General features: G+C 45.8%; 75 protein-coding genes and 4 tRNA genes (2 of these 79 cut by a window edge). 56 read left to right on the forward strand and 23 right to left on the reverse strand.

From position 1 onward, the window contains the following. The 6 genes from ICN25_RS04410 to ICN25_RS04435 all read left to right on the forward strand — a co-directional run. Positions 1 to 271 carry the final stretch of a type II secretion system F family protein gene (locus tag ICN25_RS04410; protein WP_216179326.1) on the forward strand. It extends 977 nt beyond the left edge of the window, so 271 of the gene's 1,248 nt are visible here — the last part of the coding sequence; its start codon lies off the left edge, out of view; the stop codon is at positions 269 to 271. A 50-nt stretch (positions 272 to 321) separates the two neighbouring features. After that, positions 322 to 867, forward strand: a complete 546-nt coding sequence (locus ICN25_RS04415) for a lytic transglycosylase domain-containing protein (RefSeq protein ID WP_216179328.1) — start codon at positions 322 to 324, stop codon at positions 865 to 867. Next, positions 851 to 1,708 carry a phosphate/phosphite/phosphonate ABC transporter substrate-binding protein gene (locus ICN25_RS04420; RefSeq protein ID WP_216179330.1) on the forward strand — a complete coding sequence of 286 codons (858 nt, stop codon included), beginning with the start codon at positions 851 to 853 and terminating at the stop codon, positions 1,706 to 1,708. Before ICN25_RS04415 ends, ICN25_RS04420 begins: the two co-directional genes overlap by 17 nt. A gap of 70 nt (positions 1,709 to 1,778) precedes the next feature. Next, positions 1,779 to 2,891, forward strand: coding sequence for a GGDEF domain-containing protein (locus ICN25_RS04425; RefSeq protein ID WP_216179332.1), 1,113 nt, complete (start codon positions 1,779 to 1,781; stop codon positions 2,889 to 2,891). Positions 2,892 to 2,963: 72 nt separating this feature from the next. After that, on the forward strand, positions 2,964 to 4,046 hold the full coding sequence (dusA, locus tag ICN25_RS04430) for a tRNA dihydrouridine(20/20a) synthase DusA (RefSeq protein WP_370624692.1): 1,083 nt from the start codon (positions 2,964 to 2,966) through the stop codon (positions 4,044 to 4,046). A gap of 64 nt (positions 4,047 to 4,110) precedes the next feature. Continuing rightward, positions 4,111 to 4,186: transfer RNA gene (locus tag ICN25_RS04435), tRNA-His, on the forward strand. 215 nt (positions 4,187 to 4,401) lie between these two features. On the opposite strand, the gene ICN25_RS04440 is transcribed toward ICN25_RS04435, so the two are convergent. Further along, positions 4,402 to 4,905, reverse strand: coding sequence for a hypothetical protein (locus ICN25_RS04440; RefSeq protein WP_216179335.1), 504 nt, complete (start codon positions 4,903 to 4,905; stop codon positions 4,402 to 4,404). 119 nt (positions 4,906 to 5,024) lie between these two features. On the opposite strand from ICN25_RS04440, the gene ICN25_RS04445 reads away from it, so the two are divergent. The 7 genes from ICN25_RS04445 (at position 5,025) to ICN25_RS04475 (ending at position 15,054) form a co-directional block, all read left to right on the forward strand. Further along, positions 5,025 to 6,248, forward strand: a complete 1,224-nt coding sequence (locus ICN25_RS04445) for an HD domain-containing phosphohydrolase (RefSeq protein WP_255536674.1) — start codon at positions 5,025 to 5,027, stop codon at positions 6,246 to 6,248. A gap of 3 nt (positions 6,249 to 6,251) precedes the next feature. Next, a complete protein-coding gene (locus tag ICN25_RS04450) occupies positions 6,252 to 7,076 on the forward strand; it encodes a GGDEF domain-containing protein (protein ID WP_216179337.1) in 825 nt (274 codons plus the stop codon). A 38-nt stretch (positions 7,077 to 7,114) separates the two neighbouring features. Then, on the forward strand, positions 7,115 to 7,459 hold the full coding sequence (locus ICN25_RS04455) for a diacylglycerol kinase (protein WP_216179339.1): 345 nt from the start codon (positions 7,115 to 7,117) through the stop codon (positions 7,457 to 7,459). Next, on the forward strand, positions 7,459 to 8,151 hold the full coding sequence (locus ICN25_RS04460; protein WP_216179341.1) for a hypothetical protein: 693 nt from the start codon (positions 7,459 to 7,461) through the stop codon (positions 8,149 to 8,151). The genes ICN25_RS04455 and ICN25_RS04460 overlap by 1 nt, the downstream gene beginning before the upstream one ends. Then, the gene (locus ICN25_RS04465; RefSeq protein ID WP_216179343.1) at positions 8,151 to 10,892 is read left to right on the forward strand and encodes a glycosyltransferase family 2 protein; all 2,742 of its coding nucleotides are present in this window, start codon (positions 8,151 to 8,153) and stop codon (positions 10,890 to 10,892) included. The genes ICN25_RS04460 and ICN25_RS04465 overlap by 1 nt, the downstream gene beginning before the upstream one ends. Positions 10,893 to 11,023: 131 nt before the next feature. Then, positions 11,024 to 14,665: a cellulose synthase subunit BcsC-related outer membrane protein gene (locus ICN25_RS04470; protein ID WP_216179345.1), complete on the forward strand. Its 3,642-nt coding sequence runs from the start codon at positions 11,024 to 11,026 to the stop codon at positions 14,663 to 14,665. 14 nt (positions 14,666 to 14,679) lie between these two features. Then, positions 14,680 to 15,054, forward strand: a complete 375-nt coding sequence (locus tag ICN25_RS04475; RefSeq protein ID WP_216179347.1) for a hypothetical protein — start codon at positions 14,680 to 14,682, stop codon at positions 15,052 to 15,054. Here the strand turns inward: ICN25_RS04475 and bcsG are convergent. Together bcsG and ICN25_RS04485 are read right to left on the reverse strand one after the other, a co-directional pair. Then, the gene (gene bcsG / locus ICN25_RS04480) at positions 15,051 to 16,595 is read right to left on the reverse strand and encodes a cellulose biosynthesis protein BcsG (RefSeq protein WP_216179348.1); all 1,545 of its coding nucleotides are present in this window, start codon (positions 16,593 to 16,595) and stop codon (positions 15,051 to 15,053) included. The two genes, ICN25_RS04475 and bcsG, sit on opposite strands and share 4 nt — an antisense overlap. 1 nt (position 16,596) lies before the next feature. Beyond that, positions 16,597 to 17,610 (reverse strand): glycosyl hydrolase family 8, encoded by a 1,014-nt coding sequence (locus ICN25_RS04485; protein ID WP_216179349.1) that lies wholly within the window; start codon positions 17,608 to 17,610, stop codon positions 16,597 to 16,599. A gap of 82 nt (positions 17,611 to 17,692) precedes the next feature. Here ICN25_RS04485 and ICN25_RS04490 point away from each other — a divergent pair, with 82 nt between their 5' ends. Genes ICN25_RS04490 through ICN25_RS10005 form a run of 4 tightly spaced genes read left to right on the forward strand, consistent with a single transcriptional unit; the run spans position 17,693 to position 22,696 of the window. Further along, on the forward strand, positions 17,693 to 19,003 hold the full coding sequence (locus ICN25_RS04490) for an HD-GYP domain-containing protein (RefSeq protein ID WP_216179350.1): 1,311 nt from the start codon (positions 17,693 to 17,695) through the stop codon (positions 19,001 to 19,003). After that, the gene (locus ICN25_RS04495; protein WP_216179351.1) at positions 19,000 to 20,553 is read left to right on the forward strand and encodes a sensor domain-containing diguanylate cyclase; all 1,554 of its coding nucleotides are present in this window, start codon (positions 19,000 to 19,002) and stop codon (positions 20,551 to 20,553) included. Before ICN25_RS04490 ends, ICN25_RS04495 begins: the two co-directional genes overlap by 4 nt. Positions 20,554 to 20,580: 27 nt before the next feature. Beyond that, the gene (locus tag ICN25_RS04500; RefSeq protein WP_216179352.1) at positions 20,581 to 21,351 is read left to right on the forward strand and encodes an SUMF1/EgtB/PvdO family nonheme iron enzyme; all 771 of its coding nucleotides are present in this window, start codon (positions 20,581 to 20,583) and stop codon (positions 21,349 to 21,351) included. A gap of 19 nt (positions 21,352 to 21,370) precedes the next feature. Continuing rightward, positions 21,371 to 22,696, forward strand: a complete 1,326-nt coding sequence (locus ICN25_RS10005; RefSeq protein ID WP_216179353.1) for an ATP-dependent RecD-like DNA helicase — start codon at positions 21,371 to 21,373, stop codon at positions 22,694 to 22,696. Positions 22,697 to 22,702: 6 nt separating this feature from the next. Here the strand turns inward: ICN25_RS10005 and ICN25_RS04510 are convergent, their stop codons facing one another. The 3 genes from ICN25_RS04510 to ICN25_RS04520 are packed head-to-tail and all read right to left on the reverse strand — an operon-like array spanning position 22,703 to position 25,382. Then, the gene (locus ICN25_RS04510) at positions 22,703 to 24,292 is read right to left on the reverse strand and encodes a gamma-glutamyltransferase family protein (protein ID WP_216179355.1); all 1,590 of its coding nucleotides are present in this window, start codon (positions 24,290 to 24,292) and stop codon (positions 22,703 to 22,705) included. A gap of 14 nt (positions 24,293 to 24,306) precedes the next feature. After that, positions 24,307 to 25,032: an LrgB family protein gene (locus tag ICN25_RS04515; RefSeq protein WP_216179357.1), complete on the reverse strand. Its 726-nt coding sequence runs from the start codon at positions 25,030 to 25,032 to the stop codon at positions 24,307 to 24,309. Next, positions 25,029 to 25,382 (reverse strand): CidA/LrgA family protein, encoded by a 354-nt coding sequence (locus tag ICN25_RS04520; RefSeq protein ID WP_216179359.1) that lies wholly within the window; start codon positions 25,380 to 25,382, stop codon positions 25,029 to 25,031. Before ICN25_RS04520 ends, ICN25_RS04515 begins: the two co-directional genes overlap by 4 nt. 132 nt (positions 25,383 to 25,514) lie before the next feature. On the opposite strand from ICN25_RS04520, the gene ICN25_RS04525 reads away from it, so the two are divergent. From ICN25_RS04525 to soxA, 6 genes are all read left to right on the forward strand, one after another. Next, positions 25,515 to 25,964, forward strand: coding sequence for a (2Fe-2S)-binding protein (locus ICN25_RS04525; RefSeq protein WP_216179361.1), 450 nt, complete (start codon positions 25,515 to 25,517; stop codon positions 25,962 to 25,964). 9 nt (positions 25,965 to 25,973) lie between these two features. Continuing rightward, positions 25,974 to 28,205: a xanthine dehydrogenase family protein molybdopterin-binding subunit gene (locus tag ICN25_RS04530; RefSeq protein ID WP_216179363.1), complete on the forward strand. Its 2,232-nt coding sequence runs from the start codon at positions 25,974 to 25,976 to the stop codon at positions 28,203 to 28,205. Positions 28,206 to 28,313: 108 nt separating this feature from the next. Further along, positions 28,314 to 28,670 (forward strand): sulfur oxidation c-type cytochrome SoxX, encoded by a 357-nt coding sequence (soxX, locus tag ICN25_RS04535; protein WP_370624693.1) that lies wholly within the window; start codon positions 28,314 to 28,316, stop codon positions 28,668 to 28,670. Positions 28,671 to 28,688: 18 nt separating this feature from the next. Then, entirely contained in the window at positions 28,689 to 29,159 is a 471-nt protein-coding gene (locus ICN25_RS04540) for a SoxY-related AACIE arm protein (RefSeq protein ID WP_216179367.1), read from the forward strand. After that, the gene (locus ICN25_RS04545; protein WP_216179369.1) at positions 29,156 to 29,485 is read left to right on the forward strand and encodes a thiosulfate oxidation carrier complex protein SoxZ; all 330 of its coding nucleotides are present in this window, start codon (positions 29,156 to 29,158) and stop codon (positions 29,483 to 29,485) included. Before ICN25_RS04540 ends, ICN25_RS04545 begins: the two co-directional genes overlap by 4 nt. Next, on the forward strand, positions 29,482 to 30,267 hold the full coding sequence (soxA, locus tag ICN25_RS04550) for a sulfur oxidation c-type cytochrome SoxA (RefSeq protein WP_370624694.1): 786 nt from the start codon (positions 29,482 to 29,484) through the stop codon (positions 30,265 to 30,267). The genes ICN25_RS04545 and soxA overlap by 4 nt, the downstream gene beginning before the upstream one ends. A gap of 8 nt (positions 30,268 to 30,275) precedes the next feature. Here the strand turns inward: soxA and purU are convergent, their stop codons facing one another. Genes purU through ICN25_RS04570 form a run of 4 tightly spaced genes read right to left on the reverse strand, consistent with a single transcriptional unit; the run spans position 30,276 to position 34,532 of the window. After that, the gene (purU, locus tag ICN25_RS04555) at positions 30,276 to 31,130 is read right to left on the reverse strand and encodes a formyltetrahydrofolate deformylase (protein ID WP_216179371.1); all 855 of its coding nucleotides are present in this window, start codon (positions 31,128 to 31,130) and stop codon (positions 30,276 to 30,278) included. A gap of 48 nt (positions 31,131 to 31,178) precedes the next feature. After that, positions 31,179 to 31,640, reverse strand: coding sequence for a hypothetical protein (locus tag ICN25_RS04560; RefSeq protein WP_216179373.1), 462 nt, complete (start codon positions 31,638 to 31,640; stop codon positions 31,179 to 31,181). Continuing rightward, a complete protein-coding gene (locus tag ICN25_RS04565; protein ID WP_255536675.1) occupies positions 31,591 to 32,013 on the reverse strand; it encodes a surface-adhesin E family protein in 423 nt (140 codons plus the stop codon). The genes ICN25_RS04560 and ICN25_RS04565 overlap by 50 nt, the downstream gene beginning before the upstream one ends. A 53-nt stretch (positions 32,014 to 32,066) precedes the next feature. Beyond that, positions 32,067 to 34,532 carry a penicillin acylase family protein gene (locus ICN25_RS04570; RefSeq protein WP_216179375.1) on the reverse strand — a complete coding sequence of 822 codons (2,466 nt, stop codon included), beginning with the start codon at positions 34,530 to 34,532 and terminating at the stop codon, positions 32,067 to 32,069. A gap of 133 nt (positions 34,533 to 34,665) precedes the next feature. Between ICN25_RS04570 and ICN25_RS04575 the strand changes: the two genes are divergently transcribed. The 7 genes from ICN25_RS04575 to ICN25_RS04605 all read left to right on the forward strand — a co-directional run bounded on the left by ICN25_RS04575 (position 34,666) and on the right by ICN25_RS04605 (position 42,576). Further along, positions 34,666 to 34,754 (forward strand) — tRNA-Leu (locus ICN25_RS04575). Positions 34,755 to 34,986: 232 nt separating this feature from the next. Beyond that, entirely contained in the window at positions 34,987 to 38,493 is a 3,507-nt protein-coding gene (locus ICN25_RS04580; protein WP_216179377.1) for a filamentous hemagglutinin N-terminal domain-containing protein, read from the forward strand. A gap of 79 nt (positions 38,494 to 38,572) precedes the next feature. Further along, the gene (locus ICN25_RS04585) at positions 38,573 to 39,289 is read left to right on the forward strand and encodes a DUF4239 domain-containing protein (protein ID WP_216179379.1); all 717 of its coding nucleotides are present in this window, start codon (positions 38,573 to 38,575) and stop codon (positions 39,287 to 39,289) included. A 2-nt stretch (positions 39,290 to 39,291) separates the two neighbouring features. Then, positions 39,292 to 40,080 (forward strand): phosphate ABC transporter substrate-binding protein, encoded by a 789-nt coding sequence (locus tag ICN25_RS04590; RefSeq protein ID WP_216179381.1) that lies wholly within the window; start codon positions 39,292 to 39,294, stop codon positions 40,078 to 40,080. Beyond that, positions 40,080 to 40,916, forward strand: coding sequence for a phosphate ABC transporter substrate-binding protein (locus tag ICN25_RS04595; RefSeq protein ID WP_216179382.1), 837 nt, complete (start codon positions 40,080 to 40,082; stop codon positions 40,914 to 40,916). The genes ICN25_RS04590 and ICN25_RS04595 overlap by 1 nt, the downstream gene beginning before the upstream one ends. Before the next feature lie 11 nt (positions 40,917 to 40,927). Beyond that, entirely contained in the window at positions 40,928 to 42,109 is a 1,182-nt protein-coding gene (locus tag ICN25_RS04600; RefSeq protein ID WP_216179384.1) for a TAXI family TRAP transporter solute-binding subunit, read from the forward strand. Between the two features lie 65 nt (positions 42,110 to 42,174). Then, positions 42,175 to 42,576 carry a hypothetical protein gene (locus ICN25_RS04605; protein WP_370624695.1) on the forward strand — a complete coding sequence of 134 codons (402 nt, stop codon included), beginning with the start codon at positions 42,175 to 42,177 and terminating at the stop codon, positions 42,574 to 42,576. Here the strand turns inward: ICN25_RS04605 and ICN25_RS04610 are convergent. From ICN25_RS04610 to ICN25_RS04630, 5 genes are read right to left on the reverse strand one after another with little or no spacing between them, the layout of a single operon-like run. Next, a complete protein-coding gene (locus tag ICN25_RS04610; RefSeq protein ID WP_215326769.1) occupies positions 42,573 to 42,986 on the reverse strand; it encodes a biopolymer transporter ExbD in 414 nt (137 codons plus the stop codon). The genes ICN25_RS04605 and ICN25_RS04610 overlap by 4 nt on opposite strands. Positions 42,987 to 42,988: 2 nt before the next feature. After that, positions 42,989 to 43,681 carry a MotA/TolQ/ExbB proton channel family protein gene (locus ICN25_RS04615; protein WP_216179387.1) on the reverse strand — a complete coding sequence of 231 codons (693 nt, stop codon included), beginning with the start codon at positions 43,679 to 43,681 and terminating at the stop codon, positions 42,989 to 42,991. Between the two features lie 5 nt (positions 43,682 to 43,686). Continuing rightward, on the reverse strand, positions 43,687 to 44,382 hold the full coding sequence (locus ICN25_RS04620) for an energy transducer TonB (RefSeq protein ID WP_216179389.1): 696 nt from the start codon (positions 44,380 to 44,382) through the stop codon (positions 43,687 to 43,689). After that, entirely contained in the window at positions 44,379 to 45,185 is an 807-nt protein-coding gene (murI, locus tag ICN25_RS04625) for a glutamate racemase (protein ID WP_216179391.1), read from the reverse strand. The genes ICN25_RS04620 and murI overlap by 4 nt, the downstream gene beginning before the upstream one ends. A 40-nt stretch (positions 45,186 to 45,225) precedes the next feature. Continuing rightward, positions 45,226 to 46,749, reverse strand: coding sequence for a fumarate hydratase (locus tag ICN25_RS04630; protein ID WP_216179393.1), 1,524 nt, complete (start codon positions 46,747 to 46,749; stop codon positions 45,226 to 45,228). Between the two features lie 167 nt (positions 46,750 to 46,916). Between ICN25_RS04630 and acs the strand changes: the two genes are divergently transcribed. The 9 genes from acs (at position 46,917) to nadB (ending at position 57,444) form a co-directional block, all read left to right on the forward strand. Further along, a complete protein-coding gene (gene acs, locus ICN25_RS04635) occupies positions 46,917 to 48,890 on the forward strand; it encodes an acetate--CoA ligase (protein ID WP_216179395.1) in 1,974 nt (657 codons plus the stop codon). A gap of 59 nt (positions 48,891 to 48,949) precedes the next feature. Next, positions 48,950 to 49,040 (forward strand) — tRNA-Ser (locus ICN25_RS04640). A 232-nt stretch (positions 49,041 to 49,272) separates the two neighbouring features. Beyond that, positions 49,273 to 49,845 carry a phasin family protein gene (locus ICN25_RS04645; protein ID WP_216135747.1) on the forward strand — a complete coding sequence of 191 codons (573 nt, stop codon included), beginning with the start codon at positions 49,273 to 49,275 and terminating at the stop codon, positions 49,843 to 49,845. 97 nt (positions 49,846 to 49,942) lie between these two features. Next, positions 49,943 to 50,248, forward strand: a complete 306-nt coding sequence (locus tag ICN25_RS04650; protein ID WP_216179397.1) for a YciI family protein — start codon at positions 49,943 to 49,945, stop codon at positions 50,246 to 50,248. Positions 50,249 to 50,265: 17 nt separating this feature from the next. Then, complete coding sequence (locus ICN25_RS04655; RefSeq protein WP_216179399.1) at positions 50,266 to 50,490, forward strand: hypothetical protein; 225 nt, start codon at positions 50,266 to 50,268, stop codon at positions 50,488 to 50,490. A gap of 201 nt (positions 50,491 to 50,691) precedes the next feature. Further along, complete coding sequence (locus tag ICN25_RS04660; protein WP_216179401.1) at positions 50,692 to 52,494, forward strand: NAD(P)H-dependent oxidoreductase subunit E; 1,803 nt, start codon at positions 50,692 to 50,694, stop codon at positions 52,492 to 52,494. Between the two features lie 37 nt (positions 52,495 to 52,531). After that, positions 52,532 to 55,423 (forward strand): formate dehydrogenase subunit alpha, encoded by a 2,892-nt coding sequence (gene fdhF / locus ICN25_RS04665; protein ID WP_216179403.1) that lies wholly within the window; start codon positions 52,532 to 52,534, stop codon positions 55,421 to 55,423. A gap of 95 nt (positions 55,424 to 55,518) precedes the next feature. Then, complete coding sequence (locus tag ICN25_RS04670) at positions 55,519 to 55,743, forward strand: ParD-like family protein (protein WP_216179405.1); 225 nt, start codon at positions 55,519 to 55,521, stop codon at positions 55,741 to 55,743. A gap of 39 nt (positions 55,744 to 55,782) precedes the next feature. Then, a complete protein-coding gene (nadB, locus tag ICN25_RS04675) occupies positions 55,783 to 57,444 on the forward strand; it encodes an L-aspartate oxidase (RefSeq protein WP_216179406.1) in 1,662 nt (553 codons plus the stop codon). A 10-nt stretch (positions 57,445 to 57,454) separates the two neighbouring features. Here the strand turns inward: nadB and nadC are convergent, their stop codons facing one another. Beyond that, on the reverse strand, positions 57,455 to 58,312 hold the full coding sequence (gene nadC, locus ICN25_RS04680; protein WP_216179408.1) for a carboxylating nicotinate-nucleotide diphosphorylase: 858 nt from the start codon (positions 58,310 to 58,312) through the stop codon (positions 57,455 to 57,457). A gap of 48 nt (positions 58,313 to 58,360) precedes the next feature. Next, entirely contained in the window at positions 58,361 to 59,488 is a 1,128-nt protein-coding gene (gene nadA / locus ICN25_RS04685) for a quinolinate synthase NadA (protein WP_216179410.1), read from the reverse strand. Between the two features lie 167 nt (positions 59,489 to 59,655). Here nadA and ICN25_RS04690 point away from each other — a divergent pair, with 167 nt between their 5' ends. The 4 genes from ICN25_RS04690 (at position 59,656) to ICN25_RS04705 (ending at position 87,355) form a co-directional block, all read left to right on the forward strand. Beyond that, positions 59,656 to 61,392 carry a ShlB/FhaC/HecB family hemolysin secretion/activation protein gene (locus ICN25_RS04690; RefSeq protein ID WP_216179412.1) on the forward strand — a complete coding sequence of 579 codons (1,737 nt, stop codon included), beginning with the start codon at positions 59,656 to 59,658 and terminating at the stop codon, positions 61,390 to 61,392. A 54-nt stretch (positions 61,393 to 61,446) separates the two neighbouring features. Continuing rightward, a complete protein-coding gene (locus ICN25_RS04695) occupies positions 61,447 to 61,614 on the forward strand; it encodes a hypothetical protein (RefSeq protein ID WP_216179414.1) in 168 nt (55 codons plus the stop codon). Between the two features lie 11 nt (positions 61,615 to 61,625). Then, complete coding sequence (locus tag ICN25_RS04700) at positions 61,626 to 62,216, forward strand: hypothetical protein (protein ID WP_216179416.1); 591 nt, start codon at positions 61,626 to 61,628, stop codon at positions 62,214 to 62,216. Positions 62,217 to 62,575: 359 nt separating this feature from the next. After that, a complete protein-coding gene (locus ICN25_RS04705) occupies positions 62,576 to 87,355 on the forward strand; it encodes a YDG domain-containing protein (protein ID WP_216179418.1) in 24,780 nt (8,259 codons plus the stop codon). A gap of 18 nt (positions 87,356 to 87,373) precedes the next feature. On the opposite strand, the gene ICN25_RS04710 is transcribed toward ICN25_RS04705, so the two are convergent. Both ICN25_RS04710 and pgi read right to left on the reverse strand, forming a co-directional pair. After that, positions 87,374 to 88,759 (reverse strand): phosphomannomutase/phosphoglucomutase, encoded by a 1,386-nt coding sequence (locus tag ICN25_RS04710; protein ID WP_216179420.1) that lies wholly within the window; start codon positions 88,757 to 88,759, stop codon positions 87,374 to 87,376. A 46-nt stretch (positions 88,760 to 88,805) separates the two neighbouring features. Beyond that, entirely contained in the window at positions 88,806 to 90,302 is a 1,497-nt protein-coding gene (gene pgi, locus ICN25_RS04715) for a glucose-6-phosphate isomerase (RefSeq protein WP_216179422.1), read from the reverse strand. 140 nt (positions 90,303 to 90,442) lie between these two features. Between pgi and ICN25_RS04720 the strand changes: the two genes are divergently transcribed. Both ICN25_RS04720 and ICN25_RS04725 read left to right on the forward strand, forming a co-directional pair. Continuing rightward, positions 90,443 to 91,579 (forward strand): NAD(P)/FAD-dependent oxidoreductase, encoded by a 1,137-nt coding sequence (locus ICN25_RS04720; protein WP_216179423.1) that lies wholly within the window; start codon positions 90,443 to 90,445, stop codon positions 91,577 to 91,579. Between the two features lie 19 nt (positions 91,580 to 91,598). Continuing rightward, positions 91,599 to 91,688: transfer RNA gene (locus ICN25_RS04725), tRNA-Ser, on the forward strand. 97 nt (positions 91,689 to 91,785) lie between these two features. Here ICN25_RS04725 and ICN25_RS04730 read toward each other — a convergent pair. After that, entirely contained in the window at positions 91,786 to 92,103 is a 318-nt protein-coding gene (locus ICN25_RS04730; protein ID WP_216179425.1) for a hypothetical protein, read from the reverse strand. Positions 92,104 to 92,163: 60 nt separating this feature from the next. Then, complete coding sequence (locus ICN25_RS10035) at positions 92,164 to 92,379, reverse strand: helix-turn-helix transcriptional regulator (RefSeq protein ID WP_370624696.1); 216 nt, start codon at positions 92,377 to 92,379, stop codon at positions 92,164 to 92,166. A 494-nt stretch (positions 92,380 to 92,873) separates the two neighbouring features. Between ICN25_RS10035 and ICN25_RS04740 the strand changes: the two genes are divergently transcribed. The 6 genes from ICN25_RS04740 (at position 92,874) to ICN25_RS04765 (ending at position 97,239) form a co-directional block, all read left to right on the forward strand. Continuing rightward, positions 92,874 to 93,857: a YdaU family protein gene (locus ICN25_RS04740; protein ID WP_216179429.1), complete on the forward strand. Its 984-nt coding sequence runs from the start codon at positions 92,874 to 92,876 to the stop codon at positions 93,855 to 93,857. Continuing rightward, the gene (locus tag ICN25_RS04745) at positions 93,847 to 94,089 is read left to right on the forward strand and encodes a hypothetical protein (protein WP_216179431.1); all 243 of its coding nucleotides are present in this window, start codon (positions 93,847 to 93,849) and stop codon (positions 94,087 to 94,089) included. Before ICN25_RS04740 ends, ICN25_RS04745 begins: the two co-directional genes overlap by 11 nt. Beyond that, the gene (locus tag ICN25_RS04750) at positions 94,086 to 94,490 is read left to right on the forward strand and encodes a hypothetical protein (RefSeq protein WP_072583561.1); all 405 of its coding nucleotides are present in this window, start codon (positions 94,086 to 94,088) and stop codon (positions 94,488 to 94,490) included. The genes ICN25_RS04745 and ICN25_RS04750 overlap by 4 nt, the downstream gene beginning before the upstream one ends. A gap of 3 nt (positions 94,491 to 94,493) precedes the next feature. Next, positions 94,494 to 95,828, forward strand: a complete 1,335-nt coding sequence (locus tag ICN25_RS04755) for a terminase family protein (protein ID WP_216179433.1) — start codon at positions 94,494 to 94,496, stop codon at positions 95,826 to 95,828. 148 nt (positions 95,829 to 95,976) lie between these two features. Then, the gene (locus tag ICN25_RS04760) at positions 95,977 to 96,813 is read left to right on the forward strand and encodes a DUF6731 family protein (RefSeq protein WP_216179435.1); all 837 of its coding nucleotides are present in this window, start codon (positions 95,977 to 95,979) and stop codon (positions 96,811 to 96,813) included. Between the two features lie 3 nt (positions 96,814 to 96,816). Then, the gene (locus ICN25_RS04765; RefSeq protein WP_216179437.1) at positions 96,817 to 97,239 is read left to right on the forward strand and encodes a hypothetical protein; all 423 of its coding nucleotides are present in this window, start codon (positions 96,817 to 96,819) and stop codon (positions 97,237 to 97,239) included. 64 nt (positions 97,240 to 97,303) lie between these two features. Here the strand turns inward: ICN25_RS04765 and ICN25_RS04770 are convergent, their stop codons facing one another. Beyond that, complete coding sequence (locus tag ICN25_RS04770) at positions 97,304 to 98,563, reverse strand: hypothetical protein (protein WP_216179439.1); 1,260 nt, start codon at positions 98,561 to 98,563, stop codon at positions 97,304 to 97,306. An 81-nt stretch (positions 98,564 to 98,644) separates the two neighbouring features. Between ICN25_RS04770 and ICN25_RS04775 the strand changes: the two genes are divergently transcribed. Next, a complete protein-coding gene (locus tag ICN25_RS04775; protein WP_216179441.1) occupies positions 98,645 to 99,541 on the forward strand; it encodes a GIY-YIG nuclease family protein in 897 nt (298 codons plus the stop codon). A 1-nt stretch (position 99,542) separates the two neighbouring features. Here ICN25_RS04775 and ICN25_RS04780 read toward each other — a convergent pair whose 3' ends face one another. Beyond that, positions 99,543 to 100,460 carry a transporter gene (locus ICN25_RS04780; RefSeq protein ID WP_216179443.1) on the reverse strand — a complete coding sequence of 306 codons (918 nt, stop codon included), beginning with the start codon at positions 100,458 to 100,460 and terminating at the stop codon, positions 99,543 to 99,545. Between the two features lie 97 nt (positions 100,461 to 100,557). On the opposite strand from ICN25_RS04780, the gene ICN25_RS04785 reads away from it, so the two are divergent. The 4 genes from ICN25_RS04785 to ICN25_RS04800 form a co-directional block, all read left to right on the forward strand. After that, positions 100,558 to 101,991: a HAMP domain-containing sensor histidine kinase gene (locus tag ICN25_RS04785; RefSeq protein WP_216179445.1), complete on the forward strand. Its 1,434-nt coding sequence runs from the start codon at positions 100,558 to 100,560 to the stop codon at positions 101,989 to 101,991. Positions 101,992 to 102,104: 113 nt separating this feature from the next. Then, entirely contained in the window at positions 102,105 to 102,731 is a 627-nt protein-coding gene (locus ICN25_RS04790) for a response regulator transcription factor (protein ID WP_216179447.1), read from the forward strand. A 104-nt stretch (positions 102,732 to 102,835) separates the two neighbouring features. Beyond that, positions 102,836 to 104,611 (forward strand): ShlB/FhaC/HecB family hemolysin secretion/activation protein, encoded by a 1,776-nt coding sequence (locus ICN25_RS04795; protein WP_216179449.1) that lies wholly within the window; start codon positions 102,836 to 102,838, stop codon positions 104,609 to 104,611. A 115-nt stretch (positions 104,612 to 104,726) separates the two neighbouring features. After that, positions 104,727 to 115,343: the 5' portion of a YDG domain-containing protein gene (locus ICN25_RS04800; RefSeq protein WP_216179451.1), read on the forward strand. Its footprint extends 5,409 nt past the window's final position; only the first 10,617 of its 16,026 coding nucleotides appear in the window; it begins with the start codon at positions 104,727 to 104,729; its stop codon lies off the right edge, out of view.

Genomic DNA, 115,343 nt, shown 5'->3' on the forward strand with positions numbered 1-115,343 from the left:
GGAGCCACTATCAAAGCTGTTGGCTGAGATCACTATTTTCCCTAAAACATTTTCACAATTAATTTCCGTTGGGGAGCAGACCGGAAATATGACGGAGATGCTTGAAACCATTAGTAGTTACTTCGAGGAAGAATTTGATTCGACGGTAGATAAGCTATCCCAGATGATGGAGCCCATCATGATCTGTTTCTTGGGCGGAGTTATTGGATTCATCTTAGTTGCGATGTATCTCCCTATCTTCAAGATGGGTCAAGTGGTTACGGGGTCATAAGCCTTATGAAGCGCTTTTTACTCCTATCTTTTTCCTGTCTATATTGGACCATGGGCAATGCTGCCACTCAGCAATATCAAGACATCTCTTTAAGTAATCGTCAGGAATTGCGTCAAAAGTTCTATAGCGGCAGCCCGGTTAATTCATTTAAGGATGTGACCCATGCCATCCAGTGGATAAGTCAGCAGTCCTACCAACTGCGAAAGAAAATCCCCGATGATCATAAGCGACGTGAACTATTGAGGATGATTCACTATGAAGCTACTCGCTATCAATTGGATCCAGATTTGGTGCTTGCATTAATCGAGGTGGAAAGTGGTTTCAATCGATTTGCACTTTCTCACGTTGGCGCCTCTGGACTGATGCAGGTCATGCCTTTTTGGAAGGGGCTGATTGGAGTGGAAAAAGATTCCCTATTCGACGCCCAAACTAACTTGCGATATGGCTGCATCATCTTGCGCCACTACCTGGACATTGAAAAAAATGATGTTGCTAGAGGGTTGGCTAGATATAACGGCAGCCTTGGTACGGATACCTACTCATCCTTAGTTCTTAATACATGGCAGGCAAAATATCGTTATGCGCTCAATAACTAAAACAATCATTTTTAGCTGTTCAATACTCTTGCCCGCTATTGCCTTTGGAAAATGCATTGGCGACCAGAATTCTCCGTATCCAGTGCGCAGCGTTTATGTGGTTCCACAAATGGCTGCATCACAGCTGTATGTTCGTTGGAGCCCGGTCTTGGAGAAGGTGGGCCTAGCTGCAGGCATCTGTTTTGATTTAACAATTGTCCAGACTATTCCAGATTTTGAACGTGAGCTCTTGAGTGGCAAACCCAATTTTGCCTTTATGAACCCTTATCACGAGGTTATGGCCTATCGCGCTAAGGGGTACTTGCCCTTATTGGCTGATGGTAAAAATCAGCTGGATGGAATTATTGTTGTTAGAAACAAAAGTAAGATCGAAAATATTAATGATTTGCGTGGCGCTAAGTTGGCGTTCCCAGCACCAAATGCATTTGCAGCCTCCCTCTTGGTGCGGGCCACCCTAGCAAAACAGGGAATTAATATCGAACCAATTTATGTTAAATCCCACAACAATGTTTATAGATCGGTTATTGCTGGCGATGTCAGTGCTGGAGGCGCTGTAAACAATACATTGCAAAGAGAGCCTGCTGAAGTTCAGGAGCAGCTCCGGGTGCTCTTTAAAACAAGTGGTTATATGCCGCACCCGTTTTCCGTAAATCCAAAAATCCCATTAAAGGAGCGTAATCTGGTAGTGCAAGCTTTTCTGGATTTGGCAAAAACCGATGAGGGTCGTCGACTATTAGATGGCATTCAGATGCCGGAGCCTATTCCAGTGAATTACGCCCGAGATTACCAGTCCTTGGAGGGTTTGGGTTTAGAGAAATTTGTGGTGAATAGTGCTAACTGATCGTCGACACCCTTCAGCTAAAAAAGTTTTTTATCGTCTCATTTCGTGGTTAGGTGGAATTGCCGCAGTAATGATGTTGGTAACTAGCATTTGGACTTACGTGAGCGTTGATAACCTCATTACGTCCTCGCGTGATCGCTCTTTATCTCTGCTATCGGCGGGTATGGCCACTTCAGTGAGTGATTTGATTGTGACTAGGGATTACGGAGCTTTGGAGGCAACCCTACGGCATTCATTTTCTAATGAGGCTATTGAAGCGATTGCAGTCACAGACTTAAGTGGACATGTCTTAGTAAGCTTATTAAGAAAATCAGATGATTCTGTTGTTCTCAATTTTGAGAGCTCAGAATTGCATATTCCTCAATCCGGAACGGTTGAAAAAATTGAAGATGCTGATAGGGGATATATTTCAGCTTGGCAGAAAATCGACCCAGGGGTTGCTTTAGGGTGGCTTCATATTAAAGTGTCAACTAAATTTTCAGATGACATTCTTGCTCATATGAAGCGCAATATGATTATTTTTGCATCGCTATTGTTCTCGGTGGCCTTGAGTATTGCTGTTTACGCTATTTACTTCGAAGTTAAAAAAATTAATGCGCGTGAGCGGGCTTTAATCCAAAGTAATGATGAGCTATCTGATGCTGCTCACCATGACTCTTTAACAAAGTTGCCAAATCGATTATCTTTGGAGCATTTAATGCAAAATGCCATGGCTGCAGTTCGCCTAAAGGGTGGGGTATTGGCCATTTGTTTTCTGGATTTGGATGGGTTTAAGCAGGTTAATGATCAATTTGGCCATAAGGCGGGTGACCTAGTATTGCAATCTGTAGCTAATCGCTTAAGGAGAATGATTCGGGCTGAAGATTCAGTGCTGCGCTTGGGTGGGGATGAATTTGTACTCCTATTGGGCGATCTTCTTACGCGTAATCAAGTGGAGGGTTTGCTGAATCGAATTATTCTCGCTCTTCAAGAGCCAATTCGTATTGGTGCTGAACAGGCTTTCGTCGGTGCAAGCATTGGCGTTACCTTATTCCCTTTTGATAATGGTCCAGTAAGCTCCTTACTTTCTCATGCTGATCAAGCAATGTACCAAGCAAAACTCGATGGAAAAAATTGCTGGAGATTCTTTGAGCCTTCAGAGCAACCCGACATTCCTTTGTCTAGGGCGTCTGCATCCGCCTAGGCTGGTTCTTATTACTGCTAGCGGTGAAAGCAATTAAAATAGTTGCTAATAAATTATCGATTAAAACAGTCCGTGAAAAATAAAGACAAGAAAAGATTGGCAGTAGCCCCCATGATGGAGTGGACCGATCGCCATTGCCGTTCTTTTCATCGCACTCTTACTAAGGAAGCGGTTCTCTATACCGAGATGGTCACTACGGGCGCACTCATTCATGGGGATGTACCACGCCATTTAGATTATTCGCAAGATCAACATCCTGTCGTTCTTCAATTGGGTGGTTCTGAGCCATCTGATTTAGCTAAGGCCGCAGAGTTGGCGCAGCAATGGGGCTACGACGAGATTGACCTCAACTGTGGTTGCCCATCGGAGCGGGTTCAGCGCGGAGCATTTGGCGCTTGCCTTATGGCAGAGCCACAACTTGTTGCTGATTGTGTCAAGGCAATGAAGGCGGCCGTCGATACTCCGATCTCCGTCAAACATCGTCTTGGTTTGGATTCGATGGATGCTGCCAATTCTGAAGTGGATTATCAATTTACCCTGAACTTCATTCTTGCTGTGGCAGATGCTGGTGCAAGTCAGGTGACTATTCATGCACGCAATGCCGTACTCAAAGGTTTGTCTCCTAAAGAAAATCGTAGCAAACCACCATTACGTTATGAAGTAGCAGCCAAGCTTCGGCTCGATGCTCAAAAACAATTTCCGAATCTAAAGGTACTGCTGAATGGTGGGTTAGAAACCAATGATCAAATTGCTGGTCACTGGAATGATTTCGATGGCTTTATGGTGGGTAGGGCGGCATACCATTTCCCGGCATTGCTTTTAGGTTGGGATGACATGATCAATACGGATGGAGATGCTGCTGGATATCTCTTTAGTGAGACTGAATGGCATCGCATTCAAATTGCACTGGTGAAACAAGTTCAAGCCTGGTTTGATGAGTGCCAAGCTAAAGGCAAGCCTTTTTATATCGGCGCTTTCACAAGACATATTTTAGGATTGGCCCACGGTAGGGCTGGATCGCGTTATTGGCGCCAACGCCTCTCAGACCATCATGCTTTAGCCAAAGTTCAAAGCAAAGCCGCTATTTTGGATTTCTTTATCGATGCGAGCTTGTGCCTTGGGGATTGGGCTGCGTTTGAGTTTGAGGTCGCCTAAACCCCGCATCTAAGCCATTTTTGACAGGATTTTGCCTCAAAAGCTATAATCTATGTCTTCAGTGGCGGACGTAGCTCAGTTGGTAGAGTCCCAGATTGTGATTCTGGTTGTCGCGGGTTCGAGCCCCGTCGTTCGCCCCACTAAATTCTGAATTTTCAAGAGCCTCCAATTAGCATTCCAGGAGGCTTTTTTATTGCCCATGAAGTTCTCGTGATCCCTTTTGGGTATTTATGAGAGGGGTTCAATCAGCGCTGCAGTTGTTGATCGATAAGCAGTCAAACAAGATCTAAGCACTACCACCCAGTTGTATGAGTTGGCTACTGCCAGTCCATTTGCTTCGATGTCCAGAGCTATATTATTTTGGAGTCTGAATATTTTTACGAGCATTACGAGCCGACTCTGAGGCAAGGTTAGACATTCGTACTGCTTCGGCTGCAGCGTCTGCAGCGCGCTTGGTAGCTTCTGCAGCTTCGGCCGAAGCTCTGATTGAAGATTCTTCTGCTTGATGAGCAACTGCCGCTGCCGCTGCGGATGCCGCTGCGGATGCTGCCGCTGCCGCCTCGATTGCTGCTTCTGCAGATGCTGCTGCCGCATCTGCAGCTGCTTCTGCAGCATCGATAACTGATTCTGATGCCGCTAATTTGGCTGCTGTTGCAGAGCTCTTAGCTGCTAACAAGGCTTTTTCGGCGGCAATTGCAGCGCGTTTAGCAGCCTCAAGCGCGCTAGCAGTCAGCATCTTTAGACTTCCAATTGCTTCCGTATAGCGTTTATTGACTACCAAGTAGCCGCTACGCAAATTACTCACCTCTGTTTCAAGGGTAATTAATTTGGAATAAATTTTTTCAATGTTGTCGTTCATAGCTCTCTTAAGTTTGCCTATAAGTCATATTCCATCACTTTTCACCTAAAGACAAGGAAATGAGTCACCGAGGCTGAAGTGAATTGAAAATAAGTCATTTTTAGATACATAATGGAAACATGAGTACTAAGAATAAAAAGCCTATCGAACTGCCAACACCTGAGATGCAAGGGGAGTTGGAAAAGCGGGGTTGGGCTTTATCGGCTTTATCAGAAGCTGCGGCTGCGCTAGCTAGAGCGGACTCTACGGATTTGCTGGTTGCAGAAGTTTGTAGCGCCATTGCTGCCCAAGGCCCCTACGTATTGGCATGGGTTGGCAGAGCAGACGATGATGTCAATAAGACGGTTACGGTAATGGGTGGTGCGGGTTCCGCTATTGCTTATATTGAAAATATTGTAGTTAGTTGGTCAGATCAAAATATTTCTGGAATGGGCCCGGGTGGCTTAGCAATTCGTACTGGAAAGTCTAGCGTTGTGGTGGACTCGGAGTCGGATGAAGGTTTTATCTCTTGGCGTGAGTTGGCTCGAAAATTCGGTATCCGTTCTGCTATAGGTTGCCCAATACCTGATGGAGAACTCCATCCTTTCGGCGTTCTGCTTGTCTATTCAAAAGTGCCAAATGCTTTTGGTGAATCTGAGATTCAGCTCTTTGAAAGTCTGGCAAAAGAAATTGGGTTTGGCCTGAGGTCTATTGAGCGCCAGCATAAGCTGGATGACGAGATTCACGAAAAAGAGCAAACGCAGGAGCGCTTGGCTGATGCCCTCAAAGCTACCATTGAGGCCATGGCTAGAACAATGGAGTGGCGCGATCCGTATACGGCGGGCCATCAAAAGAGAGTGGCTTCGATCGCCACTGCGATTGCTAGGAAAATGGGTTGGGACGACACTTCTATTCAAGCGCTTTATATGGCGGCGATGGTTCATGACATAGGCAAGGTTGCGGTGCCATCAGAAATTCTGACCAAGCCCACTCGATTGACCGATCTAGAAATGCTAATGGTTCAGGGCCATGTAGAGTCGGGTTATCAAATCCTTAAAGACATTCCATTCCCATGGCCGATTGCAGATATGGTGAGGCAACATCATGAGCGCCTTGATGGCAGCGGCTACCCGCATGGCCTGAAGGGAGAGCAAATCTGCCCTGAAGCAAGAATTTTGGCAGTCGCTGACACTATAGAAGCGATGGCCACTCACCGCCCTTATCGTGCGGCACGAGGTTTGTCGGCCGCCATGGATGAAGTGCGTGCAGAGGCTGGAATAAAGTTAGATGTAAAAGTGGTGGATGCAGCTTTTGAGTTACTTAACTCAGGCAATGAATTGCAGGCTTTAATTGAGACGCAATAAAGCATGGCTCTAGCAGCACTCTTCTACTCCATTTCATTATTGTTTCAATTAGTTGCTGCCGGGTATGCTGCCGACTTATTTTTTCGCGCAAAAGTATATCGCTTAGCTTGCGGTTTCTTGGCTCTAGGACTTGGCTTAATGGTGGGGAGGAGGATATCTCCTTTATTACATGTTCTAAATAATGGGCATATCAACCTTTCTGATGCCATACTTTCCTTGCCGATCTCTTTTTGTCTTTTGCTGGGAATGTACCAACTAAAAAAGATGTTGGCTGATCTTCAAGAGAAGAACTGCATTCTTGATCAATTATCAAAAGTAGACACCCTAACAGGAGCACTCTCTCGTCGAGAAACCTTTTCTAGGGCTGAGATGGAGATCAAAAGGAGCTTGCGGAGTGGACATGAGATTTCTTTTTTGATGCTGGATATCGATCACTTTAAGAATGTAAATGATCAATACGGACACTTAATTGGGGATGCCGTGTTGGTGAATTTAGTGAAATGTTGTCAGGATCAGCTCAGAGCAATCGATATCTTTGGCAGGGTTGGCGGAGAAGAGTTTTTTGTCGTGTTGCCGGAAAGCACTGGGCATGATGCTTTTCAGTTGGCTGAGAGATTGCGCAAGCACGTTTCAACCACTGAAACAGCCACTGGATATGCTCAAACTATAGCTATCACTATTAGCCTGGGTATAGCGACGTTTAATCCAAACTTAGTAGGCGAAACCAATACAGCAGTGATTCTGAAGCGCTTTTTCAAAATGTCAGATGATGCTATGTATCAAGCTAAATCTAAGGGTCGAAATCGAACTGAGATCTGGGCTGAATAGGCTTAAAATGGCTTGTGGCCCAAATAAAAACTATAGTCATGCAAAAAAAGAGAAATATTATTCATGCGACCATCAACGCGATTGATGGTCTCAAAGAGCTCATTGCACAAAAAGCTGCGCGTAGAGAGTTAGTTTTAGCTGTGATCGCAATTGGATTTTTTTGCTATCGTCCTAACGTCTATACCGTTTTAATTGCAGTCTTATCTCTAGTCTTGCTAGCGGTTGAAGCTCTCAATACAGCTATCGAAAAAATCTGTGACCTAATCACCCTGGAGGAACATCCGGAGATTAAGAAAATTAAGGATCTTGGTGCGGCAGCGGTCATGATCATTGTTGTCGCAATTGGATTAATTTTTATACGTTACCTGTCACCCTATTTTTAATGGGAAATTTTTTAAGTGCCTTCTGTACGCATATTATTCCTAGGGATGATGTGGAGTCGTCGGATGAGGCATCTAAACACGTCGTTCATGACAAACTGATTAGTCTGATTACCAGGATTTGTAAAGATTTTCGTGGGGTAGCATTTGAAGAGCATCCCGAAAAAATGATCTTTGCTTTTGAACAAGTTAGCTTCGCAATACAAGCTGCTATGGCTATTCAAATAGAGGTTGATGCATTAAATACAAAAAATCATTTAGCTCCTATAGGTCTAGTCTCTATTGGGATTGTCGCCCTGATAAATCCATTTACCGGCCTTAAGGAAGAGGAGCGTTCAATTCAGCTAGCTCACTTCTTGGCTGACGCTGCTGGTGCTGGGGAGCTCTATCTCTCCGAAGGGGCGTATGGCTTACTAAAAAATCCACAATCATTGCTTTGTCGATTTACAAGGCAGCTTCTACGTACTGGTGAAGATAGAGCCTTAAATGCCTACGAGATCTTTTGGAATCCAACCGAAGTAGACCTGGGTAAGTTAGATAAAGACCCCAGCGCAATTGATTTGGAAATTCAGCCTATTCGCTCTTTTGGCTTGAAGCTAGTAGCGAGTATTGCGCTTCTTTTCTTTGGCGTGCTTCTCCTCACAGTGGGTTATGAAGCACTTTGGGCATGGCTCATCTATTTGGTAAATCGATAATGTTGTTGCGCGACCGTCACTTCAGAATCACGGCAAGCCTAATATTTTTTGCCTTTGGTATCGGCCTGATGATTTTCTTCGCCGAAGAATTGCTCAATTTCGGCGGCCAGTTGTATTTAGGGTGGGGCTCTTTCTTCATTATTTATTTAATGTCGAAGGTGAAGTATTTCCGAAATCAGCCTTGGCGCTCTTTATTTATTGTGCTGGCGCTCTTTGTCAGTTGCCGTTATATGGCGTGGCGTATTTTCGATACCCTGATGTACACCGGATTTTTTGATTTTATTGGCATGGCCTTATTGTTTTTGGCTGAGTGCTATGGATTCTCCTTATTCCTGCTGGATATGTTTGTGAATTTTTCACCCATGTCCAGTGAAATCATCCCATTGCCCGAAGATAAAACTTCTTATCCATCCGTAGATATTTTCATTCCCACCTATGATGAGTCTGAAAATATCGTGCGCATGACAGTAACGGCAGCTACCCAGATTCAATACCCCAAAGAGAAGTTAAATATTTACATCCTGGATGACGGCGGTACTCACGCAAAGCGTCGCAGCAAAGAGATGGGTCATAAGGCCTGGAGGCGCCATTACAGCCTGCGGAGACTGGCAAAGGAGCTCGGTGTTCATTACATCACACGTGACACCAATCAAAAAGCCAAGGCAGGCAATATTAATCATGCTCTGCAGCATAGCAGTGGGGATCTGATCCTGATTTTGGATTGCGATCAAATTCCTACTAAAGATATCTTGAGTAGTACGGTAGGGCAGTTCATTGCTGATCCTAAAATGTTTCTGGTTCAAACGCCGCACTTCTTCATCAACGAGACCCCAGTAAATAATGTGATCACTGGAATATCTAACCGTCCAGATGAAAGTGAGATGTTTTATCGGAAAATTCAGCCGGCTATGAATTTTTGGAATGCTGCCTTCTTCTGCGGCTCTGCGGCTGTTTTACGTCGTGAGTATTTAATGGAGATTGGTGGCATTGCTATTAAGACTATTACAGAGGATTGCGAGACTTCCCTCATTCTGCATGCGCATGGCTATAACAGTAGCTACATCAATAAACCCATGGTTTGTGGACTCTCTCCAGAGACTCCTTCGGATTACTTAACTCAGCATTCTCGTTGGGCTAAGGGGATGCTACAAATCTTGATGCATTACAACCCCTTATTTATGCGAGGACTTAGTTTGCCTCAGCGTCTAGCCTATTTTTCATCATCTTATTCTTGGTTATTTGGATTTGCGCGTTACATTTTCTTCTTAGCGCCTTCAGCATTTTTAATCTTGGGCTTGAATGTGTATTCAGCTAACTGGCATGAGATGGTGGATTTCACAGTCCCCTATGCCTTAAGCATTCTCGTGGTAATTTCTTATTTCTTTGCAGGCTCAAGGCAACTCTTCTTTTCGGAAATTTATGAGACCGTCAAAGGGTTCAGAATGATTCGAGAGCTTATGCCAGTTCTTCTGAACCCTTGGAAGCAGAAGTTCTTAGTAACACCAAAGGGTCTCTTATTAGAAAAAGAGCAGCTCAGTTGGGATGCGTTCCCACTATTTATTTTGGTCAGTATTAACGTAATTTCAATAGGTATTGCCGCAGTACGCTGGCATTACGAACCTATTTGGCATGACAACATCATTATTACGGCGATATGGTGCTGTATCAATATTTGGTTAGGCTTGATGTCGCTGGGTGCTTTTTGGGAAAAGCGTCAGATTCGAGCTCATTACCGCATCGGCGGCGGTGGTACTGTCACCATCCGTCGTAATGCTCATTTGGATCTCGCACCTATTGAGGCGGACATGGCTGATGTTTCAGTTAGCGGGATTGGCTTTACTTTGCCACTTGATAGCCAGTTGACGGTCGGTGAATTTGTGAGATTGTCTACTGCTGATAGTTATGGCAACCAGTATTCATTTGACGCCAAGGTAATGCGAATGCAGAAAGAAAGCGAGCATTATTTCTGCGGAACCCAATTTACTGCCGAACAAACTGCTAGCCCAGAAGCGATAGCCTTTGTGTACGGTGATAGTGGTCGCTGGCAGCGTATTTGGGAAGCTAGCGCGCAATTAAAGCAATCAAAGCTTCAGTTGTATTTATTAACGAAGTTAGGGCTTCGGGCAGTTCGTGAAAATTCTGCGGCTTACTTTAAGTACATCTCAAAAAGTATCGGTACTTTTATCGTCATGTTATTTAATCCCTATTTCTGGATGTATGCATTGACTGGATTGGCTAACTGGATCATTTACTTATTCTATTTATTTGTGGTTTATACAATTAGTCTTGTGGATCAGCAGCAAGCTAGATCCTTTCCACGCCTGCAGGCCGGTGAAAAGATGACCGTGTATTTCCCTAAGCTAGATGCCACCTTAGAGGGCTGGGTTTTTGATATCTCCTTGACTGGCGTCGGCATTAAAGTCAATTTGCCATTTTTGATTGATGACAACGAGCTAATTGAAGTCTTTGTTTCTGGCATCACTCGAGATCAGCATCGGATGGATTGCATTATTCGACGTGTCATTAAGGATGGTGATGAAGTTATCTTGGGTGCTGAATTTATCGTAGACAGCAGTAATTTCTTCAAGATCGTGAGCTTTGTTTATGGTCAAGGATCAAAGATGGTGTTTTCACTTGCCATTCAGAACTTAAGACGAATTCTGTCTTATCTCTTTTTGACTGGTGAGTTGGCTGATGAGCGCAAGAGCCTTTCAGAGTCGCCTCGAACTGTAAGTAAGTAATCCTTTTGAAATCAAAAGCCCTTCACCTCTGCTTTAGCTTATTACTGATTTCTTCGGTAGGAGTTGAAAGTCTTGCCTTCGCTTCGGACAAAGGTTTGAGCAGGCAGGAGAGTATGGAGGCTAGAAGGTTTTTGACTCAGGCAACTATTCTTCTGAAAAGTGGCAAGCCTGCCGAGGCAAATGCTTTACTCAAAGAGAAGTTTCCTAACGGGCCACCCGCAGGCGATCTAGCAGTTGGATATTACAAAATCATTGCTGCTTTACCGGGTGGCTGGGATGAGGCACGAACTGGGTTGGAGGCTTTAGTCAAGTCTGACCGCAAAAACTTGCAGTATTCCTTAGCTTTGGATGCCTTATTAGGATCAAAGATGGAGACTCGTGAACTTGCTTTTACGAATCTAGCCAACCTATATCAAGAGCGTAAAGTGGATAAGCAGCGAGTACTTCAGGTTTGGAGAGAGGTGCTCAATTCGCAAGAGGCCAGTCCGGAATTGCTCCCGTTCTATGAAAAATATCTTGCAGTAGATCCACACAATCAAGAAATTACAGGTCGCTGGATGGCCGAGAAGAATGCACTGGCTGAGCGCAAGCGTATTGATAGCGATCCTCTCTTAAAACGCCGTCAGATCGGCTTAGATTTGTTGGATAAGGGTGATATGGCGGGAGCCGAAGTTCAGCTGACTGAGACTCTTAAGGCCTTGCCAAAGGACTATCTGGCTCTGGGCGGCATGGGTTTAATTCGGATGAGACAAGGGCGGTATGAAGAAGCTGTTGCTTATTATCAGAAAGCTTTGGCGCTCAATCCCGAGAACGCTGGCAAGTGGAAGAGCCTAATTGCTACTAGTCAGTACTGGATGCAAATTCATCAGGCTGAAGACGCAAGGGATAAGAAAAATTATCCATTAGCAATGGAACGGATCAGAGCGGCAATTGCCCTAGAACCTCAAGGCGCAGAAGCAATTGCAGTATTGGGAACAATTGAGGCTGATCGGGGTAATGCACGTGAAGCGGAAAAGCAGTTTCGAGCAGCCTTGGCTATTGAAGCGGATAACGGTATTGCCATTCGGGGTTTGATTCAGCTCTTAATAAACGCTGGTAAAAGCGATGAAGCCTTGGCGTTGATTAATTCACAAGCCCCTGAAAATACCCCTGCAGGTAAGCGTTACGACTATTTACGAGTCAAGATTTTGAGCTCACAGGCAGATGATTTAGTGAGTAAAGGTCAAAGTGAAGCAGCAACTCCTTATCTATTGCGTGCCATAAAGTTAGAGCCACTTAATCCTTGGTTGCGTTTTCAATTGGCTGGAATTTATGAGGGCTTAGGCTCAGTCGACAAAGGTTTACTTGTAATGAAGGAGGGCTTGCGACTTGCCCCAAATGATCCCGAGATGATCAATGCGAATGTACTGTTCTTGTTGAGTGCTGACAAGACAGAAGATGCATTAAATCTCATGCGCAGCGCTCTAGCAAAGCCATCATCAGATACCACATCACTCCGCCTAAGCTATGCCAATGTTCTCAATCGTTTGCAGCGAGATGAAGAGCTAAGCCCCGTGTTGCTGCAGCTTGCCAAAACCCGCTTATCGGCAAGCGATAAACTCAAGCTCACTCAGATACAGCTCGATTTTGATATTCGGCAGGCGCTAAAAGTGGGTGATACCCCAAAGGCGATAGCGCTATTGAATCAGGCTATTGCACTCGATCAGGATGAAGTCTGGTTACGTCTAGATTTAGCCCGTCTTTATGCAAAAATACATCGACCAAAAGAGGGGGTCGCCGTATTTGAGTCGTATTTGAAAGCGCACCCTAAAAGTACCGAGGGCTTATACGCGTATGCCTTGTATTTATCTGGCCTAGAGCAGAATCAAGCAGCTCTCAAAGTATTGGAGCGCATTCCAGCGTCTGAACGCACTCCGAAGATCACTCGCTTCCAAAGAGGTGTTTGGGTAGACCTCCAGCTTGTTCAAGTAAAGAAGCTGCATGCGCAGGGTGATCAGGCTCAAGCGATGACTCAGCTCGGCATTCTTGAGAAAGAAGTCTCTAGCGACCCCGATCTTTCTTCTTTGGTTGCTGCTATGTGGGGCTCTATCGGTGATGTGAAGCGAGCCAATGCACTTTTTAAGAGCATTGAGCAAGCCAATCCAAATCTCTCGGTTGAATGGCATTTGCGCTACGCCAATTTCTTACTTAACAACGAGCAGCCAGAGGCTTTCCAGCAAGAGATGACTTTACTGTCTAGGGAAAAGTTAAACGCAGCTCAAAAGCAAGGCTATTTAGATCTACAGCAGGCTTATGAGCTCAGAGCGATAGGACAACTGATCCAGTCCGGTGAAATTCAATCAGCGAAGCAAAAGTTGCAGCCTCTCATTGCTGCTGCACCCAAGACAAATAACTATAAGTTGATGTATTTGGATAGCCAGATCCAAAGAAGGGAAGGTTACTTAGATAAGGCAATCGACACTGAGCAGCAGGCGCTTGCTCAAGCCCCAGTGCCACTCTCCAGTTATCACAGCCTCTCTACACTCAAGCCAAGCACAAGCCCATCTGGAGTTTCTATATTCCAGATCGAGCCACCCATTTTTGAGCCTTCTGCCGCCGCTTCAGGAAGTGCATACCAATATAAGCAGATGGCCGACATGATTGATATGCGGACCAATTGGATTGATTCCGCTGTTGACTACCTATCACTTAATGGCACGCCTGGACAGTCCTATTACCGCGCTACCGAGATTCCGCTGGAATGGAAGATGCCAATGCGCTCTGATGAGCGAGTAACTTTCCGCGCCGACCAAGTCAATATCAATGCAGGTACTCTGAATGCAGGTAATTCATATCAGGTCAGCACTTTTGGATCTATGGCTGCATGTACAAGTAATTGCCCAACGAGCTTCTCAAATCAGTCCGCTTCAGGAACTGCTCTCAATATTGGATATGAAAAGCAAAACTTCAAAGCCGATATAGGTACAACGCCACTTGGCTTTCTCACGCAAAATTGGATAGGTGGGGTGAAGCAGAAGTTAGATGTAGGCCCTGTTGGGGTCACATTGGAACTAGCTCGCCGTCCTATGACGAGTACATTGCTCTCTTATGCTGGAACCCGTGATCCTGTTACTGGTTCTGTCTGGGGTGGCATGGTTGCTACCGGCGGAACGATTGGTTTGAGCCTGGATCAGGGCGGTACTTTGGGCGGCTGGACTTATTACCGAGCTCGCAGCCTCACTGGAACAAATGTGCAAAGTAATAGCGATAACCAATTTATGGCTGGCTTAAATTGGCGCATTATTAATGAAACAGACCGTCAACTCTCGAGCGGTCTTAATGGAATGTTATGGGGCTTTAGGCAAAACGCAGGTGAGTTTACTTATGGGCAGGGCGGATACTACAGTCCGCAAAACTATCGCTCCGTAACGCTACCCTTAAACTACGCGCAGCGTTTTGCACGCTTCTCCTACATGATTGGTGGATCAGTTTCAAGTAACTGGTCTCGTACAGACGCAGCACCTTACTTCCCTACAAATTCTGCTTATCAGGCTGCCGCAGGAAATCCTTACTATTCTGCGAGTTCCGGTCCGGGTAGCGCTTACTCTGCTTTGGCGGCATGGGAGTATCAAGTTACTCCATCAGTATTTGTGGGTAATCGATTGAAGTTAGAGCGTTCTCCGTACTATGCCCCAAATAGTTTTGTGCTGTATGTGCGTATTGCACTTGATGGTGCTGCGCCGCAGCCTGTAGCCTTGCAGACACAACCAGTCATTCCAACATCCCGCTTTTAAGTGAACTGCAGATCATGAATAATCGCACCTCACTCCCTTGCTTATTTCTGTTAATGGGTTTGCTGGCTAGCAGTCTATTAAGAGCACAGCCGTCGACTGTTGCTCCTCAATTTGACCCCTACCTTCCTGGGGAGTTAAATGAGCGCGCGTTGTATTCATTGAAAGATGGCGATGTTGCTACTGCAGTCATTTTGCTGGAGAGGGCATATCTCTTAAATCCGAATAGCCCTGATATCAAAGCCAATTTAGAGATAGTCCGAAAGATTGATCAAGACAAGGTACCTGTTCAGATCAATGGTGAACCTATTTATCTAGATGCGCTTGGTAATACGGTGACTGCCGAAGAAAGAGTAGATGTTCCTGCTCTTTGGTCTGAAGCTAAACCCTAATTATTGGTTTCAAATAGATTCCAGTTGATATCGTTAGAGCGGAAGTAGTAGGAAGACCCATACTTCATGATGACGGAGTCTTCATTCTCTGCCACAAAGCGCGTACTCGGAATATTTTTTAAGTAGGATTCAGGTGAAGGAGCGGCTGCCCCAAATGGCGTTTTACCTACAAATTTAGAGATTAAATCGGATGTAGCAAGGTAGCTCGTCGGTAGCTCAATGATGTTGGTTTTGACTGGAGCATCCGCTTTGCCTGTAAACATGATGCCGACTGGAACATTGGTTACATTGGGGCTTGGAATTTCTCGCATACCCACAATCTCATTCTTATTCCTGCGAATCGCTGCACCATGCTCCGGAATAAAAACAATCATCACTTGCTTCCCAGAGCTATTTACCTTGGTGTAGAAGCGATCCAGATCGGTTAATAATTTATGTGTCCTGCGAGAATACGTCTCCACGCTATTTTCTAGCCTACTACCATCCAGGGCGCGATTACCATCATGCAGTGTGATCGTGTTGTAAAACAGAGCTACTCTTTCATTTGGGGATTTCATGCGTGCATCCCACCAATTGGATAGTACCGAGTAATCATCGTAAACTTGAGAGCCATCAAAGCCTTTTAAATACGGCGTAGCTTGAGTGTTATCAAATAGTGGGGCAGACATGCCACCCTCATTTCTGATTTCCTTCAGAAGATCCCCGTATTTACCATCATGATTTAAGGCTAGCTGTACTTGATATCCAGTTTTGTTGAGGTTGCCAAATAGCAGGGACCCTTCGACAGGTGGTTTGTATAGATCTCGTTGATCTTGCTGTCCTTTACTACTGCGTAATAAGCGAATGATCGACGGTCCACTGTAGGAAGAGGCCGAATTAAAGTTGGTAAATAAGTAATGGAAACGTTGGAAGAGAGGGTTGTTCTCTTCTTTGATGTATTTCAGGTCATCCCAGGCTAAGGAGCAAACATTGATCACCAGGATGTCAAATGGTACCCCGCTAGCTTTCTGAGATCGATTAAAGGCGGTACGGGAGGATTCTTCGATAAAGAACTCATCAAGTGATTCTGTTAACTGCGCATCACTAGGTAGGCCAATAACTTGACCATCGGCATCATAAGCTAAAGGCGACATATTCGCCCTTAGCGGAAGGAGGGTGCTCATAATTGCAATCACGGCAATAGTTGACATGCGCAATTTTTTGGAAAGAAAGTAGTACGCAATAAATAAAACCAATAAGAACGCAATAACTTCCCAGCTCACAATGCGTGCTAGTAGCTCTAAGTAGTACTGAAAGCTGAAATCAAGTAGCTGGGGTATCTTGGGGATGATGTTTCGTAAAGAGGGGAGTTGGCTATCAAAATAAAATAAAACAATACCAATGGGAATAGATACCCATTTCCGGATTTTCATTAATAGCGGATTGGCATTTGAAAATATTAGCCAAAGCGCAAATGTTGCGTTAACAAAAAAATGAAAATTAATATAACCTGCATAGAACAGGATTATTTTGATAATGAAATAAAGACTCCAATTTCTCATATTACTTTTTGAGATCCTCAAGAGCCAATTTTGTGAATAAGGACAACATCGAGGAGTAGTAGCCTTCAGATGGATTAAAGCCGGGTAATTGAGTCGAATCTACATTTGGGTAGGCTAGTGTTAGGGCTGCAATACTCATAAAGCCTGAGGATGCATTGTACGTTGCTAACTCACCTGTATTGACGTTGACCCAGGAAGGCAAAAGCGGTTTTCCAGTAAATGAGCCCCAGAAGCTTTGAAAAGGATTTATAGAAGAGGGTGTGGCTTGCCGCCCCCAAATCAAATACAAAGGAATGCGGACAGCATCATAGCCAAAACGATCGCCATCAACTGCGCTAATGACGTTATTTTGGAGGCTCACCCAATCAGACGGTAAACGCCACTTCCCAAATTGAGCCTCTTGAATCAGTTGTGGGCCAGTCACCTTTAATTCCTCCCATTCTGGCGATGGATCAAGAGCAGACAGTTCCTGAATCGCAGGAAAGACCCAGTATGAGAGATTGAGTTTTATGACATCTTCTTTTTCAAAGCCGATGGCACCGGGAAGTAGCACAGTCCCCTTACTCGTTTTACGTAAGAGCTTATTTCGAATGGATTGGCTTACTTGGATCGCAGCAAATAAATAGCGAGGTTCTTTCCATTGACTATAGGCACGTGATAAAGCCCAAGCGATAAATAAATCACCATCACTAGCATTGTTCATATCATTGACGCCTACCTTGGGAGACCAGCTCCAGGCAAATAGCATGTCATCACGAACTTGTAGATTGGCTTGCGTCCAATTCCAGATTTCAGCAAAGGAGGCTGGGTCATCATTTTGAATAGCTAGAAGCAAAGCCATCCCTTGACCCTCTGTATGGCTAATACCATTCTGGCCAACATCAACGACACGCCCATTTGAAATGTAGGCTGTTTTAAATTGCACCCAATCCTCGCTAGCAAGAGCTATCGCTGGTTGTGCCAACACTAGAGTGAAACACAAAAGCAAGGTTCTAAGGGTGGTAGGCCAAGTCATGGGAGTTTGATCAGAAATACCAGGGGAATGGGTTACATTATGGAGTAGCAACCTTTAATTATCTATTTATATTTACTATTTCATGCAGTTAGCAAATCAAACCTTTTACCTTGCCATATTCATCGTCCTGGTTGCGTTGATGGCTCGCTTTTTGGCAAGCAAGGATCATGATCGCGCCCAATTCTCAGTAATTTATTGGCCTGCGGGTTTGAGTTTTTTGGCTGCCTCCATGCTTGGATACGCTACTGCACCCTGGGGCGGCAAGATTGTCTTAGCCTTGGCAAATATTTTCCTTGTTGCAGGCGTAGCCAATATTTCTTTGTTGTTTTGCTTCTGGAATAAATCTCTCACGCAGGCAAGCAAGCTGACTACGATAGTGTTATTCAGCATCGCTTTAGTAGCAGATGTTTCTTTGCTCATCTTTGGAACACCGCAAGACCGTATTCATCTAATGAATACTGTCTTAGGTATGTTTGGTCTTTGGCAGATTTCAGTATTAAGTCAGATACATAAAAAAGATAATGCGTATCAAATTAAGCTATTGCTTATAGTTGAGGTAATTGAATTCGGCACCCGCGTTGGTCGCTCGCTATTAACGCTTGGCGACCTTGAGTACTTGGGAGGGTTTTATCAAGAAGATGGATGGGCATTCTTGATGCGCATAGTCTCAATACTTGCCCTCGCTACTATTTGCATCCTTATCACTAACTACTACCTTGAAAAGGTATTGCATGAATATAGGCGCAGTTCTTGGGCTATTGAAGATGGAATGCTCAAAAGCTTGAATGCACTCTCAATGGTTCGTGATAATGAAACCGGGAATCACATTCTGCGCACTAAAAATTATGTGCGTGCGCTTGCGGAGAGATTGAAGGCTAGTGGTGTGTACGAGGATCAGCTCTCCAAAAAGGCAATTGATTACATTGTTAAGGCTGCACCTTTGCATGATATTGGTAAAGTTGGAATACCAGATAGCATTCTCAAGAAGCCGGGCTCACTGACAGATGAAGAGTGGCAGACTATGAAAACCCATGCTGGCCTTGGGCGAGACGTCTTAACTGCGGCAAAGTTAAAGGACGCAAAACATACCCACGTATTGGATGCCGCTATCCAAATTGCGGGATGTCACCATGAGGCCTGGGATGGCTCTGGATATCCGCAGGGGCTAAAGGGAGAGGAAATTCCTTTGGCTGCACGCTTGATGTCCTTGGCCGACACCTACGATGCTTTGGTTAATGAGCGGGTCTATAAAAAGGGATGGACTCATGATGAGGCCTGCGCTGAAATAGCCAGTCTTAAGGGTAAGCGTTTCGATCCCTTAGTGGTTGAAGCATTTATGCAAGAAAAGGAAAACTTTTTGCGTATCTCTGAAATGTATAGCGACGCACCATGACTATAAGCTTTGAATCCAACTCAACGATTAAGCGCAATACACGATTAATCGTATTTGCGGCATTGGTGCTTGTCGTAATACTGCTTGCAAACGCTCTGGTCTCCACTTATTTACTACGTAAAAATAGTATTCAGGATAGGTCTGATCAACTTGCCAACTTAACCATTATTTTGGCTGAGCATACTTCGCAGACGATGTTCTCGGCAAACACCGCTTTACTGGGTATTCAGGAGGTTTTGGAGCGCGCCAAGATTGGCGATGAAAAATCCTATCAAGAATTTGCCTCAAAAAAGGCTCAATTTGATTTACTTGAAGAGCGCACAAGCTCTAATTCCATTCTCGATGTAAGTACCTTTGTAGCGGCTGATGGCAAGGTATTGAATTTTTCTCGCTCCTATCCACCACCGCCAATTAACTTGGCTGATCGGGATTATTTCAAATATCTCAGCATCAACAATGACCCTGACACCTATTACAGTGTCCCAGTGCGCAACAAGGGTAATGGGAAGTGGGTTTTTTATCTTGCTCGTAGGATTAATGGCAAGAATGATCAGTTCTTAGGGGTGGTTTTAGTGGGTGTTTCAGTGGAAGTGTTTTCTTCCCTCTACGAGCGGATTGGTGGAAATTTGGGTGAGGGTGCTGCTTTAACTTTGTACCGAAAAGATAAAACGCTTTTGACGCGTTGGCCCTTGGTTGAGAATTTAATTGGAAAAACTAATCCAAATCCCTTCATTGATGATTCATTGAACAACGTCGATGTGAATGGCGGTGTCATTTTTACTTCAGGCCCTGGTTTTACTCGTAAAAATGAGAGTCCTGTAGAGCGGATGGTTTCCTATAGAGCAGTTAAGGGTTATCCACTCATTGTAGGTACTGTTATTCCTGAGTCACTGTATTTAGCAAACTTAAATAAGAATGCGATTGGTATTTTTGTGGCGACTGGCCTGAGCTTGATTGCATTAATTATGGGCGCCTTTTTATTACTCAGATCCTATCGCCGTAATGCAGAGGCGCAGTATCGCGCACATCATGATGTATTAACCGAGTTACCAAATAGAACACTGTTTTCAGATCGCTTGCAGCAGGCCCTAGCGGTTAGCAAGCGCCAGCAGTCTAAGCTAGCTATTTTATTTGTTGATTTAGATAATTTGAAAATAGTCAATGATGCTTATAGTCACAATACTGGCGATGCCTTATTAAAAGAGGTTGCTCGTAGGATGAGGGAGTGTGTTCGGGAGTCAGATACCGTTGGTCGTTTGGGTGGAGATGAGTTTGTGCTGCTATTACCCGGGGTAGACTCGGAAAACCAAGCATTCCAGATTGCTGAAAAAATTCGCTTGGCTTTAACTGCGCCAATTGATGTGGAAGGCGTAATCCTTAGTACTAGCGCAAGTATTGGTATTGCTTTGTATCCTGAGCATGGTCAAAACGAAACTGATCTCATTAACAATGCCGACATAGCCATGTACGAGGCAAAATCATCTGGCCGCAATCAAATTAAAGTATTTGGTGAAGATGTTCTAAGATCAGCGCTAATTGATTTGGCATAACTAGGCTTAAGATTTGGAATTCCTATTATGAAAAAATTCGACTTTCTTTCTATTCTCTTTGGCTTATTGCTCTCTGTGATTGCGCTGTATTTTATGCTGCGACCATCTACTGCGACTAGCGCCCCCGCATCAACTATTCCCGTTGTAAAAGTAGGCCCTGTATCTTGGGATCAAACTGAGATGACGATTGCTGATGTCAAAACTTTCGCTGAAGCTACCGGCTTTGTAAGTCAGGCTGAGAAAAACGGCGGCGGACTTTCTTATGAAGCAGGCTTTGTAAAGAAGCCGGGCTGGACTTGGAAAACGCCTTATGGTGTTCCTGCAAAAGTAAGTGAGCCTGCGGTGCATCTAAATCAAGCTGAAGCGGCATCGGTTTGTCGCTTCTATGGCAAACGTTTGCCTACTGAAGCTGAGTGGACATCTGCGGCTTTTCTGGAGCAAAGAGAAGCTCCTCCAACCGGCTTTAGCAAAGGTCAGCGTTATCCCTTTCCTGGCGGAGCCACTCCAGAGGTCTCTCATTGCCTAAGCGGATGCGGTGACTATAAGGGTGTAGCGCCAGCAGGCGCATTAAACCGCGGCACTGGTCATGTTCCTACTGGTACCACTAAGCCAGGAGTCAATGGCTTATTGGATATGGGTGGCAATGTTTGGGAATGGACGGCAACCGAACGTAACGGTGGCTACATTACTCGTGGCGCCTCTTGGTGGTATGGTCCTGAGCGTCAAAAAGAGTCTGATGTGGAATCCAAGCCTGCCGATATTGGTGTGGTTTATATAGGCTTTCGCTGCGTTAGCTAATCCCATGAAACAATAGGGGATGACCAATCCTGTAGTTGATCCATCCGCTATTGAAATCACTCCTGAATACCAGGACGTAATTGACGCTATTGAGCGTCACGACCCCTATATCTTTGTGAGCGGTAAGGCGGGTACTGGCAAGACAACTTTAATTGGTTACCTGCGTGAGAACATTCCTGGCAATGTAGTGGTAGTGGCACCTACTGGTGTAGCTGCGCTACAAGTGAAGGGCGTCACGATTCATTCCTTCTTTCGCTTGCCGCCACGCTTGATTTTCCCGGAAGAGGATATCAAGCCCTTAAAAGATAAGCGTCTCTATAAAGATATTCGTCTGCTCATCATTGATGAGATCTCCATGGTGAGGGCAGATGTAGTCGATGCGATGGATTTGTTCTTGCGTGCTAACGGCCCGCACAAGAGTCAACCCTTTGGTGGCATTCAAGTGATGTTTGTGGGGGACTTATTCCAGTTACCTCCCGTGGTTTCCAATGCGGATATGCAAGTTCTTGCTGAGCGCGGATACGAAGGGCCATACTTCTTCTGTGCCATGGCCTTGCATCGTAAAGATGTGACCATGGTGGAGTTATCCAAGATCTTCCGCCAAAAAGATGCGCACTTTGCAGGCCTACTCAATCAAATCCGCATCAATCAAGATATTGATGAGGCGCTTGATACTCTCAACACCGTTTGCTATGAAACTAAAAAAGAGGTTGATGAGCAAACTATCACCTTAACTACGACTAACGCGCGCGCAGATCAAATTAATGGCGCAGGTCTTCGGGCATTAACCACTGAAGCCAAGGTCTACACTGGCAACAGCACCGGCAAGTTCAATGTGGATGATCGCAACTTGCCATCACCAAATCATCTGACTCTAAAAGTTGGTGCAAAGGTCATGTTTACGGCAACGGATAGCAATTTCCCTAAGCGTTGGGTGAACGGCACTATCGGGGTAGTGCGTGAACTACTTCCAAATACTGTGAAGGTGATGGTTCAGAACGGACCATACTCCAATACGGTTGAAGTCAAAGGTCACCAGTGGGAATCCTATCGCTATGACCACGACATGATGTCCGGAAAGATCTCACCAAATATTATTGGCACCTTTGTGCAGATCCCATTAATGCTAGCTTGGGCTGTCACTATTCATAAGAGTCAGGGCAAGACCCTCGATAAGATCAAAGTCGATTTATCTTCAGGAGCATTTGCCTCGGGGCAGGTCTACGTGGCCCTGAGTCGCTGCACTTCAATTGAGGGCATCACCCTTGAGCGACCTATACAGCCCAAAGATGTGAGCTGTGACCAAGAGGTGAAGCGTTTCTATCTGAATTGCTTGCCAGGCTAAGGCGCTTTAGAAACCTGCTGCAAGTCCATCACGGCGATGATCGCTGCCAGCAATGTAAGCATCTTTAGTTTCTTCACCCAATAACGCAATAGCTTGAGCGCTACCAAAGTCCAAGCTATTTGCTGGCATCACCGTGACTTCATGTCCCATGGCTTTTAATCCGTCGACTACAGCGGTTGGCATGGAGGCCTCAACAGTCAGTTTGCCCACATCATCAATTCTCCAGCGGGGTGCATCTGAGCAGGCTTGTGGGTTGAGATATTCATCAACAAAGCGCATCACAAACTGAATGTGTCCCTGTGGCTGCATATTGCCACCCATCACACCAAATGCCATTGCTGGCTGACTACCTTTAGTGAGAAATGCTGGAATGATGGTGTGGAAAGGGCGCTTACCTGGTGCAACTTGATTCGGGTGACCATCCGCCAAGCTAAAGCTCATGCCGCGGTTATGGAATGCAATGCCACCCGGAGCAACAACACCCGAACCAAAGCCCTTGAAGTTGGATTGAATGTAAGAAATCATCATGCCGGATTCATCTGCAGCGCAAAGGTAAACGGTACCACCAGCATGGGGATCCCCGGCACCATATGTTCCCGCTTGATTGTGATTAATCAGTGCAGCACGACTAGCTAAGTAATCTCTATCTAGCAATTTGCTTGTTGGCACCTTCATAGTGCTGGCATCTGATACGTGTGCATAAGCATCGGCAAAGGCAATGCGCATCGCTTCTACTTGCAGATGAATACGTTGTGCTGAGTTGGCTGGGTATTGCTTTACGTTAGCTGCCTGCAAAATACCGAGCGCCATTTGCGCAACGATGCCAGAACCATTCGGTGGAATCTCATGGAGCGTGTATTCACCATAATCAAAAGCTAAAGGCTCAACCCATTCAGTTTGATTATTGGCAAAGTCAGCCATTGTGAAACAGCCGCCAGTACTTTGAGCAAAGTCGACCATGCTTTGAGCTAACTTGCCCGTGTAAAAAGATTCACCTTCGGTGTCGGCGATTTCGCGAAGTGTCTTGGCTTGCGCTGGGTAGCGCCAGAGTTGTCCAGCAGTAGGCGCTTTGCCATCGATTAAAAACGAATCAGTAAATCCTGGTTGATTTTTGAGAATCGGAATCGCTTCACGCCACTGGCGTGCGATTACGGGTGAGACTGGAAAGCCATTTTCCGCATAGTCAATTGCGCGCTTAAAGAGTTGCGCAAAAGGCAGCTTGCCAAACTTGCGTGATAGCTCAATCCATCCTGAAACCATGCCTGGCACGGTCACGGTATTCCAGCCAATGAGATCCATAGCCGCTTTGCCAGCAAAGTAGTCTGGCGTCCAAGCTGCTGGCGCGCGGCCAGAGGCATTCATACCATGGAGTTTTTTGCCATCCCAGATAAGTGCAAAGCCATCGCCACCGAGGCCATTCATGGTGGGCTCAACTACGGTCAGTGTGATCGCAGTAGCCAAGGCGGCATCAACTGCATTGCCACCATTTTGTAAAATCTCAATACCGGCTTGGGTGGCTAATGGCTGTGAACTGGCAACGGCATTCTTGGCCAAGACTGGGGCGCGACCGCCACCAAAGGGAGGGGATATCAACATAATCTGAAATTCTCTTAATTAAACACGTGATACAAAATTGGAATAGCCACAGCACTAATAACGCCGTTCATGCCCATAGCGAGACTGGCATAAGTTCCCGCTTCAGGATGAATACTAAATGCTCGCGAGGTTCCAATACCGTGGGCACCAATGCCAATCGCAAAGCCACGCTGCCACCAAGCCTTCATTCCTAATGCGTTCAGAATAAAGGGTGCCAAAATGGCCCCAAGTATTCCGGTGGTGACAGCAAAGATGGCGGTCAAGGTTGGGGATACGCTAATGCGCTCAGCAATACCCATGGCGATTGGCGCAGTCACGGATTTCGGATACATGGCACCAGTAATGCTAGAGTCAGCCCCGAATAATTTAGCGATATTGACTGCGCTAATGATGGATACCAAGCCGCCTGCAAGTAATGACGCTAGCAGGGGAAGGGATCGACCCTTCAAACTGCTTAAGCCTCTGTATATAGGTATTGCCAAGGAGACGGTTGCCGAGCCTAATAAGAAGTGAATAAATTGCGCACCTTCAAAGTAGGTGGAGTAGGGCATCTCAATAAATTGAATCATGCTAGCCACCAGGATGATGGCGATCGCTACTGGGTTAGCTAGAGGATTTTGTTTGGTGGCTTTATAAATAGAGAGACCAATTTGATAGGCTGCCAAAGTAATGAATAAGGCAAATAAAGGGCTGCCTGAGAGGTAAACCCAAATTTCGACGATGGAATGCTTTTCGTTCATTGGCCAGTCTCTTTGGGCTTTGCACTCAAAAAGCGGACAACGATTGCGCTAGTAGCAATCGTCAAAATGACGCTGGCTACCAAGGCACTCACAATGGCTAGAGCATTTGCCTTGAGTTGGGGTAGAAATAGCACCACTCCAACAGCTGCGGGCACGAATAAAAGCCCAAGATACTGGCTAAAGCCATCTGCCACCATGGCAAGCTCCTGATTAATTCCCTTGCGCAGTACCAGCCAAATAATCAGCAGTACTAAGCCAATAACAGGGCCCGGAAGGGTAGGTAGGGCGAACTTGGAGACAAGCTCGCCTAGGCTTTGGAATAAGAGAATTTGGACAAGGCCAGAGATCATGGACTGATCTTACTGCCCCGCAATATATGTTGCAAAGCAATAAGTTGTTTCTTAGTTAAGATAAACACAACAAAAGCAGGGTCTTTATCTGATGGATGAGACTTCATTACAAAAATACTTAGGAGAGCGCTCATGGCTGACTTAAACGTCAACGGTAAAAAGTACAAGGTGGATGTTGATCCAGAAACCCCTTTGTTGTGGGTGATACGAGATCACGTCGGTTTGACGGGTACTAAATATGGTTGTGGCGTAGGTCAGTGTGGCGCTTGCACAGTGTTATTTGATGGTCAGGCAATTCGTAGCTGCATGATTCCTGTAAGCGCAGTTGAAGGCAAGAAAATTGAAACCATCGAGAGCTTGGAAAAAAATGGCCAACTCTCAAAAGTACAAAAAGCGTGGGTCGATAACCAAGTGCCGCAATGCGGTTACTGCCAGTCTGGCATGGTGATGGCAACTACTGCTTTATTGCGTAACACTCCAAAACCAACTGATGCTCAGATTGACGCTGCAGTAACGAATATCTGCCGTTGCGGAACCTTCCAACAAGTGCGTGATGCTATTCATGCTGTAAGCAAGGCATAAGGGGCAATCATGACTAAAACTATTAATACAGAAACTACAAATAATTCTCGTCGCCACTTTATTGTTGGATCCAGCGCTATTGCAACTGGATTGGCAATTGGCTTTGATTTATCGTTCATCTCTGCGGCAAATGCTGCAATGGGAACTGGCACTACTTCGATGGCACCTCTAGCGACACCAGAGATCGGTGTTTGGGTGGTTGTGAAACCAAATGATGACATTGTTGTGCGCATCGTGCGCTCTGAGATGGGTCAAGGAACCATTACTGGCTTAGCCCAGATGGTCGCAGAAGAATTGCAATGTGATTGGAAAAAAGTCTCCTATGAATATCCATCACCAGCTGATAGTTTGAAGCGTAAGCAGGCCTGGGGTAGTTACTCTACTGGCGGCAGTCGCGGTATCCGTACTTCTGAGCAGTATGTTCGTAAGGGTGGCGCAGCTGCTCGCATCATGCTAGTTCAGGCTGCAGCAAATCAATGGAATGTTCCTGCATCGGAATGTGTTGCTAAAGATAGCGTAATTACACACACACCATCTGGTCGTAAAACCACTTTTGGAAAAGTATCCGTTGCCGCTTCCCAGTTGGATGTGCCAAAAGAAATCACCCTCAAAGATCCTAAAGAGTGGACTTTGATTGGTAAGTCAGTAAATCGTATTGACGGTACTGCTGACAAGGTAACTGGTAAGCAGATCTACGCCATTGACCTGAAGTTGCCTGGCATGTTGGTTGCCACTATTCAGGAGAGCCCAGTATTTGGTGGCAAGGTCAAGAGCTACGATGCTGCTAAAGCCTCCAGCATGAAGGGTGTCAAGAAAGTGGTTCAGGTGGGTGACTCTGCAGTAGCTGTAGTCGCAGAAACTTTCTGGCAGGCCAAGATGGGTATGGATGCGGTGAGCATCATTTGGGATGATGGCGCGAATGCAAATGTCTCAAGCGCATCAATCAAAAAGATGTTGGAAGAGGGTCTCACTGCGAATGATGCATTTGTGGGTAACTCTAATGGCGATGCAAAAGAGGCAATTAGCAAGGCCTCCAAAACGCTTGAAGCAACTTATTTCTATCCATTTTTGAATCATGCAACTTTAGAGCCACAAACAGCAACTGCAAAGTGGACTCCAGATTCTTGTGAGGCATGGGTTCCTACGCAAGATGGTGAAGCTACTCTTGCGGCTGTCATTGCAGCCTCTGGTTTGCCAGCAGAAAAATGTAATGCTTATAAGGTAAATCTTGGTGGTGGATTTGGTCGCCGTGGTGCTTTCCAAGACTACACAACGCAAGCGGTCAATATTGCTAAGCAAATGCCAGGCACTCCAATCAAATTGATTTGGACTCGTGCAGAGGATATGACGCAGGGCCGCTATCACCCAGTCATGATGTGCAAAATGACTGCATCCTTAGATGATAAGAAAAACATTACTGGCCTCAATGTGCGTTTGTCTGGCCAATCTATTTTGGCGGCTGTGCGACCAGCAGTGGTTGCTGCTAATAAAGGTAAAGATCCTTTGGTATTCCAGGGTTTAGATCCAGCAGGTGAGCATGGCATTACATATAGCTTCCCAAATCTGATGATTGATCATGCAATGCGCAATACGCATGTGCCTCCAGGTTTCTGGCGGGGCGTGAACGTCAACCAAAATGCCGTTTTCATGGAAACTTTCATGGATGAAATGGCTGAAGCAGCCGGCATGGATGCTGTAGAGTTCCGTCGCAAGCATATGGAGAAATATCCTCGTGCTGTCGCCGTTCTGAATGCAGTAGCTGATGGTATTGGTTGGACTAAACCTGCCAAACCTGGTGTATTCCGTGGTCTTGCGCAGATGCGTTCATTCGGTAGTTATGTTGCTGCTGCTTGTGAGCTCTCCGTGACCAATGGCAATGAGGTAAAAATTCATCGTATTGTCGCTGCTACAGATCCGGGTTATGTAGTGAACCCTGCGCAGGTTGCTCGTCAAGTTTCAGGTTCATTTGTTTACGGCTTGTCTGCTCTCTTTGAAGAAGAAATTACGATTGAGAAGGGCGCGGTCGTGCAGAAGAACTTTGACACCTTCAACTCCATTCGCCTATCTCAGATGCCTAAGGTAGAAACGATCATCATCCAAGGTGGTGGTAAAGACTGGGGTGGTGTTGGTGAGCCAACGATTGCGGTTGCAGCGCCAGCCGTTCTGAATGCTATCTACCGTGCGACAGGTAAGCGCTTGCGCACTGTCCCATTGAAAAATAGTGGCATCAAGTTGGTTTAAGCGAGGCAAGCAGGAATGAGGCGAACGCTAGCAGCAGTATTGCTAGGGACATCAACTCTTTTCCTGCCTTCCTCAGCGTTTTCCCAAACCTGGGTAGGGGATTCGATTGTGAATCCCCTTACTTCTTCTCCGGGCGATGTTTCTAGGGGGCGCGCCATCGTGGCTAGTCGTCAAGTTGGTTTATGTTTGCTGTGTCATAGCGGGCCATTTCCAGAGGAGCGCTTTCAGGGTAATCTGGCGCCAGAATTAACTGCCAGTGTGGGTCATTCCACCCCAGCCCAATTACGGGCGCGCTTAGTGGATCCAAGCCGCTTTAATCCAACAAGCATCATGCCGGCGTACTACCGCACTACCGGATTAAATCGGGTTGCTCCTAAGTTCGTCGATCAAACTATTCTTACCAGTCAAGAGATCGAAGATGTTGTCGCTTTCCTGGTGAGCCTTCAATCTAAACCTCTTCAATAACTAAGCGAAGATTACGAAATGAATATGACTGATTTAAAGCTAAGTCGACGCACGTACTTATCTGTACTTGGTCTTTTGGGTATATCCAGCTGGATAGTTCCAGGTTTGACTATGGCTAAAAAGCCAGAAGCAATGGAGGCAATCGCAAAAATTGTTGGCTCAAGCCCGATTCGAGATGGCCGAGTGAAATTGGTGATTCCACCTTTAGTGGAGAGTGGTAACTTGGTTGTGCTCAAGCTGGCTATAGAGAGTCCGATGACGGCAAATGATTATGTGAAAGCAGTCCATGTGATCGCGGAAGGTAATCCACTCCCAAATATTTTTACAGCGTATTTCACGCCCCGATCTGGTCGCGCTGAGTTAACCACTCGTGTGAGATTGGCTGACTCGCAAAGGGTATGGGCAGTTGCTCAAATGAGTGACGGCAGTTTTTGGCAAGGCTATGCAGATACCTTGGTAACCCTTTCTGCCTGTACGGAGCTGGTATGAGTAAGACTTCCCGTACTGGCATCACTATGCCAACTCAAGCAAAAAAAGATTCCATTATTGAGATTCGGGCAATTGCACAGCACGATATGGAGACGGGGTATCGCTACTCTGAAGATGGCAAGCGGATACCCCGCGACATCATTCGTTTTTTTACCTGCCAGTACAACGGTGAAGAAGTATTCAGGGCAGATTTTTATCCGGGTATTGGTGCCAACCCGCTCATCATCTTTACAACCGTGGCAGTAGCCTCGGGAACGCTCGAGTTCAAGTGGGTGGGGGATGATGGTTATGAAGCGGTAAATCAAGCGCAAATTACCGTCTCGTGAGTCTTCTGATTTTCTGCTGTCGTATATTGCCGGTATTGGCAATCCTGATTGGAGTCGACTCCAGTCTAGCGCTTGAACCCTCCAAGGATGCTCAGCAATCGAGCTACCAGTTGATGACCCGAGAGAATCAAGCAATGCAGGATGATCCCAATCTCAACCCTGCTATGTTTTGGGTGATGGATGGCCATAGTCTCTGGAAAGAGAAGACTGGCAAAAAGAATATGGCTTGCGCATCCTGTCACGGCGATAGTGGTCAGAAGATGGCTGGAGTGGCAGTGCAGTTCCCTAAGGTGCAAAAGGGAAAGTTGCAGACCTTAGAAGGGCAAATCAATCAATGCCGTACATCAAAGCAGGAGGCATCGGCACTCGCATATGAGAGTAAAGAGCTTCTGGCCTTGACGACATTTGTGGCAACTCAATCCAAAGGTTTGCCTATTGCAATTCAAGAAACGTCCCAGAATAAAAAAGACTTGCTACAAGGTCGTCAGTTCTTTAATGAAAGAATGGGTCAGCTAAATTTATCTTGTGCTCAATGCCACCAAGATCGCGCTGGATTGAAGTTGGGAGGAAGTCTTATTCCTCAGGGGCATCCAAATGCATATCCAATTTATCGCATCGAATGGCAGACCATGGGGTCTTTACAAAGACGTCTACGTAACTGTATGAGTGGGGTGCGTGCCAAGCAGTTTGAATACGGCTCGCAAGAGATGGCTCAGCTAGAGTTATTTCTGATGTGGAGGGCCAGAGGAATGCCCCTGGAAACTCCAGGGGTCCGCCCTTAAAGTACGGCTTAGTCTGAGAAGACTACAGAAGTTGCGCCGTTAATCAAAACACGGTCATGCAAGTAATAGCGAAGGGCGCGGGACAACACTGTTCGCTCTAAATCTCGGCCTTTACGAACCAAGTCTTCGGGAGTGTCGCCATGGGTAACGCGCGTGACGTCTTGCTCAATGATTGGACCTTCATCCAAATCGCTAGTAACAAAGTGTGCTGTTGCACCAATCAATTTAATGCCGCGAGCATGGGCCTGGTGATAAGGCTTCGCACCTTTAAAGCTTGGTAAGAATGAGTGGTGAACGTTAATACAGCGTCCAGATAACTTGGTGGATAAATCATCTGACAGAATCTGCATGTAACGCGCCAGGATTACCATGTCCACTTTTGAATCTGCAACGATTTCCAAGAGCTTTGCTTCTTGAGCTGGCTTGGTTTCTGGTGTTACCGGCAAGTGATAGAAGGGGATATCTGCAAAATCAATGCTGGCATATACCTCGCGCGGATGATTGGAGACAATTCCACAAATGATCATTGGCAATTCACCGATGCGCCAGCGGTAAAGTAAATCTACGAGGCAATGATCCAACTTGGAGGCCATGATCAATACGCGTTTTAAATCTTTAACTGCGCGCAAGTCCCAGGTGAGATCAAAACGTTTGGCGATTTTTACAAAGCCAGCTCTCAGAGTTTTGCTATCGGCGCCGCAGCTAAAACTCACACGCATAAAGAAGCGTTTAGAAGCTTTGTCATCAAACTGCTGAGCTTCTTCAATGTCGCCACCTAATTCGAAGATATAGGTTGAGACGGCGGCAACAATGCCTGGTCGATTGGGGCAGGTCAGTGTGAGGTAGTAATTTTCTGTAGTCATGGCTTCAAAAGGGAAAAAGATTGCTTAACAAGGGTAATTTTAGACTGCTTATTTAGTAGCGGGGATGCTATCTGCTGGTCCTGGATAAGGCTCACTCATATCTTTGATTGCGGGGACGGGGATATCCGAACAAATAGGCTTTGGTCCTAAGGCATTCAGGAAATTGCAATCTTGCTTAGTTGCTGCTGAAGCCGCGTGCTCAAGTGGAGATTTTCCGGTAGTTACCGTGGAAATCGTGCTAACTGCCGTTGAAGGGTTGGCTACCGCGACGGATACAGCAGCAGTTCCAGCCGAGCTGGCTACGGTAGTGGCAGAACTTCCCAAGGCCATTAAGGGCGCAGCACATCCGGCTACATTAAGGCAGAGGAAGATACCTCCAAGAATATAGCCCCAATAAAAGCAAAAAGCAGACCAACCCGCTAGGTTTGATCTGCTGAGCTGGGTTGTCAAAAGGCGCTGATTATTTGCGCTGGCAGACAACGTTAAATACTCCAGCTGTCCACGATTCATTTACAACGGGCTCAAATTCACTGTTGGGGGTTTTGTTATCCGAAACTAATTTGCCGGAGCCTTTATTGCCCGCAAACTCTTTGTATTCAATTGGGCGATAGCTAATGGCTGGACAGTTGTATTCATTGATACCGATAATTGAACTCACGGGCTGTTTGTTTTTTGGATTCACTCCAGGTTTTTTAAAATCCAGCATTGACAAAATCTGCACTTTTTCGCCGGACTCGCTAATCGTATCTAAATCAACATAAACGACCATTAACTGATTTAACCCCAATTCCTGCCAAGCGGCAAAGCCATTAGAAAAAGGGAGTAGAGAGAGGGCGGTAAAAATGGCGAGAGAATATTTTTTCATGATAGATGGCGTTGTCATTAAATGGGTTAAGCCCAATCGGGGGCCTGCTTTGTAATTCTAAACTCCCCAGCTTACTTTTCCTTGATATTTAGATCCAGTTGCCGGCCAATCTTTTGGGGCTTCATTTGCAAGGGGAGGTATTCATTGTGAGCCCAGAGTGCGCTCATATTTCGGTAAAGCTTATTCTGTACCCAGCCAGATTGCCCAGTTTGGTAAATAAAGAGGGATTGCTCTAAATCAGAGAGGTCGTAGAGCGTCCGCAGGCTGGGGGCCTGTTTAGTTTCAAAAGGATTATCGGCCCTGAGAAGCTCGAGGCGTCCTACGTTAATGCTAAAGCTATCCCCAGGAAAAGGCTGCGTCAAATTAAAGAAACTTCCAAGGAATGGAACCTTGCTTAAAGGGCGATGCTCAGAGACGGCAATATGTGCATTACCCCACACCCAATTTTTAGGATTATTACCAAATTGCGCGCTCAGTTGTTCTAGCGCCTTATCAAGCGCCGCATTTGAAGCTTCAGCACAATTCTCGATCTGTTCAGTTTGCGGATCATTACACCAAGGGCTATTCGGATTTTGTAATTGCAAAATCAGCGGGTGTCTAAAGTTACGTGCACCATAATTTTCTGTGAACAAATAGCCTAAGCGCCCAAAGAGTTTGCGTGATAGTTGATCGGCCCAGGCATTAAATATGAGAGCGCCAGTGCTATCGATTTTCATATCGCCATCAAAGTTTCTGCTGAGCTCAATAGCTTGTTGAGCTAAAGGATGTTTTGATTGGGCGGATTTAAATAAATCTAGTAATGGTGTGGCACCTAGAGAGAGGGTATCAGCCTGCATGGATTTCATGGAGGCGAGGTCATGCACTGACTTGCCTTTTATAAGATCCACAATGCGGTCGTAGCGGGTTGGTAAATCCCAGTCGCCAGTTAGCGGATTTGGATCGTTGGCAGCCACGACTTTTTGGTTGGCTGTAGCAATCCAGTTCGCATCGGGGTTGGTGCTATTCGGTAGTTGATCGAAAGGAACGTAGCCAGTCCAGTCATATTGCTTTTCCCAGCCTAGCGCTGGCGCTACCCCATAGAGCCCTTGATGCAAAGTGCGTTTAGGAGCAACACCTGCCGCCTGAAATGAAATGTTTCCATCAACGTCTGCCATCACGACGTTTTGCATTGGCGCATAATTTTTACGAAGCGCCTGCTTAAATGTATCCAAATCTTTAGCGTGATTCATATCGAGTAAGCCGGCAACCGATTGATTCTCAACATCCAATGCGGTCCAGCGCAATGCTAAGACAAAGCGATCGGCATCAATTGCGCGCTTTGCTCGTGCGTAGGATTCGGAGATTACTGGACCATGCCGAGTTTCTTTGACTAAAAAGCGCAAGGGAGACTCACCTTTGATGTCGATGATTTCTTGACGCACTTTGAAGGCAAGCGGACCATCTGGCCCGCGATAGACGCCAGGATTTTTTGGATCAAGCTGTTCAATATATAAATCTTGAACGTCGGGGCCGGTATTCGTAAAGCTCCAAGCAAATTTATCGGTTCTACCTAAAACTACCGCCGGAATTCCAGGGAGGGTTGCGCCAATGACGTTGAGGCCTGGAGCCTCTAAGTGAGCCATGTACCAGATGGCTGGGGCCGATAAGCCTAGATGAGGGTCGTTCGCTAATAAAGGCTTGCCAGAGGCTGTGAGCTTCCCGTTAAGCACCCAATTATTGGATCCAATGCCATCTTTACCACCAGGCACTTCATTTAATGCTAATTCAGTTGCTGGTAACTTCTTCGACTTTTGATCTCGGTTGAGTGGGTTGGGGTTAAAGACATTGATGTCCCGATACATTTTTGCAAAGTCAACATTACTTACTGGTTCGCCTGGCGTGTATGCCGGCATGACTTCCCATACTTCCTTAGTCGTTAAAAATTGCGAGAGCTCAAGGCGCTGTAATTCTTTATGCCAGTTACCGCCAAGATCCAGTGCCATCATCAACATCCATGCCACGCTATCCGTAGGTGACCAATGACCAGGTTTAGAACCTGTTAAAAAATATTCAACTGGTAGCGCCCAACCTAAGTGAGCATTACCGGCATTCACTCCATCCGCGTAGGATTGTAGTAATCGCTTAGTGGCGATAGGGTAGCGATCGAATTGTTTTTCAGCTGCATGCTTAATGCCTAAGGTGCGAATAAAGCGATCAATCGCTAGAGTTTCTTTACCAAGGATTTCAGAGAGTCGACCACTAGATAGGCGACGATTAATTTCCATTTGCCAGGAGCGCTCGCTGGCATGCAAATAGCCCAAGGCAAAGAGTGCATCCGAAGAGCTCTTTGCTTGAATATGAGGAATGTCGCTTTCATCAAAGCTGATGGCAACCGAATCTCCCAGGGATTTGATGATCCGCTTGCCAGAGGGATTGGTTTGGGCTGAGATTAAGTAGAAGACTCCAACTGCAATGATCAATACCAAGGCCGCAGAACCAAGCCAAAAGATGGCTTTAAATAGGGTTTTAAGACCTGAGCTCGGCGTAGGAATTTTCATGGGAATAGTTTAGTGGGTTTGCTATAACTTGAGCCCGAGCGAGATGAAAACAGGCTTCCAGTCTCCAAGCGGTCTCACATGCTAAAATTTTGCTTGTCTTGATTTATTTAGTACGGCTTTATTGCTCGTGCGAGCCCGAGTGGTGAAATCGGTAGACACAGCAGATTTAAAATCTGCCGACTCAAAAAAGTCGTGCCGGTTCGATTCCGGCCTCGGGCACCAATCGATATTTTGCAAAAACTGCATTTCCAAGCTTTAAATGGTATTTTTCCTCTGATTGCAAAGCTGCCTTTCAGGAAAAATTCTTGTAAAATCAAGTCGTTACTATTTTTTTACAAAGTATTTGGTGAATCGCAAAGGAAGACTTTCTTCCACTATTCCTTTTTGCACTACCAAATCTTTATCTAAGCAGATAAGGAAGGTATTTACACTTTCTTTTTTTCTGTCATTCTCGGTGGGCACTATTCATGCTGCCCCTCCAGCCCCTGCGCAAAATGCTCTCCCAACTGGTGGTCAAGTAGTTGCTGGTAGCGCCACAATTAATTCAACAACGGCTGCCAATAATGCAGTGATGAACGTCAACCAAAGTTCGCAAAGAGCAGTGATTAATTGGGACGCTTTTAACGTTGGTAAAAATGCTGCCGTCAACTTCAATCAACCCAATGCAAATTCAGTAACACTGAACCGCGTAACGGGAGCAACAGCTTCGATGATTGAAGGTGCAGTTAAAGCGAATGGCCAAGTTATTTTTGTAAATCCTAATGGCGTTACTTTTGGTAGGGGCGCTGATATTAATGCGGCAGGTGTAGTAGCTTCCACCATGAACATTGCTGATAAAGATTTTATGGATGGTAAATCTACTTACAAAGGCAATGGCACTGGTCAAGTAATCAACGAAGGCAAGATCACCACAACAAACGATGGTGGTTACATTGCCTTACTCGCCCCTGAAGTGCGTAATGATGGCTACCTTTTGGCTAAAAAAGGCGTCGGAACAGTAGCGTTGGGCGCTGGTGAGCAAATTACGCTGGACTTTAAAGGTGGCTCCTTAATCTCCCTTAAGGTAGATAAGTCAGCCTACAACACCTTGATAGAAAACAAGAGGGTCGTCGAAGTCAACGGCGGCCTGGTAGTTATTGCTGCAGGTTCAGCTAATCAACTCATGGCCAGTGTCATCAGAAACACCGGCAAGATTTCGGCTAACAGCTTGGTGAGCAACGGCGGTGTAATTGAGCTGGTAGCAAACAACCTTACTCAGGCAGGCAAGATTAGTGCCAATAGCCAAAGCCAAGAGGGCGGTCAAATTAACTTGGTGGGTAGTGACATTACCGTAGCGGCCAACTCCAAGACAACGGCAACGGGCGCAACAGCTGGTGGCCAAGTGAACATTGGCCTCGCTAATACTCAGGTCAGTGGCGGCAGTCAGGTGAGCGCTCCAACCCAGCAGGCAATTCTGGCTAATGCAAACCAAGCCGAGAAAAATAATCAACTGGCTACCTCAGTCGCCATACAAGAGAACGCATTAATTGATACGTCGGCCACCCAAGTCGGCAATGGTGGTGCAATTGCCATTTGGTCCAAAGTGCAAACTACGGTTGCCGGTGTTCTTAAGTCGATGGGTGGTGCACTAGCCGGTAATGGCGGTTTTATCGAAACCAGCTCCAAGGGTCAAGTAAGTATTGCGCCAGCTACCCAGATCAATACTGGCGCCAATAACTCAACTGGTCGGGTAGGCACTTGGTTATTAGACCCAGTTGATTTGTTTATTAATAGTTCGGCTGCCACAGTAATTTCAGAAGCTTTGTCCAATAGCAACGTGACGATTGCCGTAACGGCAAATACAAGTGCCTGCACATTAGGTATCTGTATCTTGAATGGCACAGGATTAATGGTTATCGATAGCGGGGCTCATATTCTTAAGGCGGGGACTAATTACACTACCTTGACTCTTAGTGCTGCAGGCAACTTTCGCCTTGATGGCAGCATTACTGGGCAAAACTTAGATGTTGTTATCCAATCTTCAATTGCATACCTTGGGGTAGGTTCATCCATTAATGCCTCTAAGGTAACTATCCAAGCTCAGACAATTCTGAGTTATGGAACCGTTCAAACAAGCAACTATTATTTGTTTGGTAGTGGCGCGGGAACATTGGGTAATGCCATTGAGCTTTTGGCGCAATCTATTTTTATATCGGGCACTCTGAGGCTTAATGCGGGCGTGCCTTTGGTGCCGGATCTCATGCCAACCATTTTGGATTTAAATCTTCAAAATGCAAATCAGGGCCTCAATAAAATTTACTCTAGTACCGCGGCAAATGATCCTTCAATACTGACTGTCACCCCAGTGACACAGGCTGCAAGCAATGTTATTTACTTGACGGCAAGCCAAATTGATCCTGCTAGTGCTGCAGTAGTTGGTTTGGAGGGCACGGCTCAAGTTTTGGCCAGCGGTACTAATGGTGGGTCGGTTTATCTGAGGGGTACATATGCCTACACTAAAGCTAACAGTCTTCTGCAAGCAATTGGAACTGCTGGTCCTGGCGGCATGATTGGAATTAATGCTGATGACATAGAAATTGCTGGAGAGTTAAATACAGGAGGATCGACTCATGGCGGCTCCATTAACTTGATTGCTAATGCAGGAGTTTTGAATTTACAAGGTCGTCTTATCAAGGCTAATGGTGGGACTGGTTTGAGTGGAGTTATCAATGCACAAGTGTCTGGTATCCCATCACTGTTGGCTAATTTAGCCATGGTTGCAGGGTCGCCAAGCGACGGCATTGACTTTGGCAGCATTCTTTTCATCAGAGTGGCAGCACTGTCTGCGGCAGCGGGATCGCCGAACTTGGGTTATGAGATTGTGGATGCTTCTGGCACTATCGTTAATCTCGGTACTGGTAGCTATGCAAATCTTTCAATCAGCGGCACACCAAGCTACTTCAATAATACGGCTGCCATTGCAGACACTCTGGGTAGTGGTACGTATGCAAGCTTGAAAGTTAAAGGCTTGACGCTCGGCGGAGTGGACTCAGGGCACTATATGCTGGTATCAATACCAGCACCCCTCACGATTAGCCCAGCACAATCTATTGCACCGCCAGCGCCGATGGCTTTAGCTCCGCCACCACCTCCACCTCCGCCGCCAGTAATGTTTAGCGCACCATTACCTGCGCCAGCTCCAGCAAAAATGGAAATAGCACCAGCACTTGCTCCTTCTCCAGTTCCTGCAAATTCCCCGCCTCCTGCCGCTGGTGGGGAAATTCCAATGCAGGCTCCAGCTAAAGCGGCACCGTTGATGGTGATGTCTGATGGAAGCATTCAACTTACACCTCCACCACCTCCTGGTGCAGCTCCTTCAGCCGTTAATGCTTCAGCCCCTCAAGCGCCACCAGCACCACCACCGGCTGGTAATCGTGCTAGCCCAAATAAGGAGAGCAGGGACGCTAGGAATGGCAACAATAATTCTGAGACTAGAAAGTATGGAAGCACTAAAGGCAGCGTAGAAAAAGCAGATGCAAAGGATCGTAGCGGTAAGTTAACTAATGGACCTTCTAAATACGTTAGCAAGTACGCTAATGGCTTCCGTAATGGCGACAAGCCTGCGCCTAAGGAGGGCAGCAGTAAAACTGTGGCTGGTACAAAACCCAATTCTCCTCCACGAGAAGGAAAGTACAGTAGTCGCATTAACGCGATGACCAATAATCCAGCGGTGATTGCCGCTATGGCAAAAAACCCATTTGCTGGGAACGTTTTACCATTCCCGCAGGTCGCTCCAAATATTGTTCCTGCACCAGTGGTACTTAGAGGTGGAGATAGCCTGACGCAGTCCTATGATGATGTACCATCGATACGTAATTCTGGGGCGGTAAACGTAGGTCGCTCCCGGGCTTCGGAAAATTATCATGAGAGTCTTGAGTCAGTAAATCTCATGTCTACTTTGAATTTATTTATTATCCGTTAATTGGCGCAAGGATTGGTAATACATGATTAACTATTTGCATACACTCCCTAATATTGTCGTTGGGGTTTTCATAACGTGTATGGGATTGCTGATATCTACAGCCCTTCCTTTATTTATTCGTTGGAAGTACAAATTAAACCCAGATGAGCATCTTGCTAAAGGTGCTGAAGAGGGTTTTAAATTATTTACCTCTATTACCTTACTTTTAATTGCGTTTGCTTTAGTGCGTGTGCAGGGCGATCATCGAAATGTAGAAGATCTAGTCTCCCGCGAAGCAGCGCTGATGTTTAAGTTAAATAGATCTCTGGCCGCCTTTGGTGGTTCACATACAGTTGAGCTGCAGGGAGATCTAAAAAATTATGCCAATGCAGTAGTTGATGATGAATGGCCTCTCATGGCTAAGAATGAAAGAAGTGAAGAGGCTACTAATGTATTAACAGATTTGACGCAGGGTATTCGACTTCTTGATCCAAAAAATCCTGTGCAACAAATGGCAAGAGCTGAAATTGTGACAACCTTAAACCAGCTATCTGATGTGAGAGAGGCGCGGTTATCGGCGGCAAGACTTCAGCTACCCTCCTATTTGTCTGATGCTTTAGCTATTTCTGTTGCATTGCTTGCGATCTTTGGTTGGCTGCAAAATCCTTTACCCAAAATGGTTGCTTATGTAGGGGGTGTAACGATAGGTATTTCGGTGCTATTTACCTTGGTGATTGCTTTGGAGAGTCTATTTGTAGGTGAGAGCCGAGTAACACCTGGCGCCATTGTGCACATCCTGCCTTCTTTAGGGCCCTGATAATGCCCAACAAATCTATCGATCTAGCTGACATGCATTTTTTACAACTTCGTGGCTCAACAACAGTCATGAAGTTAATGCAGCAGATTGGCCTGCGATACATGGATGAGTTTCCAAATATTCGTCTACCCTTGCTTGGTGGTGGCACTGCGATGGGTTATAAATCTGCTTTGGATGGTACCGCTAATATCGGTATGGCTTCTGGACAGATTTCCCCCAATATTGAGTTGTGGGCCCATAAAAATAAGCTTGAAATTGAGGAAGTCACCATTGCTACCGATGGCTTGGTGGCTATTGTCAATCCAGCCAACCCTATTAATGACTTAACACTAGAGCAGTTGCATGACGTATTCACGGGAGCGACAAATACCTGGAGCTCCTTGGGTAAATACTCGGGGCCGATTCATGTTGTGAGCCATGATCCGAAGCTGGGGACCTATGAACCCTGGAAAAGACAGGTAGCTGGTAAGGAGCATATTACTTTGAGTGCAAAAGTAGTCTCCAATTTAAATGCGTTAATGCAAGCCATTACCTCCGATCCTTTTGCAATAGGATATGTCGGCACGACTTTTTTGAACAAGGAAAAAGTTAAGCCTTTAGCAATTAATGGCGTACTACCTACCTACGTAAATATTAAGCAGCTTCGCTATCCCATACGCAATAACTTGCAGTTGCTGATTAAGCCTACTGCAACTAAAGAAGAAAAAGACTTTATTGCTTATTGCCTTGATCCAAATAAAGGGCAGGCTATCATTAAAGGCGCGGGCTTAATTCCTGTGGTGGGCGAGTAATGATGAATCGTCGTCAGTTGCTTCGAAATATAGGCATTGCTGCTGGTCTTGGTGGCGCGGCTCTAACTGGGTTGATTGCTTATCCTTACATTATCGCTAGAGCGCAAAAAGAATTAATGATCTCTGGATCAGTAGCAGTAACACGCTTTGTTAGCTTATTGATTGCCCCATTTATCGAAAAACATCCCCACGTCAAGGTGTCTATTCAAGGGGGCGGATCCTTTGCCGGTCTAGTAGCATTGGATAACGGTGGGATCGATTTAGCGATGATGTCTAGGGATCTGAATTTTGATGAATTTAATCTCGACTTACACAGCAATTTGATTGGTATAGAAGGCATAGCAATTGTTGTGCACCCCAGTATGAATATCAAGAGCATCTCACTTGAGCAATTAGATGGTATTTTCGACGGTTCAATTAATAACTGGAATTCATTGGGCGGCCCCAATAAGAAGATTAATTTTTACAACAGAAATGAAGGCTCCAGTACACGTGCTTTCGTGGAAGATGTCGTGCTAAGAGGCTCTAAATTTGCACGAGACGCAAAAACATCTGACAGTGCTATCGATATATCCAATTTAATTGCGCAAGACCCTTACGGCATTGGTTATCTTACGAATAAAAATCTGAGCGATAACATAAAGGCAGTTGCCATTAATGGATTCGAGATTAATGACAAAACATTATTGCTTAAGCTTTACCCCTTATCCAGAGATATGTTCTTGGTTAATAAAAAATCAGCGAATCAAGCCACTAGAGATTTTGTTCGTTATAGTCTGAGTGCGGCTGGACAAGATATATTTGCCAAGCATGGCTTAACCCAAGTTTCTCAGTAAGGCCTTAGCTCATGGGTAATCCGACTAATGAAGTTGAACAGTATTTATTTTCAGCCTTAGACTGGCTTAGAAGTAAGCACCACATTCGAAAAGGCTTGGCCCTAATCGTTATAGCCATCTTGCTTGGTTTTGCCTGCAAATTTGCCTACGATCTATTTCCGCGGCACTATAAATTAAGTATCAGTGGCGGTGGGATGCTCACCAAAAGCCATCACTTGACTAAAGTGCTGCAAGAAGAAGCGGCGCGACGAAACATCTCTTTAACAATTGAGCCAACAGCTGGCTCATTTCAGGCGCTAAATAACTTAAATGAGGGCACATTAGATTTAGCTTTCGTGCAGGGCGGCATTGATCCAGTGGGATATGACGATGTTAGGCAGGTTGCTTCAATTGCCCCACAGTTGATCCATTTTTTAGTAAAGGGTGATGTCAAGACGATTCATGATATTCGGGGCAAAACCGTCAATCTAGGCGAGAAAAATGGCGGCCCCAGCATTGTCTCTAATCAAATATTACGTTTTTCAGGTTTAGTTCCTGAAGTGGATTATGTGGAAACCAACTTTAGCGACGAGCAACTTTTGGGTATGAAGCCCAATCGTTTGCCCGATGTCATTGTTCAGGTATCTTATGCTCCATCAGCTACGGTAGATTTTTTGGTGCAAAAGCGTGGCTATCAATTATTGGAAATGTCTTTCCCGCCATCCTTGGCAATGCGCATGGGTTGGGTTGCAGATACAAAGATTCTGGCTTACATGTATCAAATCTCGCCGCCAGTACCCGCTACAGATATTCGAGTGGTCGGGGTTAATCTGAATCTTCTGGCGAATAAAAATGTTGATCCACGCGCTATATCGGCCTTGTTGCCTGTTTTGTATAGTCCGCAGATAAGCTCTCGGTTCAGCTTCCCGATATCTGAGGAAAATATATTGACCCCGTCTGGCTTTCCAATTTCCGATGGCACGGAGTTATACATTTCCAGTAAGCAGCCTTTTATGACTGCGCAATTCATAGATCAGATTAAAGTAATTTTTGGTTTAGTCATGTCTTTGTTATCGGTTGCTTTGGTGGTCTTCAAATGGTTTAAAGCGCCAAAGGATGATGAAGAGCCTAAAAACAAGGGTGGCGATGATGACACTCCTAGTATTGCCGATCAATTCAATAGTATTACAAGCAATATCTCCAAACTAGAATAGTCCTCGCATCAATCTTGAATTCATCACAGCTAGCATGTTGCCTCTGTATGCTTTTCATGTCTTCCGTGGCGTGGAGCGTCGAAGTTCTTCAATTTAATTGCACGCGTTCAGAAAATAATTACACCGAGACCTACGATTTAAAGGTTAGTCCTGCCTTAAAAAATCAGAAGGCCAAGGTCTATGTAGATGGTCGGGATTTAGATCAATCCGATGAGTTGGGAAGGCAAGCCGTTAAGACCGTTTTAGTAACTGATTCCACGGTACTGATTTCGATGGAGGCCAACTTTCCACCAGAGCGTTTTGATGGTATTCAGTATGGGCCTGGATCAGTAAGCACGGCGATCACAATTAATCGCTTAACTGGTCAGCTGAGAAAAGCTGAGACCATTAAGGGCGGGATTCTCTCAGCCACTCTTGGTGAGGGTACAAAGACCTACCAAGAGCAATGCGCTACCGCAAAACCTTAGTTAGGTTCAGTCACAAACCCAAGCTTCGTTAGGCCAGCACGACGGGATGCTGCTAATACTTGTGCAACATATTCGTATTTCACAGACTTATCAGCGCGTAAATTGATTTCTGGTTGCGGCTCTTTCTGGGCAGCTTTTTCTGCATAGCCATCAAACGTTTTTAAATCAATGGGTGTGCTATTCCAAAATATTTGACCTTGAGCATCAATCGAGAGCTGTACTGACTCCGGCTTGACTTCATTGCGCACGCTATTGGCTTTTGGAAGCTCAACCTTCACCGCCTGCTGGATCACTGGCAGGGTGATGATGAAGATAATGAGAAGAACTAACATGACGTCCACCATCGGAGTCATGTTGATTTCGGCCATGATGCCGCTTTCTTCTTGATCGTTCTGAAGATTAAAAGACATATTTATTCTCCGGACTTCACGCGGGCACCAGTTACAAAGTATGCGAGGAGGTCATTGCCAAAGCGGTTGAGGTCGGCAACCAATAATTTATTGGCGCGGTTGATTGCATTAAAGCCTAGCACCGCTGGAATTGCTACAGCTAAGCCCAAAGCAGTCATGATGAGGGCTTCACCAATAGGACCTGCAACTTGATCAATCTGTGCGCTACCGGAGCTGCTGATTGCGATTAAGGCGTGGTAGATGCCCCACACGGTTCCAAACAAGCCAATAAACGGTGCAGTTGCGCCAGTTGAGCCCAGGAAAGTCAGGCCTTTTTGGAGTTGTGCGGTAACCCCGTCAATACTGTTCTTAAGGCTTCTTGCCATCCACTCTGAGTAATTCAATGTCTGCAAGAGTTCACGATGGTTGGTCGATTGACTTTGGTGGTGAGTGGAGGCGCCACTTGCAGCCTTGGCAATTTGATAATAAGGATTGCTTGCATGACTAGTGAATGCATTGAGACCTTGGTCATATGATGTGGCACGCCAAAATTGATCGAGCTCAGGTTTGAGTTTGCGCAGATTGCGCAAATCCCAAAAGCGGGATAACAAAATCACCCAGGTCACAATCGAGCAAGTGAGAAGTGCGAGCGCTACAAAGCGAGTAATAGCATCGCCCTCGAGCCATAAATTTGCTAAGCCAAATGGTGTATTCATAATGTTTAATTCTTTAAATTAAATTTAATTAAAAGGTTAGTAGAAATTCTTTGGGGCGAACCATTTACTAAGAATGGTTTAAATCGATAACGACGACCAATCTCTGTTGCTGCTCGATCTAATCTTGGAAATGAGCTCGAACGTAATAGAGCAACATCCTCAACACTGCCGGATTCATCAATAATCAATCGCACCGCCACTTCACCTTGCTCCCCTGATCTCTTCGAGAAAGAGGGATAGTAGGCATCTGCATCAGGCTGATAGACGACAACCAGTTTACCAATGTCAGTCTGAATCGGTGTGCCGCTCGATCCAGAGGTGGTTGCGGGCGCAACCGTAGCATTAGGGACCTGAGATTCGCTTTTAGACTGCTGTGGTGTTGGTGGAGTGGCAGCTTGTTGTTGAGTTTGCGGTGGAGTTGGTGCCTGCGTGGATTTCTCATCCACGGTTTTCTTCTTTTGCTCTTGCTTGGGTTTTGGTGGAGGTGCAGCTGGAGCTGCTTGAGGCTGTTTAGCAGCCTCAGGGCTTACGAGGTTGGCCATGACTCGCGCATCATCCATATTGTTATCGTTGTCAGGCTTCATGCCGCTTTGGAAGCCAACTAAAAATAGTAGATGCAGGGCAATAACAATGCCAATGATGATGCGTTCGGTTTTATCGAAGGGCAGACGCGCGTTGAGTTGGCTGAGGAAAGTGCTCATTTGAAGGTGCTCACCAATTGAGACTCAATGCTGCGTTCATCTAGATCCGATTGCATGAGCTCTTGCGCCATTTGATTTAGCGTCTCTGCATCTTTGCTGCTAATAAATCGAATAGAACCACATGTACCATCATCTAATTGCTTACCTTGCGCCTCTAGCTTTCTTTTGAGTTGGCGCACAACTGCATCACTGGTATCAATGAGATTGATTGAGTCTCCAAGTAACTTGCGAATGGCTTTACGCAAGAAAGGGTAGTGCGTACAACCCAAAACTAGGGTATCCGCGCCAGCATCCTGAATGGGTTCAAGGTGCTCTGCAAGTAACTCCAGGGTCTCTTCGCCATTGGCTTGGCCTGCTTCAATCAGAGGAACAAGACCAGCCCCAGCTTGTTTAATAAATTGACAGTTAGGAAGGGTGGCCAGTAGGGCGGTGAATTTATCGCTCTTCAGCGTGGCCTCGGTGGCAAGTACTCCAACAATGCCATTCGTAGACTGCATTGCCGCCGGCTTAATGCCCGGCTCTACGCCAATGATGGGAATGTTGCTAAGCTGATTACGAATATGTGCAATCGCTTCCGCGGTAGCGGTATTGCAGGCAACCATAATCGCATCGCATCCTTGTGCCGCTAAGTATTGGCATAGCTCCAAACTGCGCGAAGCTATCCACTCGCTAGACTTTTCTCCATAAGGCGCATTGATGGAGTCAGCTAGATAAATGTAGTCGTGCTCGGGAAGCTGACGCAGAGCCTCATCCAAAATGGATAAGCCTCCAACGCCAGAATCAAATACTCCGATGAGTGCCAAGTAAAGGTCGCTTAACTATGTATTGCTAGTGATAGTTGTTTTACGCAATCTTGACTGGAATACCAGCAATCTTGGCTTGCCATTCTTTTGGACCAGTCTCGTGCATTGAAATACCTGCAGAGCTGACCGCTACTGTTACTGGCATATCTTTGACATCGAATTCATAAATGGCTTCCATGCCCAGATCAGCAAAGCCAACTACTTTCGCCGTCTGAATTGCTTTAGACACTAAGTACGCAGCGCCTCCAACAGCCATCAAATAAGCAGACTTGTGTTTCTTGATTGCTTCAATTGCAATAGGACCACGCTCAGCTTTACCAATCATCGAGATCAAACCAGTTTGAGCCAGCATCATCTCAGTGAACTTATCCATACGGGTTGAGGTTGTTGGTCCTGCTGGACCAACTGCTTCACCACCTACTGGATCAACTGGGCCAACGTAATAGATCACGCGGTTCTTAAAGCTCACTGGTAATTCTTCACCCTTAGCAAGCATGTCCTGAATGCGCTTATGAGCAGCATCACGACCTGTCAAAATCTTGCCGTTGAGAAGTAGCGTTTCGCCTTCTTTCCAGCCGGCTACTTCTTCAGCAGTCAAAGTATCGAGGTTCACACGCTTTGATTTCTTAGTATCCGGAGTCCAAGTCACGTCTGGCCAATCAGATAAGGATGGCTTTTCTAATATCGCTGGGCCATCGCCATGCAAGTGGAAATGCACGTGACGAGTTGCGGCACAGTTTGGAATCATCGCTACCGGCAATGAAGCCGCGTGCGTTGGGTATTCCATGATTTTGATATCGAGAACAGTTGCTAAGCCACCGAGGCCTTGTGCCCCAATACCAAGCTTATTCACCTTCTCGTATAGCTCTATGCGCAGCTCCTCAGCACGAGTCTTCGCGCCGCGTGCGATCAATTCTTGAATATCTACAGGCCCCATTAAGGATTCTTTAGCCATCAACATGGCTTTTTCTGGGGTTCCGCCAATACCAATGCCTAGGATGCCGGGAGGGCACCAGCCTGCACCCATGGTTGGGACAGTCTTGAGTACCCAGTCGACGATGGAGTCAGATGGGTTGAGCATGACCATCTTGGCTTTGTTCTCAGAACCTCCACCCTTAGCGGCACAAATCACTTCCACATCATCACCCGGCACGATTTCGTAATGCACGACGGCAGGGGTGTTGTCACCCGTATTTTTGCGTTTACCCGCTGGATCGGTCAAAACTGAGGCACGTAATGGGTTGTCTGGGTTCATATAGGCCCGACGAACACCCTCGTTCACCATCTCGGTGACGCTCATAGTGGCATCGCCCCATTGGACGTTCATACCAATTTTGAGGAAAACGACTGCAATACCGGTGTCCTGACACATAGGGCGGTGGCCTTCCGCGCACATGCGACTATTGGTCAAGATCTGAGCGATCGCATCCTTAGCTGCAGCGCCTTGCTCAAGCTCATAAGCCTTACCCATGGCGGAGATGAAGTCCTTTGGGTGATAGTAAGAGATGAACTGAAATGCGTCTGCAACGCTTTGAATAAGGTCGTTTTGTTTGATATTTGTCATGGTTTTAGGCTTGATTGTGTAAGGTTTCTTCTATTTTAAGGGTTTGCCATAGAGCAAATCCAGCGTGTTTTCACTTATCTTATTAGCTCTTGGGGATGCGTTTCCCTAACTTTGCGCTGTTTTTGCAAAAAAAGACGACTGATTATTGAATAGAAGGGCTGTGAAGCATGGAACCATTGATGCAAGAAAACCGCGTATTTAACCCACCAGCAGACTTTGTTAAATCTGCTGCCATTCCTGGAATGGAAGCTTACAACAAGCTTTGTGCTGAAGCTGAAAAAGATTATGACGGTTTTTGGGGTCGTCTTGCTAAAGAAAATATTTTTTGGAAAAAGCCTTTTACTAAAGTTCTTGATGAATCCAAAGCACCTTTTTATAAGTGGTTTGAGGATGGCACAACCAATGCTTCATACAACTGTTTAGATCGCCAAGTTGAAAACGGACTCGGTGGCAAAACTGCAATTATTTTTGAAGCTGATGACGGTACCGTTACCAACGTAACTTACCAAGAAATGCTTGAGCGCGTTTGCAAGATGGCAAATGCACTTCGCAAGATGGGCATCAAGTCTGGTGACAGCGTCATCATTTATATGGCAATGACAATTGAAGGTATTGTTGCCATGCAAGCTTGTGCTCGTATTGGTGCAATTCACTCTGTCGTGTTTGGCGGCTTCTCTGCCCAAGCTTTGCGTGATCGCATCGTTGACGTAGGTGCTGTTGCAGTAATTACTGCTGATGGACAGTTCCGCGGTGGCAAAGCATTGCCATTGAAAGCCATTTGCGATGAAGCTCTGTCCACTGGCGAGTGTCCTAAGGTTAAGCATGTAATCGTTAGCAAACGAACTGGCGCCGATATCGTGATGGCCGCAGGCCGCGATGTTTGGATGCAAGAGATCGTAGCGAATGAATCTACTACTTGTGAGCCAGAGTGGGTAAGTGCTGAGCACCCATTGTTTATTCTTTACACATCTGGCTCAACAGGCAAGCCTAAAGGCGTCCAACACTCTACTGGTGGTTACCTCTTGTGGGCAATCCTCACAATGAAGTGGACATTTGATATCAAGCCTAACGACGTGTTCTGGTGTACAGCTGACATTGGTTGGGTAACAGGTCACTCTTACATTACTTATGGCCCGCTCGCAGTTGGCGCCACTGAGATCGTATTTGAAGGTGTGCCAACTTATCCAAATGCCGGTCGTTTCTGGGACATGATTCAGAAACACAAGGCAACAATTTTTTACACAGCTCCAACAGCGATTCGTTCATTGATCAAAGCATCTAGCAATGATCAAGCAGTGCATCCCAAGAGCTATGACTTATCTTCATTACGCCTCTTAGGTTCTGTAGGCGAGCCAATTAATCCAGAAGCTTGGATGTGGTACTACGAGAATGTCGGTGGTTCACGTTGCCCAATCGCAGATACTTTCTGGCAAACAGAAACTGGTGGTCACATGATTTCACCATTGCCAGGTGCAACACCAATGATTCCAGGTTCATGCACATTGCCATTGCCAGGTATTCAGGCGGCGATTGTGGATGAAGCAGGTGTTGACGTTCCAAACGGTCAAGGCGGTATTTTGGTTGTAAAACGTCCGTGGCCTTCCATGATTCGTACGATTTGGAATGATCCTGATCGTTTCGTGAAGTCTTATTTCCCAGAAGAGTTAGGCGGCACTTTGTATCTAGCTGGTGACGGTGCAATCCGTAATAAAGATACCGGCTACTTCACCATCACTGGTCGTATCGATGACGTGTTGAACGTTTCTGGTCACCGCATGGGCACAATGGAAATCGAGTCTTGCTTGGTAGCTAATCCATTGGTTGCTGAGGCTGCAGTGGTTGGTCGTCCAGATGAACTGACTGGTGAAGCTATTTGTGTATTTGTGGTTCTCAAAGGCGGTCGTCCAACAGGCGATGATGCTAAGAAGATTGCGACAGAATTGCGTAACTGGGTTGGTAAAGAAATTGGTCCAATCGCTAAGCCCAAGGATGTTCGTTTTGGCGATAACTTACCTAAGACCCGTTCTGGCAAGATCATGCGTCGCTTGCTGCGCGTTATTGCCAAAGGCGAAGAGGTTACTCAAGACACTTCAACCCTAGAGAATCCGGCGATTTTGGAGCAGCTCAAAGAGTCTGTATAAGTTGCTAATCACGCTTTTAGAGGCAACCCTTCCGGCAAACGTATAATCAATGGCTGTACGGAAGGGTGGATGAGCGGTTTAAGTCACACGCCTGGAAAGCGTGCGTAGGTTAATAGCCTACCGCGGGTTCGAATCCCGCCTCTTCCGCCAGTAGTTTGAAACCACCTTCGGGTGGTTTTTTCATTGTTTTTTCCTGATTTTTCCCCTAAATCAGCCCTGGTCACGAAATTATTTAGCCCCTCAACCCCCTGTTTTTAATCAAATAAAGGGGTTTTTGATCTTTTTGTTGCAATGCCGCAAATAATTCTTGCAGTGCAATAAAAAACTTTTTACAATGGTGCATCGCAATAAATTTTATCAATTTAAAAAGTTAGGAAAAATCATGTTCCAGAATCAATTAAACGACCAACTCTCACAAGCCCAAGCTAAAGCTGTTGAAAACGCTAAGTACTTGGCTCAAGTAGCTGTTGAAAGTGCAAAAGAATTAGCTGAAATCAACCAAGCTGCTGCTAAAGATGCTTTAGTTGCTGCTCAAGATACAAGCGCACAATTGTTGGCAATTAAAGATGCACAACAGTTGGCAAAATTAGCTCAGCCAGAAACAGCTCAAGAAGCTGCTAAGTACGCTGCTGCTTACCAAGCTAAAGTAAACAAAGTTGTACGTAACGGTAACAAAGAAGTTGCTCAAGTAGTTGAGGCTTCTATTGATGACGCACGTGCTGACATGGTTAAGTTTGTTAAAGAAGCTACTAAAACAGCTCCTGCTGGTTCTGAGGCATTTGTATCTGCATTCAAAACTGCATTCGAAACTTCACTCCAACAGTTTGACCAAGTTCGCGCTTCAGCAACTGACGCTTTCGCAAACTTTGAGAAAAGTATCGACGCTGCATTGGCTAACGTTCAAGGCCAATACGCTGTAGCTAAGCCAGCTGCAAAAAGCCGTAAAGCTGCTTAATTCGTTTTAATAGCTTTGCACGAGAAACCGCCTTCGGGCGGTTTTTCTTTGCCCGCTTGCCGTAAGATGGATGTTTTAGAGTCAACTAGGAGAGAGCATGATTTTTGCAATTCTTTTAATGGATCGTCCCGGCACTGCAGAACTTCGTATTCAAGTGCGACCAGAGCATCGCGCCTATTTGGGTAAACTCGCGGACAAGATGGCTTTTGCTGGCCCATTGACATCAGAAGATGGCAAGACCACAGTAGGTAGTTTGCTAGTGATGGATTTCCCAAGCAAAGCAGATGTCGAGGCTTGGTTGGTAGATGAGCCGTTTACTAAGGCAGGCGTCTATGAAAAGCCAGTGATTCATGCATTTAACAATGGCTGGCAACAGCAGGTTGGGTTTCCACCCGCCAAGTAATCAAGTAGACTTGAGGTATGAATTCAACTACATTTCGCTCCCTTGCTATTCTTATTTCGATTACTGCCATTGGTTTGACTGGCTGTGGCTCCATTGAGTCAGCAGCCCAAGATGATTGCACTTCGATTGGCTGGCAGATTGGTAGTAAAGGCTATAACGACTGCTTCAAGGCGCGCGTTTATGAGCGTAAGCTGGATTACTCTCTCCCACCAGGCGACAAGCCATCCCCATCCGTAATCTAATTTAGGGTTTACCCTGAATAAATTCACTTGAGCTCCGTCAAGGACTTGAGTGTGGAAATAACCCAAAATCGACTGTGATTTTGGGAATTTCCTATATATAGCGAGGCAAATCTTTTCTCGCTGGCTTGGACTTTCTTAAGCAAGACTTTAAGTACACAAAAATAGCATCATTATTGCGACTAGAAATTAGAGACAAATACTATGAATCACCCAAAACCCTCTGGAGAAATCAAGGCTGTTGCTGTGGCAACTGCGGATGATTTAAGGGAAACCATTCGTCGCAAAAGTAAGCTCAAAGGACGCCAAGCAGATGACGCGTCTTTGGCTGAGGTTCGCCAGTTAATTGGTGCCGCCCCTCATCGCCGTGATTTGCTGATTGAAAATTTACACAAGCTCAATGATGAATACCGTGCTTTGCATGATCGTCATTTAGTTGCCCTCGCAAAAGAAATGAATTTGCCGATGGCTGAAGTCTATGAAGTTGCCACCTTCTATCATCACTTTGAAGTAGTGCGTGGCAATGATCCTGTTGCTGATATCACTGTGCGCGTATGCGACGGTATTGCATGTGAATTGGCGGGCGCGCAAAACCTCTTGGCAAAGTTGCCAGCCATTTTGGGCAACCCTAAGGTCAAAGTAGTTGCTGCACCCTGCGTAGGTCGTTGTGAGCAAGCTCCAGTAGCAGTAGTGCATCAGTACCCAGTGCTGTTTGCGACAACCGACAAGGTGAGTGCTGCCGTCAACAATAATCTGACTACACAACCAATGGCTAAGGACAGTGCTAATTTTGATCCTGCGGCTTTAGCTGAAAAAGGCGTATCCCCTCAAGGTGAGAATCAAGCAGTGTCGCCAGACTATGTAGGTTACGAGTCTTATCGTGCGCAAGGTGGTTATGCACTAGCTAAAGAAATTGCTGAAGGTAAAAAAGATGCTGAAAGCATCATCAAGGCGATGGAAAACTCTGGCCTTCGTGGTCTTGGTGGTGCAGGCTTCCCAGCGGGGCGTAAGTGGCGCATCGTGAAAGATCAAGTTGCTCCGAAGTTGATGGCAGTAAACATTGACGAAGGTGAGCCAGGTACATTCAAAGACCGTACATATTTAGAGCGTGATCCACATCGCTTCTTAGAAGGTTTATTGATTGCAGCTAGTGTTGTAGGTATTGATGCTTGCTACATTTACTTGCGCGATGAGTACCACGGTTGCCGTGAGTTGCTTGAGGCGGAGTTAGCTAAGCTCAAAGCAAATCCCCCATTTAAATTACCTTCGATAGAGTTGCGTCGTGGTGCCGGTGCTTACATTTGCGGCGAAGAGTCTGCCATGATTGAAAGTATCGAAGGCAAGCGCGGTGAGCCTCGCATGCGTCCTCCATACATTGCTCAAGTAGGATTGTTTGGTCGTCCAACGCTAGAGCACAACTTTGAAACCCTGTACTGGGTGCGCGATATTGTTCAGCGTGGTCCAGAGTGGTTTAGCTCTTTTGGTCGCCATGATCGCAAAGGCTTGCGTAGCTACAGCGTTAGTGGCCGAGTTAAAAATCCTGGTGTGAAATTGGCCCCAGCTGGTATCACTATTCAAGAATTGATAGATGAGTACTGCGGTGGTATGCAAGACGGCCACAAGTTCTATGGCTACCTGCCTGGTGGTGCATCCGGTGGCATCTTGCCGGCGACGATGAATGACATTCCACTCGACTTCGATACCTTGCAGCCTTATGGCTGTTTCATTGGCTCTGCTGCAGTGATGGTGTTTGGCGATAAAGACAAAGCGCGCGATATGGCGCTCAATGTGATGCACTTCTTTGAGCATGAGAGTTGCGGACAATGTACTCCGTGTCGTGTGGGTACCAGCAAGGCCGCCAAACTGATGCAGTCTAAGTCTTGGGATCAAGACACGCTAGAGGATCTAGCAACTGTAATGGTTGATGCTTCTATCTGTGGCCTAGGTCAAGCTGCACCAAACCCCATTCGCTGTATTGCTAAATATTTCCCAGAAGAGGTTGCTTAATCAGCAACAAAAAAACTAAGGGAAAAACGAGACAAATATGAACGCACCAGTAAATCCTAAAGAACTTGAATTGCAAACCGTTGAGTTCAAGCTAGACGGGCAAACCATCGTGTCTTACGAAGGTGAGACGATTCTCAAAGCCGCTAAACGTCATGGCATTGATATTCCACATCTGTGTTTCAAAGACGGCTATCGTCCTGATGGTAATTGCCGTGCTTGCGTAGTAGAAATTAACGGTGAACGTACTTTAGCGCCAAGTTGCTGCCGTAGCGCAACCCCTGGCATGGATGTTAAAGCCAATAGTGAACGTGCATTGAAGAGTCAAAAGCTCGTGTTGGAGATGTTGTTGTCAGACATGCCGGACGAGGGCTTTAAGTGGGTAGGAGACAGTAAGGAAGAAGAGCAAAAAAATCAACATGGCGAATTAAGCACCTGGGCAGCACGCATGGATGTGACGGTTCGACCAGAGCTCAAAGCATTACGCCGTGACAAAGTCAGTAATGACGTGTCTCACCCGGCAATGGCAGTGAACTTAGATGCGTGTATTCAATGTAATCGTTGCGTACGTGCTTGCCGTGAAGAGCAGGTGAATGATGTGATCGGCTACGCAATGCGTGGCGCTCATAGCGAGATCGTATTTGATCTGAATGACCCAATGGGCGACAGTACCTGCGTTGCTTGTGGCGAATGTGTACAGGCTTGCCCAACAGGCGCATTGATGCCTAAGGGATTAATTGGCTCACAAACTGTAGATCGCAAAGTAGATTCAGTATGTCCTTTCTGCGGTGTCGGCTGTCAAATCACTTACAACGTTAAAGATGAAAAGATTGTTAGCGTCGAAGGTCGTGATGGCCCAGCTAACCACAACCGTCTTTGCGTTAAGGGCCGCTTTGGTATGGACTACATCCATAATCCACAGCGCTTAACCAAGCCACTGATTCGCAAAGCGGGTGTTGCTAAAGATGAAGCCTTGCTTGAAGGCAAGCAAGATTGGTCAGATATCTTCCGTGAAGCAACTTGGGAAGAGGCGCTTGAAGTTGCCGGTGGCGGCCTCAAAAAACTCAAAGATCAATACGGCAATAAAGTATTGGCTGGATTTGGCTCTGCAAAAGGTAGTAACGAAGAGGCTTACCTATTCCAAAAACTGGTACGTACTGGTTTTGGTAGCAATAACGTTGACCATTGCACCCGTCTTTGCCATGCATCATCGGTTGCTGCGCTGTTAGAGGGTGTTGGTTCTGGTGCCGTAAGTAATCAAGTGAATGACGTTGAGCATTCGAGCATGATTTTCTTAATTGGATCTAACCCAACCGCCAATCATCCTGTTGCTGCAACCTGGTTTAAAAATGCTGCTAAACGTGGTGCAAAAATTGTGTTGTGCGACCCACGTGCGACAGAGATTAGTAAGCATGCCTGGCGCACGATGCAGTTCAAGCCAGACACTGACGTTGCCATGCTCAATGCCATGATTTATACAGTCATTGAAGAGGGTCTGGTTGATAAAGACTTCATTCAGAACCGCTCCAATAATTTTGAAGCACTTAAGGAAAATATCAAGGGCTACAGCCCTGAAGCCATGGCGCCAATCTGCGGCATCCCGGCTGAGACATTACGTGAAGTAGCCAGAGAGTTTGCTACCACTAAGTCAGCAATGATTTTGTGGGGCATGGGTGTCAGTCAGCACGTTCATGGCACCGATAACGCCCGTTGCTTAATTGCCTTAGTCAGTATTACTGGCCAAATTGGTAAGCCTGGTTCTGGCTTGCATCCACTGCGCGGACAAAATAACGTGCAGGGTGCTAGTGATGCCGGCTTGATCCCGATGATGTTCCCGAACTACCAACGTGTTGATAATCCAGAAGCACATGCGTGGTTTGAGAAGTTCTGGGATACCCCATTAGATAAGAAGCCTGGCTATACCGTTGTAGAGATCATGCATAAGATCACTGCACCGGATAGTGATCCAGACAAGATTCGCGGTATGTATGTTGAGGGTGAGAATCCTGCGATGAGCGACCCTGATTTGAATCATGCTCGTCATGCTTTGGCTTCTTTGGATCTCTTGGTTGTGCAAGATATTTTCATGACTGAGACTGCACTCCTAGCGGACGTAGTATTGCCAGCAAGTGCATGGCCAGAGAAGGTTGGTACTGCAAGCAATACCGACCGTATGGTGCAGATGGGCAAGAAGGCGATTAACCCTCCTGGGGATGCCAAGCCTGATCTGTGGATCATTCAGCAAATTGCGAAACGCATGGGCTTGAACTGGAACTATCAAGGTCCAGACGATGGCGTTGCAGCAGTCTATGACGAGATGCGTCAAGCAATGCATGCAGCCATTAATGGCATTACTTGGGATCGATTAGAAAAAGAATCTAGCGTGACATACCCATGTTTGTCTGCTGAAGATCCGGGTCGCCCAATCGTATTTGATGACAACTTCGCGACGCCAGATGGCAAGGTGAAGTTGGTTCCTGCGGATATCATTCCTGCGAATGAGCGTCCAGATGCAGAGTATCCATTTGTATTGATTACTGGCCGTCAGCTAGAGCATTGGCACACTGGCAGTATGACTCGCCGCGCAACCGTCTTGGATGCGATTGAGCCGATGGCTACCGTGTCGATGAATGGTGAAGATATGACTCAGTTAGGCGTTTCAGCTGGTGATGTCATTACCGTTCAATCACGTCGTGGCGAAGTGGGTATCCATGTACGTAGAGATGATGGCACTCCGCGTGGCGTGATCTTTATTCCGTTTGCTTACTATGAAGCTGCAGCTAACTTAATCACCAACTCAGCCTTAGATCCTTTTGGCAAGATTCCGGAATTTAAGTACTGCGCCGTCAAGCTTGCTAAAGGCGGTCAGGCTGCCCCAGTGATGGGCTACGGCACTAATGATCCGAAACGGCAGAAGGTTGTAGCTGTTTAACGTCACACATCGTTTCATAAAAACCCCACCTATATGGTGGGGTTTTTATTTGTCATTCTTCATCATGTTTAAATGAGTAGCTATATTGGGTATTTATGATCAAGATTAATAAAGATTTATATTTCCAAGCTCAACTCGAGGGTGCGAGAAATTCTCGCTCTGTTAGCGAGCAAATTAATTATTGGGCAAGGTTTGGCAAGGCCTGCATGGATAACCCTGAGTTGCCAACGCCATTTGTTGCCGGGTGCTTGGAAGCCCTTGAGGAATCAAAGTTAGGGCAATTTTCCCCATTTAAACCCAGAACCAACTCTAAGGGCTAATCACTGCGCCAAGATTCAGATTGCCCTTTAGAATGCAGTATGGCCAGTTCAAAACCCCAAACTTCAGCAGCTAATCCCAAAGCAGAATTACCCGTTCTAATTATTGGGGCCGGTCTTGCGGGTCTAACTGTAGCTTTGCATATGGCAGAGACGCAACCAGTCATTGTGATGGCTAAGCGAGGTCTAGGTGAGGCTGCAACTGCTTGGGCGCAGGGTGGCATTGTTGGGGTGGTTGATAAAGAACATGACAGTGTGGATTCTCATGTTGCTGACACCTTAGATGCAGGCGCAGGCCTTGTGGTCGAATCTACCGCTCGATATATTGCTGAAGAAAGTGCTGAAGCCATTCGTTGGTTGGTGGAGCAGGGCGTCCCATTTACTGCTGATGAGGCAGGCCCAATGGGTTTGCATCTCACGCGTGAAGGCGGTCATAGCCAACGTCGCATTGCGCACGTAGCTGATGCCACTGGCAAAGCCATTCATGAGGTATTGCTCGATAAGGCAAGAGCCCATAAAAATATTCAATTGCTAGAGCACTGGATTGCTTTAGATCTGATTACCAATCGCCACTTGGATGCGAAGACACAGCGCACCAAGTCAAATCGTTGCTACGGTGTGTATGCCCTCGATATTAAAAACAATCGTGTAGAAACGATTGAAGCCAAGTCAGTGGTATTGGCTACTGGCGGTGTGGGTAAGGTCTACCGATATACCAGCAACCCAGACACTGCTACAGGCGATGGTATTGCCATGGCTTGGCGTGCGGGTTGCCGCGTCGGTAATATGGAATTTATTCAGTTTCATCCGACGTGCTTGTATCACCCTAGTGATCGCACTTTCCTCATTACCGAGGCGATGCGCGGTGAAGGTGGTTTACTCAAGCTACCAAACGGCACCCGTTTTATGCCAGAGCATGATGAGCGCAATGAGTTAGCTCCTCGTGACATTGTTGCTAGGGCAATTGACTTTGAGATGAAGAAGCACGGCTTAGATTACGTGCACTTGGATGCCACGCATCTAGGCGAAGCATTTATCAAAGAGCATTTCCCGATGATCTATGCGCGCTGTATGAGTCTAGGTCTAGATATCACTAAAGAACCAATACCAGTTGTGCCTGCGGCCCATTACACCTGTGGTGGTGTAGTGACAGATCTCAAGGGAAAAACTGACTTACCAGGCTTATATGCCGTAGGTGAAGCAACTTACACGGGCTTGCATGGCGCCAATCGCTTGGCTAGTAACTCATTGCTAGAGTGTGTAGTCATTGGTAAAGCGGCTGCTGAAGATATCTCATCACTTAAGACTCCTGTTATGCCCAATTTGCCTTTATGGGATGAGAGTCAGGTTGAGGATGCGGATGAGCAAGTGGTCATTGCCCATAACTGGGATGAGCTGCGTTCATTGATGTGGAACTATGTCGGTATTGTTAGAACTAATCGAAGACTAGAGCGTGCATTACACCGCATTAAGCTCCTCAGATACGAAGTGCAAGAGTATTACGCGAACTTTAAAGTAACGCGTGACTTAATTGAGCTTCGTAATCTGCTGGAATGCGCTGAGTTGATTGTGAGATCAGCACTCATGCGCAGAGAAAGTAGGGGATTGCATTACAGCCGAGATTACCCGGGCACTTGGGCAGTTTCTTATCCGACTATTCTGACGCCTCAAGCAGAGGGAAATTCTGAAAGCTCTGAAACCTAAAGATTAATGGTTAGGCGGATATTCTCATTGAGAAATCCACGGCCTTAATATCTTTGGTCAGCTTTCCAAGAGAGATGCGATCAACGCCAGTAGCGGCAATCGCACGCATCTGATCTAAGTCGATACCACCAGAAGCTTCTAATAAAGCGCGACCATTCGTAAAGGCAACAGCTTCTTTCATTTGCTCGGTGGTGAAGTTATCAATTAAGACGCTCTTTGCGCCGGCATCCAAAGCTTCTTTCAATTCAGCAATACTTTCTACTTCCACCTGAATATCCACCCCAGAATTCAATGCCTGCGCAGCTTTGACTGCAGCAGCAACACCACCTGCAGCAGCGATGTGATTCTCTTTAATTAAGATGCCATGCCATAGTGCAAGACGTTGGTTTTGACCGCCACCCACACGGACTGCGTATTTCTGTGCCTGACGTAAGCCAGGAATCGTTTTGCGAGTATCGAGCACTGCACAGCCATTAGGATTTGGGCTGACGCCTGCAATTGCATCGACATGCTGACGCGCAATGCTGGCCGTCCAAGAAAGCGTTTGCAAGAAGTTAATGCAGGGGCGCTCAGCAGAGAGAAGGGCGCGAGAGTTGGCCTCAATATCGCAAACCTTAGTATCGGGCTTCATTAAGTCGCCCTCTAGGTAGTGCCAAGTCACTTTTGCTGCAGGATCTAATTTCTTAAGAGTGCCCTCAAACCAATCCACCCCACACAAAACAGCCTGCTCACGAACAATTAATTGGGCATGAACAGGTTTACTAGGAACTAATTGCGCAGTCCAATCGCACTTACCAATATCTTCCATTAGAGCGTCAGCAATATTGCGTTGACGGGCTTGTTCTAAAGTCTCGTTGTACTCAAACATGAATGAATCGATCTAAATTAAGAAAAAATCAAAAGACAAAATAAGTAATTAAGCCGCACCAATATTTTTGACAAAGCCATGCTGTGCTTTGGCAAGCAGGTCAGGATGATTCTGGGTGAAGTCCAGCATGCGTTCGACGCAGCCTAGCGCCTTAACTCGCACACCTTCCTCGATAAAGATTTCTCCAGAAGCATTCTCAAGACAATCTAAGATCCCTTGCAGGCCATTCATAGCCATCCAAGGGCAGTGCGCGCAGCTCTTGCAGGTAGCGCTGTTACCAGCGGTAGGGGCTTCAATCAATACTTTATTGGGTGCGAGCTGGCGCATGCGGTGCAAGATGCCGTTGTCAGTAGCCACAATATATTCAGTGGCAGAGCCTTCAACGACAGCTTTGATCATTGCCGATGTGGAGCCAACAACATCCGCCAAATCCACTACTGCTTGCGGTGATTCTGGGTGAACCAAAACCATGGCATTGGGATGTGCGGCCATCAACATTTCTAATTCAACCGCTTTAAATTCATCATGAACAATACAAGCACCATTCCAGAGCAACATATCAGCGCCAGTCTGCTCTTGAATGTATCGACCTAAATGCCGATCAGGTGCCCACAGAATTTTCTTGCCCTCAACTTTGAGTTGATGAACGATTGCTAATGCGCAAGAGCTAGTCACCATCCAATCAGCTTGGGCTTTAACAGCAGCGCTGGTATTGGCATAGACAACTACAGTGCGATCGGGATGCAAAGCTCTAAATGCTGCAAAGTCGCTAGCGTCACAACCTAAATCTAAAGAGCAGGTTGCTTCCAGGTCCGGCATATAGACGCGTTTCTCAGGACTCAGAATCTTGGCAGACTCCCCCATAAAGCGCACGCCAGCTACGATTAAATTCTTGGCAGAGTGATGCTTACCAAAGCGGGCCATTTCCAGAGAGTCGGCTACATAACCACCGGTCTCCATCGCTAAGTCTTGAATATCGCCGTCTACATAGTAGTGAGCCACTAATGCAGCATCTTTCTCGATCAGTAATTGCTTAATACGGGTAATAACAGCGGCTTTTTCAGAGCCATGCAGTTGTGGGGGTGTTTTGGCCCAGGCTTGGGCAGTGCAGGTGGCCCCGGCGGCATCTTGCTGGGGGTAATCAAAGGCAATTGGGGCGCTAACTGTTGAATTCATACGAAATCTTAATCCACTGACGATTATTTTGTCCGAAATCGACTAATTTAGGTCAAAGACGTCTGTTATCTCTTGAGCTAATAGGAATTGACCTTATTCAAAGTAAAATTTATACATTATTTATCAGGCACTTAGCTTGATTTTGTTTTTTTATTAGGCTATTTATTTTGAAATACAGCGCACGATCAAATCAATTTCATCAATCCTTATTCGCTCTAGCGGCAATAGGCATGTTTTCTGCTGGGCAGGTTTATGCGCAGGTAGATGCAGGTGCATTGCAGCAGGGCTTAGAAAAGCAGTTGCCGAGCCCATCCCCCTTAGCTCTGCCTGAGCCCGGTCCAAGAGAGCAGTCACGTCCAAGCGAGTCATCCCAGAGTGAGGTTCGTTTCGAGGTGAAGTCTTTTGTTTTGGAGGGTGTCAGTATTCTGCCGGTAGATTCTGTTCAGGCCATTTTGAAGTCCTGGATTGGCCGCCCGGTCAACTTTGATGATTTGCAAAAAGCCTGCGATGCTGTTGTTGAACTCTATCGCAAGAGTGGCTATACAGTGCAGGCTATATTGCCCCCACAAAAAATTGCAAATGGCGTTGTGAAGGTTTTAGTGACTGAAGCAAAGCTAAGCAGTGTTTTTGTGGATATGCCAAGTGGCCCAACGCGTTTTAGTAAAGAAACTGCGGCTGAATATATTACCTACGCCAATCCCATTGGTGAGCCACTCAACACCAAGGCAATTGAGCGTGCACTAATCATTCTGAATGAAACCCCAGGAGTTATGGTTTCGAGTCAATTAGAGCCCGGTCAAAAAGATGGTGAAACCGCTTTACGCTTGCAACTCACTCAGCCGCAGTGGTACCAGGGCAAGGTTGAGGCAAATAACTACGGTAGCCGATCCACTGGTGCAAATCAGGGTGTCATTGCATTAAGCGCTATCAACCCAACTGGTATTGGTGATTCTGCTTCAGTGAATGGCATCTACTCTGAAGGTTCGCAGTATATTCAGGGCGCCTATTCATTACCAGGGTCGAAGGACGGCTTGCGTTTAGGTTTGTCAGGCACATTCCTGAACTATAAAAACGTCAGTAACTATGCAAGTAGTGCTGGTGGTGGCTATGGTGATGCTTGGACGGGGGGTGTTAGCGCAGCGTACCCATTGATCCGTGAGCAGGGGACCAACGTCAACGTTACAGCGAACTACGATGTAAAGAGCTACAGCAATAAAAATATGCTGAACCTTTCAACCATTAGCGCATACACCATTAATAATGCATCATTGGGTCTGTCGGGCAATCATTACGATAGCTTTGGTGGCGGCGGTGTGAGTGCGGGATCTGCCACCCTGGTGTTGGGTAGTCTGAATATTTCTTCTACCAGCGTGGATGGGTATGGTCAGTACACACCACAAAGCTTTACTAAATTTACCTTTGCCGGTAATCGCACGCAGCAGTTATCAGAAGACGGAACAACCACTGCATTCATATCCATTAGTGGTCAGCTAGCCTCTGTAAATTTGAACTCCGCTGAACAAATCTATATGGGGGGCCCTTATGCCATTCGCGCGTATCCAGTAGCTCAGGGCGGTGGTTCACAAGGTGGTATTGGCACCATCGAGTTGCGCCAACAATTTCCAGAGCGCATTATGGCCAGCATCTTCTTTGATGCGGGTGTAGTGCAACAGTACAAGAATCTCTATGCTAATTGGCAGGGTCAAACTAATGCCAACAATACCTACTCCTTAATGGGTGCTGGTATGGGCGTGAAGTGGGATTGGGAGGGATGGAATTTAGGTGCTATGGTTGCTTGGAAGGTTGGTAGCAATCCACTCTATAGCCAGTCTGGACAGGCCGTTAATACGGACGGTACCACCACCAACCCTCGTGGATGGTTAACGGCAAGTTATCAGTTTTAACTCCAAGCTCCATCTTTTGAGATAGGACTAACTCCATCAGCCGCATCCAATAGTATGAATCTGGAAAATGCAGCTCAATTTAAGCAGCAAATTGGCGGCTTGCGAGGCCAGTCAGATTCGTCAAGTGTGGGCGTGATGACGGATGAGAATTTACGTGATGAGGGTCGCAAACAGAGCGCTGACGCTTGCAGAAAAAATCAAGATCTACCTGAGTCCCGTTAATCTAAATCACTATGACTATCAAGCAATTAAACGCCGCCTACTTAATCAATGAAGACCGTATTTTTTTTCGGTTTAATACGCTGGATCAGGCTGAATATCGTCTTTGGTTAACTCGCAGAGTCACATTATTTATTCTTGCTGCCAGCACACATTTGCTAACAAAAAAGCTGGAGCAGGCGCATTCACCGGTTGCCGCAAAAGCAGTAAATGAATTTGAGAAATCAGCGCTTTTGGAGGCTGCAAAAACTGCAAATGCGGGTGCTCAAACTTATGAATCTGGAGCGCAGTTTCCACTAGGATTTGATCCATTATTAGTGATGGACGTATCTTGTTCGCTTACTAAAAATGGTGAAAAAATTACAGAGGAAAACACATTAAAAAAGGTTGATTTTGATGAATCATTATCAATTGATTTTCTGCTACCGGGCGGGGCAAATTTAAATCTCCGTTTACCTGAAAATATGATGCGCGCGATGTGTGTTTTGCTCGATCAATTACGACAGCAAGCAGGGTGGGGCGAAGCTATTATGCAGATCAAAAATACGCCTGATGAAGAGCAATCTCTTGAGATAAAAACCAATCAAAATATTTCGATTCATTAAGCAATCAGGCACTCGTTTTTTGAGTCATATTTGCACTCAAAAATCACCTGAAATCTGCATCAATCAAAAGCACTAAAAATCTGCCTAAGTAAGCCCAATTTTTAGATATTGCGATTTTTTGTATTCCTGACACTTTTTGGGGGTAAAAATTTGCCGTAAATACAAGGGTTTAAGCATGTTATCCCAGGGGCTAATATCAATAGATAAAAGGCTTTGGGAAAATTCTGCTTCCGGAAAAAATCCTAGAGTTTGTATTGAAAAAACCCCGTCAGAAAAGGTCGCTCCTTTCTCTGAAAACATCGTTGAAAAATTGTTTTGCGAGAGTTAATTTCGTAGGCAAAATTTCGCACGTATTGTTCGTGGGCTCATGCATTGCATCAGCAAGTGCATTTGCAAATCCTGCAGTACCTCTCTTGCCAAAAATAGCGCTTCCTAGCAACGGCCAAGTTGTTGCTGGTAATGCATCTATTTCTCAGTCACAAACAGCAACTTCTGCGACCATGAATGTGAATCAAACTTCACAACGTGCGGTGATCAATTGGGATAGCTTTAACGTCGGTAAAAATTCTCAGGTTAATTTCAATCAACCCAACGCAAGTGCAGTAACTTTGAATCGCGTTACCAGTGCAACACCTTCGATGATTGAGGGTGCAGTAAAAGCAAATGGCCAAGTGGTTTTTGTAAATCCGAATGGCGTTACTTTTGGTAAGGGTGCTGACATCAACGCGGCAGGAGTCGTAGCAACGACGATGAATATCGGTGATAAAGATTTCATGGAAGGTAAGTCCACTTACAAAGGTAACGGCACTGGCCAAGTTATCAACGAAGGAAAAATTAAAACTAACGTTGATGGTGGTTACATTGCCTTGTTAGCTCCGGAAGTTCGCAATGATGGCTATTTACTTGCCAAAAAGGGTGAGGGAACTGTTGCCTTGGCATCAGGCGAGCAAATTACCCTGGATTTCAAGGGTAATTCCTTGATGAGTCTGAAGGTGGACATCGCCACATACAAAGGTTTGGTTGAAAACAAGCGGGTTGTAGAGGTAAACGGTGGTTTGGTAGTGATTGCGGCAGGCTCAGCTAACCAACTGATGGCCAGCGTCATTAAAAATACAGGCCGTATCTCTGCAAACAGCTTAGTCAACAATGGCGGTGTAATCGAATTAGTCGCCAATACCGTTACCCAGGCAGGTAAAGTGACTGCCAATAGCCAAAATGGACAGGGCGGCCAGATCAATATCGTAGGCAGTGATATCACCGTTGCGGCTAACTCTAAAACTACAGCTACTGGTACTCAAGGTGGTGGCCAGATCAATATCGGCTTGGCAAACACTAAGGTAACTGGTGGTTCACAGCTCAATGCCCAGACTCCAGGTGCTCAAACCAATCTTCAAGCCGAAGTTGCTATTAAGGCAAATGCCCAGGCGGCAGCCAATAACAAGCAAATGGCCAAGACAGTCACTGTAGAGCAGGGTGCTCTGATTGATACATCAGCCATCCAGTCTGGCAACGGTGGATCTATTGCCATTTGGTCTGAAGTGAAGACCACAGTGGCGGGTGTCCTTAAATCTATGGGCGGCACCTTATCTGGTAATGGCGGCTTTATTGAAACCAGCTCCAAAGGAACTGTAGCGCTAGCTGCTACGACACAAGTTAATACCAGTGCAAGGAAGGGCAAGTCTGGTACATGGCTCTTGGATCCAATTGATTTAACAATTGATACCGCTGCAGCCAGCATCATCTCTGCAGCTCTCTCCTATAACAACGTCATTATTGAAGTAAATGCCAATACCACTGCTTGCCCAAGTGTGGGCGGCTGTACACAAAATGGTAGCGGTAGTCTGACTATCGCTAGCGGTGCCGATATTCTGAAGAGTGGCGCCAACTTCACAACCTTGACTCTATCTGCTTCCGGCATCTTTAATCTCAATGCCAACATTAGCGGTCAGAACCTAGATGTCGTTATCAGATCTTCTATCGCCTACCTTAATGTGGGTACAACAATCTCTGCTACTAAGGTAACTGTTCAGGCGCAGACTATCTATGCTGCTGGCAATATCAACACCAGCAACTACAGTCTTGCTGGTAATGCAGGTTCACTAGGTAATGCAATCAACCTACTGGCTCAAGCTATCTATGTATCTGGCCGCTTAAGCCTGAGCTCAAGCCTGCCAAACAATATGGCAATAACCGTATTAGTAAATGGAGCAGCTAAACGGCCAGAAGAATTACCTGCTTATCTCATCTCTCAGAACGCTGATCAAAACCTCAACCAGGTCTACTCCAGCACTGCGGCAAATGACGCAAGCGCTATTCAGGCGACAGTGACTCAGACTAATAGCAATGTGATTTATCTTGCGGCAGGCCAATCTATTACCTTTAATAGTGACGCCCAAGTGTTGGCCAACGGCAGCACTGGTGGATTTATCTATGCAGCTGCCCCAAGTATTAGCAGTCAAGCGGGCAGTGTGGTGCAGGCCAATGGTAATAATGGCCCCGGCGGCTTAATTGCTTTTTCAGGTGATCAAATTACAGTAGCGGGCAGCATTGCAGCAAACGGAAGTACGGATGGCGGCGCCATCACTCTTATCGCCAATAACGGCGACCTCAATATTCAAAACAGTGTGATTCAGACAAACGGCTCAACTGGCCGTGGCGGTAGCTTTGGTGCATCCGCAAACAATAGTGTCACCATCACCGGAAGCACTATTGAGGCAACTGGTTACACCCAGGGTGGATCCATCAAGATAGGCAATGATGCAAGCAACGGCACATTGCCTTTTGCTTTATCTGCGACTCTAGACCAACATACCACTCTCAATGCCTCGCAGCAAGATTCAAGTCTAGCCAACCAAAGTGGTGGTTTGATTGAAACCTCTGCCGGCACACTCAGTTTGCTATCAAGTATTAATGCAGGTAGGGGTGGTATCTGGTTAATTGACCCGTATGACATCATCATAGATGCTACCGTCGCAGGCTATATTAATACCGCACTCAATGCCTCTACTAATGTAGAAATCAGTACCGCAAATTCAAGCAATATCATTGGATCAAATTCAGTAAGCAGCATTTCAGGCAACGGAAATATCAGCATCCGTTCTGCAATCAATGCAACTTCAGGAACAGCAACTCTCACATTTACTGCCACAACCATCGAGCTTGATGCTAACGTAACAACCATTGGTGCACAAACTTATAACGGCGATGTAATCCTTGCTCGAAATGCCACCATTACATCTGGTAATGCGAATGTAACTATTAATGGTTCTGTAACCACAACAACGTATCCAGTTAATAATTATTTCAGCCTAACTGGTGCTGGTGGTTATACGATTGGTGGGGTAGCCGGTTCAGTTGGCGCTACGTCAACACATATTAGCGGCGGCTACCTTTCATACAATACTGCGAATCTGACATATACCTGGATTCCGGACTACACATTTACTTCGCAATATTTGGTTGTGGGCGGCGGCGGTGGCGGTGGTTTTGATAACGGCGGTGGCGGTGGTGCAGGTGGTGTTGTTAGAAATTCTTCTTACATCATTACTGCTGGTGCAACATACACGATCAAGGTTGGTGTTGGTGGTACAAATTCATTGGCCGGCACAGCAACTATATTTACCTCAAGTGCCGATACGATTACAGCAAATGGCGGATCCCCTGGTGGTAATGGAGGTAATTATTCTGGTGGTGCTGGTGGCGCATCCGGATCAACCGTTGTTAATGGTGTAACAACTGCAGCTAATGCTGGTGGACCGCGCTATCCAGGAGGCTGGCCAAACCCTCAGCAGCCTGGTGGTGCTGGCGGTGGTAGCTCGGCAGCTGCATCAGGAACTACTGCTGGTGCCGGAACATCATCTTCTATTACTGGTGCCGCTGTCACTTATGCAGTCGGTGGCAATGGCAGTGCTGGTGGCGGCGCAGGTTTTGGCCCTACATCTGCCGGCTCTGGCGGCGGCGGTGGTGCTGGGGGTTATTCAAACGGCCTGGCGGCAAAGAATGGTGTTGTTATTTTTGAAGGTCGCGCATTTGCTCCTGCCAACTACACGCTAACAATTAATAGTGGTTCTGGTTCTGCGGCCATTTCTGGTGACGTTACAAACATTATTGGCATTACTGTTAATTCAAGTAATTCTATAAATTCAATTGACGGTGTCATTTCAGGCGCCACTTCTGTTACGAAGCAAGGAACTGGCTTACTCACTCTAAATGGACTCAATACCTATACCGGCGGCACAACAATAACGGCTGGTACGTTACAAGCAGGGTCTGTCACTGCGTTTGGTGCAAGCAATAGTGCAATTAGCGTAGCCTCAGGCGCGTCTATTGATTTAAATGGTCAGGCAATCAGCAATACGAATGCCGCAACTATTGCAGGTGCAGGCGTTTCCTCTAATGGAGCCATTACGAATAGCAGTTCTATGGCAGCCTCTTACATTGGCACAGTAGCCATGTCTGCGGCAAGTAGCATCGGTACTAGTGGCGGCAATCTCAGCATCAGTGGTGTCGTTAGCGGTGCTTATGTTGTGACCGTAAATGGTGGTGCTGGTCAAACCGGTACAGTGATTTTTTCAAATACCAATACTTATGGTTCGGCAACAGCACAAAATACTATTGTCGAGGGTGGTATTTTGTCTATCAGCGCAGACCGTAATTTAGGTGCTGCTCCAACGAGTGTAGTAGCAGCATCAGTAGGTCTTAATGGCGGCGCGCTTCAGTCAACTGCATCCATCACTCTGGCATCAAATCGCGGAATTACTCTAGGTACTGATGGTGGCGGTCTTGCAGCTACAGGTTCATATACATTAACAGTAGGTGGAATTGTTGCTGGATCTACGGCTTTAACTATTAATGGCGCAAGTCAGACAGGTACCGTTGCTTTGGCGGGTGCCAATACTTACAGTGGCGCCACCACAATTACTGGTGGAACTCTTGCTATTACTGGCTCAGGCAGGTTAACGAGCAGTACTACTGCCGGAACTTATGCCAGCAATATTATTAACGCAGGAACATTCCAGTATTCCTCTAGTGCCGCCCAAATCCTGTCTGGAATTATTAGTGGTGTAGGTAGCTTAATTAAAGATACCAGTAGTAGCTCTCTCACATTATCTAATGCAAATACTTATGGCGGAGGTACAAGCGTTCAGTATGGAACTGTAAAAGCTGGAGATGCTGCTTCCTTTGGCACTGGCACGATTACTGTGGGTGCCAATGCCAATTCACTCGGCACTATCGATCTGAACGGTAAGGCTATTAGTAACGATCTTGTGTTAAATGGTGGAAGTATCGCTGGTGCAGTTACCAACTCTAGCGCAACTGCTGCAACCGCATCGGGTGCGGTAACTATTGGATCGGCAACATCGATTGATGGCGCTAATGCTTTAAGCTTTACCGGAATTGTTAGTGCAGGTAGTAATGGAATTGCCTTTGTGGGTGCTGGTACCTACAGCATGAATAACAGTTCCAATACATTGGCAACGATTGCAACTTCTTCTACTCCAGTTGCTGGTTTAACTATTGCCAATAGCAGCACTTTGACAATTGGGTCAGTTACCGTGAACGGCACAATATACAGTGGGCTAGCTGTTGCTGGAAATCTAACAATCAATGCGCCATTAAATATCAATGGCAACATTACAACTGGTGGCACACAAACCTATAACGGCGTTGTCAACATCACCGGGACATCAGTATTAGCAACTTATACCGGTGGAACCGGAACAACCCAGGCCAATAAGGCTGTTTCTTTTGCTTCTACGGTGAACGGCGCGGGTGCGCTGACCATTACAAACGGTAGTGCAACAACAACTTTTGGCGGCGAGGTGGGTGGCACAACTGCGCTTGCTTCACTTAATATTACTGGCACTGGCACCACCTCATTGGCCGGCAGCGTAACTACTACTGGTGTTCAAAGTTATGGCGGGAATGTTGTATTGCGTGCAGATAATGTTCAACTCAATACTACCAATAGCGCGGTCACTATCACCGGCATCGTCAGTGCTACCTCTATTGCTGGCGAGACGGTTTATCAAAATTATCTGCAACTCTTCGCAGATGGAACCTATTCATATAGCGGGTCAACTCCGACGGCTGCATCTACGAACAGCGCTAGTCCGACGTCAACTGCAGTAGGTAGCTTATATGCAACTAGCTCTCTTGCAGGTAGTGCAGCCTGCGGTGGCGCCGGAAGTCCAGCATGCTTCACATTTACGTGGACCCCTAATGCTTCAACCACCAACTCTGGCTACTTTATCGCTGGTGGCGGCGGAGCTGGTGGCTTTGATACTGGCGGTGGCGGCGGTGGCGGTGGTGTATTAACGGGGTCACAGGACTTTTCTTCTGGAGTCAGCTATTCAATTTTGGTTGGTCGTGGAGGTGCCGGTGGTACCGGGATCATTAGTGGCTCGGGCGGATCCAGCGTTGGCATGAATGGTGGTACTGGTGGAAGAACTTCTTTGGCAGGAACTGGTTTAACTACCATCATCGCCTTAGGTGGCGGCGGTGGTGGTGGTCGTATTGCTGCAGGATCGAATGGTGCTTCTGGTGGCGGAGCTAGTGGGAGTGCGGCCGCTGGTACTGGGGCAGTAGGGCAAGGAAACAATGGCGGATTGTCAGGAACAACAGGCGCATATGCTGCTGATATAGGTGGCGGCGGTGGTGGTGCAGGTGCTGCAGCATCATCACAAAATGGTGGGGCTGGTATTGCAAGCTCGATTAATGGCTCATTGGTTTGGTATGGTGCAGGCGCTGGCGGCGGAAGTTTTAGTGGTGCTGGTGGCTTAGGTGGCTCAGTGAGTGCAGGCAACGGCGGCTCAAATACAGCACTTCCAGGTGCGGGTACGGCTGCAACTGGAAGCGGTGGCGGTGGCGGCGGTTTAGCAAACGGATATTCAACAGGCGGAGCAGGTGGTTCTGGAACGGCTATCTTCGGATATGGCGCCAGTCTTACGCCTTCGGCCGGAAATTCTCTAACCATTAATTCTGGCTCTGCAGCCGCAACTATTTCTGGCGGTGCCAGCAATCTAGTTAACTTAACTATTAACTCTAGTAGCGCCTCAAGCGTTATTACAGGTGCCGTTACAGGCCCAACTAATTTAGTAAAGACTTGTACCGGCACTTGTTCTGCTGCCACAGTTACAAGTTCAAATCGCAATACTGTTAATGGCACGCTAACTTTGGTTGCCAACAATACTTACACCGGTACCACCACAATTACTAGCGGCACTATTCAGGTTGGTAATAACAGTACAACAGGATCACTAGGTACTGGCGCCTTAACCAATAACGGTAATTTAGCTTTTTATAAGAGTTCAGCAGTAAGGTACTCCACTACGCTAACAGGAACAGGCTCTGTTTCACAAAACGGATCTGGTGTGCTTACTTTATCCGGAAATAATGACTACCAAGGCGGTACTTTCATTGCGGATAGCAGAAAAGTTATTGTTACTAGTGCCAATGCATTAGGCGGTGCTAACAGTGGCTTGGTAACTATCGGCGCCTCTGGAATTTTAGATCTTCAATTTGCTGGAACTGTTTCAATCGGTTCTTTGTATATGAATACCGGTAGCACCATCATTAACTCCGCAAACACAAGCAATCTTGTGGTGTCTGGTGTTAGCACCTTGCTAGGCTCGGTTACCACGGTTGGTACGCAAACATACACAGGCGCTGCAACAATTAATGGCGCAACAACACTGAGCACCTCAAATGCGGCCGTTAATTTTGGCAGCACAATATCTTCTGGCGTAACTATAGCCAGAGCATTGCAGCTGCTTGGTGGCGGTTCATACCAATATGGTGTGGGAAGTGTTGCAACAGTTGGTGCAAGTGCTGTTACCTTGACTGATGGCGCTACATTGTCATATGCAGGTGGCGTTTATAGTTGGACACCGTCGGCCAATACTACTGCAGACTATTTGGTTGTTGCAGGCGGGGGTGGTGGAAGTCGCGGTGTAAATGCTGTGAACTGGGGTCCTGGTGCTGGTGGTGGTCAAGTTGTTACAGGTAGCAATGTCTGGGTGGCCGGAACTACTTATGCAATTACTGTTGGTGCTGGTGGCGCAACGCCAGCAACAGCAGGTGGTTCTGCAAATACTACTGCAGCTAGAGCAAATACAAACTATGACGGAGGTGCTGGCGGCTCCTCTGCCATCTCAGGCTCAGGCCTGACGACCATTACTGCTTTAGGTGGGGCGGGTAGCAATCATAATTCTGCAATTGGTGCCACCAGTGGATCGGGTCAATTGGGGGCAAATGGCACCACATCTATTGGCGGTGTCGCTGCTGGTGCCGGTGGTGGTTCCGGAGGACCCGGTGTTGGCCTAACGGCTGGTCCGGGTGTTGTCTCTGCAATTACTGGCACTTCTACTGAATACGGTATTGGCGGCTGCGGTATGAACGGCACTGCCTGTGCAAATGGTACCCCGGCGGCTAACACAGGTAGGGGCGCAAGTGATATCAGCGGTGGAGTGGCGCCAGCAGGTGGTTCAGGTGTTGTAGCAATTTCTATTGCTCGTGACTTTGTTCCTCAATCATTAACGATTAATTCAGGTACAGCAGCCGTAACTCTTACTAACAATGTTGCTGATGTTTCTTTAGCAATCAATAGCACCAGCGCCTCTAGTGCTATCAGTGGAGTGGTATCAGGTGCTGTTTCAATTACCTATAACTCTGCTGCTACATATAACGCTAGCTCGTCAGGCGTTCTCACCATTTCCAATGCAAATACTTATAGCGGTGGCACTAATGTTGCCTCCAGTAGGGTGGTGCTTGGCAATAATGCTGCGCTAGGTACTGGCCTAGTCACAGTTGGATCGGCAGCAACCTCATTAGCAACGGTAGATACCAAAGGCTATAGCGTTAGTAATAACTTTAAGATTTATGGCGGTGCAGCTGTTGGCGCAATTATTAATTCCAGTACAACATCTGCATCTACTGTCTCCGGTACGGTAACTCTCGATACTTCTGCAGCTTCATTAGGTGGCGCTGGCACATTAATTTTGAGTGGAGTCGTTAACGATAATGCAAAGGGTATCGCTTTTGTTGGTAGCGGTAATTTCACCCTGAGTAATACTGCAAATAGTATTGCAACGATTGCGACGATTGGTAGCGCTAGTTCAATCGGCTCATTAACTGTTGTTGATAACACTAATTTGACGATTGGTTCAGTAACAGTCAATTCTGTTGCATATACCGGTATCAAGAGTAGTGGGGCGGTATCGATTACTGCAACAGCTAGCTCAACTGCATCTGCTGCAATAACTAGCACGGTTGCTACCAGTGCTACAGGCAATATCACCTTCATCGCTAATTCGACTGCAGGTAATGGTATTGATTACTCGGGAGTTAGTGGAACCATTAATGGTGCTGCAGTTGTTCTTACTGGTACCTCCACTACAGGAATTGCGGTAAAGGCAATCGGTACTATTACAGCCAATTCTCTAACAGTTACTGGAACTGGCACTACTGCAGCTACTGTGGTGAGCTTGGGCGCCATGACTATTAATACCGGCGATCTTATTGTGACTGGTAATAATGCAGCAGCAGGAACAAATACTGGTATTACCCAAACTGGAGCTATTGCAGACAATGCCAATGGCGGCAATATTTCATTTATTTCCAATAATGATATTACGCAATCTGGCACGATTACATTAGCCGCTAATACCAGTGGAAATGCTTCAACCATTCTGTATGACAACCGCTATGGAGACAAGACTTCTGTATTGATGATTGGCACCCTGACTAATACGGGTAGCAGCAGTCCTGTTAATTACTCCATACTGGCTTCAGGTGGTGCAATCGATCCTGTAGTCAGCGTCTCTGGTTACATTGTTTTGGATAATACCTTCGGTTGTACTGGCTCTGGATGTACTCCGGTTAGTGGATTCATTACATTGGCTAATGCTGCAACTTACGCAACCAGTATTGCAGGTGTAACAACCAACGGGGCATTAACGGCGGGAACTTACATTACCTTAAAGGGTATTTCTAGTGGTGGGATAGGGGTAGCTCTAGGAGGTGCTGTTAATGCCAATGGTGGTGACTTAACAATCATCGGCTCATCTACTGATGCTGGATCGCGCGCCATTGATATACCTGCAGGTTCAAGTCTTTATGCACCCGCAGGAAATATTATCATTACAGCAACCAAGTCGACAGCTACTACGGTATCTGTGATTAATTCAACTGGAACGTCCACTGCAGCACCGAATACTATTAGCGCATCTGGATATATTCAGATTACTGGTTATGCGCCATCATCCAGCACTGCAATTGCCTATTTCTCCTACACAACGCTAGCGGCTGGTGGTGATATTACTGTTTCTGTAGCGGGTGGTGGTGGAGCTTCATATGGCGCTGTACATTTCACGAACAGTCCAATTTATGCTGGTGGTAATTTAACTATTCAGGGTGCAAGTGTTGGGGCAGACAATACCAAGACCAATACAGCAGCCTCTGGATTCTTGACCGGCGCAACAAATACAAACTTAGTCGCTAGTTCCTTGGCCGATGCAACTATTGTTAGCGGCAACCTCACAGGGGGATCGGTTCCGGGCTCTATTGTGGCTACCCATGTGGCTCAAGTAACAGGTTCAAGTTCCCAGTGGTTATTGGGTTTCTCTGATGCAACAAACACCAAAATGGTACTGGTAACACTATCCTTGAGTGGCAATACCGTAATGGCCACTCCTACTTTAGCTGGTTATGTAACCACTACAGCTTTTAATGGATATGCTGGATCGTCAGCTCAAAAACTTAATACTGCTTGGTTAGTAAAAACTAATATGACTGTTGATGTAACCAGTGCTGGTAGTCCCGGCTATGGCGTCTCCAATCTCGTTTTTAACGGCTACCAATCTACAGGCAATGCAGTTGGCGTAACTGGTTCTGCAGTTACATCAAGTGGTAGTGCTGTCTATATTGGTAATAGCTCAGCAACAGCCATTGCCAGCGGTAAGGTGAATGCTGGTAGCTACTCTGGAACTACGGCAGCGGGAAATATTTGGATTGCAGGTAGTTCGACTGGTAGTACCCTCAATATTATTGAGAACGAATCCGTCATGACCTCAACTGGTGGAGCTATTCGCTTGATTGGCGTAGTTTCTGGTTCAGGTAGTGCTGCTGTTGCCTTGCGCGCAACATCAAAATTAATTACGCAGAACGCAAGTAACGGCAATATTGATATCTTAGCTAGTAGCACCAATGCTACTAGTGGTATTGGTATTTATATGAACGGTAACGGTACCGTCACTACACCGTCAATTATTGATGCAGCCAAGAATCTCAATATCGTGACTTATGCAGCAGGGGCGGCTAGTACTTACGGATTACAAACAGTCTCCTACGTATTATTTAAATCGACTGGTGACATGTTGATTTCAGCAAGTACACCAACTGGTACAAATTCATACGCTATAGATTTAACAAATTCCATACTTAAATCTGGCGGTACATTAACCATGCAGGGTGCTTCTACAGCAACCTTATCTGGTGAGAATGGTGGTCTAGTAGGTGCGACTATTTCAGGCGTTGCTTCTACAGTAGCTGGTTCTGCAGTGAATGCCGGTCTTCAACACGGCATTCGTATCAATGGCACAACAACGCTTACATATAGTGCTACCACCTATTCCAATGTAGTTGCTGCTGGCAATGTGTGGATCGCTGCTCAGTCGCCTAGTGCAACAGGTGGATATTACGGACTTGATATTTATTCCTCGATTACAAGCACTTCAGGTGGAATAACTCTTATCGGAACAACATCGGGTAGTTATGGCGTGGGTGTGATGTTGCGAACCAATGCTGACCTCATAGCCCAAAATACTAGCAGCGGAAATATTAATATCCTTGGAACAGCAACTAATACTACTGCTAGCTATGGTGTATATATCGTTGGTGGTAGTGGTACAGCCACGCCACATATTTTTGATGCAGGAAAAGATCTCAATATTGTGGGCTATGCCTTAGGTGCAACTGGTACTTATGGTATTTACAGCTCAACTTACGGACTATTCAAGGCGGTAGGAAATATCTTAGTTTCTGCTAGCACGCCTAATGGTGCAGATACCTATGGTATTTATCTTTTAAATACCATGCTTCAGGCCAACGGCACGATTACGATGCAGGGCGCCACAACGAGTACATTGATTAATGCAAATGGCAGCTCCAATTCCAGTGGCATAGCAAGTGTTGCCACTACAGTTCAAGGCTCTGCCGTTAATGGTGGTAAGCAATATGCTATTTACATTAATGGCACAGGAACGGTTACTTATAACAACGTTGTCTATAGCAATATTCTTGCGGGTGGGGATATTTGGATTGCCGCTGCAACCAATGGGGCAACGGGTGGCTACTATGGCCTATTTAACTATTCCTCTATTAAGTCAGTCAACGGCAATATCACTTTGATTGGCACCACAAGCGGCAACGCAGGAATGGGTGTTTCCTTACAAACTAATGCTGATGTAATTGCAGGTACAGCATCCGGTCAGCTCTACGTGGCAAATACCTCTGGTACAGCTCTGACAGCGCCAGCAATGATTTCGAATACTGGTTTTGGTACGCTCGTTGGCCAAATTAGTGGCACCACATTGCCAAGCCTCAATGCTGCAACGTTAGCGGGCTACAACATCAGCTACCAGGGTGGTGCTACTACTAGTGGAGCAAGAGCTGCTACCGATATTGTTCTGCACTCAACTTCGCCCACAAGCGCATCCTATTTAATTGGTGTGCGTGATACGCCTACTTCAGGCACTGTTTATACCAAAATGGAAATGGTGACGCTTACACTCATTGGTAATAATGTTTACGCAAGCGTTCAAACCGCAAAATACAACGCCACTGCTTTATCCACTGGAACATCTGCCAATATCCTTGGTGGAACAACTAATCTGGTTTCTCTTTGGAATGCTGGAACAATTGGCACTACCAGTAATGCAAAGTCTGCAACAGGTTATGGTGCAGCAAACTTAGGCTTTACTGGAGCCACTATCAGCGCTACTTCAGCAGCTACTGGCGATATTCGCATCTATGGAACAAATACTAACGCTACAGGCGGGGATGGCGTTAACTTAATCAACGGTGGTTCAGCAGCTGCTCCTCATATTATCGACGCAGCTAAAACCCTCAGTATTGTTGGTTATGCAAACGGTATAACTGGTGCGAATGCAGTCTATATGAATAACTTCGGCATATTTAAGTCTGGTGGAGATATGCTGATTTCTGGTAGCACCCCCAATGGAACTAATAACTACGCAATTTATTTGAATGGCGTTGCTTTAAATTCGGGCGGCACCTTGACTATGCAGGGCGCAACAACATCTACACTCAGCGCCCAGAATGGTGGCTTGGTAGGAACAACGATTGCTAGCGTTGCAACAACGGTTGCTGGTGCCGCAGTGAATGCCGGTACGCAACACGGTATCTATATGAATGGCAATACGGCAGTTACTTATAACGCTGTAAATTACTCGGACGCCTTAGCTGCTGGCAATATTTGGATGGCTGCGAGTAGCGGCACATCGAATGCAGCCTATTATGGTATTAACAACTATTCATCACTTACATCGACCGGCGGTTCTATAACGCTTATTGGCTCGACTGGTGGTTATGGTGTTAATGGTGGCATGGGTGTTTCACTCCAAGCTACGGCCCATGTGATTGCTCAGAATGCAACCAATGGTTACATCTATATTTATGGTACTAACACCAGCACATCAGGTGGCGATGGTGTCAACGTTGTTGGCAATACTTTGGCAAGTCCACACATATTTGATGCCGCAAAAACAATCACAATCTCTGGCTATGCAAACGGTACATCCAGCGCCAATAGTATCTATGTAAATAACTACACTCTGTTCAAGTCTGGTGGTGATATGACTTTCTCAGGATCAACACCCAGAGGTACGAACTCATACGGCATGTATTTGAATAACGTTGTCATGAATTCGGCTGGCGCATTAACTTTGCAAGGCGCAACAACTTCATCCATTACAAACGCTAACGGTTCTAGTGGTGGCCAAACTATTTCGAATGTAGCAACAGGAGTATTGGGGTCAGCTGTTAATGGTGGCGCTCAACATGCTATTTACTTTGGAGCGTCAACAACCTTTACCTATAACGCAACCTCTTATACTGGTGTAGTAGCAGCCGGCAATATCTGGGTGGTGGGTTCTACTGCTACGACTGCTGGCTACCATGGTGTTCAAATGCGTGGAACTCCAATTACATCGACCGGCGGATCGATTGTCATTACCGGCGTCACTTCAGGCTACGGCGGTATTGGGGTCTATTTTTTAGGTGCAGATTCAAACGTGGTGGCGCAATCTGGCAACATCACTATTTCCGCAAGCAGTCTCAGCTCAACTAATGGCCATGGTCTATATATTGTTGGCTCAACTCAAGCATCACCACAGGCATTTATTGCGGGCGGCACATTAACAATATCTGCTTTTTCTTCGGGTAGTAATAATGAAAACTATTACCTGATGAATATTGATACCTATACCTTGTTCAAGTCTGGCGGGGATATGGTATTTGCACTTAATTCACCATATAAAGCTTCAGTTGCCACTTGGAACGTGCGCTTTATCAATACGGTCATCAGTTCTGGCGGAAACTTAAATTTTCAAGGGTCTGTATTAAGCGCTTTAAGCGCACAAAATGGCGGGGCTAGTGGAACAACTATTGCCAATGTGGCAACTTCAGCAGCTAATACCCGAATTAATCATGGTGCTAACTATGGCATGCTGTTCAATAGCAATGTCTCGGTAACCTACGGTTCGCCAACCGTCACATATTCTGGCATTGTCGCGGCTGGCAATATTTGGATTGGCAGCTTAACCACTAGTGGTGTACAAGCCTTCTACAACAATTCCAACATCACCTCTACTGCCGGAACTATAACTATCTGGGGTACGGTAACCGCCGCGAATGCGACTGGCATTCAACTCAACTCAGGCGTTATTAATTCTGCAGGACTCCTCACATTGACTGGAACGGCAACAGGAACCAGTGCAACCATCGTTAATAAGGGCGTTTATATCGCCTCGACTGCTAGCTTGACATCTGCAGGTGGCATCTCAATAGTCAGCACTGGTCTTACTGGTGGGGCAAATGCTGTTGTAGACCTTAATGGTGCTATTACAAATACTGGCACCACTGGTACTGGCATATCAATCTCTAGTACCGCTGATACATCGACTGCCGCAATTACCAATTCCGGAACAAATGGTGTACGAATTACCGGTGGCTTTGGTATCGCTGCCGGCACTACAACTGGCGGTAATATCACCGGACTTGGAACGATTACCAATACTGGTGGAGTAGTGGCCTTATCTATGGCACAACCAGGCGCAACTGCTTATACGATTGAAGGCAAAGTAGGGGTGACTAGTTCCAATGCGTCAATGGCGAATATTCGCTACAGCAATGTAGGCGGTACATTCACTACTCCAAGCGCATATGTCAGTGGTAATTACATCGACTATCGCTCAGGAACTACTGCTTACACCATTTCTGTTGCATTAAGTGCTAACTATTCTCAGGCATATGGAACCGCATACAACTCTTCAACAGCGACTACTTGGTTGCAAAATAATGCTACGGTCACTTTAAGCGCCACTCCATTTGGCGTTTCAACAGCGAGCGTAAAAGCAGGGCTGACTTTTAACAGCACTATAGGTAATCCAGCAGTAAATGCCAATATTGTCCAGACAGGAACTGTCATCAAAACTGGCAGTATCCTATCTGCTGATGGTGTGACAGTAACGGTTTCAGGGGCTCCAACCTATACGATCACGAAGGCAGCACTCACAATTGCTAATAATGCTAGTACCACCACCTATAACGCTACGAGTACATATACTGGGCTTGTAAATACTGCCGGATATACCGTAACCGGCCTTGTAACATCGATTGGTGGCATCAATACGGGAGATGCAATTACATCTGTTACCCAAGCCATTAAAGCTGGATCCACTGTGGGTTCAGGCTCCGCCATCACCGGAACAACTATTGCGCAAAATGGTTCATTCAATACCACGCCAAGCCTAGCGGTAGGTAGCGGATTATCTAACTACAACATTACCTATACCGGTGTTGCTTCAACAGTAAGCAAAGCGCTATTAACAATCACTGCTGCTACTGATAGCAAGTCATATGGCGCAACCACTACTAATGCTGGCCTTGTCTACACAACCGCAAGCGCCACGGCAACTTCCCCAGCAACCAACGGAACGGGGTACTCAATTACTTCGGGTAGTTTACTTGGTAGCGATACTTTAACTGGTTTAACCCTAACCAGTACAGGTGGGGTAGCAACAGCAGCCGTGATGTCAGGTGCATCTGCGGCAAGCTACTCTATTGTGCCAAGTGCGGCTAGTGGCACAGGGCTTTCAAATTACACCATCACCTATGCAAATGGCGCCATGTCGGTTTCTGCGCGTGCATTAACGGTCACTGCTGATAATCAAACAGCTACCTATGGCACTGCATTCAATGTGGGCAGTGGCAAAACCGCCTTTACTTCAAGTGGTTTACAAAACGGTGAAACGATTGGCAGCATTACAACTGCAAGTACAGGTTCATCAACTACTGCCGTAGTTGGCAGCTATGCATTGGTACCAAGTCTGGCGACTGGTGGAACCTTTACATCTAGTAATTATGCGATTACCTACGCTAATGGCACTTTGACAGTTGGTGGTAAAGGGCTCACGATTACTGCCACGCAGCAATCAGGTACTTATGGCACGGCATTTAATTTAGGCGCGAGTGCATATTCATCAAGCGGTCTAATGCCGGGGGATAGTATTTCTGGGGTGACATTGCTGTATAGCAATGGCGCTACGGTATCTCCAACGGTCAACGCTGGAACCTATACCGGCGCTATTGTGCCAAGCTCGGCAACTGGCACTGGTCTTTCCAACTACACCATCACATACACAAATGGCAATTTAGTGATGGGCAAGGCTACATTGACAGTGACGCCAAATACTCAATCCACCACCTATGACGGTACCACTCTAAATAATGCAACGTATTCACAAGCAATTGGAAATTACACCGTAAGTGGTTACAAAAATTCCGATAACGCAACCAGCGCACCAGTGACGCTGGCTGGAATCATGGGCTTCAATGGCAGCACGACTACAGTGGTGCAAAACGCAGGATCATATGCTCTAACTGCCGGAACACTTGCCGGAACTAGTACAAATAATAACTACCTAGTAAGCTTCGCTAATTCAAACAGCAATGCCTATGTCATTGATAAAGCTACTGTTACGTTAACCGCTAGCAAAACTTATGATGGAGCGGTTACATTTGCAACAGGTACATTGGGTACAACATTATCTGTAGCAACCGGAATTTCAGGTCAAACATTAACTCTCACTGGTTCAGCAGACGCTAATAGCGCCAACGTAACCGGAGTTACTACCTTGCCAACCGCAGGTTTAGCTTTAGGTAATTGCACTGGCGTCGGCTGCGTAGGTTCCGCAAACAACTACCAATTGCCAGTTGCCACATCTAGTGTCTCAATTTCACCCAAAGCGATTACTGTAAGCCTCTTATCCCAATCTAAAACATATGATGGTAGTACCAGCGCTACTTTAATTGCCGGTAGCAGTGTAAGTGCTGGTGATTATGTATTGGGTGGATTTGTTAATAGCGAGGGCGCCTATGTAACGAAGGCAACTGCTACTTATAATTCTGCTAACGCGAGCTTAAGCGGCTTATCATCTGTGGCTGGTACCGTATCAACCGCTTTAGTTGCAAGTGATTACACGGCCAAAGCGGGTACCTTACTCAGCAATTACACCTTGCCAAGCACTGCAAGTGGAGTCGCCTCAATTGCGAAGGCAGTATTGGTATTGACGGCAAACGATGCAGCTAAATTTGTTGGGCAAATTGATCCCCCATCATTTAACTCTTCTGTAAGTGGTTTAGTAGGGGGTGATACCACTGCTGTATTAAATAATTTATCTGTCACTAGATCTAATCCAGGCACCAATAGCGCTGGTTATGTTGATTCATTGGTGCCAAGCGCTACTGCAGCCAACTACACAATTAATCCTGTTAATGGCGTATTCACAGTAGTTGCCCAGGGTCAGTTACTGATTAGGGTAGGTAATAGCACCTCCATCTATGGTACTTTGAGCGGCACAGCAAACCTATCTACTGTTGCGAATGTAACGGCTTCATATTGCAATATCGGCTCTAGTTGTGGTGTTGGCGATATTGTTAATCTCAACATGACTGCCCCAACTGGTACTAGTGTTACATGGACTGCTATGGATACGCAGTCCCCACAGGGTAAGTACACATTTGATGTTGATGCAACAGTACCGGCAAATTCAAGCAGTGGAGCAGGGTATTTAAAAGTTGGCTCTTATGCGGTCACGCCATCCAATTCCGTGACAACGGTCAACGGCTTTAATACCAACTATTCAATCGCATATCCAGTGCTTGTCACTGCTGGCACGGTTACGGTTACGCCGTTGACGCTTACCATTTCCCCTTCTGGCGGAGTTGCCCCAACCAAGCAATATGACACCACCGCAACATTGTCTGGCGCAGCATTAACGCCAACCAATAAGATTGGTATTGATGCAATTAACATTGTTGGTTATGGATCCTATGGCAGTGCTAATGCCGGAGCTACAACATACAACATTAACAATATCGTGTTGAGCGGTGCTGATGCCGCTAACTATTCTGTAGCGGGAGTAACAACCTCAGGTTCCACAACGATTAGCCAGGCTCCAGTGACGGTAAGTGGTTTATCTGCCGCCAATAAAGTGTATGACGCTAATACCACCGCAGTATTAAGTGGGGCAGGCGCAACAGTGATTGGATTATTAGGTGGTGATACTGCTGCCGTTAGCGGAACGGTGGCCGGCACCTTCAGTCAAGCGGATGTCGGAACTGGATTAACAGTAACTCCGGTATTGGGTGTTCAAGGTTTAGCGCTGGACAACTCGAATTACTATATTTCAGGTGTAACTAGCTCGCTTACAGCAAACATTACGGCTGCTCCAGTTACTGTGACTGCTGCGAAGATTTATGACGGCAGTAATTTGGTTGCCAATGCTGGTTTAACTGTTACAGGTATTAGTGGTCAAACTTTGGTCTTAAGTTCTGGTACTGGAACTTTGAGCAATCCTAATGTGGGTTCCGCAACTTTAGTAGCGCTGAATAATGCTGCTCTCGGTAATGGCACAGGTACAGCATCTAACTACACACTCATTAATCCTAGCTTCAGTACTGTTACCATCACTCCAGCAGTCATCACTGTAGCGCCTACTGCTGCTATTAAGGTGTATGACACCAATACAAGTGTTAGTGGAGCAACTACTGCACCAGGTCTCACATTAGTAAGTGGTACTTTATATTACAACGCCGCCAATTCTGCGAATGCATCTACTAATGTCGTGCTAGATTCTTTAAGTGGCGGCATATTTACCTATGACAATGCCAATGCTGGATCTAATAAAACTCTCAGCGTGAATAACATTGGCGTCTTGAGTGGCTCATCCAGTGTTACCGGTAATTACACTGTCACTTACAACACTAGCTCAACAAGCACAATTACAAAGGCTCCATTGACGATTAGCGGCTTAACTGCTGCCAATAGACTATACGACGCAAGTAGGGTAGCTACGATTACCGGTAGTCCAGTAGCGGTTGGGGTTTTAACCAATACTTCTAATATTCAAGATGTTATTACTGCATCAATTGCATCTACAGGTCCTACTGGCACCTTTAGTCAAGCAGATGTAGGTGCTTCTTTAGTGGTGACGCCAGGTACCACTACTTCTGGTGGTTACACCACCATGAATGGCATTACTCTTAGCGGAGTAAGCGCAGCTAATTACTATGTATCTGGCGTTGATACAGTATTAACAGCCAATATTTCGCCCGCTCCAATTACCATTACTGCAACTAAAGCCTATGATGGAAGCAATACAGTAGCTACTGGAGACCTCTCGGTGGCTGGTGTAGCAGGCCAGACACTGACTTTGGCTGCTGGTACGGCTACCCTGAATAATCCGAACGTAGGTACAGCAGCATTAGTAAGTTTGAATGGTGCCACCTTAGCTAATGGTTCTGGTCTTAATGCCGGTAGCGCCTCAAACTACACCATTGCTAACCCTACCTTTAGTACAGTTACGATTACGCCGGCCAATATTGTTTTCACTGCAACAAATGCAGAAAAGGTTTACGACACAACAACCTCTATTACTGGGGCTACTACACTACCTACAGCAGCTATTTCTAGTGGAACGCTATTTACAAATGCTTCAACAGGGCTCACAGACTCAATATCTGGCGGGTCATTTGAATACGCAACTGCAGCTGCAGGCGTTAATAAGCGGCTGAACTTAGCTGATGTCACGATTCTAAATGGCTCTACTAATGCGAGTGCAAACTACAACATTAGCTACGTTGCCAATACTGCTAGCTCTATCAGTAAGGCGCCAGTAACTATTTCTGGTTTAGCTGTCAGCAATAAAGCATATGACACGCTTACTACAGCAGAAATTTCCTTATTGGGTGCTAGCGTAACTGGTTTGATTGGTTCCGATGCTACTACTGGTGTTGCTGTCGGTGGCACAGTCACTGGCACCTTTGCTTCTGCAAATGCGGCAAGTGGCGTTGCAGTTACTCCGGTTCTGACGGGGGTAACTTTAAGTAATCCAAACTACATCATCACAGGCGTTACTTCGGCACTAGCCGCAGATATTAACCCAGCACAAATCACGCTCACTGCCAGCAAAACCTACGATGGTAGCAATACGATTTCCACAGGTGGTTTGACTGTTGCTGGAGTGGGCGGTGAAACTTTAACCTTAAGTGCTGGTTCAGCAACCCTCAGCAATCCAAATGTGGGTAGTGCAGCATTGGTGAGTTTAAATAATGCAGTACTGGCTGATGGTGTAAGCGGAACGATTGGTTTGGCTTCAAACTACACCATACTGAATCCAGTCATGAGCGCTGTAACTATTGCTCCAGCCATCATCACCATCTCATCGACTGATGCGGTCAAGGTATATGACACTACAACTAGTGTTACTAATGCATCAACTATTCCAGCAGCCACCGTCTCTTCTGGCAGTCTCTTTACCAATGCGGCTACTGGCAACCCAGATAGTCTTTTGGGCGGAACGTTTAGCTATGCCGATGCAAATGCTGGTGCAGGTAATAAAACACTCAATATCAGCGGTGTATCAATTATTAACGGTAGCCTGAATGTAGGTTCTAACTACACGATTACTTACCAGGCCAATAGCACTAGCACCATCACACCCGCTCCATTGACATTCGTAGTTTCCAGTAGCTCTGGAAGCTATGGAACTGCTGCAAGCTTAGCTGGTGCTTCAGCTGTATTAAGTGGTTTTTTAAGTGCAGGGGATCAAGCAGCTATCACGCCTTCAGTGGCGGTCTCAAGTGGTGGAAGCGTCATTACTTTGGCCAATAACACGCCCGCCGGCGTTTACCAAATGGTAGTAACTGGCATCACCGGTACAGGCTCCTCCAATTATCAAATCGTTTCCTCTGGTAGCAATAGCGGAACGCTAACTATTAATAAGGCGCCCTTAGTGATTACGGCTGACGCCCAGTCAACTACCTACGGTACATCCCTTGGATTAGGAACTACTGCCTTTACTTACGGCAGCTTAGTCAGTGGGGATACGGTCGATAACGTCATCTTAACTAGTGTCATTGGCAATGCTGTCGGTAGTGCTACTGTGCCTGGGACTGCCTATGCTGGTACATATTCAATTGCTCCTAGCGCTGCATCTGGTACCGGTATCGGTAATTACGATATTACCTATCAGCCTGGAGTGCTCACAATTGCTAGGAAGGCAATCAATGTGGTTGCCGATAATGCAACCATGGTTTATGCCGACAGTGCATTACCATCTTTAACATATCAAGCTGTTGTAGGGTTGGTCAACGGCGATACCTTGTCTGGTAATTTAGCAACTACTGCCACACCATTCAACGGAACACCGGGTTCGGCTTCCATTGTTAGGGTAGGAGGGTATGCGATTACTCAGGGTACTTTAACTGGCGGTAGCAATTACACCATCAGCTTTACTCAAGGCGCCTTAACCATTTCACCACGAGATATAACGGTTACTGCAGCAGACCAAAATACAGTCTATGGAACCCCATTGGTTTTGCTCCAAAATCAATTGACTACGGCTAATCCACTAAATTCATTAGATCCACTTAAGGGATTAAGAAACGGCGATAGCATTAGTGCTGCAACTATTACTTATTCAGGTACCGCAATCGTTCCTGCAAATTTAAACGCGGGCGCCTACACCCAGAGCCTCGATATAAGTAGTGCTACAGGCACCGGCCTCTCTAACTACAGCATTACCTATGCACCAGGCAATCTGATTGTTGCTAAAAAAGAATTAAAGGTAAGCGCGGTTACTGATGCTAAATTTGTAACTACTGCAGATAATATTGGATATGCAGGCGTCTTATATTCCGGCTTTGTTAATGGGGATACCGCAGCGAGCTTAACTTCACAAGCTACTGTTTCTGCAGATAGGGTTGCGGCAAACTTAACCTATATCCCTCCAACGGGAGCTTCTAGTATTGGGTTACTCCCAACCTCATCCACTGAGCCTGCGGGCACCTATGTTGATGCATTAGTGGCTTCAGGTGCAGCTTCTACTAACTACAGCTTTACATATACCAAGGGTAATTTGATTGTGGTGCCTGCCGATGGATTGATTGTTAGGGCAGGCAATCAGTCAATAGTTTATGGCGGTACGCCTTCCTATGCGAGCGTCACTGCTGAGTATCTATTGGGAGGGGCTGTGACACCTATAGCCTTGACCAGCACGCCTGTTAGCAACGCTATTTCGATAACGGATGGTGCTGGTGCAGTTGTTACTGGAAACATTAACCCCGCCAATCCTGCATTAAGTAGTTCTAATAATATAAAAGTAGGTAACTACAACCTTGTATTAGAAAACTTCTACAGTCAAAGTCAAAACTTCAATTCGATGACAGTGGTTGGAGGATTGACCGTTACACCAAAACCGGTATCTATGGCATCTTTAGGTATTGCGCCCCCAAGTAAGGTTTATGACGGCAACACCAATATGACTAGTGTGCCGTTATCTGCATCGCCAACTGCATTAATCTCTGGCGACTCAATTTCCGTGGTTGGTGCAGGCAGCTTCGATTCTAAAAACGTTGCTGTTGGTTCAGCGGGATACAACGTTGTAGCCTCTCTTGAAGGCGGCGATGCAAGCAACTATGTTATTTCAGGAAGCCCAATTAAATCTGGTAGCAACGGCACGATTTCTCAATTAGATTCAGTTACTTTTACTGGTGCTTCGGGTGGATTGTGGTCAAACCCATCCAACTGGACGACTACTGGCACTACTAACGTAGGCGCAATCCCGGATTTATCCAACGTGGCTAATGTGATCCTGCCATCCGGTTACAGTGTGATTTATGACGATTCGGTACAAGGTCCCGTTACCTCGGGTGTGTCTAATAGCGGCAATCTCACTTTCAATTTGAGTTCTGCAACTACGATAGGAATGCCGATTAGTGGAGCAGGTAATGTCACGATTTCAGGCGCAGGTGCAATTACGCTGACTGGCGATAGTTCGTTTACTGGTGGCATCAACTTAGGTGCTGGCAACACTTTGATTGCTGGATCAAATAATGCATTAGGCTCTGGCCTCATTAATTCAGCTGGAACTACAGCGAGCCCGGCTAATTTCTCAACTTCATCAGGCATCACTATGCCTACTCTGAATATCGTCGGTGGCACAACAGCGATCTTGAGTGATATCACTACAAGCGGCGCGCAAAGCTACAGCGGTAATTTGATTATTGGAAGTTCTGGCACAGGCACTACGACATTGCAAAGCTCTAATGCCAATATCTTGCTTGATGCGACGATAAATGGGGCGGTTAATAAGACTGAGTCTTTTGTAATCAATGCAGGATCAGGCGTGGTTACCTTGGGTAACTCCATTGGTGAGAATGCACGTTTAAATAACCTAACAGTAACTGGGTCTCGAATTTATATCTTGGCAGATATCATTACCGGAATTGCCCAGACCTATAACGGAGCCGTATATATTGGCGATGCTAGCTATTTAGGTCGAACCCCTACAGTGGGCTTCTTATTCACCGATAATTACAAAGGCTACTTCCAGTATGTTGCCGGTACAGGTGTGAGATCAAGCACCATCAGCTATTTAAATCTCAATCCAATCTACGTACGGACGATGATTTCTGAGGATCCGAGTGTTACCTATAACGGTACAGTGAATGACACTGTAGCTGACACGCACACACTGCTAGTTGCTGCTATTGCACCAGCAGTGATTCCTTATGGCAGTGGATATGCAGCTGTAAATGCGGGTGCATCAATCAACTTCAATGCTGCAGTCGGTGCTACTGCGCCTTTATATAGCTTGAATGCCCAGACTGTAGTGAGTAATACACAAGCAAATGCCTCTACGAGTTATATCGGTACAGTAAGCCTTGCTGATAGCGTGAGAACTTATTCTGACCAAACTTATCGGGCTAACTTAATGAGCGCGGAATCAAGCGCTAGCCCAGGGACTGTTACTTTCTCCGTATGGGATCCTGCGGCTAGCGTTAATTTCAATTTGCCGGAACAAACTGTTGCCAATAGCGGCTGCTCAGGTAATTGTGGTCAGCTGAATTTGCAAAACCCAAATAGCTCTGATGCATTGACGGTCAATGGCGTAAGCAACTTTGCATTGGATGCTAACTTAACCGGGGTAAATAACTGGGGCAGTCAGTTTGTTCAGAATGAGGCTTTAGGCTACATTCCTCCGGTCGTTGTGCCGCCCGTTACGATAGTCCGTACCCCATTTATTCCGACAGTGAATGGCGGCATGTTGCGAGAGGCTCTAGATTTCCACGCCGATCAAGTTCAGATGACAGTGGATGCAAAAATCCTGGCGGGTGGCGTAACTGTTTCCTCGCCTGAGGAGATTACTCAAGTAGCGAGATCAGTAATTGCTTCTACAGTAACCAAGGGCACAAAAGCTACTTTAAATTCTGCAGGAGCCGCTGTGATCTGCAGTGTTGACGAGAAGGGTGATTCCTATTGTGGGGAAGACTAAGGATGGCCTCCAAAAACTTTAGAACGGCAGCTTCGCTTCTGGCTTAGCAGCTAGCAGGACCGCCTTAAACTCTGCCTGAATCCGCTTAATCGCCTCTTCACTATCAGCCTCAAAGCGCATCACAACCACTGGGGTGGTATTGGATGGTCTAGCTAGACCAAAACCATCGGCATATTCAACGCGTACACCATCAATCGTATTAATGGATTCGGAAGTAGGGAACTTGGCATTTGCCTTAACAGTCTCTAGGATAGCGAATGGTTCACCTTCAGCGCAAGCGAGCTGTAACTCTGGAGTGCAGATCGCATTAGGTAAGTTATTGAGGGTGTCGCTCGGATTCTTCTCTTTACTGAGGATCTCAAGTAAGCGTGCGCCGGTATAGAGGCCGTCATCAAACCCAAACCAGCGATCCTTAAAGAAGATATGACCACTCATCTCACCAGCGAGTGGGGCACCAGTTTCTTTTAACTTTGCTTTGACTAAAGAGTGACCAGTTTTCCACATGATAGGTTCGCCACCATGCTCTTTTACGTAGGTTGCTAGATTACGAGTGCATTTCACATCGTAAATAATTTGACCACCTGGATTGCGGGAGAGAACATCTTTAGCAAAGAGCATCATTTGACGGTCAGGGAAGATCACCTGACCATCTTTAGTGACTACACCTAAACGATCGGCATCGCCATCGAAGGCAAGGCCTAATTCATTATCGGTAGTCTGCAGGTTCTTGATGAGGTCTTGTAAGTTCTCAATATGGGCTGGATCTGGATGGTGATTTGGAAAATGACCATCGACTTCGCAGAACAGTTCTTGAACTTCACAACCTAGAGCTCTAAATAACTTGCCCGCAAATGCGCCACCAACACCATTACCGCAATCTACGGCTATCTTCATGGGGCGAGCTAGCTTCACATCTCCAACGATATAGTTGATGTACATCGGGAAAATATCAAAAGTACTTCTTGTTCCTTGGCCGGTAGCAAACTTCTTGGCTTCAATGCGCTTACGCAAATCCTGAATCTGCTCGCCATAAATAGCCGATGTACCCAAAACCATTTTGAAGCCGTTGTAGTTCGGGGGATTGTGGCTACCAGTAATCATGATGCCGGACTTCGGTGTCTTGCCATCAATGGTGTGATTGGTAGCAAAGTAGACCATCGGCGTTGCCACCATACCCAAATCAATCACATTGATACCGGTAGAGAGTAAGCCTTCTGTTAACGCTTCGATCAAGCTAGGTCCAGATAAGCGGCCATCGCGACCGATGACGATATCGGTTTCACCAAGCTCACGCATCTCCGTACCAAATGCTTGACCAATCAGTTTGGCGATAGAGGGATCTAAGGTCTCATCAATAATGCCGCGGATGTCATAAGCTTTAAAAATGGATGGAGACAATTGCATTACAGATCCTTCAGTAAAAACACCCGCTAATTACAAGGGGTGATAACTAGTTATTTGAATTTAATAGATTAATACGAGCGGCAGTGACAGCATCAATGTCTGCACTGGCAGCAATATCATCTTGATGGCTAGCGAGGGCTTTCTCAATCGGCTTTGCCAGAACTTTGCCGTATTCCACGCCAGGCTGATCAAAGCTATTGATATTCCACAGTGCGCCTAATGTAGCTGTACGGTTCTCATACAAAGCGAGTAGGGCACCAAGGTAGAAAGCATTGAGTTTTGGCAGCAACAAAAGATTGCTTGGGCGCTTACCTGGATAGACATCATTCGGATTGCTAGCAGTTTTGCCATTCGCTAATGCTTGCGCTTGTGCCAAGCAATTAGAAAGCAGAATGCGGTGATGCGCTACAGCCTCAGGCCGATCACTCATGGGTTCACGTACAGCAATGAAATCAATCGGAATGATTTCTGTACCCTGGTGAAAGAGTTGGAAGTAAGAGTGCTGGGCATTGCTGCCTGCGCTACCAAAGACAACTGGTGAAGAGTGCTTTACTGGCTTGCCGTTGCGATCTACGCTCTTGCCATTACTTTCCATATCAAGCTGCTGTAACCACTTTGGAAACCAATCTAGAGCATCCGCATACGGAATGGCGGCATACGCTTTGATGTCATGTTTTTCTTGCTGATACAGCAAAGAGAGTGCCATGATGACGGGTAGATTTTCTTCTAGAGGCGCATTCTTAAAATGCAAATCCATGGCTTCGGCACCAGCAAGAAACTGTTTGAATGTTTCAAAGCCATATTGCAAAGCAATCGGCAGGCCTACTGCTGACCAAACGGAGTAACGACCGCCGACCCAATCCCAGAAAGGAAAAATATTGTCTTCGCTGACACCAAAGTCTTTGGCAGCAGGGATATTGGCAGTGACGGCATACAGGGCATGCTCAATTTGACTGTGAGTACAACCACTATCTTTAAGCCAAGCAACAACGGCTTTGGCATTCATGGAAGTTTCAAGAGTGGTGAATGACTTCGAGACCACAATCACACGAGTGCTGTGTGGTTGAGCGCGCGCCAAGATGCGCGCTAACTCGGCAGTATCAATATTGGCTAAGAAATGCATACGCATGCCGCGGCTTTCAATGCCGGGAACATGGGCTAAGGCTTCAATAGCGAGACGTGGACCAAAGTCTGAACCGCCGATACCAATATGAATGACGTCAGTTACACCAACCCATTTATTACACAAGGCATCAATGCGATGCCAAACTTCAGACACAGCTGGCATGACATCTTGACCATCGATCAACACCGGCGTTTTGCTGAGATTGCGAAGTGCGGAATGGAGGGCGGGGCGATCTTCACTATTGTTGATGTGCTTGCCAGCAAACATATCCACAATGAATTGCTCTAAATGCGATTGACGTGCGCCGGCAAAGAGCTTTTTCCACTGGGCCACATCAATTCCTTGATAGGCGGTGTCCAGCACCATATCGAGGGCTGAATGAACACTTTGGTTAGCGAATTGGGCTTGCACAGACATTGCTAGATTTTATCAATAAGGTCATCAAAATCCCCTTAAAACACTGAAAATGTTACGATTTCAGCAATATAAAGGCTTTAGCTGAGGCAAAAGTCATTACAAAATTGAGACATATCTGAAATCAGGTCAGGAAAAGCCGAATGGAGCAGGTTGATTGCGTAGTAGTGGGCGCTGGAGTGGTTGGTTTGGCGGTTGCTCGCGAGATGGCATTACAAGGTCGGGAAACTATTTTGCTCGAGCGCGAGGATTCCTTTGGAACCATTAGTAGTGCTCGCAATAGTGAAGTCATTCATGCGGGAATTTATTACCCAAAGGATTCATTAAAAGCCAAACTCTGTGTAGAAGGTAATCGCCTCTTATATGAATACTGCCGCAGCCATCAAGTGAGTACACAGGCTTACGGCAAACTCATTGTGGCGACTGACACTAATCAGTTGGATGATCTTCAAGGTATTTTGTATAAAGCCCAAAATAATCAAGTCCCCGATATCAAGATGATTTCAGGGGCGCAGGCTAAAGCGATGGAGCCACAGTTGCAATGTGAAGCTGCAGTGCTTTCAAGTTCAACGGGAGTAGTGGATAGCCATGGATTAATGTTGTCACTGCTGGGCGGCTTTGAAGATGCGGGCGGTATGGTTGCCTATCAATCACCTCTACTTAGTGCAAAGCCGATCGGAACAAATGCTGAAGGTGGCTTTGAGCTCACCATTGGTGGTGCTGATGGCATGACGATTCAGACGAAGTTACTAATTAATTGTGCGGGACTGAGTGCTCCAGCACTGGCTCAAAAAATTGAAGGGCTTTCAAAAGACCTTATACCTAAAGCTTACTTTGCTAAAGGTAACTATTTTTCCTTGTCTGGCAAATCACCATTTAGCCATCTGATCTATCCAATCCCGGAGCCCGGCGGATTAGGGGTTCATCTGACTCTCGATATGGGCGGACAGGCGAAGTTTGGTCCTGATGTGGAGTGGCTCGATATTGATGATGAAAGCCAGATTAATTACACGGTCGATCCTCAGCGGGGAGAGGGCTTTTATGCAGCAGTGAGGCAGTACTGGCCAGACCTAAAAGACGGTTCTTTGCAGGCTGATTACTCCGGTGTCAGGGCTAAAATCGTCCCGCCAAATGCGCCGGCAGGAGACTTTTACTTCGAAGGACCCCAGCAGCATCGGCTTCAAGGCCTATTTAACCTCTATGGCTTTGAGTCCCCAGGACTCACCTCTTGCTTGGCGATTGCCCAGCATTTAGAGGGGCAAATCAAAAGTTCTTTATAATCTAGGACTCAAATCGCAAGGAAGAGTGGCAGAGCGGTTGAATGCACCAGTCTTGAAAACTGGCGAGGATGAAAGTCCTCCGTGAGTTCGAATCTCACCTCTTCCGCCATACATGACAGCAGAGCCCCTATTTACGGGGCTCTTTGTTTTTGGAGCTTTTCTACCCACCACTCTACCCACCAGCAAAACCGAGTCTCAATCCAGATCTAGATAGATTGCTGTGGTCTTGATATCTCAGCGCAACGCTGGGTAAGGTATTCGTAGATATCAAAATTGGGTAGATTCTGAGTGCCACTAATGACCGGCACATCACCGTAGCTCAGAAAGGCATGCGCCAGCACTTCGGGTTCAATATAGCGATTGATTGGTGCGCGCAGGAAGTCATCGACTACTTTTTTGCAAGCTTCAATAGCGTCACTTAGCTCTGAGAATTCCCCGGCGTGTACCCAAGGGTTTTGAGTATTCACTCCATAGTCACTGTAGACATCAACGCTAAATATTTTGGGTTGATTAATGCTACTCATAGTTATCTCCTGAAATTGATTTGCTAGGGCTCAAGATTAACCTCAGGAGATAGCCATTTTTCAATTGGTGGATTGACCGCTCCTTTCCCGAATAAATGCCTGAACCTGTTCAATCGTCCAAAAAGACGACCTACCAATTTTGATCGGCTTTGGAAATTCACCTTTCTGCACCATGAGCCAAAACTTCGATTTAGAAACTGGCATCACCTTCAATATTTGAGGAATTCTCATCAAAGTAATAGGTGGGATTTGTGGGGTTGATTGACTCATCATCATCTCCTTAGCGGGCGCGTTTTACATTTTTGCGATAAGCCTGCAATGCCATCTTTGCAGAACTCATTTTTGTGTATCCATACGAGCGATATAGGCTGTATAAGCGAATTGCCACCATTAAATTTAATCTCCTATTGTGTTTTGTTATGAATCAATCTGTGTGCTGCTGAAGTGCAATGTAGTCAATGAAATTTTGGTGGTCAATCAAATGTCAATACCCACTTTGAAGACGCATATTAATTTTTGACTACAAAAAAATATTTATTCATAGAAGTGTCACAAGCCATATAAATAAATGGATACAGACTTGTCAGAACTTTCTGATAGCGCAAAGAGGTTGGTGGACACGCGTAGATCAATAAACACTTCAGATAAAGAAAATCATTCTCACGAATATCTCAAATATGGATTACAGATAAATGATGAATAAATAAATTAAAGAAAAATTCAGAAAAAACGCGTTTGACGATACGCTTTCAGATTGTTAGATTCATCTCTTGCAAAAAATATTGCGCGCAAGAAAAAGAACTACACGGAGACAGATCGAGATGAATTACTACGAGCATCACATTGGGGATTACGCAGAGGCGACTGCGCATCTTACATTTATAGAAGATGCAACCTACAGTCGCCTTATCAGAAAGTACTACGCCACAGAAAAACCGCTACCTATCGAAATCAAGTTGGTACAAAGATTGATCAACGCACGATCAAAAGAAGAAAAAAATGCAGTTGTCTCCGTTCTCAATGAATTTTTTATCCTTACTGATGATGGCTGGAGACAAGAGCGCTGTGATCATGAAATAGCCCGCTTCAAAGACAAGCAACTCAAAGCCAGGCGGAGCGCAGAAGGTAGATGGCAATCATTTCCATCAGATGAGCCTCAGCCAGAAATTAACCCAAATATTGGATGCGTTCGCAATGCGACCGCAGTGCGAACGCAATGCTCACCAGACACCAAACACCAGTCACCAGTAACCAATCTCCATACACCAGGCAAACAAAACAATGGGGGTGAAAAGGAAAAAATTCCCCAAGGACCACCCATGCCCACAGACGAAGAAAAAGTTTTTCAGGAGCGCATCGAAAAATATAAAAGCTTTGCGGCCATGATCAGCAAAGAGGGTAGGGCTATAGCAGTTGATGACTACCGCATACGCGACATCGTCAATCTCGGGGCAACGGAAGCCGAGGTAGCAGAGGCCATCGCCACAGCAAAGGAAACTCGCATGAAAGTCTCAAACCCAACCCCCATCAATGCTGGCTATGTCCTGGCAATACTCAAAGGGGCGCGCAAGAAGGCAGAGGCTGCCAACGTAGACGAAGACGCTTGGTGGAAAACCAATGAGGGCATAGACGCCAAAGGCAGGGAGTTGTCGATGAAGGCCCAGGGCTCTGAAAGCTACGAGAGCTTTAAAGCCCGAATTTTTGCCGAACTACGTAAACGCCAGGAATCGATGGAGAAGTCCAATGCAAGTTAATCACGCCATAGCCGGAGTCATTGATCGTCTAGACATGGAGGACTTCCCCATAGGATCAAAAGTGAAGACTCCTAGTGGGCGCATAGGCACCGTGGTAAAGCATCGCGGAGCCCAAAGCCGACATGACTTATTCCAAAGAATCATCATCGAGTTTGATGAACCCCTTGGAGACTCGGTAGCCTTGCAACCCCATCTTTTGAAGCTCATCAAAGAACCAACTGTCACCTCATGATTGAAAACAATCAAAAGAAATCAAAGGGTGGAAAAAGACAGGGGGCTGGTCGCAAGACTGGCAGTCTAACTAAGCGTACTCGCCAAATTGCTGAAGCTGTTGCCACCCAAGGGATCACGCCACTAGAAGTCATGATGAAGGTAATGCACCAGCTATACGAAGAAGCTGGCAATGTTCAAGAAGAGGAACTTGGCGACAAGACGTTAGCAAATGAAGCTCGCATAAAGCTTCTGAACATGGCTGCCACCGTAGGAAGGCACGCTGCACCTTACGTACATCCCCGCTTATCTGCCATTGAGCACACAGGTAAAGATGGCGCACCCCTACAAAGTGGAGTTCTGGTCGTGCCAAGCGCTATGAGCATAGATGAGTGGGAACAAGCCGCCCAAGCAAAACACTAGCCCATGAAAACCATCTGGGCACCATTGCCCGGTAGCCAGACTTTGTTTCTGACTTGTCCTGTTTACGAGGTATTACTAGAAGGTACTAGGGGAGGGGGCAAGACCGATACCTTACTCATGAGCTATGCCCAACATGTAGGTAGAGGCTTTGGGGATCACTGGCGCGGCACACTCTTTCGCCTGACCTATCCACAATTGGCTGACGTAGTGGCAAAGAGCAAGCGCTGGTTCTATCAAATCTTTCCAGGAGCCAAATTCAATGAATCAGACTACGTATGGAAGTGGCCTACCGGAGAGATGTTGTACTTCCGTTATGGAGCCAACGAGGATGACTACTGGAACTATCACGGCCATGAATACCCCTGGTTAGGATTTGAAGAGCTCACTAACTGGCGCAATCTGTCCTTCTACGAAGCCATGCATTCCACTTGCCGGTCATCACACCCCGGAATGCCAAGGATGGTACGAGCAACCTGCAATCCATTTGGAGTGGGGCATGCATCGGTAAAGGAGAGATTTCAGATTGGGGCAATACCAGCTGGTCAAATCATTAGGCAAGAAGGCGCACTTCCAAGAGTGCGAATTCATTCAACCATTTATGAGAACACCCATCTCCTCAGAAACGATCCCAACTACCTCATGAGTCTAGAGTCGCTAAGCGATCCAAACAGGCGTAGAGCGTGGCTAGAGGGTGATTGGGATATCCACGTGGGAAGTTTCTTGGAAGGCGTATGGCAGCCCTCTAAACACGTTGTAGAACCCTTTGCCATTCCGCCAACATGGAAGGTATGGCGCTCTATGGATTGGGGTTATGCCAGGCCATACGCCGTTTATTGGTTTGCTTTATCGAATGACGGAGTCTATTACCTATGGAGAGAGCTCTATGGACATGGAGATAAAGAAAACACGGGCACAAGAGAAGATGCAACCGTAGTTGCAGACAAGATTAAGAAGATCGAGATACACGACCAACGTCTCGGATATGAATACCGCATGAACTTAGCTGACCCATCTATCTTTTCTAAGATAGGAGCAGAGAGGTCGATTGGGCAAATCTTCAGGGATAAGGGTGTGAAATGGACCGAAGCCTACAACGCCCCTAGAAGCAGAATAAACGGCGCTCAGGAAATCATTCGCCTACTCGCCGAAGATAGACTCAAGATCTTCTCAACTTGTAAGCATTGGTTAAGAACTATCCCTCAATTACCGCCAGATTCATTAAACCCCGAAGATGTAGATACCGATGCAGAAGATCATGCCTGGGATGCTACTAGGTATGGAGTGATGAAGGCCAGACGAATGCCTGAAATTGATTTACTCCAAGAACCGAGGGGGTAGCAGTATTTCATAGGCCTAAGAGGCAAAAAATGACTGTGCAATTGAATTTGCGATTGCACGTTGGCGCAATGTTCTGATCCCTAGGTGAATATTGAGTTTTTAAGTATTGGAGTAAATTGACGTATTGGACAGAAATATAGGGGTAGGTATGGCCGAAAAGACATTTAAAGTTTTCTTTTACACCACGTCGTTTGGTTTGGATGGGGAAACTCTAAGGACTACTTTTGATCAACTAAAAGGTTCTTTATCGCAGAATGGGCATTTACCACATCAAGATATCGAGGGGCATACATTTCAACTTAGGGATTTGCAGCATGACACCAGCAAGGGTGGCTGGAAGGGTGTTTTTGGGAGGCTAAGATCAGATGCTCCAAACGTAATTACAGCTGATGATATGGAAAATGCGTTGCCCTTGTCAGAAACGGATCTTTTGATTGAGAAAAGCCACTTCCTCTACAAGCCAAATGAAGATTTGTTAATTTGGCAATTTAATATGGACGTTGGATCTATTAATAAATTTGCAGCCTATCTTGCCAACTTGCTTAATTCAGCTGTAGGGTTAAATATTATTGTGGATATACCAAACCTTCAGAAGGTGATGAATGGAGTTATCAAGTACTACGAAATAAAGGTTGCCGCCCCAAAAGTTCCCCTATCGAAGATTCCGTCATATTCACAGGCTATATTTGATTTAATGAAAGATGCAGGTGCATCAAGTATTAAATATAGAATTTCTGCAGGAAGGGATACGCTTGCTGAAAAAGTAAAACGCACGATCAAAGATCTACTAAATGAATCAACAACTGAGGCTTTAAAGGTTGGCTTGGAAGGGGAGCAGGATCCAGTAGATTTGTTGGCTGACAAAATTTTTGCAAGAATTACAGTCGAGCTAAAAGGGCACTATCCTGACCCTATCGATGTATTTAATTCACTAGATTTGGCCTTTTATAGCAACAAAGATCAGCTAAAAAAATTCATAGGGTGAAATATGTTTCTTAGACCAATAATGCTCGTAATTGTCTCAATTGTATTTTTTTCTGTCGCCTATCTACAGGGGTATGAGTTATTCAAAAACGGAACCGAGTTTTTTTCAGTAATCAGCACTTTTTGTCAGGTTAGCGCAACAATGATGGGCTTCATGCTTGCTGCCCTTGCAATACTTGCAAGCATTACTGATAAACCATTATTGGTGAAAATGAATCAACAAGGCCACTATAGTGATTTACTAACCCATTTGTTTGCTGCATCTTTTGTGTATTTCATCATTTTTGGAATGACTGCATATATGCTAATTACAGGGGAGTCAGCTAGCTTAGTTCGATTGTTAGTGTTGACGCTAATAGTTTCTGGGGGCGTTGCCACCATGCAAGTGGGCTATAAATTTTGGATTGTTCTAAAAAATTTGCGATAACTGTTTCGAATGCCGAAGTGAATAAGTAATTTCCAAAACCTCACTTCCCCACCCAATTCTTTGGTTAATTACTCTGTGCCTCATAGGCCCCTTCCGCAAGGCCAATAATCTTCTCTAGATAATCAGCCGTTGTACATTCAGTCATAAAGCCTCTGACGCCTAAATTGATTCTAGGAATTGCTCGTTTGATCTGTGTTTCTAGATTATTGGCATTCTTACCAACTTGAAACTGGTAGGTCATTTTTTCCAGGATCACCCCTCCAGCCTTTTTTAGCTCGTACTTATGAGTATCAAATCGACCTTTGGCTTGATTCGTAATTCCGTAGCCAACATATAGTTGTTCGTTTAGTTTGATTTTGAGGATGTAGAAGATGCCCGGTTTTGAGCCATCAAAACCGCCATCTTTAAATGGGTTGCTATGTTTTCGAAGGCCTCCTAAAGTCGTCCATCGAAAGTCCTTTCCATCGGTGACTTCAAAGTATTGATGACCTTGCCGTTTTTCATTATTGCCGGTGAAGATAAGGCTAATTTCTTTTGCAAATTGCGCGGCACTTTGGCATTGCTCTTCTATCGTTGCAACAGCAAAAGGATTAATTTGCTCTTCCAGTCTATTGAGTGTTGACCATCTAAATTTGATCCCGTCCGTAAGCTCAAATCTTCTCTTATTGCTTTTACCTTCATTAATCTTTCCTGTAAAAGTCAGACCCATGGCTTTTGCAAGGCTGGTAGCTTGATTAACTTGATCAGTTAGACTGCGCAGGGTAAATGGACTCTTGCCTTCTTTAAGATGTTCTTTGCTAATCCATTTAGTGTCTACGCCATCTGATACTGCATACTTGCGCGAATTTTTGATTAGCTTACTTTCCCCCGTGAGCTGTAGACCAAGCTTTTTGGCGTACTCTTTAGCTTCCGTTAGTTGCTGAACTAGTGTCGCAACGGTAAAAGAATTTTTTCCTGCTCTAAGATTGCCTAGGGCGCTCCACCTAGATTCTTCGCCATTGGAAATTTCAAACTTTCGGGCGTTGCCAGCTAGATGGTTATGTTTTCCGGTAAAGGAGAGGCCCATATTTTGGGCAATTTTGGCTACTTCAATAATCTGTTGATCTAATGTAGAGCGGTTGAAATGATTTGTGATCTTTTTAAGATCGCCCAAGGTGCGCCATTTATATTCCGTACCATTGGTGATTTCAAAATACCATGCATCACCACGTTTTTCATATTTGCCAGTAGCGCCAATACCAAGGCGAGAGGCTACTTCTTTTGCCTCTGCAGCAATTTCATTAATTGGTCTTGGTTTGCCCATGCTTAATACTAAAACACCCATTGGAAAAGATTGAAGTGTTGCTTAAAGTAACGCTTAATATAGAGGTATGGCTAGCATTTTTAACTTCGTAGGGATTGTGTAATGAAACCTGGCTACATCTACGTGCTCACTCATCCATCCGATCCTAAGCTATACAAAGTGGGGGTGACGATACGCGAGCCTAAGGTGAGACTTACTCAACACAATAGTGATTTCACCAAAGCTGCTGGACGCATTGTTAAAGAAACAGGGAAAGAGTGGCAATTAAAAGAGTTTCACCCTGTAGAAGATCCCTATTGGGCTGAGAAAGCATTCTGGAGTCAAATTCCTCAATCAGCCATTCCCTATAGAAGCGGCGTTGAGGTAGAAATAATGTCTTGGGAAGAGGTTTGCGTTGGAATTGCAGCAGCTAAAGACGCCGGAATGCGGCCAAAATCTTCAGCTATTTCCACATATCAGACCGCCTACAACGTTTCGGTTAAAAAACGTTTAGTAGGGCGGGATATTACTCTTTTGGGTGATGTCAAAAGTATCGTCAGTGGCAGAAATGATTTCCAATGCAGCAATGGCCATCAGTGGCGTACGCGACCTAAGTTAGTGATGGAGGGGGAGGGCTGCCCCGAGTGCGGTATGGGCACAAGAACTCCAGAAGAGATGATGGAGATAGCAAACGCCGGAGTCGTTTGCCTATTAACTCATCCCGATAAACCTGGTTACGTCAGGATAGGCATTCGGCGTGGCACATTAAATCAAATATCAAAAGACTATCCCTGGGGTGAGTGGGAGATTCATCGGCATAGAAACGTTGAGGAATTGGCTTTAGCCGAATCCCTTATTTGGGAATTATTGGGCAAGTCATTACCCCATAATCGCGAGCCAATAAAAATCGAGTTAGCTGATGCCGAGGAGGCTATGCGCTCATTAATTTACGCATTACAAGAGGAGATTGCATTTGAAGATGGCAGGGTTAGACCACCACTTTTCATCAGAGGAGGTTGATCTAAAACTCTTTCATAAACCGCAATGTGAATACACGAGTTTGCATCAGCCCATTTTGTATCCCCATATCTCTTCCATACTGTAAAGAAAATCTACCAACATCAGTATGTATTAGGCTGCTGAGCATAAAGCGCTGAGTGTTGATGACATTATTTTGGTAGACATTATTGATGGTAGTAGCGCCACCGGCTACGTAGTAGTACTGGGCAGATACCGTAAAGATTTGATTGATCTTATAAATCGGACCAACCTGTGTGGTGGTTACCGGTTTTTGATTTAAAGCAACATTGGTCGATGAAAGGCATGCGACCGAGCATTGACTGTTGCCACCATAGAACATCGTGTCGATTGCAAACATACCATCAAGATTGCCGATGATGGGTTGCTGATAGCCTGCTTGGATAGCAGTGGTGTAGCGATTGCCTCCCATATTGAAGGGCTGCATACTCGAGTATCCCCCTGTAGGTATCGTGAGATATGCCGCTAGTCCTAAATAAGTGCGAGTTTCACGATTGGAGTAAGGCCAAATTGCTGTTGCTAAAGCAATATCTCCAATACCGGTATCCGAAGGAGTTCCCGATAAAGAGCCTGCAGGTTTAACGCTTCCATAAGGTATCTGTATGTATGAGGCAGCAGGAAGATTGGCTAGCGTATAGGTGCCAATAAATTTTGGAATAACGCTTTGGGCATCAACTACAGGGCTGGCAAAGGGACTAGCAGAAACTACAGCTCCATTCTTATAAAAAGTGGTGTTTTCAGTGTTGTAGTAGGTTATCTGCGCATAGCGCTTATCCGGCAGTGGTGCCACGATGTCGTTAGGTTGTAAGTCAATTCCCCAACCCACTAATGGGTAGAGGAGAAAGTAACAACAGTAAGATTTTTTTAAAAAATGCCTCATTAATTCTGGTGGGCTTGCCATGGGAAATGCGTATTTTATGTGGATTCTTGGACAAAAAACATTTTTTGCATAAATCCCTTATTAAGGGATTTTTTAGAAAAGTAGTAGGATGGCGAACATGCAATATGCGAATGAAGCCCTTTTTTTAGTTTTTTCCCTCGTGTTGGCCGGGCTGTTTGTTTCATCTTTTCCCTATTTTAGAGGCCGCATCTCCAGTAAGTTAAATACTTATTGGCTCATTGCATTAGGTCTCAATATAGTAACTTTTCTGTTTTTTGCATCTGCCTCCACGGTGCATCCAGTTCTGCTTACATTTGCAAATACATTTTTCCTTGGAGCATATTTTTTTCTAGCAATATTTTGTCGCGCATTAAGCGATAAACCTGTTAAATGGCTGGTAATGCTTTCGCCATTCGTTTTGCTGGTCTTTGGATTGGCATTTGAGTATTTGAGATGGTTTGGAACATTTCAAGGGAGGGTATTGCTTGTCATTCTCTCTTTAATGGCTTGCATAGTATTAGTTTTAGTTGAGTTGATTTCAATTAAATGGCGCAGCGCTAGGGTTCAGGTTAATTTTTTAATATTTACATTTGCCGCAGAATTAGTGCTGGGTGTGGTGCGTTTGTGGATGATCCTATTTAATACATCTACGTCTGTGTCCACTCTCTATTCTGAGCCACTGATAAGTACTTTGGTTAGATGGTTTGCCGTTGGATTTACGGTGCTTTCTTATATATCCATCAACGGGATCATGGCTGAAAGACTGATTAAAGAGAGTGACGATAGTCGTGAAGATAGTATTCGAGTAAGCAAATTACTTGCTGAGCGAGATGCCTTAATTGCCAATTTATTAAAAAATAATAAATCTGCCGCTGCTGGTGCTTTATCGGCATCAATTGCCCACGAACTGAATCAACCTCTAGGCGCTTCTTTACTCAATATTCAATTTTTGAAAATGGTTCATGAATCAGGAAGGCTCACCCCTGAGCTGCTAGAGCAATTAATCAATCAATTGGAAAAGGATGCGAAACGCTCTGGAAATATTATTCGCTCGCTGCAATCTGTTTTTGCTAAGAGCTCGGCTGACTTTGAGGAGTTTTCAGTTGAGGAGGTAATTGAATCTGCCTTAGCAATTTATAAGCTAGATTTAATGGATAGGGGTATTACTTTTGAGAAGTCCCTAAACATACCCATCAAAATCTATGGCCATAAAGGTCAGTTTCTTCAGGTCTTACTTAACCTAATCAACAATTCCATCCAAGCGCTATCGCACATCAATGCAGAAAATAAGACCTTAGGTATCAACGCTTCTTTGCAGGGTAATTTTGGTGTCGTTGAAGTTTTTGATAACGGACCTGGAATATCCAAAGAGCATCAAGCGCACCTATTCAATCTCTTGGTCAGCGATAAAGAGAAGGGCATGGGCCTGGGTTTATGGCTGTGCTCTCAAATCTTGGATAATTTTCATGGAAAAATATCCTATGAGGATGCGCCGGGTGGTGGAGCGAAATTTATACTGAGTTTGCCTGTTACCCCCCCCCAGCGGACTTGATTCTTTGAGAGCATAGGTAATCCTCCTATCGTAGGATATGGATATCTAGTAGATTTGTCATAATGGCTCTCGCAATATTTACTACATATATATAAGGTCATCTGACTGAAGTCATGCCAAATACAGTAACAACGCCTTGCGCTCATCAGCACATCTTCTTGATAGATGATGATGTTTCTATGCGCGAGACTTTGAGTGGGTTACTTGGGTTTATGGGCTACCAGGTTAAGGCCTACACCTCAGCCTTAGAGTTTTTAAAAACTTCAATCAATGTTGCTCCAGCTCTCATCATTACCGATATGCGTATGCCCGATATGTCTGGGGTAGAGCTTCAGGCGGAGCTGGCAAAGCGTGGACGTCAGATCCCGATTGTCTTTATTAGTGGTGAAAGTACCATTCAGCAATCCATATCAGCAATGAAGCAGGGGGCAATCGAGTTCTTAATCAAGCCTTTTGAGCGGGATCAGCTATTAGAGGCTGTTGTGCGGGGTTTAAATCAAGATGCCGTCAATATGCGTAGCTATATAGAGCAATCTGCTTTAGAGGAGAATCTCAAGAACCTCGCACCTCGCGAGCGTGAAGTCTTCGAATTGCTCGCCCTGGGATTTAACAATGCTGAGATCCAAGAAAAACTTCAAATTTCATTGCCAACCACTAAGCAATATAAGTCTGAAGTGATGCGTAAACTCAATTTGCGTTCATTGGCACAGCTCATCGCCCTAAAGAATGCCGGCAAATAGGATTTTCTATTGACATATTAGCTACATGGCTAACATGCTTTCGTAGGATTTTCATAAAGTACTTTTAGCGTTTTAATGTCAGCTCAAATATTAGAGATGACACGATGCGCAGCCAAACACGCCAATTTAGAAAGTTAACTACAAATGCTTCATATGGCGTGCCTCCATCTGCACGTACGATATTGGCTCTGGTTACTGGTGCCGTAGTTTTTGGTTATGGCTCATCGGCATTTGCCCAAGCGGGTCCTGACGCTGGCGCCTTGCAGCAGCAGTTGCAGCATGAGGCTGATATGGATCGACCGGTTGTAAGGCCAGAGCAGCTAGTCAAGCCTAGACAGCAACCTAGCCGTCCAAAATCTGGCGCTAAAGCAATTGAAGTAAGTAGCTTCAAAGTGACAGGCATTACGCTGATCACAGAAGCGCAGGCTCAGGAGGTATTAAAGCCTTATACCAATCGTCAGCTCACACTCGATCAAATTAAAGAAGCAGGTACAGCGGTAACGAATCTATACACACAAATGGGCCGTGTGGCTCAGGCCGTAATTCCCCCGCAAGATGTTGTTAATGGTGTGATCACCATCAAGATCATTGAGGGTAAGGTTGGCAATGTCATTATTGAGTTGGATAAAGAGGCTCCTAGCCGCCTGAAATCTTCCGTGATTCAGAAATTCATCACCAGCAATAATGCTCCTGGTGATTTTATTGATTTGAAGGGCTTAGAGCGTAGCTTAGCCATTCTCAATGAAACTCCTGGCAACCAAGTTAACGGTGAGTTGGCTCAAGGTGATAAGGAAGAGACCAGTAATATTCAAGTGAACGCCAAAGACACTGGTTTATTTGCAGGTAGGGTAGATCTATCAAACTATGGTGCAGCTAATACTGGCCCAGCACAAGCAGTTGCGAGTTTAAGTTTGAACAACCCCAGTGGTTATGGCGATCAAGCGACATTGGATGTGATTGGTTCACAAGGTTCTGTATTTGGCCAATTCAAATACGGATTGCCAGTTGGGTATGACGGCTGGAGAGTATCTGCGGGCGCTAGTGTTTTGGATTACAAAAGCTTAAGTAGCTATAACCCACAGACGATCTCTCAAGGAACCGCGCAAACTTACGGTATTTATTCCAACTATGCGCTAGAGCGTACTGCGCGATCGAATAAAAACATTACCGTTAACTTTGAGAATAAGAACTACAACAATCAAACGAACGGTATTGAGAGTAGTAACTATCAAATTAATAACTTAACTGCTGGTATTAACGGCAGCAATTTCTTAGAAACGGCTTATATCAACTGGGGCGCTAGCGCTACGCTAGGTTCTTTGTCGATTAATAACACCAACCAGGCTAATAACGACACACAAGGCGCTGCTACACAAGGCGGTTTTGGAAAGCTAAGCTTTAATGGCTCGATTAACCAACCATTGCCCATCAATAAAACCAATTTAGTGGCTTCTGTTTACGGTCAACTTGCTAATAAAAACCTTAATAGTGCCGAGCAGCTCTATTTGGGTGGTCCTTATGGTGTGCGCGCTTACCCGGTTGCCCAGGGCGGCGGTGCTCAAGGCGCAGTTGCATCCGTTGAGATCAATCACACCTTAGTTCAGGATTTACAGGTGGGTGTATTTTTTGATGCCGGCCTGATTCAGCAATACATCACTACGTACAACAATTGGCAAGGCCAAACTAACGCAAACAATTCTTATTCTTTGTATGCGACCGGCTTGTCAGCGAAATACCAATACCAACGTGTGCAGTTGTCAGGCTCTTTGGCATGGCGTGTTGGTAACAATCCGCTCTACACACAAAGTGGGCAACAGTTAAATACAGACAATATGTATAGAACAGTACAGGGTTGGATCAAAGGCACGATCTTTTTCTAAAGATTTAAAAATATTTGAAAAAAATCACAAAAAATATAAAAACTCATACGATCGAAGGATTTTTAAGTTAGAGAAAATTCGTTAAATTCTCTAACACTTAAGTGAAATACAAATTTTGACAGACCGAATTACGCAAACTTCGCACAGGAAACACTGCACATCGCAGTTCAAAGCCGCTAAGCTATTAGCGGCTTTAGCCGTTGCTGGTTTCGCGCAGCAGGGCTTTGCAGCCGCTCCTGCGCCAAATGCGTTGCCAACGGGTGGACAAGTTGTGGCTGGTGCCGCAACCATCACGACGGCCGGTAACACCATGAACATTAATCAATCATCGCAACGCGCGGTGGTGAACTGGAATAGTTTTGATGTGGGTTCACAAGCAAAAGTGAACTTCAATCAACCAAATGCCCAGGCAGCAACACTCAATTACGTTAACAGCGCTTCAAAGTCCATGATCAATGGCGCAGTCAATTCCAATGGCCAAGTTATTTTTGTAAATAACAATGGTGTCGTGTTTGGAAAAGGTGCGGAAGTGAACGTCGGCGGAATGGTGGCAACCACCATGAATATTTCCGCAACTGAATTTATGGCTGGTAATGCGACCCAAGTTTACGAAGGCGGCACTACTGGAAAAGTTATTAACCGCGGCAATATCACCGGTAATAACATTAATAGTTATATTGCATTAATGGCGCCTCAAGTAAAAAATACTGGCGTAATTACTGCAACGATGGGCGGAAATAATGCAGTTGCATTAGTTTCTGGTCAAAAAGTAAGTTTGACATTTTCTGGCAGTCAATTAGTCAGCGTTTCAGTTGATGCATCAGTAGTAAATGCATTAATTTCAAATAAATTATTAATTAAAGCAGGTAGTGGTCAAGTTATTATTGCTGCAAATTCTGCACAAGAATTAATGGGCTCAGTAATTAAAAATACTGGCGTGATTTCTGCATCAGATATTAATACTTCTGGTGGAAAAATCTCATTAACTGCAGATTCAATTGAGCAAAATGGCACTGTTGAAGCTAATTCTGCGCAAGCAAATGGCGGAAATATTAGCCTTAAGGGTAATAACATTACTCTTGCAAGCGGTTCAAAAACTACTGCAACAGGTGCGACAGCTGGTGGCAACATTAACGTTGGCGTAAACCAGGCAAATACACTTGCAAACACGGTTGCAATTGAAGCAAATGCGATTGTGGATGCATCAGCAACCCAGAACGGCAATGGCGGAAACATCAATATTTGGTCTCAAATCAAGACCTTAGTTGCTGGAAACCTCTTTGCAAAGGGTGGCGCACAGGGTGGTAACGGTGGTCACATCGAGACTAGCTCTAAAAGTAATGTTGCTATTGCAGCAAGCGCCACTGTAGATACCTCTGCTCCTATAGGCAGAAGCGGTATGTGGGTCATAGACCCAATAGCGTTGATCATTGATAGCGCAGCAGCATCCGCTATTAGCAATGCATTGAACACCACTAGCGTTACCTTAGACGCTACTGGTAGTGCCTGCGCGTTTGGTTCTTGCACTAATAGCCAGTCTGCATTGATTCGTATCATGGCTGGTGCCGACATCTATTCAAGCAATACAGCAACCTCATTGAACTTGATCGCTACTGGCGGACAAATTGATATCCATAGCAACATCACTGCCGGATCTGTTTACGCAGTTGCGCAAGGAATCAATGTGTATGGTTCTGTAAATACAAATGGCGGATCTAATTCCAATATTTATTTAGCTGGTGCGATTATTAATATTCTTGGAAATATTAATTCCAATGGTAATAATCAAAATAATTCAAGCTCAAGCAATTTAAATTCTGCAAATACTATTACTGGCGCAAATCGTCGCAATGGTCAAAATGGATTAAATGCAGAATCAAATACATATTTAAGCAATGGTGGATTAATTAACATTCTTGCAACAGGCGATATTACTGTTGATGCAAATAGTTATATTTCTAGCAACGGTGTAAATGGTGGAGTAGTTACGATTACTTCAACAGCCGGTAAAGTAGCTATTAACGGTATTGTTGATTCAATCGGAAAATCAAATACTGCTGGCAATATCATGATTGCTGGCAAAACTGAAACCAATCTCATTGGTTCATTAATTAGTGTAGAAGGTTTGAATGTTGGTGGCATGATCAATCTTGGTCAGATCAACAACCTTGGTAACGGCACAATCCTCGCGCCACCTGCAACTGCACCTCCAGCACTTATCACTTTTGTACAAGATTCAGTAGCAGCAGCAACAAGCAACAACGCAACAAGCATCACCAGCAGCAACATCAATATTGATAGCCAAACTGGCATCAACGCACCAAACGGCAACATCGTCGTATTCGGTGAACAAATTCAAGTTAACGATTCCAGCATCACTGCAGCTAATGGCACGATTGCTATTGGTCGTGAGGCTTATTCTGCTGGAGCATTAGCAGCACTAGTTGCTGTAACCAATTCCACATTAACGGCTAATAAAGTAGAGACATCTGGTGAGTTGCTGGGCACAGACGGCGCTACTGTACATGCAGCCGAGTGGTTGCTAGATCCAACGAACGTCACCATTGGCGCAACATCCACAACTGGTACTTTAGCCGGCGACCTTGCCAATGCAGGCGTGACCAACATTAAGGCAAGCGATATCGTAGCGGCAGTGAATGCTGGTGGAACAGTTAGCGTAATCGCCACTGGATCAATCACGCAGTCTGCAGCTTTGGCATTTGCTCCTGCTGCTGGCGTAACTGGAACACTAATTTTAGATAATAGAACTACAACTACGCCATCTACCGCCCCAATTCAAATTAGCTTTGCTACAACTAATACTGGGCTAGGCACCGTTAATCTGAATTATTACTCTGGCGGTGTTTTAAACATTGAAGGCAACATCACCTCCACAAGCGGAAAAATTAATTTTTTAGGACAGTCCTTTTGGGCAAGCAATTCATTCGTAGGTAGTTCGACGGTTTACAAGGGGGCAAACATTTACGTTGGCGCTTCAAAAGTCATCACAACAATGGGGGGTTATGCCGTTCTTGACGCCACAGGCGGTACAGCTACTGGGTTGGGTGACCCCACTGGAATTGCTGTCTCTATAGGAACAATTGTTAATGGCATTATTAATCAGGATACTGGCGCCTCCATAAATACAACGCAAGATGGTGCGGCAGTTGGAGCGACGACTACTGGCGGTGGTAATGTCATTATTAATGCAAGTAGGGCCAATAATGATGGTACTACCGGACAAGGAGCATGGCAGCCAAGAGGTAATAACCCAATTAATGCAGGAGGAACCTTCACTGCAAATGTACGGGCAACAGGCACAGCAGGCGCTGGTTATGTAGTTAGTGCATATGGAGCAAATGCACCGATAAGCTCATACGGTAATTTTGTTTTTAACGTAACAGGTAATGCAGTTACAAGCGTACCAATCGGTACGGGAGTGCAAAAACCCTTTATCACTATTACTTCTGCATTCTCATCTTATGCGGGTTCGTTAACATTGAACGCAAATGTGACTGGTGCAAAGGGTGGCATTTGGGTGAAATCGGCGAGTGTCAGTGCGTACGGAGATATCACTTTCAATTCATCCTCTACTAGCGCGGATGCCTCCATTCAGATCGATAATCCAGTTATTTCATCTAATGGTCAGGTCACCATCTCCGGTACTGGTGTTACTAGCGTTGGCGTAGCGGCAAATGCAACTGGTGATATCACCGGTTCAAAAATTACCATCAATGGCACGAGCACTGGGGCTGCAGCAGCAACGACGGCCGCCGTCTCTTTGGTCGGCAATACCATTACAGTAAATACTGTTGCTAATGCTAGTTACATTGCAACATTACAAAATGCAGTAAGCATTACCGGTAACATAGCTACAGACGGAAATGCCGGCATTAATTCAACGGCAATCATTAATGACAATGCTGTAGGCGGCGGAATTTCATTCGTAACTAATGGCGATATTTCTCAGACCGGTCTGATTACGCTTGCTCCAAATACGTCAACCCAGCCACAGAACATCGTTTTTGATACTAGAACAGGCAACCAAAACAGTAAAATTACTACTGGTGCTGTTGCATATACAGCGGGCACACCAAATGCAGTGGTTAATTACACTGAACTAGCAAACGGCGGCGCGCTGACTGTTGGTGCTGTAACGGTTACTGGCTATATTCAGCTTGATAACACCTGCTTAGGCTGTACTACTCCAGGTGTATCTGACTTATCACCAGCTAGCTTGGCGGCATCTCTTACGACAGCTGCTGGTTTAACCGTTTCTGGTGCATTGCAATCCGATCAATACATTGCAATTAATACGCTTAACAACAGCGCGACCTTGAATGCAGTTGCATTAGGCGCAAACACGCTGACAGTTACCAATCAGTCAACTGCTGCAACTGCAATTAGCGTGATTGGTAATCACAATACCGCTAATGCAGGAGCGCCGGGGATTGCATCAACTGGCGCTATTGCAAATAACGCGAATGGCGGAAGTGTGCTGTTTAAGTCAAATGGCGATATCAGTCAGACTGGCGCTGTAACTGTTGCAGCCAATACAAGTGGTACTGCCTCTAGTATTGTTTATGACACCACGGCGGGAAATAAGAATTCATCCATCACTGCTGGCGCTTTAACCTTGACGGGTGGGGTAGCCGCGTCGAATACTGCAATTAACTTTATTGAAAAATCTGCGGGCGCTTCAATTACCGTTGGTGCACTTTCCATGCCCGGTTTTATCACCTTAGATAATACTTATGGTGGCACGGCTGGTCCAGGTGGTTCGCCCGCGTCTGGATTTATTAATTTTGATAATGCTCTTACATCGGCGGTTTTGGGAACCGGTATAAATATTCAGGGTCCAATTTCGTCTGGAGCCTACTCTGGTGCTAATGGAATTACAGTTAATGGTGTCTCTGCTGGTGGTAGTGCTACGTATGCGATTAATCTAGCAACTGGGTTTTCAGCTACTGCCACCACTGGAGACATCAACTTTACTGGTATATCGCCTGCAGTATATGGCGCGTATATTCTAAGTCCCATAACTGCAAATAACGGCAACATCAACATCATTGGTGTATCTGGATCCACATCTTCAGCTGGTGTGTTGCTAGGCCAGGTTGCCAATATTGTCGCCTCTGGAAATATTCTGATTTCTGGTTCTGATATCAATGCAACAACCAATAACGCCGCATATGGTGTGTGGATATACGGTAATGCATTAACCTTTACTAAAATTGCAGCTGGTGGAAATGTAACTATCAGCGGATTTAATTCAAATACTGGCGGTTTGGGAACCTATGCTATTTACATGGGTCTACAAGGTCCAACCTATATTAAATCTGGCGGTGACACCATCATCGCTGGCTCAACACCATTTGGTACTTCAACTACAGTTAAGAATTTGTATCTTGATAAATTGGTTACTAATGTTGGCGGTAACTTGTGGATTGAGGGCGCTACCCTGCAAACTCAAACAAATTCAAGCGGTACCGCTATCCCTAACGTGGCTACAGCAGTGCCAAACTCGGCTGCCCTAAATGGTGCTACAGGCGGCATTGGTATTGATATTCAAACTTCTAAAACCATCACTGACGGTACTACATTTACTGGCATTAATGCGGTGGGCAATATTTGGATGTCAGGAACTGGTGGTGCAGGCGGCATCAATATCAACGGTGTACCTATTACATCTTCATCAGGCGCAATCACTTTAACTGGTTCGACTGCTGCGGCAGGAGCTATTGGCTTTAAAGATGTTGGGGGAATCATTAAGGCAACTAACGGTGTTGTCACTATTACTGGTAATTCCACTACGGGCACTGCGGTTTCAGACACTGCATTAATCACTGGTAATTCGATCATTGTGACTGGTAATGCAACAGCTTTGCCAACCACCATCGTGAGCTTAAACGCAATGACGATCAATGCATGTGCGGTAGGTGTTGATTGCACATCGCATGATCTGGAAGTTTACGCATGGGGCGGTGGTGCTCAGACTTCTGCTACTAATACTGGCGGCAAGACTGGTATTTCTCAAACAGGCGCAATTGCGGCTAATGCAAATGGTGGAAGTATTCTCTTTAAATCAAATAACATCATTTCTCAAGCTGGTGCCATCACCATTGCTGAAAATACCAGCGGAACAAATTCTTTAGTTAGTTACGACACTACATTTGGTACGCGCTTATCCACAATTGATGGTGGCGCATTGACCTTTACTGGTACATCAAGCAACTATATCAACTACAACAATCTTGCTAGTGGCGCACCTATTATTGTTAACTCAGCATTGGTAGTGCCTGGCTCAATCACTTTTGACAATACCTATCTTGCAGGTGTGCAAGGCGGTATTAATACAAACAATGCGTGGCAGTATGGGACTATCGCAACTGCACAAAAGGGTATCTATATTTCCTCTAGTCTTACCGCATCAAATGGAATCTACGTTCGAGGTGTGATTGGCGCGACAACTGCAGCGGTTGTGTCCTGCTGTAACGCTGTTGATATTACTGATGGACTAAGCGGTGCTTTAACAACGCTTCAAACAACCGGAACTTTTGCTGCTGGCACTAGCGCGATTGAAATTATCGGTATACAACCGATATACAACATGACATCTGGGGCAAATACACAGAATGCCGTAAAGATAAACGGTAATGTCGCCATTAATAACAATTCAATAGGTGGCAAAACAAATATTGTTGCGATTTCTGGGCACTATAACGATATCGTTTCTATTACAAATGCATCGACAGCTGGCTCGATTAATGTCAGCGCTATTGGTCTGTATGCCCGAATTATCACTATATCTGGAACCCTCTTTACACAAAATTCCAATGCCGGTATTTTTATTGCCTCTTCAGAAAACGGTAACGTAATACCGCCTAAAATTATTAACAACGGTACCGGCCCTGTAGTGATTGAGGCGGGCGCCTATTACCCAGTTGGTACTGTCTCTACTGGCACTTGCTCAGCATCGGCCTGCGGACAAATTACGACTGTTGCTGGCAATACGATTACTTCTGCTTTGGGTGATGTGTACCTCTACGCTGGCTCGCCTGGTACAACTGCTGGCACGACCACTACACAAGCAGCATTGAATATTCTTGATAGCTCGTTAAATACGCTGACATTTGACAATACATTATTTGGTCAGGCTTATGCTGCTGGTAATGTTGCGGCTACTTCCATTCCGTTAGATACCTTGGCTGCAATCAACACAGCTAACGTTGCGAGTGGCACAGGTTTTACCTCATGGACAACAACCTCTGCCAATGGCCCAGTAATCCAATTCCGTATTCAGCCAACTGTTACCGCTAAGTTAAGTGGAAATATTGTTAAGGTTTATGGCCAGAATGATCCACTTGCCACCGCTGGTAATGTTGCTGTTGCTGGTTCATTGGACTATCAATTAAATGCCTTGTTTGTTAAGGATCCAGCAGTAAATCCTGGCTATGTGGCAAACGGAACTACCGGATGCGTTAGCACGTCGGGCTGTATGAAAACAACCGTCAATGGTGTGAATTTCATTCTTCCAATGGATGATTTCATCAACTCATTACAAGCTGTACCGACATCAGCCCGAGCATCATTTGGTACGGTTGCGGGTGAGCAAGTTAACGGTACTAGCGCCACTTCTTTTGCATCAAGCTATGCCTATAGCTTGACAAGTACCCATGGCACCCTGGTTAGCTCAGGCATTACTCTTAATTTGGGTCCTGTAGGCTTGGTAATTACTCCTGCACCATTAACGATTACTGCCTCTAACCAAACGATTCAGGCGGGTGACGTCTTTACTGCTGGAACTACTGCATTCACAACAAGTGGTTTGGCACTTGCACCAAACGGCGTTGTGTTGGGTGACGCGATTTCCGGTGTGACTTTGGCTGCCCCAACTTACACTGGGCAAGCAACAGCTGGTACATATGCCATTAATGCAAGTGCGCCGGTATTTAGCACGGGTTCGGCAAGCAATTACGCGATTACTTATGCTCCTGGTACTTTAACAACGACAACCAATCTCATTATTACGATTACTGCATTGGCTGAATCAAAGATCTACGGATCAAGCGCTATTAGCTCACCATCCTCAATTACATACAACGGATCCGGCGTAGCAGTTGTCAGTGGGCCAGCGTCTGCTCTTTATACGATTACAGGATTGCCGGTAGGTGGTACTTACACCATTGATAGTTTGACATTCACCAGCGCCGGCGGAATTGCCTCTGCCAGTGTTGGAGGTAGTCCTTACACTGTTACACCATCTGCAGTATCTATTACAACTGCAAGTGGCTCACCTTCAATAGCTGGCGCAAGCTATATTTATCAGCCCGGCCTAATGACGGTGACTCCTCGTCCGATCACGATTACCGCAACACCAGTTACTACTACTTACGGTAGCGCTACACCAATTACTCAAACTGGCTATACCGCATCTAACAACTTGGTAGCGGGGGATGCAATTACAGGCGCAACTGTAAATTATGTTGGCGCATCTACTTCTACAACTGTTCCTGGCACATTAGGTGCTGGTACTTACAGCTCTGCAATAGTGCCAAGCGCTGCAACTGGTACTGGTGGATTTAATGCCACTAACTATGCGATTACCTATGCTCCTGCCAACTTAGTTGTCAACAAATTGGCCGTAACAGTTACTGCTAATGCGCAATCTACTGTTTACGGTACTGCTTTAGCTCTTGGCACAACAGCCTTTACTAATAGCATTGGCACATTACCAAATGGTGATGCTATTACTGCCGCAACGCTTCAATACAATAGTTCTGCTAATGTTCCAGCTACAACAAATGCTGGTAGCTACAGCATCGTAGCAAGCGGAGCTACTGGAACGGGCGGTTTTGGTAGTAGCAATTACGATGTCACCTACGCGACTGGTCCGTTGACTGTTACGCCAGCACCAATCACGATTTCTGCTGCTGCGCCAACGCAAGGTGTAGTCTATAACGGCTCGGCGCAAACCTTTAATGCAGCAACTGGATTGACTATTAGCGGCCTGAAAAATGGACAAACTGCGGTTTTAGGAACAACTGGCTTAGGTTCTGGAACCAACGTAGGCGTGTATACAAACACGGTTGATGCCAATTTAATTGCCGGCATTACTGGTGGCAGTCTATCAAATTACACCGTCACATATTCTGGCGCTCAGGCATCTTTGACTATCGTTCCAGCGCCATTGACGATTGCTGGTGCCACGACCTCTGTTGCTTATGATGCTGCCGCCCATACTAATACTGCTCCTACTGTTACCGGCTTAAAGGGTAGTGACGCAGTTGCATTGCCAATGGGCGTTCTAGGCACGGGCACTAATGCTGGTACATATGCGGATGTATTAGCCCCAGTATTTACCACTGGGTCAGCAAATAACTACACCATCACCACTACTAATGGTGCTTTAACGATTACTCCGAAAGCGGCAACCATTACCGGTAATACAACCGTTAATCCGTATAGCGGCGCTTTACAAACCAATACCTATTCCACCACCGGAATTATTACTGGGGATGCTGTCACAGTGGGTGGGGTCGCTACTGCTACTCATGTATCACAAGGTACCGTCCCTGATGTCTTTACTGTTAGTGGTGCATCCGCTGGTAACTACACCTTCACTTATGCGCCGGGGTCTATCACTATTACCCCAGTCGCGTTAACTGTTGTCGGCGCAACAACATCAGCCGTTTACAACAAGACTACACAAACCAATAGCGCAGCAACAGTTACTGGATTGTTGGGATCCGATACAGCCACCATTGGCGGTACTTATGGTTCTGGTATTAATGCTGGTGTTTATACAGATAGCCTCTCTGTAGGCTTGTCAAACCCAAGCGACTATGCCGTTAGCATCACCAACGGTACCCATACCATTACCCCAGCAATCATTACCGTTAACGGTATTACTGCACAAAATAAGGTGTATGACGCTACTACAGCAGCTACTCTGAATGTAGGCACTATTACTACAACTGGCGTATTGCCAGGTGACACTGTCACATTGCAAACCAGCACTTTATCTGGTGTGTTTACAGATAAGAATGTCGGTAATGGTAAAACCGTACTTATTAGTGGTGTTGTTTTAGCCGGCACAGATTCTGCAAACTATCAGTTATCTGGCGGCGCTAACACTACAACGACTGCGAACATTACTCCAGTACCATTGACTATTACTGGTGTGGATTTAACAGCTACTTATAACGCTTCAGTGCAGTCTTTAGCGGCACCTACTGTTACCGGTTTGATTGCTGGCGATAACGTCACCGTCGCTGGGAATGCAACCGGCACCAATGCTGGCGCCTATGCCGCTGCTTATACCGCGTCTGGTGTAGATTCAGGTAATTACACCGTTACAGCTAATGCCCCAGTATTGACGATTAATAAAGCCAATTTGGTGGTAACAGCAAATAACGCAGGTAAGTTCTATGGACAAGCGGATCCAGTATTTACTGCGACTATTGCTGGATTACAGGGATCTGATACGGCTACAGTTAACTCTGTAACTAGTACCGTAACTGGAACTACTGCGGCAACAGGAACTTATCCAACAGCCATTAATGCAAGTGGAGTCACTAGCACTAATTTGGCAAATTACAACGTAACTTATGTTCCAGGTGCATACACAATTACACCAGCAGATGTTCTTGTGATTACTATGAATGCGGCAACAACTACCTATGGAACTGCAGCAGCGCCAACAGTTGCCTCTGTCCAATTTGCTACCGGC

It is taken from the genome of Polynucleobacter sp. 80A-SIGWE, assembly GCF_018882295.1.
GTDB lineage: Bacteria > Pseudomonadota > Gammaproteobacteria > Burkholderiales > Burkholderiaceae > Polynucleobacter.

Bases quoted from the DNA above. Each gene is read 5' to 3' on its own strand.
- ICN25_RS04415 (WP_216179328.1), top strand. From the start codon at position 322: ATGGGCAATGCTGCCACTCAGCAATATCAAGACATCTCTTTAAGTAAT.
- ICN25_RS04420 (WP_216179330.1), top strand. From the start codon at position 851: ATGCGCTCAATAACTAAAACAATCATTTTTAGCTGTTCAATACTCTTG.
- ICN25_RS04425 (WP_216179332.1), top strand. From the start codon at position 1,779: ATGATGTTGGTAACTAGCATTTGGACTTACGTGAGCGTTGATAACCTC.
- ICN25_RS04440 (WP_216179335.1), bottom strand. From the start codon at position 4,905: ATGAACGACAACATTGAAAAAATTTATTCCAAATTAATTACCCTTGAA.
- ICN25_RS04445 (WP_255536674.1), top strand. From the start codon at position 5,025: ATGAGTACTAAGAATAAAAAGCCTATCGAACTGCCAACACCTGAGATG.
- ICN25_RS04450 (WP_216179337.1), top strand. From the start codon at position 6,252: ATGGCTCTAGCAGCACTCTTCTACTCCATTTCATTATTGTTTCAATTA.
- ICN25_RS04455 (WP_216179339.1), top strand. From the start codon at position 7,115: ATGCAAAAAAAGAGAAATATTATTCATGCGACCATCAACGCGATTGAT.
- ICN25_RS04460 (WP_216179341.1), top strand. From the start codon at position 7,459: ATGGGAAATTTTTTAAGTGCCTTCTGTACGCATATTATTCCTAGGGAT.
- ICN25_RS04465 (WP_216179343.1), top strand. From the start codon at position 8,151: ATGTTGTTGCGCGACCGTCACTTCAGAATCACGGCAAGCCTAATATTT.
- ICN25_RS04475 (WP_216179347.1), top strand. From the start codon at position 14,680: ATGAATAATCGCACCTCACTCCCTTGCTTATTTCTGTTAATGGGTTTG.
- bcsG (WP_216179348.1), bottom strand. From the start codon at position 16,595: ATGAGAAATTGGAGTCTTTATTTCATTATCAAAATAATCCTGTTCTAT.
- ICN25_RS04485 (WP_216179349.1), bottom strand. From the start codon at position 17,610: ATGACTTGGCCTACCACCCTTAGAACCTTGCTTTTGTGTTTCACTCTA.
- ICN25_RS04490 (WP_216179350.1), top strand. From the start codon at position 17,693: ATGCAGTTAGCAAATCAAACCTTTTACCTTGCCATATTCATCGTCCTG.
- ICN25_RS04495 (WP_216179351.1), top strand. From the start codon at position 19,000: ATGACTATAAGCTTTGAATCCAACTCAACGATTAAGCGCAATACACGA.
- ICN25_RS04500 (WP_216179352.1), top strand. From the start codon at position 20,581: ATGAAAAAATTCGACTTTCTTTCTATTCTCTTTGGCTTATTGCTCTCT.
- ICN25_RS10005 (WP_216179353.1), top strand. From the start codon at position 21,371: ATGACCAATCCTGTAGTTGATCCATCCGCTATTGAAATCACTCCTGAA.
- ICN25_RS04510 (WP_216179355.1), bottom strand. From the start codon at position 24,292: ATGTTGATATCCCCTCCCTTTGGTGGCGGTCGCGCCCCAGTCTTGGCC.
- ICN25_RS04515 (WP_216179357.1), bottom strand. From the start codon at position 25,032: ATGAACGAAAAGCATTCCATCGTCGAAATTTGGGTTTACCTCTCAGGC.
- ICN25_RS04520 (WP_216179359.1), bottom strand. From the start codon at position 25,382: ATGATCTCTGGCCTTGTCCAAATTCTCTTATTCCAAAGCCTAGGCGAG.
- ICN25_RS04525 (WP_216179361.1), top strand. From the start codon at position 25,515: ATGGCTGACTTAAACGTCAACGGTAAAAAGTACAAGGTGGATGTTGAT.
- ICN25_RS04530 (WP_216179363.1), top strand. From the start codon at position 25,974: ATGACTAAAACTATTAATACAGAAACTACAAATAATTCTCGTCGCCAC.
- ICN25_RS04540 (WP_216179367.1), top strand. From the start codon at position 28,689: ATGAATATGACTGATTTAAAGCTAAGTCGACGCACGTACTTATCTGTA.
- ICN25_RS04545 (WP_216179369.1), top strand. From the start codon at position 29,156: ATGAGTAAGACTTCCCGTACTGGCATCACTATGCCAACTCAAGCAAAA.
- purU (WP_216179371.1), bottom strand. From the start codon at position 31,130: ATGACTACAGAAAATTACTACCTCACACTGACCTGCCCCAATCGACCA.
- ICN25_RS04560 (WP_216179373.1), bottom strand. From the start codon at position 31,640: ATGAATCGTGGACAGCTGGAGTATTTAACGTTGTCTGCCAGCGCAAAT.
- ICN25_RS04565 (WP_255536675.1), bottom strand. From the start codon at position 32,013: ATGACAACGCCATCTATCATGAAAAAATATTCTCTCGCCATTTTTACC.
- ICN25_RS04570 (WP_216179375.1), bottom strand. From the start codon at position 34,532: ATGAAAATTCCTACGCCGAGCTCAGGTCTTAAAACCCTATTTAAAGCC.
- ICN25_RS04585 (WP_216179379.1), top strand. From the start codon at position 38,573: ATGGGATTGCTGATATCTACAGCCCTTCCTTTATTTATTCGTTGGAAG.
- ICN25_RS04590 (WP_216179381.1), top strand. From the start codon at position 39,292: ATGCCCAACAAATCTATCGATCTAGCTGACATGCATTTTTTACAACTT.
- ICN25_RS04595 (WP_216179382.1), top strand. From the start codon at position 40,080: ATGATGAATCGTCGTCAGTTGCTTCGAAATATAGGCATTGCTGCTGGT.
- ICN25_RS04600 (WP_216179384.1), top strand. From the start codon at position 40,928: ATGGGTAATCCGACTAATGAAGTTGAACAGTATTTATTTTCAGCCTTA.
- ICN25_RS04610 (WP_215326769.1), bottom strand. From the start codon at position 42,986: ATGTCTTTTAATCTTCAGAACGATCAAGAAGAAAGCGGCATCATGGCC.
- ICN25_RS04615 (WP_216179387.1), bottom strand. From the start codon at position 43,681: ATGAATACACCATTTGGCTTAGCAAATTTATGGCTCGAGGGCGATGCT.
- ICN25_RS04620 (WP_216179389.1), bottom strand. From the start codon at position 44,382: ATGAGCACTTTCCTCAGCCAACTCAACGCGCGTCTGCCCTTCGATAAA.
- ICN25_RS04630 (WP_216179393.1), bottom strand. From the start codon at position 46,749: ATGACAAATATCAAACAAAACGACCTTATTCAAAGCGTTGCAGACGCA.
- acs (WP_216179395.1), top strand. From the start codon at position 46,917: ATGGAACCATTGATGCAAGAAAACCGCGTATTTAACCCACCAGCAGAC.
- ICN25_RS04645 (WP_216135747.1), top strand. From the start codon at position 49,273: ATGTTCCAGAATCAATTAAACGACCAACTCTCACAAGCCCAAGCTAAA.
- ICN25_RS04650 (WP_216179397.1), top strand. From the start codon at position 49,943: ATGATTTTTGCAATTCTTTTAATGGATCGTCCCGGCACTGCAGAACTT.
- ICN25_RS04655 (WP_216179399.1), top strand. From the start codon at position 50,266: ATGAATTCAACTACATTTCGCTCCCTTGCTATTCTTATTTCGATTACT.
- ICN25_RS04660 (WP_216179401.1), top strand. From the start codon at position 50,692: ATGAATCACCCAAAACCCTCTGGAGAAATCAAGGCTGTTGCTGTGGCA.
- fdhF (WP_216179403.1), top strand. From the start codon at position 52,532: ATGAACGCACCAGTAAATCCTAAAGAACTTGAATTGCAAACCGTTGAG.
- ICN25_RS04670 (WP_216179405.1), top strand. From the start codon at position 55,519: ATGATCAAGATTAATAAAGATTTATATTTCCAAGCTCAACTCGAGGGT.
- nadB (WP_216179406.1), top strand. From the start codon at position 55,783: ATGGCCAGTTCAAAACCCCAAACTTCAGCAGCTAATCCCAAAGCAGAA.
- nadC (WP_216179408.1), bottom strand. From the start codon at position 58,312: ATGTTTGAGTACAACGAGACTTTAGAACAAGCCCGTCAACGCAATATT.
- nadA (WP_216179410.1), bottom strand. From the start codon at position 59,488: ATGAATTCAACAGTTAGCGCCCCAATTGCCTTTGATTACCCCCAGCAA.
- ICN25_RS04695 (WP_216179414.1), top strand. From the start codon at position 61,447: ATGAATCTGGAAAATGCAGCTCAATTTAAGCAGCAAATTGGCGGCTTG.
- ICN25_RS04700 (WP_216179416.1), top strand. From the start codon at position 61,626: ATGACTATCAAGCAATTAAACGCCGCCTACTTAATCAATGAAGACCGT.
- ICN25_RS04710 (WP_216179420.1), bottom strand. From the start codon at position 88,759: ATGCAATTGTCTCCATCCATTTTTAAAGCTTATGACATCCGCGGCATT.
- pgi (WP_216179422.1), bottom strand. From the start codon at position 90,302: ATGTCTGTGCAAGCCCAATTCGCTAACCAAAGTGTTCATTCAGCCCTC.
- ICN25_RS04720 (WP_216179423.1), top strand. From the start codon at position 90,443: ATGGAGCAGGTTGATTGCGTAGTAGTGGGCGCTGGAGTGGTTGGTTTG.
- ICN25_RS04730 (WP_216179425.1), bottom strand. From the start codon at position 92,103: ATGAGTAGCATTAATCAACCCAAAATATTTAGCGTTGATGTCTACAGT.
- ICN25_RS10035 (WP_370624696.1), bottom strand. From the start codon at position 92,379: ATGATGATGAGTCAATCAACCCCACAAATCCCACCTATTACTTTGATG.
- ICN25_RS04745 (WP_216179431.1), top strand. From the start codon at position 93,847: ATGCAAGTTAATCACGCCATAGCCGGAGTCATTGATCGTCTAGACATG.
- ICN25_RS04750 (WP_072583561.1), top strand. From the start codon at position 94,086: ATGATTGAAAACAATCAAAAGAAATCAAAGGGTGGAAAAAGACAGGGG.
- ICN25_RS04755 (WP_216179433.1), top strand. From the start codon at position 94,494: ATGAAAACCATCTGGGCACCATTGCCCGGTAGCCAGACTTTGTTTCTG.
- ICN25_RS04760 (WP_216179435.1), top strand. From the start codon at position 95,977: ATGGCCGAAAAGACATTTAAAGTTTTCTTTTACACCACGTCGTTTGGT.
- ICN25_RS04765 (WP_216179437.1), top strand. From the start codon at position 96,817: ATGTTTCTTAGACCAATAATGCTCGTAATTGTCTCAATTGTATTTTTT.
- ICN25_RS04770 (WP_216179439.1), bottom strand. From the start codon at position 98,563: ATGGGTGTTTTAGTATTAAGCATGGGCAAACCAAGACCAATTAATGAA.
- ICN25_RS04775 (WP_216179441.1), top strand. From the start codon at position 98,645: ATGAAACCTGGCTACATCTACGTGCTCACTCATCCATCCGATCCTAAG.
- ICN25_RS04780 (WP_216179443.1), bottom strand. From the start codon at position 100,460: ATGGCAAGCCCACCAGAATTAATGAGGCATTTTTTAAAAAAATCTTAC.
- ICN25_RS04785 (WP_216179445.1), top strand. From the start codon at position 100,558: ATGCAATATGCGAATGAAGCCCTTTTTTTAGTTTTTTCCCTCGTGTTG.
- ICN25_RS04790 (WP_216179447.1), top strand. From the start codon at position 102,105: ATGCCAAATACAGTAACAACGCCTTGCGCTCATCAGCACATCTTCTTG.
- ICN25_RS04795 (WP_216179449.1), top strand. From the start codon at position 102,836: ATGCGCAGCCAAACACGCCAATTTAGAAAGTTAACTACAAATGCTTCA.